Below are 110,788 nucleotides of genomic sequence, written 5' to 3' on the forward strand. Positions count from 1 at the left end.
TGACCGGCGGGGCGCAATAGCCCCCCCCGGTGGGCTGGGCGCGCCGCGAAGCGAGTGTGGCGTGCGGCTAGGATTCTCATAGCAATCCTAGCCGCACAACGATATGGCGACACTATGAATTACATCCTCTACGCCGTGCCTTTTTTCTTTGCGCTGATCGCCCTGGAACTGCTGGTCGATCGCTGGCGCGGGGTCAGCAATTACCGTCTGGCCGACGCCATCAACAGCCTTAGTGCCGGCGTGCTGTCGACCACCGCGGGGTTGCTGACCCGCGCCGTCGGACTGGTTATCTATACTCTGGCCTGGCAGCAGCTGGCGCTGTTCGAACTGTCCGCCGAAGCGCTCTGGGTCTGGCTGCTGGCCTTTGTCTTCTACGACTTCTGCTACTACTGGAACCATCGCCTGGGCCACGAGCGCAATGTGCTCTGGGCGGCCCACTCGGTGCATCACCAGAGCGAGGACTACAACCTCTCCACCGCCCTGCGCCAGACCAGTACCGGGTTTATCTTCGGCTGGATCTTCTATCTGCCCATGGCTCTGGCCGGCGTGCCGCCGCTGGTGTTCCTGACGGTGGCGGCGCTCAACCTGCTTTACCAGTTCTGGGTGCATACCCGGCATATTCCCAAGCTGGGCTGGTTCGAGTGGCTGTTTGTCTCGCCGTCCAACCACCGCGTGCACCATGCGCAGAATGCTGTGTATATGGATCGCAATTACGGCGGTGTGTTCATTCTCTGGGACCGGTTGTTTGGCACCTTCCAGGAAGAGCTGGACGCAGAACCGGTGATCTTCGGTGTGACCACGCCGCTGGCCAGCTGGAATCCGCTGTGGGCCAATGCGCAGTTCTATGTGGCGCTATGGCGCGATGCGCGCCGCGCCGAATCCTGGTGGGACAGGCTGCGCATCTGGTTTATGCCCACCGGTTGGCGGCCGGCCGATGTGGCGGCCAGGTACCCGCAGGCCAAGCCGGATCTCAGCCAGTTCGTCAAATTCGAGGTGCCGCTGGGGCGTGCTCAGCAACTCTATGCGGTGGCTCAGTTCAGTCTCTATGTGCTCGCCGGCACCGGCCTGCTGGCCCTGGCTGCCGAGCTGAGCGCGGCGGCGCTGTTACTGGGCCTGGCATGGATGGCCGGTGGCCTGTACGTGATCGGCACCTGGCTGGAGAACCGCCCAACGGCTAGGCGTCTGGAGCTGTTGCGTCTGGCGCTCAACCTGCCGGCGGCCTGGCTGGCGCTGCAACTCGGCCTGTTGCCGGAACTGCCGCTGCTCTGGCCGTTGCTGCTGAGCTACAGCCTGCTCAGTCTGGTGGCGTTGTACTGCACGCCGGGTGAACGGAGCTCGGTAACGGCCTGAGCTTGACGTATTGAGTGCGGCCCGCAAGGGGCCGTACTGCTGAAATAAAGGCGCTACCCACGGCGTGCCGCACTATGCCGCGATTTTTTCCCCCGCTATCCTGAGCCTGCTTGCGGCAAGCGGTCGCAGCGCTGTCGTGTGCTGTCATACTTTGGTCATAATGGCCGCTTATAACTGTCACACTCGCCCGTCGATCCGGGCTCTGGAGTCTGTCGTGAGCTTTACCCCCGCCAATCGCCTGTTTCCCGCCACTCGCCTGCGTCGTAACCGCCGTGATGATTTCTCCCGACGCCTGGTGCGGGAAAACCGCCTGAGTGTCGATGACCTGATTCTGCCGGTATTCGTTCTCGACGGCGAAAATCGCCGCGAAGCCATTGCCTCGATGCCGGGCGTCGAGCGCCTGTCCATCGACCTGCTGTTGCAGGAAGCGGAGAAGTGGGTGGCCCTGGGCATTCCCGCCCTGGCGCTGTTCCCGGTGACGCCACTGGAGAAAAAATCCCTGCTCGGCGAGGAGGCCTGGAATCCGGAGGGCATCGCCCAGCGCGCGATTCGCGCCCTGCGCGGCAAGTTCCCCGAACTGGGGGTGATCAGCGACGTGGCCCTCGACCCCTTTACCACCCATGGTCAGGACGGCATCCTCGACGAAGATGGCTATGTGCAGAACGACATCACCGTCGATGCCCTGGTCAAGCAGGCGCTGTCCCATGCCGCCGCCGGTGCCCAGGTGGTCGCACCCTCGGACATGATGGACGGCCGCGTGCAGGCGATTCGCGAGGCTCTGGAACTGGCCGATCACAGCAATGTGCGGATCATGGCCTACTCGGCCAAGTACGCCAGCGCCTACTACGGCCCGTTCCGCGACGCGGTGGGCTCGGCTGCCAACCTGGGCAAGGCCAACAAGGCCAGCTACCAGATGGACCCGGCCAACGGCGACGAAGCCCTGCATGAAGTGGCCGCCGATCTGGCCGAAGGCGCGGACATGGTCATGGTCAAGCCGGGCATGCCTTATCTGGACATCCTCTGGCGGGTCAAGGCGGAATTCAAGGTGCCGACCTTTGTCTATCAGGTCAGTGGCGAGTACGCCATGCATATGGCCGCCATCCAGAACGGCTGGCTGGGCGAGGCAGTGATCCTCGAATCACTGACCGCCTTCAAACGCGCGGGTGCCGATGGCATCCTGACTTATTTCGCCGTACGTGCGGCAGAACTGCTCAAACAGGGGCAATGACGCCCCCGGGACATTTGTGATGAACACCGAAGGACTCAGTAACAGCGAATTGCAGGACGCCCAGCCGGTTGTCGATGAGGCCGTGGCCGCGGAGGCCCCGCCAGTCGAGGTGGTGGTACCGGTAGCGCCACCCATACCGCCGTCGCCGCCCATGGTGATTCCGAGCCTGGACGACAGCAGCCTGTATATCCACCGCGAGCTGTCGCAGCTGAAGTTCAATATCCGCGTGCTGGAGCAGGCGCTGGACGAGTCCTATCCGTTGCTGGAGCGTCTGAAGTTCCTGCTGATCTTCTCCAGCAACCTCGATGAGTTCTTCGAGATCCGCGTCGCCGGGCTGAAGAAGCAGATCAACTTCGCCCGCGAACAGGCCGGGGCCGATGGCCTGCAGCCGCACCAGGCGCTTGCGCGGGTGGCCGAGCTGGCTCACGAGCAGGTTGAGCGGCAGTACGCGATTCTCAACGACACCCTGTTCCCGGCGCTGGCCAAGTACAACGTCAACTTTATCCGTCGGCGTTTCTGGACCACCAAGCTCAAGGCCTGGGTGCGCCGCTATTTCCGCGACGAGATTGCGCCGATCATCACACCCATCGGCCTCGATCCAACGCATCCGTTCCCGCTGCTGGTGAACAAGAGCCTGAACTTTATCGTCGAGCTGGAAGGCATCGACGCCTTCGGCCGCGATTCCGGTCTGGCGATCATCCCGGCCCCGCGCCTGTTGCCGCGCATCATCAAGGTGCCGGAAGAGGTTGGCGGCCCCGGCGACAACTTCGTGTTCCTCTCCTCGATGATCCACGCCCACGCCGACGATCTGTTCCAGGGCATGAAGGTCAAGGGTTGCTACCAGTTCCGCCTGACCCGCAACGCCGACCTGTCGGTCGACACCGAAGACGTCGAAGACCTGGCCCGTGCCCTGCGCGGTGAGCTGTTCTCGCGGCGCTATGGCGATGCGGTGCGCCTGGAGGTGGTGGACACTTGCCCACGGCCGCTGCTCGATTACCTGCTCAAGCAGTTCAATCTCAGCGAGAGCGAGCTGTACCGGGTCAACGGCCCGGTCAACCTGACCCGGCTGTTCAGTATCACTGGCCTGGAAAGTCACCCGGAGCTGCAATACAAGCCCTTCACCCCGGTGATCCCCAAGCTGCTGCAGAACGCCGAGAACATCTTCAGCGTGGTCAGCAAGCAGGACATCCTCCTGCTGCATCCCTTCGAGTCTTTTACCCCGGTGGTCGACCTGCTGCGTCAGGCGGCGAAAGACCCGCACGTGCTGGCGATCAAGCAGACCCTGTACCGCAGCGGGGCCAACTCGGAAATCGTCGACGCCCTGGTGGAAGCCGCGCGCAACGGCAAGGAGGTCACCGCGGTGATCGAGTTGCGTGCGCGTTTCGATGAAGAGTCAAACCTGGCGCTGGCCAGCCGCTTGCAGGCTGCCGGTGCGGTGGTGATCTACGGTGTGGTGGGCTACAAGACCCACGCCAAGATGATGCTGATTTTGCGCCGCGAGAGCGGCGATATCGTCCGTTACGCGCACCTCGGTACCGGCAACTACCATGCCGGCAACGCCAGGCTGTACACCGACTACAGCCTGCTCACCGCCGATGTGGCGCTGTGCGAAGACGTGTCCAAGCTGTTCAGCCAGCTGATCGGCATGGGCAAGACCCTGCGCATGAAGAAGCTGCTGCACGCGCCCTTCACCCTGAAAAAGACCCTGCTCGATATGATCGCCAAGGAGACCGCCCTGGCGGCCGACGGCAAGCCGGCGCATATCATCGCCAAGTTCAACTCGCTGACCGATCCGAAGATCATCCGCGCGCTGTACAAGGCCAGCCAGACGGGTGTGAAGATCGACCTGGTGGTGCGCGGCATGTGCTGCCTGCGTCCGGGTATTGCCGGTGTGTCGCACAATATTCAGGTGCGTTCGATCATCGGCCGCTTCCTCGAGCACACCCGGGTGTTCTACTTCCTCAATGGCGGCGAAGAGAAGATCTACCTGTCCAGCGCCGACTGGATGGAGCGCAACCTCGACAAGCGCGTCGAGACCTGCTTCCCGGTGGAAGGCAAGAAGCTGATCCTGCGGGTGAAGAAGGAGCTGGAGGCTTACCTGACCGATAACACCCACGCCTGGCTGCTGCAGCCGGATGGGCGCTATGTGCGTCTGCAGCCCACCGGTAACCAGAACCCGCGCAGCGCCCAGGCCGGGCTGCTGGAAAAGCTGACCGTACCGCTGGTCAGCGCACGCTAAGCTCGATATCGATGCGCTTGAGCCATTCCGCTTCCTGGGTGAAGTCCGCCTGGGTCAGCGGGTTGGCGGCCAGCCAGTCCTGCGGAAAGGCAATTTCCAGACTCTGCTGACTGGCCTTTAGCTGCACCTGGGGCATTTCCTGGGTCCCACGGATATGGTGGAACAGGATGGCGAAGCGCAGCAGCACGCACAGGCGCATCAGCTTGAGGCCTTCCTCGCCGAACGCGGCGAACTTGTCCTTGGGAATATTGCGTCGATGGCCGCGCACCAGGAGCGCGAGCATCTGCTGATCCTGGCGCGAGAAACCCGACAGGTCGGAGTGCTCGACCAGATAGGCACCGTGCTTGTGGTACTGGTAGTGGGCGATATCCAGGCCGACTTCATGCACCTTGGCCGCCCAGCTGAGCAGCTCACGGTGCCAGTCGTCGTTCAGCGCCCAGTCGTCCGCGACCTTGTCGAGGGCCGAGAGCGCCTTGCTTTCCACCCGCGCCGCCTGTTCCAGATCGACGTGATAACGCTCCATAAGCGAGCTGAGGGTGCGTTCGCGCACGTCCTCATGCTGATGGCGGCCGAGCAGGTCGTAGAGTACGCCTTCGCGTAGCGCCCCTTCGGAATGGCTCATGCGCTGGATATCGCAGGCATCGAAGATGGCTTCGAGAATCGCCAGGCCAGCGGGGAAGATACCGCGGCGATCCGGCTTGATACCGTCGAGGTCGAGTTTTTCAGCCTCACCGATCTTGAATATTTTGCGTTTCAGCCAGGCCAGCCCTTCGGCATTGACCTCGCCGCCGCCGAGACCGGCGGCCTGAATGGTCAGGCCGATGGCCTTGATGGTGCCCGAGGCCCCCACCGCATCTTCCCAGCCGAGGCGGCGCAGGCCGTGCTCGATACCCATGATCTCCAGGCGCGCCGCGGTGTAGGCCTGGGCGTAGCGTGCCGGGGTGATCTTGCCGTCCTTGAAGAAACGCTGGGTAAAGCTGACGCAGCCCATCTGCAGGCTTTCGCGCAGCAGCGGCTCGAAGCGCTGGCCGATGACGAACTCGGTGCTGCCACCGCCGATATCGGCGACCAGGCGTTTGCCCGGGGTGTCGGCGATGCTGTGGGAGACGCCGAGATAGATCAGGCGCGCTTCTTCGCGCCCGGAGATGACTTCAACCGGATGGCCGAGGATCTCTTCGGCACGGCGGATAAAGTCACCACGGTTGCGCGCCTCGCGCAGGGCATTGGTGCCGACGATGCGCACCGCGCCCTCGGGCAGGCTGGCGGTCAGCTGGGCAAAGCGGCGCAGGCAGTCGAGCCCGCGCTGCATGGCCTCTTCGCTGAGCAGACGCTGCTCGTCGATTCCGGCGGCCAGTTGCACCTTATCGCCGAGGCGTTCGAGGATGCGGATCTCGCCATGGTCGGCTTTGGCCAGCACCATATGGAAGCTGTTGGAGCCCAGGTCGATGGCTGCAATCAAGGGGAAGGACTCGGCAGGGGTATGCGGCATGACGGAGACATCTCGATGCGGAACCCGGCCATCCTGCCACGATAGCCCGGCCTCGCCAACGCATACTGATGTCGCAGGCCCTGCGGGTGTCCCTGAAAAAGCCGCGCCGCCCTGCTGCGGGCTGCTGCTCAAGGTGCAAGTCGGCCGTTCGTCGCGGGCGCATCACGCTTAGCTGAACGCGCCCTCCTGCGGGTAAAAGAGCGGATTTACAGGTTGACCGAGCCGATAAACTGACGCAATTCCGCAGTCTGCGGTTCGGCGAACAGCCGCTTGGGATCGCCGACCTCATGCACCTTGCCCTGGTGCATAAACACCAGCTTGTCGCCGACCTCGCGGGCGAAGCGCATTTCGTGGGTGACCATGATCAGGGTCATGCCCTCGCTGGCCAGTTGCTTGACCACCGCCAGCACCTCGTTGACCAGCTCCGGGTCGAGCGCCGAGGTGATCTCGTCGCACAGCAGCACCCGGGGCGACATGGCCAGGGCGCGGGCGATCGCCACGCGCTGCTGCTGGCCGCCAGACAAACGCTCCGGGTAGGCGTCGAACTTCTCGCCCAGGCCGACTCGCTCGAGCATCTGCCGCGCCAGTTGCTGCGCGTCGTCGCGGCCCATCTTCTTGACCACCTGGGGTGCCAGCATGATGTTCTCGCCTACCGTCAGGTGGGGGAACAGGTTGAACTGCTGAAACACCATGCCGACCTTCTGCCGCAGGCTGCGCAGATCCGCGCGGGCAGCGTCGATATAGTCGCCGTCGACCTCGATAACCCCGTCGTTGATCGATTCCAGGCCGTTGAGGGTGCGCAGCAATGTGCTTTTGCCCGAACCGCTGCGGCCGATGATGGCAACCACTTCGCCTTCCTCGACCGTCAGATCGATGCCCTTGAGCACATGGTTGTCGCCGTAGTACTTGTGCAGGGCGGTGACGTTAAGCAGTGACATTCAGCCTCCTTTCCAGGCGGTATGCGGCAAGCGACAGGGGGTAGCAGAGCAGGAAGTAACCGAGCGCCACCAGGCCGTAGACCATGAATGGCTCGAAGGTGGCGTTGGCCAGCATGCCGCCGGTCTTGGTCAGTTCGGTAAAACCGATGATCGAGGTCACCGCGGTGCCTTTCACCACCTGCACCGAGAAACCCACGGTGGGGGCGATGGCGATGCGCATGGCCTGCGGCAGCACCACGTGACGCAGCACCTCGAGGCGAGTCATGGCCAGGCTTTCGGCGGCTTCCCACTGGCCGTGGCTGATCGACTCGACGCAGCCACGCCAGATCTCGGCGAGAAAGGCGCTGGTGAACAGGGTCAGGGCGACGGCTGCGGCCAGCCAGGGCGACACGTCGACACCGAGCAGGGCGATGCCGAAGAACACCATAAACAGCTGCATCAGCAGGGGTGTGCCCTGGAACAGCTCGATATAGCCGCGCGCCAGAACCCGCAGCGCCTGCAGCCGTGAAATCCGCGCCAGCAGGAGCAGCAATCCAGCCACGCCGCCGCAGGCGAAGGCCACCAGCGACAGCAGCAGGGTCCACTGCAGACCCACCAGCAGGTTGCGCAGGATGTCCCAGAAGGTGAAGTCCATCAGCGGCCTCCGACAACAAAGCGGCGGCCAACCCAGGCCAGCAGCTGGCGGATCAGGATCGCCATGGCCAGATAGAGCAGGGTGGTCACCAGGTAGGTTTCAAAGGCGCGGAAGTTGCGCGACTGGATAAAGTTGGCGGCGAACGACAGCTCTTCGGTGGAAATCTGCGAACACACCGCCGAGCCGAGCATGACAATGATGATCTGGCTCGACAGCGCCGGCCACACCTTGGCCAGGGCCGGGCGCAGCACCACGTGGCGGAATATCTCGATACGGTTCATGGCCAGGGCCGCCGCCGCCTCCAGTTGGCCGCCGGGGATGGCCTGAATGCCGGCGCGGATGATCTCGGTGGAGTAGGCCCCCAGGTTGATCACCATCGCCAGCGCCGCCGCCTCCCACTCATTCATCCGCACGCCCAGGGCCGGCAGACCGAAGAAGATAAAGAACAGCTGAACGATAAAGGGTGTATTGCGGATCAGTTCGACATACAGGCCAAACAGCTGGCTGAAGGGTTTGATCCGCCAGGCGCGCAGCACCGCACCGATGATGCCCAGACCGACCCCCAGCAGTGTGCCGACGGCGGTCAGGCTCAGGGTGAAGAACGCGCCTTGCAGCAACAGGTCGGCGTTGGCCAACACCGGAAGAAAATCGAACTGGTACGCCATCGCGCGCCTCCTGTCTCTGTGCCCTTACAAGCCGGCCGGCAGCGGCTGCTTCAGCCATTTCTCGCTGATCGCATTGAGGCTGCCGTCGGCCTTGGCGCTGGCGATGATCGCGTTGACCTTGGTCAGCAGCGCCGCCTCGTTCTTGTTCAGGCCGACATAGGTGGGCGAATCCTTGAGGTTTATCTTCATCAGCGGCACACGCTTGGGGTTGCGCTCGGCGATGGCGGCCATCACCACGTTGCCGCTGGCAATCAGGTCGACCTGGCCGGAGAGGTAGGCGGCGATGGTCGAGTTGTTGTCCTCGAAGCGCTTGAGCGTCGCACCCTTGGGGGCCACCTTGCTCAGCTCGATATCTTCCACCGCGCCGCGGGTCACGCTGATGGTCTTGCCTTCCAGGTCGGCGAGGCTGCTCACAGCGGCATCTTCCGGGCCGAATACGCCGAGGTAGAAGGGTGCGTAGGCGCTGGAGAAGTCGATCACCGCTTCGCGCTCGGGGTTCTTGCCCAGGCTGGAGATCACCAGGTCGACCTTACCGGTGGTAAGGAACGGGATGCGGTTGGTGCTGTTGACCGGAGTCAGTTCCAGTTTCACCGCCAGCTGGTCGGCCAGTAGCTGGGCGGTGTCGATATCCAGGCCGCGCGGCTGCATGTCCGGGCCAATCGAGCCGAAGGGCGGAAAGTCCTGCGGCACGGCGACTTTCAGCACGCCGCGCTCGGTGATATCGCTAAGGCCGTCGGCAAAGGCACTGGGCAGGCTCAGGGCCAGACCGGCGATGAACAGGTTGAGTAGGTGGCGCTGAATCTTGTGCATGGCATGCTCCCGGCAGTTATGTGAAAACCTATAGGTTTGGCTGGTTTTCAGATTGCATTGCCCATGCCAATTCCATTTGATTCATGCACTTAGGCTGATTGCTTTTGTAAAACAAGGTCTTACTGGTATGAACAGTTATAAAGCTGACTGGCCGGTCAATCCGGGCGCTGCGCCATTCGGGTGCAGGGCCGTGAAATAGGCCTCAAAACGGCGCAATGCTTGCCTGCAAGGCCGCTCCGGCCTTACAAAGAGCACCTTTACTGGACCGACCGGCCTGAACAGTCATGAATGCTCCCGCTCCCCGTGCCGTCCCCGAATACGCCCTGCAGGCGATCCGCAAGTTGATCGCCGACGAGGACTACCGCCCGGGCGACGCCCTGCCTTCGCAGCGCGACCTGGCCGAGCGCCTGGGGGTCAGCCGCACCTCCCTGCGTGAGGCGCTGTCATCCCTGAGTGCCCTGGGCATGATCAGCGTGCAGCCTGGCAAGGGCGTGTTCGTTCAGGCCACCTCCGCCCAGGCGGCGGCCCCCACGGGCTTCTCCTGGCCCTTCGCCGAACAGGTGTCGGCCGCCGATACCTTTCAATTGCGCTTCGCCCTGGAAGGTTTCGCCTGCGGCCTGGCGGCGGCCACCCTGACAGCGGCCGAGCTGGATGCCCTGCAGGACAATGTCGAGCAGATGCGTCTGGCCCTGCGCGGCGGTGATTTCGAGGGGGCTTCACGCCTGGATTTCGACTTTCATCGGCGCATCCTGCTGGCCAGTGGCAATCAGGCCATGTGCGGCATCGTCACCTCCAGTGCGGATATATTTCTGGAAAGCCAGAAGCTACCGTTTATCCGCCCGGAGCGCGCAATGGAGACCTGGCAGGAGCATCGCAAGATCCTCAAGGCCCTGGGTCGGCACGCCTCGGGCCCGGCGCAGAAGGCCATGCAGCAGCATATCCGTGCGGCGGCCTTGCGCACCGGCATCGCTTTTGTCACCCTCGGCGACTAGCTTCGGGGTAAATTCTTTGCGAGCCCATAGATAGGCTCAATTGCGCCCGCCTTCCTGTGCCGGGAAAGCCGGGCTATGATGTCGCCATCTTTTGCTTCCGAACACGGAGACTTCCATGAGCGAATTCATCACCAATGTCAGCGACGCCAGTTTCGACCAGGACGTCATTCAGGCCGAGGGTCCGGTGCTGGTCGACTACTGGGCTGAGTGGTGCGGTCCGTGCAAGATGATTGCCCCCGTACTCGATGAGATCGCCCAGACCTACCAGGGCAAGCTGAAAGTCTGCAAGCTGAACATCGACGAAAACCAGGACACTCCGCCCAAGTACGGCGTGCGTGGTATCCCGACCCTGATGCTGTTCAAGAACGGCAATGTCGAAGCCACCAAGGTCGGCGCGCTGTCCAAGTCGCAGCTGGCGGCCTTCCTCGACAGCAATATCTAAGCAACTGTGCTGCCGAATAAGCCCCGCAAATAGCGGGGTTTTTTTCTGCCTGGGTGCTGGACGTGCCGCTAAAACCGGTGTTACATTCGGCCTCGCTGCATTTCCTATGCCGCCCCCTGCAAGCCGTCGTCGACGCATTCCTACGCGAATACCTTCGAAGCACGCTAGCGATCCAATCGCCTTTATAGCGGCACGGCTTCCCAAGCTGAATAGCTTATTCCCCCTCCTTCATGATTACGTCATTCCCTATGAATCTGACCGAACTCAAGCAAAAGCCGATCACCGAACTGCTGGAACTCGCCGAACAGATGGGCCTGGAAAACATGGCCCGTTCGCGCAAGCAGGACGTGATTTTCTCGCTGTTGAAAAAACACGCTAAAAGCGGTGAGGAAATCTCCGGTGATGGCGTGCTGGAGATTCTCCAGGACGGTTTCGGCTTTCTCCGCTCCGCGGATGCCTCGTACCTCGCTGGCCCCGACGACATCTATGTCTCGCCGAGCCAGATCCGCCGCTTCAACCTGCGTACCGGCGACACCATTGTCGGCAAGATCCGTCCGCCGAAAGAAGGCGAGCGCTATTTTGCCCTGCTCAAAGTTGACACCATCAACTACGATCGCCCGGAAAACGCCAAGAACAAGATTCTGTTCGAAAACCTGACGCCGCTGTTCCCCACCAAGCGTCTGGTCATGGAAGCCGGTAACGGCTCCACCGAAGACATCACCGGCCGCGTCATCGACCTCTGCGCGCCGATCGGCAAGGGCCAGCGCGGCCTGATCGTCGCGCCGCCGAAGGCCGGCAAGACCATCATGCTGCAGAACATTGCGGCCAACATCACCCGCAATAACCCCGAGTGCCACCTGATCGTTCTGCTGATCGACGAGCGCCCGGAAGAAGTGACCGAAATGCAGCGCACCGTGCGCGGCGAAGTGGTCGCCTCGACCTTCGATGAGCCGCCGACCCGCCACGTGCAGGTCGCCGAAATGGTCATCGAGAAGGCCAAACGCCTGGTCGAGCACAAGAAGGACGTGGTCATTCTGCTCGATTCCATCACTCGCCTGGCGCGTGCCTACAACACCGTGATCCCGAGCTCCGGCAAGGTGCTTACTGGTGGTGTCGACGCCCACGCCCTGGAGAAGCCGAAACGCTTCTTCGGCGCGGCGCGTAACATCGAGGAAGGCGGTTCGCTGACCATCATCGCCACCGCGCTGGTGGAAACCGGCTCGAAGATGGACGAAGTGATCTACGAGGAATTCAAGGGTACCGGCAACATGGAGCTGCCCCTGGACCGTCGTATCGCCGAGAAGCGCGTATTCCCCGCGATCAACATCAACCGCTCCGGCACCCGCCGCGAAGAGTTGCTGACTGCCGAAGACGAGCTGCAGCGCATGTGGATTCTGCGCAAGCTGCTGCATCCGATGGACGAAATTGCCGCCATCGAATTCCTGATCGACAAGCTGAAAGCGACTAAGACGAACGAAGAGTTCTTTATGTCGATGAAGCGTAAGTAAGGCGTTCCTCGCCCTACAGCAAAGGCCGGGGAAACCCGGCTTTTGTGCATCTGGACGTTGCTTCATCCTTCTGAAAGACCGAGTTCGGCGCTAAACTTTGCGCCCTTATTTGGCCCGCTCGACACGAGGCTTGAACATGCAGTATCGCGACCTGCGCGACTTTATCCGCGGTCTGGAACAGCGCGGCGAACTCAAGCGCATCCAGGTGCCGGTTTCCCCTGTGCTGGAAATGACCGAGGTCTGTGACCGTACCCTGCGTAAGGGCGGCCCGGCGCTGCTGTTCGAGAACCCCACGGGCTTCGACATGCCGGTGCTCGGCAATCTGTTCGGCACGCCCAAGCGCGTGGCCTTGGGCATGGGCGCGGAAGAGGTCAGCGAGCTGCGGGAGATCGGCAAGCTGCTGGCCTTTCTGAAAGAGCCGGAGCCGCCGAAAGGCCTGAAAGACGCCTGGAGCAAGCTGCCGATCTTCCGCAAGGTGCTGGCCATGGCCCCCAAGGTGCTGAAGGATGCGCCCTGCCAGGAAGTGATAGAGGAAGGCGACGACGTCGACCTCGGCAAACTGCCGGTGCAGACCTGCTGGCCCGGCGATGTCGGCCCGCTGATCACCTGGGGCCTGACCATCACCAAGGGCCCGAACAAGGAGCGGCAGAACCTCGGCATCTATCGCCAGCAGGTGATCGGCCGCAACAAGTTGATCATGCGCTGGCTCAGCCACCGCGGCGGTGCCCTGGATTTTCGTGAGTGGTGCCAGAAGTACCCGGATCGCCCCTACCCGGTGTGCGTCGCCCTGGGTGCCGACCCGGCGACCATTCTCGGTGCGGTCACCCCGGTGCCCGATACTTTGTCCGAATATGCCTTCGCCGGCCTGCTGCGCGGTCACCGTACCGAGCTGGTCAAGGCCCGTGGCAGCGACCTGCAGGTGCCGGCCAGTGCTGAAATCGTGCTGGAGGGGGTCATTCATCCGGGCGAAACCGCACCGGAAGGCCCGTACGGCGACCACACCGGTTACTACAACGAAGTCGATACCTTCCCGGTGTTTACCGTCGAACGCATCACCCGTCGGCAAAAGCCGATCTACCACAGCACCTACACCGGCCGTCCGCCCGATGAGCCGGCGATCCTCGGCGTGGCGCTTAACGAAGTCTTCGTGCCGATCCTGCAGAAGCAGTTTCCGGAGATCACTGACTTCTATCTGCCGCCGGAAGGTTGTTCCTACCGCCTGGCGGTGGTGACCATCAAGAAGCAGTACCCCGGCCACGCCAAGCGGGTAATGCTCGGTGTCTGGTCGTTTTTGCGACAGTTTATGTACACCAAGTTCGTCATAGTCACCGACGACGATATCAACGCACGGGACTGGAATGACGTGATCTGGGCCATTACCACGCGCATGGACCCCAAGCGCGACACGGTGCTGATCGACAATACGCCGATCGACTACCTCGACTTCGCCTCACCAATCTCCGGCCTGGGCTCGAAGATGGGCCTGGACGCCACCCATAAATGGCCGGGCGAGACCACGCGCGAGTGGGGCCGGGCTATCGTTCAGGATGAGGCGGTCAAGCAGCGCGTCGATGCGCTCTGGTCTGAGTTGGGAATCGATTGATGAAAGTCACCCTGAATCCTTCGGGTGCTGTGCTTGAAGTACGGATCGGCGAGCGCATTCTCGATGCCGCGCGACGGCTGGGCTACGACTGCCCGCAGAGCTGTCGCAATGGCAATTGCCATATCTGCGCGGCGCTGCTGGTGGAGGGCCGGGTGCAGCAGGGCGCGAGCACGTTGGACCATGGCGAACTGTTCACCTGCCTGGCCGAGCCGCTGCAGGACTGTGTGCTGCACTGGGATGGCGTGCTGGCCCCCGGCGAGCTGCCGGTGCGCGAACTGGCCTGTCAGATTGTCGCGTGCGACGAGCTGGGCGGCGACGTGTTCCGCCTGCTTCTCAACGCCCCGGCCGGCAAGGTGCCGCGCTACCACGCCGGCCAGTACCTGCTGCTGCAGCGTGAGGATGACGACTACGCAGCCTTTTCCCTGGCCTCGGCCCCCCACCGTGGACGGGAGCTGGAGCTGCATATCCTGGCCCGTGACGAGGGCACCGCGAAGCTGATCGCCCAGCTGCGCAGCCAGGGCCTGGCGCGGGTAAAGATGCCCTTCGGCGATACTCACCTGGCCGAGCTGCCGGATGGCCCGCTGGTGCTGATTGCGGCCGGTACCGGCATGGCGCAGATGCACAGCCTGATTGAGCACTGTCGCGCTGCTGGCTTTAGCCATCCGGTGCACCTGTACTGGGGCGCGCGCCGACCGGAGGACTTTTACGCACTGGAGCACTGGGCGCAGTGGCAGCAGGTACCCAATCTGTTTCTGCATCAGGTGGTCAGCGAGCAGTGCGGCTGGCAAGGCCGCTGCGGCCTGCTGCATGAGGCCGTGCGCGAAGATTTTGCCGACCTCAAGGCGCTGCACCTGTACGCCAGTGGCTCGCCAGCCATGGTTTACGCCACCCTGGATGCCCTGGTGGATGCCGGCATGGACGCCCACCAGATGCGCGCCGACGTGTTCGCCTACGCGCCGCGGGGCTGAATAAAAGAAGCCGCTCTGGGGCGGCTTCGTAGGCTGGATCAGGCTTCACCGATCCACCAATCTGGGCGTGCGTGGTGGATGAATAAGGCATCATCCACCCTACATTTACCGCACCTGCACCACCACCTTGCCCACGGCCTTGCGCTGGCCCAGGGTGTCGATGGCTTCTCCGGCTTTTTCCAGCGGGAAGATCTGCGACACCAGCGGCTTGAGCTTGCCTTCGGCGTGCCAGGCGAACAGCTGCTGGAAGTTGGCCGCGTTGTCCTGAGGCTGGCGCTGGGCGAAGGAGCCCCAGAACACCCCGACCACAGCCGCGCCCTTGAGCAGGGCGAGGTTGACCGGCAGCTCGGGGATACGCCCGCTGGCGAAGCCCACCACCAGCAGGCGACCGTTCCAGGCGATGCTGCGGATGGCCGCATCGAACAGGTCACCACCGACCGGGTCGTAGATCACGTCCGCACCCTGGCCGCCGGTCAGGCGTTTGACTTCTTCCTTGAGGCTGCCTTCGCTGTAGTTGATCAGCTCGTCGGCACCCGCCGCGCGGGCTACTTCCAGTTTCTCGGCGCTGCTTGCCGCGGCGATCACCTTGGCACCCATGGCCTTGCCGATTTCCACCGCCGCCAGGCCGACGCCGCCGGACGCACCGAGCACCAGCAGGGTTTCCCCCGGTTGCAGATTGGCGCGCTGCTTGAGGGCGTGCATCGAGGTGCCGTAGGTCATGCCGAAGGCGGCGGCGCTGGCAAAGTCCATGCTCGCCGGGATCGGCATGACGTTATAGCCGGGTACCGCCACTTCTTCGGCAAAACTGCCCCAGCCGGTCAGGGCCATGACCCGGTCGCCGACTTTCAGGTGGCTGACTTTCTCGCCCACCGCGCTGACCACGCCGGCTGCTTCGCCACCAGGAGAGAACGGGAAGGGCGGCTTGAACTGGTATTTGCCTTCGATGATCAGGGTGTCGGGAAAGTTGACCCCGGCCGCATGGACTTGCAGGAGCACTTCGTTCTTCTTCGCTTCGGGGCTGGCGACTTCTTCCAGGACCAGGGTTTCGGCGGGGCCGAAGGCTTTGCACAGCACGGCTTTCATCGGGCGATTCCTCTAGGGGTGATGGGATTGCAGTGTAGGGGGGCATGGGTCGCGGTCAACGAGCATGCCTGCTCCTGATGGCCTTGCATAAGCATAGGGCTTGGGCCTGGCCGCCGCTGTGGCTATGCTAGGAGCTGCTAGCCGTACCGGCCCCTTGAGGAATACACCGTGAAAGTCTGGATCGCATTGCTGATGGCCCTGTCCCTGCCGTTGTTGGCGCAGGCCGAGGAGGACGAAAAAGCCGAGGGGGAGGTGGTCCCTGTGGTGGCCTATGTTTCCCTGTTCCCGGCCCTGGTGGGCAATTTCGGCACGGGGCCGAAGCTCAAGTTCTTCAAGGCGGATATTTCCCTGCGGGTCGCCAGTGCCGAGGCCGAGGCCGCGGTCAAGCATCACGATCCGCTGATCCGCAATCAGTTGGTGATGCTGTTTTCGGAGCAGACCGAGGCCAGCATGGCGGCGGCCGATTCCAAGGAGTTGCTGCGTCAGCAGGCGCTCAAGCAGGTACAGGATGTGCTCACCGCTGAAGAGGGTAAGCCGCTGGTGGAAGACCTGCTGTTCAATAACCTGATTATTCAGTAGCCCGTACCTGCTGCCATTCGCAGGTGCAATTGCGGCCCTGATGTTTGGCCTGGTAGAGCGCCTGGTCGCTCTGGGCGATCAGCATATAGGGCTGGTTGTCCTGGCTCGGCTCGATACAGGCCAGACCGATGCTCAGGGTTATCCGCCCGAACGGGCTACCCGGGTGGGGGATATTCAGTTCGGCTAGCTGCTGGTGCACCCGGGCGGCGACCAGGGCCCCGCTGTGCAGATCGGCGTTGGCCAGGATGATGGCGAATTCTTCGCCGCCATAGCGACAGGCGGCATCGTCCTCGCGCTGCAGGCAGCGCTGCAACAGTTCGGCGACCTGCTGCAGGACATCGTCGCCGGCCAGGTGGCCGAGCTGGTCGTTATAGGTCTTGAAGTAGTCGATATCCAGCATCAGCAGGGTCAGGGCGGCGTTATGCCGACGCATGCGCCGCCACTCGCTGGCCAGGCGGTTGTCGAAGTAGCGCCGGTTATACAGGCCGGTCAGGCCGTCCTGCTGCGACAGGCGCTGCAGCTGCGCCTCGATCTGCAGGCGCTCGTTGTTATCGCGGGAAACCCCGATCAGGTATTCATGGCCATTGAGGACCATCAGCTGGGCACTGATTTCGGCAGCCTGCAGGCTGCCGTCGCGGCGGCGCATCTGCCGCTGGAATATCTGTGACAGCTTGTCCTGTTGCGCCTGGCGCACGCCTTCCAGCCACTGGTGAAAGCCCGGCAGCAGCTGCTCCGGGTCTTCCTTGAGCAGCTGGCTGAAGGTCTCGGCGCTATAGCCCAGGCTGCTGTACATGGCCTGGTTCATGTGCAGGATGTCGCGGGTCTGTGGGTCGATGATAAACAAGCCGTCGCGGCTGGAGTCGGTCAGGTCGAGCACCAGTTGCAGGCGTTCCCGGCTGTCGCGCAGTACTCGCTCGATCTGTTCGCGCTGGCTGACCTGTTCGTTCAGCTGGCGATTGCTGGTGTGCAGGGCCTGGGCGCGGCGGGCATTTTCAAGGGCCAGGGCGAGGGCGGCGACCAGCAGCAGGCTGATAATCAGGCTGGCACCGAGGACGAATTCGGGCAGTGGCGTACTCAGGCGCTGTACCAGGTGCTCGCTGGGCTTGAGGCGCAGCGCGAAGTTGCTGTTGTTCAGCAGTTGCAGCGCCACCACCTGCTGCAGGTTCTCGACTGTCGGGCCGGGGGTACGTCGGTAGATGGGTTGTCCGGCTTCCAGCAGGGAGGCGCTGAAGTCGCCGTTGTCGAGGTTGCTGAGCAGCTCGTCCATCAGCTGCTCGACGCGAAACACACCCTGTAGAAAGCCGTCGAAGACCGGTTGCTGCTGCGCGTTGGCGATATACAGCGGGGTGTAGAGGATAAAACCGTGGCCACCCTGGACCAGGGCGAAGCTGTTGGAGAAGCGCGGTTCGCCGCTGGCTTTGGCCTGCATCGCCAGGTTGAAGTTGGGGTGGGCCGGGGTCAGGCGGAATTGCTGGGCGGCCTCGTTGCCTTGCAGCGGCTCGACCCAGCGCATGGCGAGGTCGCTACCCAGCCACTGAATGGCCTGGTAACCCTTGAAGTGGCTGAGGGAAAACTGGCTGTCGAGGGTCCATTCGTCCTTGGGGATGCGTCCGCGATGGTTCCATGCCTGGGCCAGGCGCTGCAGGTCGTCGACCTGGTAGATCAGGCTGGCTTCCAGCTGGCGGGCCAGGCTGTGGGCCTGATAGCTCACGCGCTCGGCAATACGCTGCTGTTGCGCGCTCAGCAGTTGTTGCCAGATCAGCAGGCTGGCCAGGCATAGCGCCAGCAGCAGGGCTGCAAGCGCAACGTGCGCCGGCCAGGGCGATGGAGAGCGCTGCGGCATAGACGGCCCCAAAAGGTTCCTCTACCTAATAGCACAGTGCCATTTCAGCGCATAGTGAGGATTGCCGCCCACTCCTGGCTGCTGACGGGCATTACCGACAGGCGGCTGCCTTTTTGTACCAGTGGCAGTTCCAGGAGGGCGCTTTGCGCTTTCAGCTGCGCCAGGGGGATAACCTGCCGGAAGGCCTCGACAAAGGTCACGTCGAGGGCGCTCCAGGGGTTCTTGGCGGCACTGGCCTTGGCATCGAAGTAGTGGCTCTCGGGCTCTAGCGCCGTGGGGTCGGGGTAGTGCGGCGAGGCAATCCGGGCGATGCCGGCGATACCCGGTTGCGGGCAGCTGGAGTGATAGAAGAAGAACAGATCACCCGTTTGCATGCTGCGCATAAAGTTGCGCGCCTGGTAATTGCGCACGCCGTCCCAGCGGGTTTGCCCCAGGCGCTGCAGGTCGTGGATCGAGAGTTCGTCGGGTTCCGACTTCATCAACCAATAAGGCATGAACTTTGCTCCTGTTCGCCAGTCCTTAAGCGGGCAGACCCGGTCGGCGCGACTCAGGCAGTGTCTGTACCGGCCTGGCTGTCAGGCCGCCGCGGGGTTAATAAGAATAAACGCCACGGGTCCACCGTGGGATCATGCCTGCAAGGGGGAGGCATTCCATGAAAAAACGTAAACCTGATGTGTTGTGGGTATTGGTGATTCTGTTCAGCCTGGGGGTGGTCACCACGGGCTATACCCAGAGTCTATGGGAGCGCCAGCCGGACGTGCCAGTCAGTCAGCACGCCGCCGGCTGAGTCAGCCAGGTGCCGCAGGGAGTGCGGCACCATGCACCATTCAGTACCAGGCCCTGTCCGTCACTGTCGCTTGCAGCGGCATATCCCAGCTGGCCATCGCCAGTCGATCCACCTGCTGACATTCGTGAGCCAGACCGAGTAGCGTCGGTTTGTGCCAATTTTTGCGCATTTTCCGGTAGGCCAGGCTGCGGTCATAGAAACCGCCGCCCATGCCCAGGCGTCCGCCGTGGCGATCGAAACCGACCAACGGCAGCAGAATCAGATCCAGCGCCCAGATCTTGCGTTGCCGTGCGTGGTTGCGCCGTGGTTCGGCAATGCCGAAGCGGTTGGGGCGTAGCGTCTCGCCCGCGGTGATGCGTTGAAACACCATCTTGCTCCGCGGCCAGGGGCTGAGAACCGGCAGGTAGGTCGCCTTGCCGCGGCGCTGGGCGGCGCGCAGCAGCGGGCGGGGGTCGATCTCGCCGTCATTGGGCAGGTACAGGGCAATATGTCGGGCGCGGCGGAACAGCGGATGCTGCGCCAGCTGCCGGTGCAGGCCGTGGGCGGCCTTGCGCTGGGCCTGGCGACCGAGCGCGCGCCGTTGCTGGCGCAACCGGCGGCGCAGTTGCGCACGGCTGAGAGAGCTGGATTCGATCATGGTTGCTGGCGCTGACCGTTGCCGCGGAGGGGCAACGGGCTGGAAAGAGTGACTCCCCGACGTGCCGCTGTCGGTTTAGCCCTTGAACCCGAAAGTTCAAGGTGGAGGGTGCAGGAGGCGTTAAGGCTTTCCGTCAGGCGGACATGCACACCGGCCTCAACATGCAACCTCCGGGTTTGTGCGTATCGGCTCAGGGACATCACCAACTGGCGCACACTCCAGGGAGCGGTGGCCAGTATACCCGAAAGCGTCGGCGAATCAGCTGCCGCGTTCATCCGTGTCACTTTCGAGGGCGCGATCGACCCGGTTGAGCAGGCTGCGCACCTGTTCGCTGTTGGCGCTGGCCTGTTGGTCAAGGTGTTGCTGTTTGTGTAACAGGTCGTGGGTGATGTTAAGAGCGGCCATGACCGCGACGCGGTCGGCTCCGATGACTTTGCCGCTCGAGCGAATCTCACGCATCTTGCCGTCCAGGTAACGCGCGGCGTTCTCCAGATTGCTGCGTTCATCGCTCGGGCAGGCGATGCAATATTCTTTGTCCAGGATCTGGACGGTAACCGTATTCGACTGAGTCATTAATCCTGCTCCAGGGCTTTCAGGCGCGAAATCATGGATTCGACCTTGTGCCGGGCCATTTCGTTCTTTTCAATAAGATGGGCGCGTTCCTCGCGCCAAGCCTTTTCATTTGCCAGGAGAGCGCGGTTGTGGGCCTTGAGCTGCTCGACACGCTGGATCAGCAAGTCCAGCTTGGTCGTAAGGGCATGCAGGTCGGCATCTTCCATGGAATCTTCTACTCGTGGGTAAATGAGCGGGACTGACAATCGAAAAATAGCGTCTTTCAGTCGTCTTCGACAGTATCGCAGGCGCTGTCGAAGCGTTTTCTCGCCAACCATTCAAGCCGTAATGCCTGCACATGTAAAACCTTGCGCAGGCCTTTCTGTACGCGGCGCTGGCTGATGATAAGCGCCAGCCGCGAGAGTGTCTGGGTGCGGCGGGCAATGCGGATGTCGGGGTGTTCGCGGATGTTGCGCACCGCGGCCGAAACAACGATGCCGCTGTAGGCCTGGGGTGCGCTGATCTCGACTCGCGGGATGGGCGGTTCCTTTTCATTGAGAATGGCGCGGAATTTCGATGCGTCGATCGCCTGGCTGTAGATCAGGTGTTCAAGGGCATCGAGCTGAGCCTTGGCCTGGGCATCGCCGGGGGCGCATGACTCCAGTTGCGGCATGGGGTAGACGGCTATCTTATAGACCTCGAACGGGTCAAGCACGCTCATGGCCACCGCATCGGTGCGCTGGTTGGTCAGGTGCCGCTTGATACGCGTGCGGATCGACTCTTTGGTCTGGCCAACATAGATAGGTTCATTGTCGTAATCATAGAAGGCATACACGCCCCACTTGTAGTTGCCGAGCTTGAGCGGCCTCTGGGTCAGTGGGTTGATCACTTCCTGGTTGAGAAAATCGTCCAGCAGGCGGCGCAGCTCCCGGGTCTCCAGGGGCAGCTCGTTGGTGGACATGGAGGCTGCGGGGGCGTCCTGAATCACCATGGTCAGCTGTTCGTGCAGGCTCACAGAGCCTCCCGCAGCTGTTGCTGGGCGCGTTGCAGGGGCAGCAGCAGGTGCTGATTGAGGTGCGCCACCACCGCCACCACGACGCCATCGCCGAGCAGGCGATAGGCGTCGTTGTAGTTGGCGGGTAGGCGATAGCTGTCGGCCAGGCCCATCAGCCGCGCGGCCTCGCGGGGGGAAATCAGCCGCGAGCGAATCGACTGGCCGTGCACGATCATGATGGTCTGCCGGCTGGAGCCGCCGGAGGGGGTGCGCAGGCAGCCGGCGATACCGTCGAAGCGCACTTCGGCGCGCTGCAGGTTATTGCGTGTGCGCTTGTAGATGGTGCCCACCTGCAGCCTGCCGAGCTGCTGGGCGGCCAGCACCTTCTGCCGGTTCAGCGGGCTCATCAGCGTCAGTAGCTTCTGCGTTTGCGCCTCGCTGTGCCAGCTCACGCCACTGGGCTCTGCCTCGATGATGTCGTCCAGGGTGTGCATGGGCGTGGCCGGTTCGGCCAGTTTCCACCAGCGCCATTGCTGCTGGACCTTCTTCGCCAGGTTGTTGTGGCAGGCGATCAGCTTTTCCGGGTGCCAGGCCGGCGAAGGGCGCTGGCCGATCAGTTCGGCGGGGAGCTGCAGGGCCTGGTCGACGCAGAGGATAAACAGCCGTGGTCGCGATTGCGGCACGAACTGCACGGCGTCGATCACCAGGGCACCGAACACATAGCCCGCCTCGGCGATGGCCGCGGCGATGGCTTCGAAATCCTTACCCTCGTGGGAGGTCAGGGTGCCGTAGACGTTCTCGATGACGATCATGCCCGGCTTGCGCCCGCCCTGCGCCAGCTCGCGGATCAGCCGCATAAAGCCCCAGAACGAGCCCGAACGCTGGCCGCGCAAGCCGGCACCGTTGCCCGCCAGGGACAGATCCTGGCAGGGGAACGAGGCCCAGGCCAGGTCGGCGTGGCCGGGCAGGTCGTGGCCGTTCAGTGCATTGATGTCGTCGACCCGCAGATGCTCGCCGCCCCAGTTGGCGACATAGGACTCGGCCTTCTTGGCGGAAAAGTCGTTGGCAAAGCTGCAGGTCCATTCTTCGCCAAGGCCTGCGCGGGCCATGCCGCCACCGGCAAAGAATTCATAGAAAAACGGCATGTGACGCTTACCTTGTGCACAGACTGAGGTCGGAACGCGGTGGGCTGGGGCGGATCCGTCGAGCACCTTGAATAGTCTTGGCGCGCTTGCCGGTGCTAGGATACAAGGCCTCCATTCTAGTGATTGCGCAGCTTTGCGCCTAGTTATCTATGCCAACTTCGAATTCTCCGTATGCCGCCTTCGCCGCCCTGCTCAGCAGTAGCGGTCATTCCGTTTCCCCGGCCGAGTTGCACGGCCTGTTGCTCGGGCGCAGCTGCGCCGGTGCCGGTTTTGATATCGAGCCCTGGCTGATCGATGCCGCCGAGCTGCTCGGTACCGCCGCCGAAGACAGCGTGCGCCAGGCCTTGATTGGCTTGCAGGAAATGGTCAAGAACGAGCTGTCGAGCAACGATGTCACAGTGGTGCTGCTGTTGCCCAGCGACGATGCGCCGCTTGGCGAACGCGCTGTGGCGCTGGGACAATGGTGCCAGGGCTTTCTCGGCGGCTTCGGCCTGACCGTGCGCGACAAGGCCCTGAGCGCCGAAGCCATGGAAGTGCTGCAGGATCTGTCGGCCATTGCCCAGGTGCAGAACGCCCTGGAAGAGTCCGAGGACGGCGAGAGCGATTACATGGAAGTGATGGAGTACCTGCGCGTTGCGCCGCTGCTGCTGTTCAGCGAGTGCGCCAAGCCCGAAGCGCCGGCGGCCAAACCTTCGCTGCATTGATTTTTATGTCAGCTCTTTTCATGTAATCGGAAGTGGACCCTATCTGCCCATGATCAGCATCCCCAAGTCGGAATACGCCCGTCGGCGCAAGGCGCTGATGGCGCAGATGGAACCCAACAGCATTGCCATCCTGCCGGCCGCGCCGGTGTATATCCGCAACCGCGATGTCGAGCACATCTACCGCCAGGACAGCGATTTCCAGTACCTCTCCGGATTTCCCGAGCCGGAGGCGGTGATTGCGCTGATTCCGGGGCGCGAGCATGGCGAGTACGTGTTGTTCTGCCGCGAGCGCGATCCGCTGCGGGAAATGTGGGACGGCCTGCGTGCCGGCCAGGATGGCGCGATCAGCCAGTACGGCGCGGACGATGCGTTCCCCATTAGTGATATCGACGACATCCTGCCGGGGCTGATCGAGGGGCGTGACCGGGTCTATTCCTCCATGGGCACCCACCACGAGTTCGACCGCCAACTGATGGAGTGGATCAATGTGATCCGCTCCAAGGCGCGCCAGGGGGCTTCGCCGCCCAACGAATTCATCACCCTAGAACACCTGCTGCATGACCTGCGCCTTTACAAGTCGGCGGCCGAAGTCAAAGTCATGAAGGAAGCTGCGGAGATCTCCTGCCGCGCCCATGTGCGCGCCATGCAGGCCAGCCGCGCCGGGTTGTTCGAGTACCACCTGGAAGCCGAGCTGGATTACGAATTCCGCAAGGGCGGGGCGAAGATGCCGGCCTATGGCTCCATCGTCGCAGCGGGCAAGAACGCCTGCATCCTGCATTACCGCGAGAACGATGCGCCGCTGAAAGACGGCGATCTGGTGCTGATCGATGCCGGTTGCGAGATCGATTGCTACGCCAGCGATATCACCCGCTGCTTTCCGGTCAATGGCCGGTTTTCCCCGGAGCAGAAGGCCATCTACGAGCTGGTGCTCAAGGCCAACGAGGAGGCCTTCAAGCATATCGCTCCGGGCAAGCACTGGAATGAAGCCCACGAAGCCACGGTGCAGGTGATCACCGCCGGGCTGGTGGAGCTGGGTCTGCTGCAGGGCGATGTCGCCGAGCTGATCGCCAGTGAGGCCTACAAGCCCTTCTATATGCACCGCGCCGGCCACTGGCTGGGCATGGATGTGCACGACGTGGGCGAGTACAAGGTTGGCGGCGAATGGCGCGAGCTGGAAGTCGGCATGGCCATGACCGTCGAACCAGGCATCTATATCGCCGTGGACAATCAGGACGTGGCGAAGAAGTGGCGCGGTATCGGCGTGCGCATCGAGGACGACGTGGTGGTGACCAAGACCGGTTGCGAGATTCTCACCCGCGGTGTGCCGAAAACTGTCGCCGAGATCGAAGCGCTGATGGCTGCCGCACGCAGCGTGGCTGCCTAGGTCGTGCCTCGCGTCGACATTGCGATTATCGGCGGCGGCCTGGTCGGCGCTAGCCTCGCCGTGGCCCTGCAGGCCGAGGCCAGGCAGCGCGGCTGGCGTATTTGCCTGATCGAACCGTTCACTCCGGGCAATGGTTATCAGCCCAGCTATGACGCGCGCTCGACTGCGCTGTCGTTCGGCACGCAGCAGATTTATCAGCGTCTCGGTCTGTGGCAGCAGATCAGTCAGCGCGCCGAGCCAATCAAGCAGATTCATGTTTCCGACCGCGGCCGTTTTGCCGCCGCGCGCCTGAGCGCCGAGGAAGAAGGCGTGCCGGCGCTCGGTTATGTGGTGGAAAACGCCTGGATCGGCGAATGCCTGTGGCAGGCGCTGGACCAGCAGGTGGTGAGCTGGCGCAGCCCGGCGCAGGTTACGCGCATGCAGGCCCTGGCCGATGGCTACCGCCTGAGCCTGGACGATGGCAGCGAGCTTGAATGCAGCCTGGCGATTCTCGCCGAGGGCGGCCGCTCCGGCCTGCGTGAGCAACTGGGCATCGCCGTGAGCAATACGCCTTACGGGCAGAGTGCGCTGATCGCCAACGTCAGCCCGCTGGACGCGCACAACGGCCTGGCCTTCGAGCGCTTTACCGAAGAAGGGCCGATGGCCATGCTGCCGCTGGCGGATAACCGCTGCGCGCTGGTCTGGACCCGCGCCACCCAGGAAGCCGAGCGGTTGGCTGCGCTGGACGATGCGGCGTTTCTCGCCGAGCTGCAACAGGCCTTCGGTTATCGCCTGGGCAGCCTGCGTCAGGTCGGTGCGCGCCATCTCTACCCGTTGGCCCTGACGGCGGCCAAGGAGCAGGTGCGCCAGCATCTGGTGGTGCTCGGCAATGCCGCGCACAGCCTGCATCCGATTGCCGGCCAGGGCTACAATCTGTCGCTGCGCGACACCCTGGTGTTGGCCGAAACCCTGCTGGCCAGCAGCGCGCCTCTCGGCGACCTGGCCACTCTGCAGCGCTATCTGAGCAGCCAGCAGCTGGATCAGCAGCTGACCGTCGGCTTCTCCGATCAGGTCACCCGGCTGTTCAGTACCGGTCAGCCGCTGTTGGCGGCCGGGCGTAATCTTGGCCTGCTCGGCCTGGACCTGCTACCTCCGGCGAAACGCTGGTTTGCCCGCCAGGCCATGGGCCTGGGCACCCGGCCGCAGTAGCAGCCAGGCACTCTCTTAAGGAAGCATGATGCAAGCGGATCTGATTATCGTGGGTGCTGGAATGGTGGGCAGTGCCCTGGCGCTGGCCCTGCAGGAGCAGGGGCTGGAAATTCTGCTGATCGATGGCGGTCCGCTGAGCGTCAAACCCTTTGACCCACAGGCCGCCTTCGAACCACGGGTCAGCGCCTTGTCGGTGGCCAGTCAGCGTATTCTCGACCGCCTCGGTGTCTGGCCTGGCATCGCCGCGCGGCGCGCCTGCCCCTATGGCGAGATGCAGGTGTGGGACGGCTCCGGTACCGGGCAGATTCATTTCAGCGCGGCCAGTGTGCATGCCGAATCGCTCGGCCATATCGTCGAGAACCGCGTGGTACAGGATGCTCTGCTCGAACGCCTGCACGACAGCCCGATTGGCCTGCTACCGGGCGCGCGCCTGGAACAGCTGCGCCGCTCCGGCGATGGCTGGTTGCTCAGTCTGAATGACGGCCGCGAACTGCGTGCGCCATTACTGATTGCCGCAGACGGGGCCAACTCGGCGGTGCGTCGCCTGGCCGGTTGCGCCACCCGTGAATGGGATTACCTGCACCACGCCATTGTCACCAGCGTGCGTTGCAGCAAGCCGCACCAGGCCACTGCCTGGCAGCGTTTTACCGATGACGGTCCGTTGGCTTTTCTGCCGCTGGCTGGTCCTGAAGGTGAGCACTGGTGCTCGATTGTCTGGTCGGTCACCCCAGCTGAGGCCGAGCGCCTGATGGCCCTGGACGAGGCCGATTTCCGCCGCGCCTTGGGCTTTGCCTTCGAACATCGCCTGGGCGATATCCTCCACGCAGATCCACGTCTGTGCATCCCGCTGCGCCAACGTCACGCCAAACGCTATGTCGAAGAAGGCCTGGTCCTGGTCGGCGATGCGGCCCATAGCATTCATCCGCTGGCCGGCCAGGGCGTCAACCTGGGCTTTCTCGATGTCGCGGTGCTGGCTGATGTGCTGCAGCATGCCGCACAGCGCGGCGAGCGCCTGAGCGATGTCAAGGTGCTGAGCCGCTACGAGCGCCGGCGCATGCCGCACAACCTGGCGATGATGGCGGCGATGGAAGGCTTCGAGCGGCTGTTCCAGGCCGACCCGCTGCCCGTGCGCTGGCTGCGCAATGCCGGGCTCAACTGGGTCGACGACCTGCCCGAGGCCAAGGCGCTGTTTGTGCGTCAGGCTCTGGGCCTGGCCGGCGATCTGCCGGAGTTGGCGCGAGCTTGAGCCTGGCCCTGTTGGCCTTGGCGAACCGAAGGCTGCCCTGCAGAGTCTCGATCCTCTTCGGCGTTCCCGGCTCGGCATAGCGCCGCCCCGGCTTTTGCACCGGGCTTGATCTGGATCATGGCGGATTGATCTTGCGAAGCGAACAATGGTTGAGAAACTAAATGCTATTCACTAGTATTTAGGCCCTTAACCCGTCCTTAGCAAGAGGCAGTCTCCATGCAGGTCAGCAAATCGTTGTTCGCCGCTCTTACCCTCACCGCGCTGGCTGGCGCTGTGCAGGCCGCCGATGAAGTGGTGGTGTACTCCGCGCGTATCGACGAGCTGATCAAGCCGGTCTTCGATGCCTACACCGAGAAAACCGGGGTCAAGGTCAAGTTCATTACCGACAAGGAAGCGCCGCTGCTGGCCCGCCTCAAGGCCGAGGGGGCCAATACCCCGGCCGATATGCTGATCACCGTGGACGCCGGCAACCTCTGGCAGGCCGAGCAGGAAGGCGTGCTTAAGCCGCTGGACTCCAAGGTCATCCAGGCCAATATCCCTGCCCAGTACCGCTCCAGCACCGGCAGCTGGACCGGCCTGTCGCTGCGCGCGCGGACCATCGTCTACTCCCCGGAGCGGGTCAAGGCGGGCGAGCTGACCACCTACGAAGCCCTGGCCGACAAGAACTGGGAAGGCCGCCTGTGCCTGCGTACCAGCAAGAAGGTCTATAACCAGTCGCTGACCGCCACCCTGATCGAGACCCACGGTGCCGACAAGGCCGAGGCGATCATCAAGGGCTGGGTCGGCAACCTGGCCACCGACGTATTCGCGGACGACACCGCGCTGATCCAGGCCGTCGATGCCGGTCAGTGCGATGTGGGCATCGTCAACACCTACTACTTCGGCCGTCTGCAAAAGCAGCAGCCGGATCTGAAAGCCAAGCTGTTCTGGCCGAACCAGGCCGACCGTGGCGTGCACGTCAACCTGTCCGGTGCCGCCGTCACCCTGCATGCTCCACACGCCGACGCCGCGCAGCAGCTGCTGGAGTGGATGACCACCGAAGAGGCCCAGGGCCTGTTCGCCGGTCTCAACCAGGAATTCCCAGCCAACCCGCAGATCGCGCCTTCCGCCGAAGTGGCCGCCTGGGGCAGCTTCAAGGCCGACGCCATCCCGCTGGAAGTAGCGGGCAAGCGCCAGGCCGAAGCGACCATGCTGATGGATCGCGCCGGCTGGAACTGATCGGCCCGCGACGGATGGGTCGGGCCGCGCAGGCCGGGCCGCTTAGGTCGGGCTGCGTAGCGTCGATACCCATCGCGGCTGAATCGATGGGTACGCGGCGCTCAACCCATCCTCCGGCTGCAGTTATACTCGACGCCCCGGCCCAGTCCGGGGCGTTGTGTTTTCCGTCTTGAGGAGAGTGCGTGGCCCTTCCTGCCCAGCGTCGCTGGTACCCCATCGCCTTTACCGCCGCCCTGCTGGTGCTGCTACCTCTGAGCATATTGCTGTTCAGCTGGCACGATATCGATCGGCAGATCTGGTCGCACCTGTGGCAGACCCAGCTGCCGCGGCTGATCGGCAATACCCTGGTGCTGGTGTTCGGAGTGGGCGTGGGCGTGACGATGCTGGGCGTCAGCCTGGCCTGGTTGACCAGCCTCTGCGAGTTTCCCGGCCGGCGCTGGCTGGACTGGGCGTTGATGCTGCCCTTTGCCATTCCCGCCTATGTACTGGCCTTCGTCTTTGTCGGCCTGCTGGATTTTGCCGGGCCACTGCAAAGCCTGCTGCGCGACTGGTTCGGGGCCGATTTGCGCCTGCCGCGGGTGCGCTCCACCGGCGGGGTGATCATCGTCCTGGTGCTGGTGTTCTATCCCTATGTCTACCTGCTGGCGCGCAACGCCTTTCTGGCCCAGGGCAAGGGCTTGATGGAGGCGGCGCGGGTGCTCGGGCTAAGCCCCTGGCGGGCGTTCTGGCGAGTGGCCCTGCCGATGGCGCGTCCGGCCATAGGTGCCGGCCTGGCCCTGGCGATCATGGAGACCCTGGCCGATTTCGGTGCGGTTTCGGTGTTCAACTTCGACACCTTTACCACGGCCATCTACAAGACCTGGTACAGCTTCTACAGCCTGACCAGCGCCACCCAGCTGGCCAGCCTGCTGCTGCTCGCGGTGATGCTGGTGCTCTATGGCGAGCGCCGCGCCCGTGGTGCGGCGCGCCCGGCCAACGAGCGGCCGCGGGGCAAGGCGCTCTACCACCTCAAGGGCGGCCAGGCGCTGGCGGCGAGCGCCTGGTGCGGCCTGGTGTTCGCCTGCGGTTTCGTGATTCCGGTGCTGCAGCTGATCGTCTGGTTCTGGCAGCGCGGTCGCTTCGATCTCGATGAGCGGTACACGGCGCTGATCCTGCACACCCTCTACCTGGGCGGCATCGCGGCGCTGATCACCGTCAGCATGGCGCTGCTGTTGGCCTTCGCCCTGCGCCTGGCCCCGACCCGGCTGATGCGCGGGACGGTCGGTCTGGCCAACGTCGGTTATGCCCTGCCTGGTTCGATGCTGGCGGTGGCGATCATGCTGGCGTTCAGTTACCTCGACCGCGAACTGGTGATTCCGCTATCCGGTTGGCTAGGCGGGGCCGGCAAGCCGATTTTGCTCGGCAGCCTGTCGGCGCTGTTGCTGGCCTATCTGGTGCGCTTTATGGCGGTGGCCTTCGGCCCGCTGGAAAACAGCCTGGCGCGGGTGCGCCAGTCGCTACCGGAGGCCTCGCGTAGCCTGGGGGTTGGCGGCATCGGCCTGTTCTTGCGGGTCTACCTGCCGCTGTTGCTGCCGGGTGCCCTGTCGGCGGCCCTGCTGGTGTTTGTCGATGTGCTCAAGGAAATGCCGGCGACTCTGCTGATGCGCCCCTTCGGCTGGGACACCCTGTCGGTGCGAGTATTCGAGATGACCAGCGAGGGCGAATGGGCGCGTGCCGCGCTGCCGGCTCTGACCCTGGTGATGGTCGGGCTGCTGCCGGTAATCCTGCTGATTCGCCGTTCGGCGCGGCGGGTGGGCTAACCGACCGGGCTGCGCGACGTTTATCGGCGCAGCGAGCCGTTTGCTGCAGACGAAGCGGCGTACGCCCTAAGGCCAAGATGACCCGTCGCGGTGTTGCGGCTACAATGCGCGCCATTCGCAGCGGCCCATCATCTCGATAGCCTGTGCCAGCCCCCGATTTGTGGGGTCAGCCGGGTTGCCGCTGTACTGCCCAGCCCGCAAGGAGACACTTATGGGACAGCGCACACCTCTCTACGACCTGCACCTCGCCTTGGGTGCCAAGATGGTCGACTTCGGCGGTTGGGACATGCCGTTGCACTATGGCTCGCAGGTTGAGGAGCACCATCAGGTGCGTCGCGACTGCGGCGTGTTCGATGTGTCGCATATGACCGTGGTGGATGTCAGCGGCAGCCAGGCCAAGGCCTATCTGCAACACCTGCTGGCCAACGATATCGAGCGTCTGCAGAGCATCGGCAAAGCCCTCTATAGCGGCATGCTCAACGAGCAGGGTGGGGTGGTGGATGATCTGATCGTCTACCTCACCGACTTTGGTTATCGCGTGGTGGTCAATGCCTCGACCCGTGACAAGGACCTGGCCTGGATGCACTTGCAGAGCGTCGATTTCGACGTGCAATTGCACGAGCGCGCCGAGCTGGCCATGCTGGCGATCCAGGGCCCGCATGCACGCAGCAAAACCGCCGAGCTGGTCAGCCAGTCGCGCGCCAAGCTGATCCAGAGCCTCAAACCCTTCGAAGGTCTGCCCGATGGCGACTGGTTTATCGCCCGCACCGGTTACACCGGCGAAGACGGCCTGGAAATCATGTTGCCGGCCAGCGAAGTGGTGGCCTTCCTCAATGAACTGGTCGGTGCCGGTATTTCCCCGATCGGCCTGGGCGCGCGCGACACCCTGCGCCTGGAGGCCGGGATGAACCTGTACGGCCAGGATATGGACGAAAGCGTCACCCCGCTGGCCGCCAATATGGCCTGGACCATCGCCTGGGAACCGGCCAGTCGCGGCTTTGTCGGCCGCAGCGCCCTGCAGAAGCAGAAAGCCGAAGGCGTCAGCTCCAAGCTGGTCGGCCTGGTGCTGGAAGAGCGCGGTGTCCTGCGCGCCCATCAGGTGGTGCGGGTCGAGGGCGTGGGCGAGGGTGAGATCACCAGCGGCAGCTTCTCGCCGACCCTGGGTAAATCCATCGCCCTGGCCCGCGTGCCGGCGGCCACCAGCGAACGTGCAGAGGTGGAGATTCGCGGCAAATGGTATCCGGTGCGGGTGGTCAAGCCGACCTTTGTGCGTAACGGTAAGGCGCTTATTTGAGCCCTGATCTGGCCATGGATGGTCGAGAGCGCCCGCGTTGGAGCGGCGCGCTAGGTTTTAAAGACTTTCTTTCGCTATGGCCAAGGCCTGCTAAATTTCCATGACGGCGTGGTCGCCGTCATGTCTGATGAGGAACGACACATGAGCAATATCCCCGCCGATCTGCGTTACGCCGCCAGCCACGAGTGGGCGCGTCTGGAAGCCGATGGCAGCGTTACCGTAGGCATCTCCGATCACGCCCAGGAAGCCCTGGGCGATGTGGTATTTATCGAGCTGCCGGAAGTCGGCAAGAGCCTCAGCGCCGGTCAGGAAGCCGGGGTGGTGGAGTCGGTCAAGGCCGCATCCGACATCTACGCACCGATCTCCGGTGAAGTGATCGCGATCAACGAAGGCCTGGCCGACAGCCCGGAAAGCGTCAACAGCGATCCGTACGGCAGCTGGTTCTTCAAGCTCAAGCCGAGCGATGCCAGCGAGCTGGACAAGCTGCTCGACGCCAGCGCCTACAAGGCCGCCGCCGACAGCGACGCCTGATTCGCTCGATACTGGCTAGCTCCCGCTAGCCAGTATGGCCTGCGCCAACTCCATATCGCTGGCCTGCAGCTGCGGATTGCTTGCGCGTAGCTGCTGCAGCAGAGCTTGCAGATAGGGGCCGCGAATCTGCCCGTCGCTGGCGACAAAGCTGCTGGCGTCGTCGCGTAGCGGGACGATCATTTTCCTGTCTTTGACGGTCAGGTAGGTCGAAGCCGTGGTGGCTCCGGACGAGAGTACGTCGCGCCAGTCCGCGGCGGGTAGCTGGGTGCTGCTCAGGCACAGCAGCGCGAGCATGGCTAGATTGGTCGGGCGCATAGCGGCATCTCCATAACACAGGGTCTACCTGAAATCGGATCGCATCGCGCGCTCACGGTTCCGGGAGATTGCCTATGGATTCAGCTGACGCGCTCTGTCGCCCCTTCGTGGTTTTCCAGATAGTGCTGCAGCAAGCCGGGGAATTGCCGGCGGGCGCTTAGGCGAAAACCGTGCCGCTGATACAGCGCCAGATTGCGTGGCGCGCCGGTTTCCAGGGCGATGCTCGGGCAGCCGCTGGCGCGCAGTTGCGCCAGGCTTTGGCTTAGCAGGGCGCTGCCCAGGCCCATGCCCTGATGTTCCGTGGCCACTGCGATAAATTCGATGCGTCCGCTTGCGGCCGGGGCATGCTGGTCGAACGCCTCCAGCAGCAGGTCCAGGCGCTCCAGGCAGTCGGCCCCGCACTGGCTGCGGATGACCTCGCCGAAGTGCTCCAGGCTGGCAGCGCTGGGCTGATGCCCGGAGGGGCTGAAGTAGCTCAGGCCGAGCAGCTGCTGGTTTTGCCAGGCGGCCAGAATAGGCAGCCGGTTGACGCGATGAAAGGCCTGGTAGCCGGCCAGGTAGGCGCGCCGCCTGGCCTCGTAGCCGGGGCGCTGGCCGAACAGGTACCAGGCGAGCGTCGGGTCGTCGGCAAAGGCCTGGTCGAGCAGGGCGAGCGCCTCTGCCTCCTGCGCCGCGGGCAGCGGCGCAAGTTGCAACGGACTCATTGGCTGGCTTCGACCTTGAGGATCACGCCGTCCTGGCCGGTTACCCGCACCGTGGTACCGGCCGGCAGGTCCGGGCCGCTGACCAGCCACAGCGAGTCGCCGGCCTTGACCTTGCCGCGGCCTTCATGGATGGCCTCATGCAGGACAAACTGACGGCCGAGCAATTCACTGCCGCGGCGGTTCAGCCCCGGCTGATCGGAAGGCTTGGCCGCGCTGCGCTGGCGTCGCCACCAGAGCACCGCGGTCAGTACCGAGAGCACCCCGAACAGGATGAACTGCAGGGCCCAGGGCAGCTCGGGGAAGATAAAGGTCAGCACGCCGACACTGGCGGCGGCCAGGCCGATCCACAGCAGGTAGCCGCCCGCGCCGAAGACCTCAAGGATCAGCAGCAGGGTGCCGATTGCCAGCCAGTTCCAGTGCGACAGGTGTTGCAGGCTGTCCCACATGGCTTAACCCTTCTTCTCGCTGCCGAAGGTGGCCTTGACGATTTCGCCGATACCGCCCACCGCGCCGATCACCTGGCTGGCTTCCAGTGGCATCAGAATCACCTTGCTGTTGTTGGCGCTGGCCAGCTGGCCGAGGGCGTCGATGTATTTCTGTGCGACGAAATAGTTGATCGCCTGCACGTTGCCGCTGGCGATGGCCTCGGAAACCACCCGGGTGGCTTCGGCCTCGGCACCGGCAGCCCGTTCGCGGGCTTCGGCTTCAAGGAAGGCGGCCTGGCGCTGGCCCTCGGCCTCGAGGATCTGCGCCTGCTTCTTGCCTTCTGCAGTGAGAATGGCGGCGGCGCGCAGGCCTTCGGCTTCGAGGATCTGCGCGCGCTTGATACGTTCGGCCTTCATCTGCCCGGACATGGCCGCCATCAGGTCGGCGGGCGGGCTGATGTCCTTGATCTCGATACGGGTGATCTTGATGCCCCAGGGCGCGGTCGCCTCATCCACGGTACGCAGCAGTTTCTCGTTGATCGCGTCGCGCTGGCTGAGCATGGCGTCCAGCTCCATGGAGCCGAGCACGGTGCGGATATTGGTCTGCAGCAGGTTGCGGATCGCGTGGGTGAGGTTGTTCACCTCGTAGGCAGCCTGGGCGGCATTGATCACCTGGAAGAAGCACACGGCGTCGATCTGCACGGTGGCGTTGTCAGAGGTGATGACTTCCTGCGGCGGAATGTCCAGCACGGTTTCCATCACACTGAGCTTGTGGCCGATACGGTCCATCACCGGCACGATGATGTTCAGGCCCGGGGTCAGGGTGTTGGTGTAGCGGCCGAAGCGTTCCACCGTCCACTGTGAACCCTGGGGCACCACCTTGAAGCCCATAAACACCACGGCGACCGCGAGGCCGACGAAGAGAAAGATCACACTGCCGATTTCCATAGAGAACAACTCCAATTGTCTGAATTATCTGAACATCTAAGCACAGTTGTCGCCGCGCGGAGGGTGCGTAAGCGTTACCGCGTCTGTTTGCCGGCCGCGGTTGTGCTGCCGTTGGCCATTATGTGCTGGGGTCGCCGCTCTCAGTTGGCCTTGAGCGCGCCTGGCAGCGCCGCGATCAGCCGCGCATCGAAGCCATAGATGTCGGGCGCATAGCGCAGCGTGCCGTTGTCCAGGGCCTCGGCTGTCCAGTAGGCGATCAGCAGCGGGACGGGTTGCTGCAGGCGATACTCCTGGGTTTTGCCGCTGGCGATGCGGGTCTGCACTGTGGTCAGTTCCTCGGGGGACAGCAGCCAGGCGAGCAAGGTGTCGACGGCTTCGACTCGCACGCAGCCGGAGCTGAAGGGCCGCGGGGCCTTGGCAAACAATTGCTGGCTGGGGGTGTCGTGCAGGTAAACCGAGAAGGGGTTGGCGAAGCGCAGGGCCACGCGGCCCAGAGGGTTGCGGCTGCCGGCGGCCTGGCGCAAGAGGATGGCCCCGGGGTTGTCCCAGTCCACCAGGCGTGGATCGAGGGTATTGCCATGGCGGTCGAGGACGCTCAGGTCCTGGCGCTCGAGGTAGGCCAGGTCTTCGCGGATGGCCGGCAGCTTGTCCTCGCGCAGGATGGTCGGGGGGACGGTCCAGGTCGGGTTGAGGGTCAGCCGCGCGATGCGCGAGGCGAGCAGCGGCGTCTGTCGTTCCGCGCGGCCGACCTGGGTGCGGCTGCGCCAGAGTTGCTGGCCTTGGCGCATGACCTGCAGTTCGGCGCTGGCTACGTTGATCAGCACTTCGGCGCTGTGCATGTCGTCGGCCAGCCAGCGCAGGCGCTCCAGGTTGGCGCGCAGCTGGTCACGGCGGCTTTGCGCGCTGAGGTTCAGCTCGGCCAGGCTGCCTGCGCCGAGGATGCCGTCGGCCTGCAGGCCATGAGCGGTCTGAAAGGCTTGCAGGGCGGTGACCGTCGCGGCGTCGAAGCGCAGGCCGGGATCGTCCGTCAGGGCCCCCAGATAGCCTTCGGCGATCAGCCGCGCACGCAGGGCCGGCACTCGGGCGTCGCTGCGTTCGGGTTTGAGCAGTGGGCCGGCGGGTAGTGCCACCCAGTGCCCCAGCGGTTGCTGGCGCTGCTGGGCGTAGGCGCTGCGCAGGCGTTGATACTGCGGCGTGCCCGGGCGGGCGCTGACGAAGGCCTCGGCCGGGCTGTGCAGATGCAGCAGGGCCAGCGACAGGATGGCCAGTTGCGGGTCGGACATGGGCCAGTCGGTGGGTCGCCAGAGGGGTTCGAAGCGCTGCTGCAGCAGGCGGCCGCGGCGTAGATGGAGCAGGGCCTGCAGGTAGCTGTGGCTGGTCAGCAGGTCGCTGCAGTCGGGTTGCTCGGCCGGGGCGGCCGTCAGGCTGGCGGGTAGCGGGTATTCCCCGGGGTGCAGGCCGTCGTCCGCCAGCTGTTCGATCTGCGCGTGCAGCTGTTGCAGTTGCGCCTCGTCGCGCCAGGCGCGGCTGTGTTCGCGCTGGACGTAAAAGTCCGTGAGGAGTTTGCGCGCATTCTCGTCTAGGCTTGCCGGAAGGGGCGCGCAGGAGTCCAGCAGCGCCTCTAGCACAGGGCCTGGCTCGCCGATGGTAACGGCCGGCGGCTCTACCGCATTCACGACCAGTGGCAGGGTGAGCAGGGCGGCGCTCAGGTAAGATGTACGTTTATTGAACAATTAAGCTGGCTCCGATCCTTGGTTTGCGTGACACCTCTATAGATGCGGTGTACCACGAGCGGCAGGGGCGGGTCGAACGGGATCTGCTGACAGGACGTCCTGGATTCGTGCTTTGGAGGTATTTGCGCACATGTTGGGACGTATTGCTCGCTCGTGTCTGGCCGGCCTGTGGCTGCTGGGTGTACCGCTGGCGGCCACGGCTGCTCAGACGGATGGATTGGCCAGAGACCTGGCGCGTATCGCTCCCAGCCTTAATAAGCAGGCCCTGCAGCATGCCCTGGCGGCCATGCAGTGTGCGGTCAACCATGGTGCCGCGCCAGCGCGGCGTCTGGCGGTGATCGACTATTCGCAGCCTTCCACCGAGCGCCGCTTGTGGATTTTCGATCTGCAGCGCAAGAGTCTGCTGTTGCGTGACTTCGTCGCCCACGGCCGGCAGTCGGGGGAAAACTTCGCCGATCGCTTCTCCAATACCCTGGGCAGTCATCAGACCAGTCTGGGGCTGTTCCGCACCGCGGAGAGCTACCGGGGCAAACACGGCTATTCCTTGCGCATGGATGGCCTGGAGCCGGGCCTCAACGATCTGGCCCGCGAGCGCGCCATCGTTATCCACGGCGCGGACTATGTCAGCCCGCGACTGGTGCACAGCCAGGGGCGTATTGGCCGTAGCCTGGGTTGCCCGGCGGTGCGTCCGGAAGTGGCGCGGATGGTGGTCGATCAGCTCAAGGGCGGGCAGTTCCTCTTCGCCTGGCACTCCGACCAGCGTTGGCTGCAGGGCTCGGCCTACCTGGATTGCCAGCCGCAGCGAGTGGTGGGCATCCTGGCTCGCCAGCAGCGTTTGCCCCGCAGCTAAGCCGTTCGCACAATCCAGGCTGCGGGATAGCCCGCAGCACGTCCGCGATGCTGGTCAAGCCTCCCCGTGCCTTGGGGTGGATAACGCTTTTCTTATCCCTCACGCGATTTGGTGGATGGGTAAAGCGTCATCCACCCTACGAGATTGTGGGCCTTGCAGAGAAACCTAATCGCGGCGCTATTTCTGCTCGCTCTGCGGGGTGACCCGCAGCACTTCCTCGATGGTGGTCAGGCCGGCGGCGACCTTTTGTGCGCCGGACAGGCGCAGGCTGCGCATGCCTTCCTTGAAGGCGTGGCGGCGCAGGGCGATCAGGTCGGTGTCGGCGCTGATCAGCGGCTTCATGGCATCGTTGATCAGCATGATCTCGTAGACCCCGGCGCGGCCGCGGTAGCCGGTGTCGCGGCATTCCAGGCAACCCACGGCGCGGCACGCCTGGGTCGGTAGCGGCGCGTTCCAGGGCTTGGTCAGGCTCTGCCAGTCGTCTTCGTTGAGCGCCTGCGGTGCCTTGCAGTGCGGGCACAGGGTGCGCACCAGGCGCTGGGCCATGACCCCGAGCAGGGTGGCCTTGAGCAGGTAGTGCGGCACGCCCAGTTCGAGCAGGCGGGTGATGGCGCTGGGGGCATCGTTGGTGTGCAGGGTGGACAGTACCAGGTGTCCGGTCAGCGCGGCCTGGATCGCCATCTCGGCGGTTTCCAGGTCGCGGATCTCGCCGACCATGATGATGTCCGGGTCCTGGCGCATCAGGGCGCGCACGCCGCTGGCGAAGGTCAGGTCGATATTGCTCTGCACCTGCATCTGGTTGAAGGCCCCTTCGATCATCTCGATCGGGTCTTCGATGGTGCAGACGTTGACTTCCTCGGTGGCCAGCTGCTTGAGGGTGGTGTAGAGCGTGGTGGTCTTGCCCGAACCGGTCGGCCCGGTGACCAGGATGATGCCATTGGGCTGGCCGGTCATGCTCAGCCAGCGCTTCAGGTCATCGGGGGAGAAACCCAACTGGTCGAAGCTTTTCAGCAGCACTTCGGGGTCGAAAATCCGCATTACCATCTTTTCGCCGAAGGCGGTGGGCAGGGTCGACAGGCGCAGCTCCACTTCGCCGCCTTCCGGGGTCTTGGTCTTGACCCGTCCGTCCTGGGGTTTGCGCTTTTCCGCGACGTTCATCCGCCCCAGGCTTTTCAGGCGGCTGACCACCGCCATGGTCACCTGCGGCGGGAATTGATAGACGGTGTGCAGCACGCCGTCGATGCGAAAACGTACGCTGCCCTGCTCGCGTCGCGGTTCGATATGGATATCGCTGGCGCGCTGCTGGAAGGCGTACTGGAACAGCCAGTCGACGATATTGATGATGTGCGCGTCGTTGGCGTCCGGTTCCTGGTCCTGGGCCCCGAGGTTGAGCAGTTGCTCGAAGTTGCCCACCCCGCTGATCTTCTGATCGGTGTTGGTGGCCCCGCTGACCGATTTGGCCAGGCGGTAGAACTCCAGGGTCAGGCGCTGGATGTCCGCCGGGTTGGCCACCACCCGCTTGATCGGGCGTTTGAGCACGTGGATCAGGTTGGCTTCCCAGCTGTGCACCAGGGGTTGTGCGCTGGCGATGGTCACGCTGTCGCTGTCCACCGCCACGGCAAGGATCTTGTGCCGTTGGGCGAAGGCATAGGACATCAGCGGGGTAATGGCGGCCACGTCGATCTTCAGCGGGTCGATGCGCAGGTAGGGCTGTCCGGCGAATTCCGCCAGCCAGACGGTGAGCGTCTCCAGGTCGAGTTTCTTGCCAGGGCGGCTGAGGTCGTCGAGCTGCTGCGCGGCGAGAAACTCCAGGGGGTGTTGCTGAGCGTTCGACGAGCTGCGGCGGATGGCCAGGCACTGCTCGGCACTGTCCTGGGCCACCCGGCCCTTGGCCACCAGTTCGCGCAACAGGTCACTGAGGTCCAGCGGACGATCCTGGGTGGACGAGGCAAATGCGGACATAGGGCTCCCTGGTAATTCGAACGGCAAAGCCGGCAGCTTGATCGCTGGCTTGCGGCTTGTCTGCCGACTCCATGCAGTTTTGCACGCTTTGCCCGGTTCGGCAGTGGGTTTGCAGGCCGGGCTAGCACCGCTATAAGCGGCCTGTTAGCTACGCTTGAGGGTCTTTACGCCTTCAGCCGTGCCGAGCAGTAGCAGGTCGGCCGGACGTGCGGCGAACAGGCCGTTGGTGACCACGCCGACGATATTATTGATCTGCGCTTCCAGCTCGCGCGGATTGACGATCGACAGGTTGTGCACATCGAGAATCACGTTGCCGTTATCGGTCAATACGCCTTCGCGGTACACCGGGTCGCCGCCCAGGCCTACCAGCTGGCGGGCGACATGGCTGCGCGCCATGGGGATCACCTCAACCGGCAGCGGAAAAGCCCCCAGTACCGGGACCAGCTTGCTGGCGTCGGCGATGCAGATAAAAGTCTGGGCCACCGCCGCGACTATCTTCTCGCGGGTCAGGGCCGCGCCGCCGCCCTTGATCAGGTTGAGGTGCTCATCGCTCTCGTCGGCACCGTCGACATAGAACTCCAGGTCGCTGACCGTATTCAGCTCGTACACCGGAATGCCGTGGCCCTTGAGTCGTGCCGCGGTGGCCTCGGAGCTGGCGACTGCGCCGTCGAACTCCATCTTGTGCCTGGCCAGTGCGTCGATAAAGCAGTTGGCGGTGGAGCCGGTGCCAACCCCGATCACACTCTTGGCGTCGAGTTTGGGGAGAATAAAGTCGACGGCCGCCTGGGCAACGGCTTGCTTGAGTTGATCCTGGTTCATCATGGGGGCCTGGTGTGAGAGTGAGGAAGGGCGCGAATTATAGCCTGCCTGGACTGCCAGCGGGCTCGGGGGCGGGAAAACCCCCGTAGCTTGTATGGTCGTGCGGCGCGGCCCTAGGGTAGACTCGCGGACTCCCCGAAAAGTTGCCTGCGATCTCGCCATGCTCGAACAGTACGTCAAGAAGATCCTCACCTCGCGCGTCTACGACGTGGCGGTGGAAACCCCGCTGCAAGCCGCTCCTCAGCTGTCCGAGCGTCTGGGCAACCAGATTCTGCTCAAGCGTGAAGACCTCCAGCCGGTGTACTCGTTCAAGATTCGCGGTGCCTACAACAAGCTGGCGCAGCTCTCGGCCGAAGAGCAGGCCCGTGGCGTGGTTACCGCCTCGGCCGGCAACCATGCCCAGGGCCTGGCTCTTGCGGCCAAGGTGCTGGGGGTCAAGGCCACCATAGTCATGCCCAAAACCACCCCGGAGATCAAGGTCCAGGGCGTGCGTTCCCGTGGCGGCAAGGTGGTGCTGCACGGCGACAGCTTTCCCGAGGCGCTGGCCTATTCGCTGAAGCTGGTGGACGAGAAGGGCTACATCTATATCCACCCCTACGACGATCCGCACACCATCGCCGGGCAAGGCACGGTGGCCATGGAGATCCTCCGTCAGCACCCTGGCCAGCTGGACGCGATCTTCGTTCCGGTGGGCGGCGGCGGTCTGATCGCCGGGATCGCCGCCTATGTGAAGTACCTGCGTCCTGAAATCAGGATCATCGGTGTCGAGCCGGACGACTCCAACTGCCTGCAGGCGGCGATGGCCGCAGGTGAGCGGGTGGTGCTGAGCCAGGTTGGCTTGTTCGCCGATGGCGTAGCGGTGGCGCAGATCGGTCAACACACCTTCGATGTGTGCAAGGACTATGTCGACGAGGTGATCACCGTCAGCACCGACGAGATCTGCGCGGCGATCAAGGACATCTACGACGACACCCGCTCGATCACCGAGCCGGCTGGCGCGCTGAGCGTGGCCGGGATCAAGAAGTACGTGGAGCGCGAAGGCTGCAGCGGCCAGGTGCTGGTGGGCATCGACTCGGGTGCCAACGTCAACTTCGACCGCCTGCGCCATGTCGCCGAGCGCGCCGAACTGGGCGAGAAGCGCGAGGCGATCATTGCCGTGACCATCCCCGAGCAGCCGGGCAGCTTCAAGGCCTTCTGCGAGGCCATCGGCAAGCGCCAGATCACCGAATTCAACTACCGCTATCACACCGATCGTGAGGCGCACATCTTCGTCGGTGTGCAGACCCACCCGGAAACCGACCCGCGCGCGGCGCTGGTGGAAAGCCTGCGCAGTCAGGGTTTCCCGGTGCAGGACCTGACCGACAACGAACTGGCCAAGCTGCATATCCGTCATATGGTTGGCGGCCATGCCGCGGCGGTGCCGGATGAGGTGGTGCTGCGCTTCGAATTCCCCGAGCGGCCGGGCGCACTGTTTAATTTCTTACAAAAACTCGGTGGCCGCTGGAACATCTCGATGTTCCACTACCGCAACCACGGCGCTGCCGATGGTCGTGTGGTTGCCGGCCTGCAAGTGCCCAGCGACGAGCGTCATCTGCTGCCGGCTGCGCTGGAGGCCATCGGCTATCCCTACTGGGATGAGAGCGACAATCCGGCCTACAAACTCTTTCTTGGATAAGCCGGAAATCCGGTAGGGCTGAATTAATGGAACATTACCAATTGCTGAAAATCGCCCACAGCGCACCGGGCATTCTGGTGTTGCTGGGCGTGCTGGCCCATGTCTTTATGCTGTGGAAGGCGGCGCGCGGTAGCGACAGTGCCGTGCTGCAACGCAAGCTCAAACGTACCCGCCTGATCAGCCTGCCGGTGCTCGGCTTGCTGGCCCTGAGCCTGCCGGTCAGCGGCTGGTGGCTGGTCGATCTGGCCGGCTTCCCGCTGGGACAGACCTGGCTGCTGGCCAGTAGCGTGCTGTTCGGCGTGCTGGTGTTGATCGGTCTGCTGCTCAATGGCCGTCTGGCGGCCTGGCAGGCGTTGGGCGACAGTCCTGCCCCAGCGAACCTGCTGCGTCTCTGCGCGGTCTATGCCGGGCTGCTGGTGCTGCTGTTGCTGGTGATCATGGGCCTGATGGGTGCCAAGCCGGCCTAAGCGGCAGGTTAAAGGCTCGGCCTCGTGGCCCTGTTGCATTCATACGCGCGGGCCCGATGCCGTAGGGTGCGCTGTGCGCACCGGGAACCCGTGGTTTGAGCCGGTGCGCGCAGCGCACCCTACCCAGTATTGGGATTCCCCGAACGCCTTGTGCAATACAAGGCGGCAGCATCGCCAAATAAAAACGCCGCCTGATCAGGCGGCGTTTTTATTGGAGTCGTAGGATGGGTTGAGCTCAGCGATACCCATCAATGCAGCGGCTCAGCGCAAGGAGATCACCGGCCAGCCACGTTTTTCGGCCTCGGCGCGCAGGCTCGGGTCGGGGTCGACAGCCACCGGGCGGGTGACCCGCTCCAGCAGGGGCAGGTCGTTCATCGAATCGCTGTAGAAGCAGCTGCCTTCCAGGCTCATGCCGTTTTCCGCCAGCCAGCGGTTGAGTCGGGTGACCTTGCCTTCCTTGAAGCAGGGCACGTCGGTGGTGCGTCCGGTGTAGCGGCCATCCTGCATTTCGCATTCGGTGGCCAGCAGGGTGTCGACGCCCAGGCGTGCGGCAATCGGCGCGGTAACGAAGCGGTTGGTGGCGGTGATGATCAGTAGCTTGTCGCCGGCGGCGCGGTGCTCCTCGAGCAGGGCTTCGCCCTTGGCCAGGATGATCGGTTCGATGCAGTCGCGCATAAATTCGCGGTGCCATTGCTCGAGCTGGGCCATTTCGCTGCTGCCGAGGATCGCCAGGCTGAAGTTCAGGTAGTCGCGGATGTCCAGGCGACCGGCCAGGTAGTCCTGGTAGAACTGGTCGTTGCGTGCCTTGTAGGCGATGCCGTCGAGGATGCCGCGCTCACACAGGTAATCGCCCCAGGCGTGGTCGCTATCGCCGCCGAGCAGGGTATTGTCGAGATCGAATAAAGCCAAACGCACAGGGGTACCTATCGGAGCAAAGGTCGAAGGGCGGCAGAATACCGGCTTTTATTCGCCATTCCCAATAGCCGCAGCGCGCTGAGGTTGCAGCGTCTGAGCTGGCCTGGTTTACGCCCGGCACCCGCTCGCGTTGCCGCTGCCGCGACCTTTGTGGAACAATGCCGGAACATGCGTTTACGAGGTTGTGCGCCGTGATCGATCCTGATGGTTTTCGCCCCAACGTCGGCATCATTCTGACCAATGATGTCGGCCAGGTGCTTTGGGCGCGTCGGATAAACCAGGACGCCTGGCAGTTCCCGCAAGGCGGGATCAATGACCATGAGTCGCCGGAAGAAGCGCTTTATCGCGAATTGAACGAAGAAGTGGGCCTTGAGCAGCAGGATGTGAAAATTCTCGCCTGCACCCGGGGCTGGTTGCGTTATCGTCTGCCTCAGCGCCTGGTGCGTACCCATAGCCAGCCGTTGTGTATCGGCCAGAAACAGAAGTGGTTCCTGTTGCGCCTGACCTCGGATGAGCAGCGAGTGCGCATGGATCTGACTGGCAAGCCGGAATTCGACGGCTGGCGCTGGGTCAGCTACTGGTACCCGCTGGGCCAGGTCGTCACATTCAAGCGCGAAGTTTACCGTCGCGCCCTCAAGGAACTCGCTCCGCGCCTGTTGGCGCGGGACTGACACTGACTAGAGCCGAGCCATGCTCAATACGCTGCGCAAGATCGTCCAGGAAGTCAACGCCGCCAAGGACCTCAAGGCGGCGCTGGGCATCATCGTGCAGCGGGTGCGCGAGGCCATGGGCAGCCAGGTCTGCTCGGTGTATCTGCTCGACCCGGAAACCAACCGTTTCGTCCTGATGGCCACCGAGGGTCTGAACAAGAAGGCCATCGGCAAGGTCAGCATGGCCCCCAACGAGGGCCTGGTCGGCCTGGTCGGCACCCGTGAGGAGCCGCTCAACCTCGAACACGCCTCCGAACACCCGCGTTACCGCTACTTCGCCGAAACCGGCGAGGAACGCTACGCCTCCTTTCTCGGTTCGCCGATCATCCACCACCGCAAGGTGATGGGCGTGCTGGTCATCCAGCAAAAGGAGCAGCGCAAGTTCGACGAGGGCGAAGAGGCCTTCCTGGTCACCATGAGCGCGCAGCTCGCCGGGGTTATCGCCCACGCCGAGGCGACCGGCTCGATCCGCGGCCTGGGCAAGCAGGGCAAGGGCATCCAGGAAGCCAAGTTCGTCGGCGTGCCGGGCTCGCCCGGTGCGGCCGTGGGTACGGCGGTGGTGGTGTTGCCGCCAGCCGATCTGGAGGTCGTGCCGGACAAGACCGTCGACGACATTGCCGCCGAATTGCAGCTGTTCAATACCGCCCTGGAAGGCGTTCGCTCCGATATGCGCGCGCTTTCGGCGAAGATGGCCACCCAATTGCGCCCGGAAGAGCGCGCCCTGTTCGACGTCTACCTGATGATGCTGGAAGATGCCGCCCTGGGTAACGAGGTGGTCAAGATCATCCGCACCGGTCAGTGGGCCCAGGGGGCCTTGCGCCAGGTGGTGACCGAGCACGTCAACCGCTTCGAGCTGATGGACGATGCCTACCTGCGCGAGCGCGCCAGCGACGTCAAGGATCTCGGCCGGCGCCTGCTGGCCTACCTGCAACAGGCCCGCCAGCAGACCCTGGTGTACCCGGATAACTGCATCCTGGTCAGCGAAGAACTGTCGCCGGCGATGCTCGGCGAGGTGCCGGAAGGCAAGCTGGTCGGTCTGGTCTCGGTCCAGGGCTCGGGCAACTCCCATGTGGCGATCTTCGCCCGGGCCATGGGCATTCCCACGGTGATGGGCGCGGTCGACCTGCCCTATTCGAAGATCGACGGCATCCAGCTGATCGTCGATGGCTATCACGGCGAGGTCTTTACCAACCCCAGCGAAGTGCTGCGCAAGCAGTATGCCGAGGTGGTCGAAGAGGAGCGCCAGCTGACCCAGGGCCTGACCGCCCTCAGTGGCCTGCCCTGCGAGACCCTGGACGGCCACCGCATGCCGCTGTGGGTCAATACCGGCCTGCTCGCCGACGTGAAGCGCGCCCAGGAGCGCGGTGCGGAGGGCGTCGGCCTGTACCGCACCGAAGTGCCGTTCATGATCAAGGAGCGTTTCCCCAGCGAGAAGGAACAGCTGGCCATCTACCGCGAGCAGCTGGCGGCCTTCCATCCGTTGCCGGTGACCATGCGCAGCCTGGATATCGGCGGCGACAAGGCGCTGTCCTATTTTCCGATCAAGGAAGATAACCCCTTCCTCGGCTGGCGCGGTATCCGCGTCACCCTCGACCACCCGGAAATCTTCCTGGTGCAGACCCGCGCCATGCTCAAGGCCAGCGAGGGCCTGGACAACCTGCGCATCCTGCTGCCGATGATCTCCGGCACCCAGGAGCTGGAAGAGGCCCTGCACCTGATTCACCGCGCCTGGGGCGAGGTACGCGACGAAGGCACCGATGTGCCCCTGCCGCCAATCGGGGTGATGATCGAGATCCCCGCCGCGGTCTACCAGACCCGCGAGCTGGCGCGCCAGGTGGACTTCCTCTCGGTCGGCTCCAACGACCTGACCCAGTATCTGCTGGCGGTGGACCGCAACAATCCACGGGTCGCCGACCTCTATGACTTCCTCCATCCCGCCGTGCTGCAGGCCCTGTGCAAGGTGGTCGAAGGGGCCCATGCCGAAGGCAAACCGGTGAGCATCTGCGGCGAGATGGCTGGCGATCCTGCCGCCGCCGTACTGCTGATGGCCATGGGTTTCGATGGCTTGTCGATGAACGCCACCAACCTGCCCAAGGTGAAATGGCTGCTGCGCCAGATCAGCCTCGGCAAGGCCAAGGAGCTGCTGGCCCAGGTGCTGACCATCGACAGCCCGCAGGTGATCCACAGCACCCTGCAGCTGGCCCTGCGCAACCTCGGCCTGGGTCGCATGATCAATCCGGCCTCGGATATCCAGGCCTGACTCAGGCCTCGACGACGACCTCGCCCAGATAACGGCCGCCCGGCCCGAAGCTGCGCTCGATCAACTGACGACTGCCGTCGGCATGAACGATCAGGGCGCTGCTGGCACGGGTACCGTAAGTCGTGCTGGCGATAAACACGCTGGACAACAGGCGCTCGCCGGTCAGACCGATACCGGTTTGCGGTAGGTGTTCGTCGGCCGCCTGGGTCGGGTCCCCCAGCAGGGTAAACAAGGCTTGCGGCTGCGGACCGTCGAGGCAATGGCGCAGCGCGTTTTTCGCCCGTTGCAACTTGGGCCAGGGTGTATCCAGGTCGGCATTCGACAGGCCGTGCAGGCCTTCCGCCAGCGCTGTGGCGCGTCCCGTTCGGGAATTGAAATGCCAGAGCTGCCGGTGATCGCCCAGCAATAGATTGAAGCCGCTGTAGTGCCGGCGTTGCTCGCTCAGTTGCTGGATAAAGTCTGCGGCGCTCAGGTTGCTGCCGAGAAAGGCCACCGGCAGTTCTCCGCGCGAATGCAGGCCCTGGGCCTGGTCAGGGTCACGGATATTGGTCAGGGCGGCAAAACGCCCGCCTGGGCCGATGCCCAGCCAGGTCCCGCCGGCCTGCAGGTCGCGTCCGGCAAAGACGCCAGGTACATCGGGCCACTCGGCCAATGGCTGGCTCGGGCGGGCATAGAATTCGTCGCGGTTGGCGGCTACCAGTAGGGGATGGGCATGGCCGGGTCGCCAGGCCAGAGCGATCAGGCACATGCGCTAGCCTCTCAATTTTTCCAGGACGCCAGCACTGTCCAGTTCGGGACCCAGGTGCAGGCGCACCTTGCTCGCGCCGCCGCCCATGCCGAGCTCCAGCAGAATGCGCTCCTCGATCTGCGCCAGGCCGCCTTCCAGGTATTCCAGTGGCTGGATCAGCAGCTGTGGCGGCAGGCTCAGGCGCAGAAAGCGCTTGGGCAGCAGCTCCGCGAGCCCGCGTCGGAGCAACTGTTGCGCCGCGCTAAAGTCCGCCACCAGCAAGCGTTGGTTGCTGAATGGTGGATCGGCCTGCAGGTGCATCTGGTTACAACTCAGCTTCAGGTACAGGATCGGGCTCACGGCGGTCTGTTCCGGGGTTGATTCTGGCACTTTACGCAAAGGTCGGGCATACATCCATCGCCCAAAGTAGAGTCCGGACCTGTGCATCCGTTACCATGCCGCATCATTTGCGGGGGTGTCGATGGAACTGCTGCTGTATTTGCTGCTGGGAGCGGCCGCCGGGGTGCTGGCCGGGCTGTTCGGGGTGGGTGGCGGTATCATTATCGTGCCGGTGCTGGTGTTCAGCTTTGCCGCTCAGGGCTTCGAGCCGGCGGTGCTGACCCATCTGGCCGTGGGCACATCTCTGGCGACCATTATCTTTACCTCGGTCAATTCGGTGCTGGAGCATCAGCGCAAGGGCGCGGTGCGTTGGCCGATCTTTGTCTGGATGACCCTGGGTATACTGCTCGGCGCGGCCCTCGGGGCGGCCACGGCCTCGGCGATCCAGGGCGAGATGCTGCAGAAGATCATCGGCGTATTCGCCGTCGTTATCGCCCTGCAAATGGCCCTGGAGCTGAAACCCAAGGCCAGCCGCGTGGTCCCAGGCAAGCCGGGGCTGACCCTGGCCGGTGCGGTGATCGGCTGGGCTTCGGCGATTTTCGGTATCGGTGGCGGTTCGCTGACCGTACCCTTCCTGACCTGGCGCAGCGTGCCAATGCAGCAGGCGGTGGCGACGTCCTCGGCATGTGGTCTGCCGATTGCTCTGGCCGGTGCCCTGGCCTTTATCTGGTTGGGCTGGGACGCACCAGAGCTGCCGGACTGGAGCCTGGGTTTCGTTTACCTGCCGGCCATGGTCGGGATTGCCATTACCAGCATGTTTTTTGCCCGCTTTGGCGCGCGCCTGGCACACAAGCTGTCGCCGCGCCTGCTCAAGCGTCTGTTTGCCCTGCTGCTCTTGGTAGTGGGCGTGAGTTTCCTGATCTAAGGAGTTATTGATGCTGCCTTACCCGCAGATCGACCCGGTGGCGCTGGCCCTCGGTCCGCTGAAAATCCATTGGTATGGCCTGATGTACCTGGTCGGTATCGGCGGTGCCTGGTGGCTGGCCTCGCGCCGGGTCAACGCCTTCGAGCCGAGCTGGGACAAGGAAAAACTCTCCGACCTGGTGTTCTGGGTGGCCATGGGTGTGATCCTCGGCGGCCGCCTGGGCTACGTGCTGTTCTACGACCTGGCCGCCTATATCGCCGAGCCGGTGAAGATGCTGCGTATCTGGGAGGGCGGCATGTCCTTCCACGGCGGGCTGATCGGCGTAATGCTGGCGACCTGGTGGTTCGGCAAACGCAACAACAAGAGCTTCTTCCAGCTGATGGACTTTATCGCCCCGCTGGTGCCGATCGGCCTGGGAGCCGGGCGCATCGGCAACTTTATCAATGCCGAGTTGTGGGGCAAGGCCACCGATCTGCCCTGGGCCATGATCTTCCCCACTGACCCCGAGCAGCTGGCGCGCCATCCCTCGCAGCTGTATCAGTTCGCCCTGGAAGGCGTGGCGCTGTTCACCATCCTCTGGTTCTACTCGCGCAAACCGCGGCCGACCATGGCGGTGTCCGGCATGTTCGCCGCCTGTTATGGGGTGTTCCGCTTTATCGTCGAATTCGTCCGGGTGCCGGACGCCCAGCTCGGTTACCTGGCCGGCGGTTGGCTGACCATGGGCCAGGTGCTCTGTGTGCCGATGGTGCTCGGCGGCCTGGGCCTGATCGCCTATGCCTACAAGCGCCAGCCTGCCCAGGAGGTCGCCCGATGAAACAGTACCTCGAGCTGATGCGCCTGGTGCGCGACACCGGCACCTTCAAGGCCGACCGCACTGGCACCGGCACCTACAGCCTGTTCGCCCACCAGATGCGTTTCAACCTGGCCGACGGCTTCCCGCTGGTGACCACCAAGAAGTGCCACCTGAAATCCATCATTCACGAGCTGCTGTGGTTCCTCCAGGGCGACACCAATATCAAGTACCTGAAGGACAATGGCGTGCGCATCTGGGACGAGTGGGCCGACGAGAACGGCGACCTCGGCCCGGTCTACGGCTACCAATGGCGCAACTGGCCGGCCCCCAATGGCGAGTCGATCGATCAGATCAGCAAGCTGATCGAGATGATCAAAAAGAACCCGGACTCGCGCCGCCTGATCGTCTCGGCCTGGAACCCGGCCCTAGTGGATGAGATGGCCCTGCCGCCGTGCCACGCGCTGTTCCAGTTCTATGTGGCCGACGGCAAGCTGAGCTGCCAGTTGTATCAGCGCTCGGCGGACATCTTTTTGGGCGTGCCCTTCAATATCGCCAGCTATGCGCTGCTGACCCTGATGATCGCCCAGGTCTGCGACCTGGAGGCCGGCGACTTTATCTGGACCGGCGGCGACTGCCATCTGTACGCCAACCATATCGAGCAGACCGACCTGCAGCTGAGCCGCGAGCCGCTACCGCTGCCGACCATGAAGCTCAACCCGGCGGTGAAGGATATCTTCGCCTTCAAGTTCGAGGACTTCGAGCTGGTCGGCTATCAGGCCCATCCGCATATCCCTGCGCCGGTGGCCGTCTGAGAGACTAGGCCGTCAGGCTGCTGCGAAAGCGTCGTAGCGCCAGGCCGAAGAACACCAGGCCGATCGCCGTCAGCGCCGCCAGCTCGGGCCAGAGCACGCCCGGGCCGGCGTCGCGGAACAGGATCGAGGTGCTCAGGGTCAGGTAGTGGGTCGATGGCGAGAGCTGCATCAGCTGCTGCAGCCACACCGGCATGCTTTCCATCGGCGTGCTGCCGCCGGAAAGCATCAGCATCGGGATGATCACCGGGATCGCCAGCAGGCCGAATTGCGGGATCGAGCGCGCCAGGGTGGCGAGGAATATGCCCAGGGCGGTGCTGGCGAACAGGTAGAGCGCGGTCACCGCGAGGAAAAACGCCTGCGAGCCGGCCAGCGGCACGCCGAGCGCGCCCTTGACCACCAGTTCCAGCGACAGCCAGGTGCAGATCACCACCACCACGGCGTTGCTCCAGATCTTCGCCAGCATGATCTCCAGCGCGGTCAACGGCAGCACCAGCAGGTGGTCGAGGGTGCCGTGTTCGCGTTCGCGCAGCAGCGCGGTGCCGGTCAGCAATACGGCGAGGATGGTGATGTGGTTGACGATCTGCAGCAGCGCGAGGAACCAGCCACCCTGCAGGTTGGCGTTGAACAACGCGCGGCTGGTCAGCCCGACCGGCACCTGTGCGCTGGCGTCCGGATGGGCGTAGTCGAGCAGTTCGCGCTGCAGGATCCGCCCCAGATCGCGCGCGCCCATGAACGCCTGGCTCATGGCGGTGGCGTCGACGTTGAGCTGCAGGGCCGGCTGACGCCCGGCCAGCAGGTCGGCCTGGAAGTTCGCCGGGATGTCGATTACGAAGGTGAAGCGGCCGCTGTCCATCGCCGCATCCAGCTGGTCGTAGGGCAGCAGCTCGGGGATCTGGAATTCCGGCGGCTGCAGTATCTCGGCTAGGTGCCGCGACAGCGGGCTGCGGTCTTCGTCGACTATGGCCACGCTGGCATGGTGTACGCCGATCACCGAGCCGGTCGCCGGCATGTACACGGCCACGCTGAAGGCATACAGCAGGAACAGCAGCAGCACGCTGTCGTGGCGCAGGCTGGTGAGTTCCTTGAGGCCGAGGCGGAAGATATGCGCCAGCTTGTTCACCCTAGGCCTCCTGCTTTTTCAGCAGCCACACGCTGAGCGCGCTGGCGACCAGGAAGAAAGCAAATAGCGCCAGGCATTGCGGCCACAGGCTACGCAGGTCAAGGGCCTTGGTGAAGGTGCCGACGGCAATGTCGAGGAAGTGCCCGGCCGGGAACACGTGGCCCATCAGCGCCGAGCCGCCTTCCAGCGAGGAGCGCGGCACGATCAGCCCGGAATACTGGATGGTCGGCAGGGTGGTGATGATCACCGTGCCGAGGATCGCGGCGATCTGGGTGCGGGTGAAGGCCGAGATCAGCAGGCCCAGACTGGTGGTGGCGAGCACATAGAGCAGGCCACCGAAGGCCAGGGTCAGGCCGCTGCCCTTGAACGGCACGCCGAACAGCAGGCGGTTGACTGCCACCAGCATGGCCAGGTTGAGCAGGCTAACCGCGAGGTAGGGCAGCTGCTTGCCGAGCAGGAACTCCAGACGGGTCAGCGGGGTGGCGTAGAAGTTGCTGATCGAGCCCAGTTCCTTCTCCCGCACCACGCCCAGGGCGGTGAGCATGGCCGGAATGAAGGCCAGGATCAGCGCCATCACTCCGGGACCGATGGCATTCACGCTGACCACGTCCTGGTTGTAGCGGAAACGCGTCTCCAGGCGCGCTGCGGCCGGTGCGGCGAGGGCCTGGCTGCTTTCCGTGGCCAGGCGCTGGAGATTGGCCTGGTGCACGGCCTCGACGTAGTTGCGGCTGGTCTCTGCGCGAAACGGCATGCCGCCGTCGAGCCAGGCGGCCACCTGCGGCTGGTGCCCGGCCAGCAGGTCGTGGCCGAAGCCCGGCGGGATCTGCAGCGCCAGCTTCAGTTCCGAGCGTTGCAGGCGTCGGTGCAGTTCGCCGGCGTCGGCGATAGGGGCACGCTCGTCGAAATAGCGCGAGCTGCGGAACGCCTCCAGGTAGGCGCGGCTTTGCGGCGACTGGTCCTGGTCGAGGGTGGCGAAGGCAATGTGCTCCACGTCCAGGGAGATGCCGTAGCCAAAGATCACCATCATGAACAGCGCGCCGAGCAGGGCGAAGGCCAGGCGCACCCGGTCGCGCAGCAGCTCCATGCTCTCGCGCACGGCCAGGGCGCGCAGGCGGCGCAGGCTGAAGCCGGGCTTTAGCGCTGGCGGGCCGGCGGTCGCCGCGGCAACAACCGCTGGCGGTGTGCGGCTATCGCCCTGGGCCTGCTCCAGGCAGCGGACGAAGGCCTGTTCCAGGTCCTGCGCGGCGAACTGCAGCTGCAGCGCGGCCGGGGTGTCGCAGGCCAGCACTCGGCCGGCATGCATCAGCGAGATGCGGTCGCAGCGCTCGGCCTCGTTCATGAAGTGGGTGGAGAGGAAGATGGTCACTCCCTGCTCGCGCGACAGTTCCAGCAGCAGTCTCCAGAAGTCGTCGCGAGCCGCCGGGTCGACGCCGGAGGTGGGTTCGTCGAGGATCAGCACTTCCGGGCCATGGATCACCGCCACCGCCAGCGACAGGCGTTGGCGCAGGCCCAGCGGCAACTCGCCGGCCGCGTCGCCGGCGTATTCGGCCAGGCCGAAACGCTCGATCAGCGCCTGGCTGCGCGTGCGGCCCTCGCTCGCCGGCAGGTCGAACAGGCGCGCGTGCAGCTCCAGGTTCTGCCGCACCGACAGCTCGCCATACAGCGAGAAGCTCTGCGACATGAAGCCGACCCGCTTGCGCGTGGCCAGGTCGCCGGCGTCCACCGCCTGGCCGAGCAACAGGGCGCTGCCGGCGCTGGCCGGTAGCAGGCCGGTGAGCACCTTCATGGTGGTGGTCTTGCCGCAGCCGTTGGAGCCGAGGAAGCCGAAGATCTCGCCGCGGCGGATGGCGAAGCTGACCTTGTCCACCGCGGTGAAATCGCCGAAGCGCAGGCTGAGGTCGCGGGCCTCGATGGCGATCTCGGTGGACTGCGCGGGCAGCGGCGGGATCAGCAGCGTCTGGTGCGCCGCCGCGCCGCCCTGGAAGTGGGTGAAGGCGGCCTCCAGGTGGCCGCCGGCCCCGGCCGCCGCCAACTCGGCGGTGCGCCCCGCGGCGATCAGCCGGCCGCGGTCGAGCATCAGGCAGCTGTCGAACTGCTCGGCCTCCTCCATATAGGCGGTGGCCACCATCAGGGTCAGCTGCGGCCGCCCGGCACGCACCTGCTCGACCAGTTCCCAGAAGCGCCGACGCGACAAGGGGTCGACCCCGGTGGTCGGCTCGTCCAGGATCAGCAGGTCCGGCTCGTGGATCAGCGCGCAGCACAGCCCGAGCTTCTGTTTCATGCCGCCGGACAGCTTGCCGGCCGGGCGTTTGGCGAAGGCCGTCAGGTCGGTGGCCGCCAGCAGGCTGGCCATGCGTTGCTCGCGCTCGGTGCGGCTCAGGCCGAACAGGGTGGCGAAGAAGTGGATGTTCTCGGCGATCGACAAGTCGGGGTAGAGGTTGTGCCCCAATCCCTGGGGCATGAAGGCGATGCGCGGGTACAAGCTGGCGCGGTGGCGGCGCTGCTCGATCGGCCCGCCGAGCACCTCCAGGCGGCCACGCTGCAGCTTCTTCACTCCGGCGATCAGGCCGAGCAGGCTGGACTTGCCGGCACCGTCCGGGCCTATCAGGGCGCAGCGCGCACCGACCGCCAGTTCGAAGTCGATGCCGTCCAGCGCCAGCTGTTTGCCGTAGCCATGCTGCAGGCCTTCGGCGCGGATTGCCCAGTCGCTCATTGCAGCTCGGCCGGCCAGGCGACCTCGGCGCTGCGCACATAACCGACGCCGGGCATGCCCGGCTTGGCCTGGGGCACGGCGGCCGGTTCGCTCAGGCGCAGCTTGACCCGGAACACCAGCTTCTGCCGCTCGTCGCGGGTCTCCACCTCCTTGGGGGTGAACTGCGCCTTGGCCGCGACATAGGCGATCCTGGCCGGCAGCGGCCGTTCAGGCAGGGCATCGAGCAGCACCCGCGCTTCGTCGCCCTGGGTCAGGCGGCCGGCGACGGCGGCGGAGAGATAGAGGTTCATGTACTGCTCGTCAGGATTGATCAGTAGCAGCACCCGCCCGCCGGCACCGAGCACTTCGCCGGGTTCGGCCAGGCGCAGCTGGACCAGGCCGTCGAGTGGTGCGCGCAGGTTGCTGTCGTCGATTTCGCTGCTCAGCTGGGCGACCAGCGCCTGGGCCGCGCCGATCGCCGCGCGGGCCGCCGAGACCTGGGCGTGGGCGGCCTCCAGGGCGGCACCGGCGGTGTCGAAGCGCGCCTGCTGCTGGTCGAGCTGCTGGCGGCTGGTGTGACCGCGTTGGAACAGCTCGCGAAAGCGCCTGAGGTCCTGCTCGGCCAGCAGCCGCTCGCTCGCGCGCAGGCGCACGGTGGCCTGGCTGGCTGCGAGGTTCTGCTCGGCGCGGCGCACCTCGGCCTCGGCCTGGGCGCGCTGGGCCTCCAGGGTGCGGGTGTCCAGGCGGGCGAGCAGCTGGCCCTGGGTCACCCGGTCGCCTTCCTGGACCCGCACCTCGGCCAGACGCCCGGGGTACTTGCTGGCGACCTGCACCTCGGTGGCCTCCAGGCGGCCGTTACCCGTGGCCAGGCCTTCGGGCAGGCGTTCTTTGAGCGACAGCCAATAGCCGAACACCCCGGCGGCGAGCAGGCTCAGCAGTAGGGGTACGACGAACAGGCGGGAAGGGCGGAACTCGCTAGACATGAAGTGCATCCTGCAAAGTGACGTGACAGTGTGCCTGCACTGCCGGCGCAGGTCTTGACCCGCATCAAACGGGACGCCTGCAGCCCAGGATAGTTTGCGAACCAGGCCGTGGCGGGGCGCGGGCGGTCATTTTTGCTACCCTGACGCTTTGCCGATAGGGGAGAGCGTGCTTGTGTCGAGGATTCTGATCAGCCTGCTGTTGGGTCTGCTGGGGGTGTCTGCCGCGGCGCAGGAGTCAAATGCGCCGGTCTTGCGGGTGGGCATCAACGAAGTGCCGCCCTTCGTCATCCATGAGCCGGATGGCAGCTGGCGCGGCATCAGCATCGATCTGTGGCAGGCCGTCGCCGAGCAGGCGGGTTATCGCTACGAGCTACTGCCGATGCCGTTCGAACGCCTGCTGCCGAGCCTGGAGGACGGCCAGCTGGATGCGGTGGTCGGCGCGCTGACCATGACCGCCGAGCGCGAGGCGCGTTTCGATTTCAGTCATCCGTTCTACCGCACCGGCCTGGCCATCGGCGTGCCGTACGGCGGCGAGGCTAGCGGCTGGGTCGCGGTCAAGGGCCTGCTGTCCTGGCAATTCCTCAGCCTGATCCTCGGCCTTGCGGTGCTGATGCTACTGGTCGGCGGGCTGCTCTGGCTGTTCGAGCGGCGGCGCAACCAGCAGCATTTCGGCGGCTCCCCGGCGCAGGGCCTGGGCTCCAGCTTCTGGTGGGCGGCGGTGACCATGACCACCGTCGGTTATGGTGACAAGGCACCGGTGACCCTGGGCGGGCGCCTGATCGCCCTGGTGTGGATGTTCGCCGGATTGATCATGGTCTCGACCTTCACCGCGGCAGTCACCAGCGCGCTCACGGTGGGCAACCTGAAGGGCGGCATCGAGGACGTCGACGACCTGCGCCGCGCCCATGTGGCGAGCATCGACAAGACCGTCAGCGCCCGCTACCTGGACAGCCAGCGGATTCGTCGCAGCGACTACCCCAGCCTGCTCGCGGCCATGCGTGCGGTACAGCAGGGCGAGGCCGACGCGGTGGTCTACGACCTGCCGATCATGCAGTACCGCAACGGCGAGCTGGGCGGCGGCGGCCTGCGCCTGCTGCCCGGCACCTTCGAGGAGCAGTCCTACGCCTTCGCCCTGGCCGACGGCAGCCCCTACCGCGAACGGATCAGCCAGGAGGTGCTGCGAGTCACCGGTGGCGACGACTGGGACGAGGTGCTGGAGCTCTACCTCGGGGTGCCCTGAGCCTCCAAGGCTCCGCTGTCAGGGCGATGATCGTGCTCAGGTGCTCAGGTGCTCAGGTGCGGACCGCTATTGCGCCCTATGACGGTGCTGCCAGCCTGACGCTCAATGCGTCGATCTGCTCCTGGCGCTCGCCATCCTCCAGCCGCGCGCCGGGGTTGAGCGATGACCATTCGGGATGGGCGCGAGCCTTGTGCAGGGCGTCCGGCAGCTTGCCCTCGCGCCAATTGGCGTCCTGCGGGACTGTCAGCTTGATGGCCTCGACCGCGGCATGGCCGCGGGTTTCCAGCGCCAACAGCAGCTGCTGCTGGCGCAGGGCGAGCAGGCGCAGCACGGCGTCGTCCACGCTCAGCTCGCGCTGACCCTTGAGTTTGCCTTTCAGGCGCGAGCCGTAGCCGCGCAGGGTCTGTGCGCTGCCGCCGAGCACGGCACCGATAAGCGCCGCCGCGCCGAGGGTGATGCCGCCGACCAGCAGGTCGACCCCCACGCCGGTAGCTGCGCCTGCCGCCATGCCGCCGCCGACCTTGACCCCGAGCTGCTTGAGGGTTTCCGGGTTGAACAGGTCGTCGCCCCAGCGGCCGTCGAGCAAGGGCAGGTCGCTGGTCTGGGCATCCTCCGGGCGGAAGGCATACAGGCGCAGCAGGGCTTCCACGCAGCGTTGTTCGCGCTGACGAATGGCCTGGTGCAGGTCGCGGATCGCGCCCTGTTCCAGGGTGGCTTGCGCCGCCACGCTGCGGCGGCAGGCGGCGCAGTCCAGCAGCAGTTCGGCGATCAGTCGCGCGCCGCTGCTCTTGCGCAGCAGGCGCTGGGCCTGGTGGTCGTCGATCAGCCGTTGCAGTTGCGGGCGGGCTTTTTCCTGCAGCAGGGCCAGACTCTCGTACAGGCGGCGCTCGCCATCGAGCGGCGGCGCGACGCTGTCGAAACACACCAGGGCATGCAGGCCCTGGCGGGCCAGGGCTTCGCGCCAGTCGTGCTCGCGGTGGTTGTTGCCGGCGACGAAGTTGAGCACCGGCAGCAGCGGTTTGCCGCACATGGCCAGCACGGCCAGTTCGTCGCGGTACTTGGCCAGCACCGGCTCGCGGGCGTCGATCACGTAGAGGCCGGCGTCCGAGACCAGCAGTTGGCGCAGCACCTTGGCTTCCTGTTCGAAGCGCTGGCGCGCCTCGCTGCCGTCGAGAAAGCGCGCCAGCCGCTGTGGGCCGTCCAGGCGTTCGCCGGGGCGGTCGAGGCGCTCCAGGTAGTCGAGCAGGGCGATGGCGTCTTCCAGGCCGGGGGTGTCGTACAGCTCCAGCAGTGCGGTGCCGTCCACCGACAGCCGCGCGCCCTCGACATGGCGGGTGGTGCTGGGGCGATGGGACACCTCGCCGAAGCCGACGTCGCGGGTCAGGGTGCGCAGCAGCGAGGTCTTGCCGGCATTGGTATGGCCGACCATGGCGAGTTTCAGCGCCTGGCTCATCCTAGGCTCCGTAGGGTGGATGATGCTTTACCCATCCACCAACAGCGATTTGTCTTGGGTTGCATCCGCGCCACCAGGTGATAGAGGTCAGTCATGCCCGGTCTCCAGCCAGCCAAGTGGCGCGCTGTCGCTGTAGCTCAGCTGCAATTGCGCCAGTGCCCGGTGCCAGTCGCCCAGGCGGGCGCTGTCCAGTGCTTCGCCCGGCGGCGGTGGCAGCAGCCAGATTCGGGTGGCGCTGGCCGTGCGTGCCAGTTCGCCGAGCAGCCCCAGGCTGCCGCGGTCCGGCGAGCGGCGTGGGTCGCAGGCGATCAGCAGGCGTGCCGGGGGAAAGCGACTGAGCTGATCGAGCAGCTGCTTGCGCTGCTCACGGCTGTCGATCACCCCGGCATCGCCTATGCCCTTGGGCAGGGCGGGCGGCCAGCTGCGCTGTGGGTCCAGTTCGATGGCCACCAGCAGCGCGCCCTGGCTGCCGTGGGTGTTGCTGCCGGCCTGGGGCTGATGCAGTTGCGCGGGCGCAGCATCGCACACTCCCAGGCGTTCGCTGCTCGGTTGCAGGCGCTCGCGCAGCAGGCTGTAGCCGGGCAGGTGGATATCCAGCGTGAGGGCGGCGCAGCCCCGTCGCCAGCGCCACAGGCAGAGCAGTAACAGCAGCAGACGCGGCAGTACGCCGTAGATCAGCACTGCGCCGACCAGCCACACGGCCCAGCGCTGGCGCACCAGTTCGCTGTTGTACAGGTCGCTGGTGCTGGCGTGGATCATCTCTACCGTTGGTGCGCTGAAGCCCAGGGCCCTGGGCAGCACGCTGAGGGCATTGGTGATGGCGACAAAGGTATCGGCACCGAGCAGGGTGCTTTCCCAGACAAAGCCATAGCGGCGGGTCGTCAGCAGGCCGAGCAGGGTCAGCAGGGCGGTGAGCAGGGTCAGCAGCCAGAAACCATGCACCAGCACACCCAGGCCCCAGCGGCCGAGACGTTGGCGTTGCAGCACCAGCAGCAGGGCGGGGGCCAGCTGCGCGGCCTGGGCGTCGCGGGCGAGCTTCTCGCTCAGCCACAACCACAGATGTCCGAGGGCACCTGCGCCGTCGCGGCTCAGCAGCAGGCTCAGGCCCCAACCGAGCAGCAACAGCAGGTGCAGGCCGAGCAGGCTGCCCAGGGCCCAGAACACGTTGACCGGCCGCTGGCCATCGCCCAGTGCGGCCACGGCCAGGGCGCTACCGCCGATAATGGCCAGCAGCACTAGCAGCAGCCTGGCCAGGCGTGCGCCCTGCAGCCAGTGCTGCAGCGCCTTTACCTGGCCGTCGCGTTCGGCGAGCAGCCAGGCACGGGTCTGAATGCGCTCCCCAAGCGTGCCGCCCTGGGCCTGGGCGCGGCGGTTGGCCTCGCTGTCTTCCAGGGGGCCGGCATGCTCCTCGCGCAGGCGAATGGTCTCGCTTAGCCAGAGGCGGTGCAGACGGCTGGGTGGGGATTTATCGAGTGGACTCACACGGCGACTCATTGATCAGGGCAGGGCCTGAGCATAACCGCTGCCGCCGTGTAGGGCTAAGTCCGCTCTGCTTCAGGGCTTTGCGCGTAGACGCACGGCGATGTCCGGCTGGTCGATAAACAGGCCGTCGATGCCCGCGTCGAGAAAGCGCTGCAGTTCCGCTTCGAGGTTGCCGCGGGCCTGCGGGTCGTCGCCGTTGCGCAGTTCGGTTGGCAGAAAGTTGTTTTCCGCGCGGAAGGTATAAGGGTGCACCTTGAGGCCGGCGGCGTGGGCGTCGCGCACCAGATTCGTGGCGCTGGTCAGATTGCCGTTGGCGTCGCGGGGGATGACCTGGCCTTTTTCCGGGCCGATGCCGGCGGCATAGCGGGCAATGGCGGTCAGGCCGGCGGGCGTGGCCATCTGCGCGTAACTCAGGTTACTGCCCAGCACTTGCTGGTCGTAGGGCTGGCCGTCGATCCACAGCAGCTGCACCAGGCGCAGCGGCGTCATGCGGCTCAGAGTCTTGAGGTTCTCGACCTCGAATGACTGGATATACACCGGTGCCTTGGCGCTGTTGTAGCCGTTTTTCTTCAGCAGCCGGACCAGCGGTTGTTCCAGGCCCAGACCGAGCTGCTGGAAGTGGGTCGGGTGCTTGGTTTCCGGGTACAGGCCAACTACGCGTTGCTGGCTCAGTTGCAGGGTTTTCACCAGGTCGATGATTTCCTGCAGGGTCGGGATGGTGAAGCTGCCGTCCAGGCGGGCGTTGCCCGGACGGATCTGCGGGATGCGCTCGATGGCGCGCAGGGTTTTCAGTTCGGCGAGGGTGAAGTCCTCGCTGAACCAGCCGTTGAGGCTGACCCCGTCGACGCTCTGGGTGCGCTGACGGTCGGCGAATTCGGGGCGCTGGGCGACGTCGGTGGTCAGGCCCAGTTCGTTGTCGTGGCGGGCGACCAGTTGGCCGTCCTTGCTGATCACCAGGTCCGGCTCGATGTAATCGGCACCTTGCAGGATCGCCAGGGCATAGGCAGCCAGGGTGTGTTCGGGGACATAACCGCTGGCACCACGGTGAGCGATGATCAAGGGTTTGGCGTCGCCTCTGGGCTTGCCATTATGGGTTTGCGGCTGCTGCCTGGCCCAGTCGATGGCGGCCTGTACGCCGTCGGCTTGGGCCGGGGCAGCAATGGCCAGCAGTGGGGCCAGCAAGCTGGCGCAGAACAGGGTGCGGAGGGTGAGGAACATGGCGGCGTTTCCTTGCTCGGGGGGAAGTGCAAGCCTGCCTGGGCAACGGTGACGGTTCGACGACAGCCTGGCAAGAGTCGGATAAACGCGCTGCAATTTGTGCATGGGTTGGCAGTGCCAAAGGAGGGCTGCGACTGGCCTCGCCCCTCTGCTATGCTCGCCGTCATGAAAAATACTCTGCCTCTCTGCCTGATCGCTGCCCTTGCGGAAAACCGCGTGATCGGCCGCGATAATCAACTGCCCTGGCACCTGCCGGCGGATCTCAAGCACTTCAAGGCGCTAACCCTGGGCAAGCCGATCATCATGGGTCGCAAGACCTGGGATTCCCTCGGCCGCCCCTTGCCGGGCCGGCTCAACCTGGTGGTCAGCCGTCAGCCGGGTCTGCAGCTTGAGGGGGCGGAGGTGTTTACCAGCCTGGAGGCCGCCCTTGAACGTGCCGAGGCCTGGGCTCGCGAGGAAGACGCCGAAGAGCTGATGCTGATCGGCGGTGCTCAGCTCTACGAACTGGGCCTGGCCCGGGCCGAGCGGTTGTACCTGACCCGCGTCAGTATCAGCCCCCAGGGCGATGCCTGGTTTCCCGAGGTGAACGAGGCCGAGTGGCATCCGTCTTCCGCCATCGAACATGCGCCAGGGCTGGAAACCCCGGGTTATGTGTTTGAGGTGTGGAATCGCAAATAGTCCGTTCGGACTGATCTTTTTCAGCGCGGTATTGACGTACGCCAAGGCGGTCGTGTGTATGGCCTGCCATCCTGGCGGCCACCCAGCGGGCCGTCGCTGCACGACGTTACAAATCACTCCAGGTGATTTGTTGTTGGCCGCTACGCTGTTTACTGCCGTTCCTCGCCTACAGGTTGTCCCCCATGCATGACGCTGATGCCGATCACTCCGAGCCGGATCGTATTGCCGCGATCTTTATCCGCCATCCACTCTGGGAAGACGGCCTGGCGCTGTTGCTGGGTACCGCCATGGTGGCCCTGGGCATTAGCCTCTACAGCCAGGCTGGGTTGCTCACTGGCGGTACCGTTGGTTTGGCCTTTCTGCTGAAATACCTGCTCGGCTGGCCGTTCGGCTTGGTGTTCTTTCTGATTAACCTGCCGTTCTATGCCCTGGCCATCTGGCGCATGGGCTGGCCTTTTACCCTGCGCACCTTTTGCGCGGTGGGGATGGTCTCTCTGCTGGCCGAGTTGACCCCGCACTGGATTGGCTTTACCCACCTGAACGTGGTCTATGCCGTGCTGTTCGGTGGTTTCGCCATGGGCCTGGGGTTGCTGATGCTGTTCCGTCACCGCGCCAGCCTCGGTGGGGTGAATATTCTCGCGCTGTACCTGCAGGAGCGCTTCGGCCTGCGCGCCGGCAAGGTGCAGATGGGCATCGATGTGCTGATCGTGCTGGGCGCGGTGATGGTGGTTCCGCCGGACAAGGTGGCGCTGTCGATCCTCGGCGCGCTGGCGCTGAATATGGTGCTGGCGATCAATCACCGCGCCGGGCGTTATATGGGTGTCAGTTGAAGGTGTCGCGTTACATCGTGCCCGGTGCGCGCGGCGCACCCTACGAAAACGCAAAAGCCCGGCACTAGGCCGGGCTTTTGTTTACATGCAATGCCTTACGGCACCAGTTTTTCCAGCAGTGCCTTGTCACGCACAGCGCCCTTGTCGGCGCTGGTGGCGAGCAGGGCGTAGGCCTTGAGCGCAGTTGTGACCTTGCGTGGACGGTTTTCCACCGGCTTCCAGCCCTTCTTGTCCTGCTCGTGGCGGCGATGGGAGATTTCCTCATCGCTGACCAGCAGGTTGATGGTGCGCTCGTGGATATTGATCAGGATCTTGTCGCCTTCGCGCACCAGGCCGATGGCACCGCCTGCCGCAGCTTCTGGCGACGCGTGGCCAATGGACAGGCCCGAGGTGCCGCCGGAGAAGCGGCCGTCGGTGAGCAAGGCGCAGGCTTTGCCCAGACCCTTGGACTTCAGGTACGAGGTCGGATAGAGCATTTCCTGCATGCCCGGGCCGCCCTTCGGGCCTTCGTAGCGAATGATGACGATATCGCCTTCCTTCACTTCGTCGGCGAGGATGCCGCGCACGGCGCTGTCCTGGCTTTCGAAGATCTTTGCGTTGCCTTCGAAGACGTGGATCGACTCATCCACGCCGGCGGTCTTCACCACGCAGCCGTCGAGGGCGATATTGCCGTACAGCACGGCCAGGCCGCCTTCTTGCGAATACGCATGCTCGACGCTGCGGATACAGCCGTTTTCGCGGTCGTCATCCACTGTGTCCCAGCGGGTGCTCTGGCTGAACGCGGTCTGGGTCGGGATGCCGGCCGGGCCTGCGCGGAAGAAGGTGTGCACAGCCTCATCGGCGGTCTGGGTGATATCCCACTTGGCGATGGCCTCAGCCATGGACTTGCTGTGCACGGTCGGCAGGTCGGTGTGCAGCAGGCCGCCTCTAGCCAGAGAGCCGAGGATGGAGAAGATGCCGCCGGCGCGGTGGACGTCTTCCATGTGGTACTTCTGGATGTTCGGCGCGACCTTGCACAGCTGCGGTACCTTGCGCGAAAGACGGTCGATATCGCGCAGGTCGAAGTTGATCTCGGCTTCTTGCGCTGCGGCCAGCAGGTGCAGGATGGTGTTGGTCGAGCCGCCCATGGCGATGTCCAGGCTCATGGCGTTTTCGAACGCCTTGAAGTTGGCGATATTGCGCGGCAGTACCGAGTCGTCGTTCTCGCCGTAGTAGCGTTTGCACAGCTCGACGACGGTGCGCCCGGCCTGCAGGAACAATTGCTCGCGGTCGCTGTGGGTGGCCAGGGTCGAACCGTTGCCCGGCAGGGCCAGGCCTAAGGCTTCCATCAGGCAGTTCATCGAGTTGGCGGTGAACATGCCGGAGCAGCTGCCGCAGGTCGGGCAGGCGCTGCGCTCGTATTCGGCGACCTTCTCGTCGGATGCCGAGTCGTCGGCGGCGATCACCATGGCGTCGACCAGGTCCAGGCCGTGGCTGGCCAGCTTGGTTTTGCCGGCTTCCATCGGTCCGCCGGAAACGAAGATCACCGGGATGTTCAGGCGCAATGCGGCCATCAGCATGCCGGGGGTGATCTTGTCGCAGTTGCTGATGCAGACGATGGCGTCGGCGCAGTGGGCGTTGACCATGTATTCGACGGAGTCGGCGATGATCTCGCGGCTCGGCAGCGAATAGAGCATGCCGTCGTGGCCCATGGCGATGCCGTCGTCGACCGCGATGGTGTTGAATTCCTTGGCCACGCCGCCGGCCTTCTCGATTTCGCGGGCGACCAGCTGGCCCATGTCCTTCAGGTGCACGTGGCCGGGCACGAACTGGGTGAAGGAGTTGGCGATGGCGATGATCGGCTTCTTGAAGTCTTCATCCTTCATCCCTGTGGCGCGCCACAGGGCGCGAGCGCCGGCCATATTGCGGCCGTGGGTGGAGGTCTTCGAGCGGTAATCAGGCATGGCGATTAATCCTGCAAAGGCTATTCAGGTCACACGGGCACAGGAGAGTTGCTGTACCGGCAACGGGCTGTATACGGCGATGTGAAGCGTATGTTGAGCCGGGTTCAGGCCCAAGGCAAACGGAAGTGACCATTTGCAGGGCGGGGGCGGTGCCTGGCGCGGGGTGGGCGCTGGCCCGTCCGGGCTCGAAATCCGCCTGGAGTGTGGCAGGAGACCCGGGATTCTAATCCCAGGCGGTAGGGCGGTGAAAGCGCGAAGCGCTTAGTCAAAGCGTTTCAGGCTCAGGCAGAGCGTTCCGCGCTTAGGCAAAGCGCTGCGCTTATTCGATCCGCTCGGCCCCGCGCAGGCGTTCGGAGCGGCGGCGCAGCAGTTCGAGGGTCACCAGCAGGGCGATGGACACCAGGATCAGCAGGGTGGCGATGGCCAGGATGCTCGGGTTGATCTGCTCACGCAGGCCCGAGAACATCTGCCGGGGGATGGTGCGTTGCTGGGGGCCGGCCATAAACAGGATCACCACCACCTCGTCGAACGAGGTGATAAAGGCGAACAGCGCGCCGGAAATCACCCCGGGACGGATCAGCGGCATGATGATGTCGAAGAACACCCGCAGCGGCGTGGCACCGAGGTTCAGCGCGGCGCGGGCCAGGCTGTAGTCGAAACCGGTCAGGGTCGCGGTCACGGTAATGATCACGAACGGCGTGCCGAGGGCGGCGTGGGCGATGATCACACCGAGGTAGTTGCCGGCCAGGCCCAGGTCCGAATAGAAGAAGAACATGCCGGCAGCGGTGATGATCAGCGGCACGATCATCGGCGACAGCAGCAGGGCGGTGATCAGCCGGCGGTAGGGCATGTCGTCGCGAGCCAGGCCGACCGCGGCGCAGGTGCCTAGCACGGTGGCGATCAGGGTGGCGAAGATGCCGATCAGAAAGCTGTTCTTGATTGCCAGCAGCCATTTGTCGTCACTGAAGATGGCGCTGTACCAGCGCAGCGAGTAGGCCTCGGGCTGGAAGGTGAGCATGCCTTCGGTAAAGCTGAAGAACGGCTCGACGTTGAACGACAGCGGGATGATCACCAGAATCGGCAGGATCAGGAACAGCAGCACCAGCCAGGAGCTGGTCTTCAGTAGCCAGGCCCCCAGGTGGTGCCAGAAGCCGTAGTAGGCGGGAATCTTCATGGTCGGATCTGTTCCTTAGCCCAGTTTGATATTGCTGGCACCGACAAAGCGGTCATAGACCCAGTACAGCACGAGGATCAGGCCCAGCAGCAGGGAGCCCAGGGCGGCGGCCAGTTCCCAGTTGTTCGAGCGCTGCATATGGAAGGCGATGATATTGCTGATCATCTGCCCATCGGTGCCGCCCACCAGCGCCGGGGTGATGTAGTAGCCGACCGAGATGATAAACACCAAGAGCGCACCGGCACTCAGGCCCGGCAGGGTCATGGGGAAGTAGATCCGGGCAAATGCCGGAATCGGCCGAGCGCCCAGTGATAGCGCCGCGCGCAAGTAACTGGGGTCGATGCCGCGCATCACGCTATACAGCGGCAGGATCATAAAGGGCAGCAGGATATGGGTCATGGCCACCACGGTGGCGAACGAGGTGTAGAGCATCTCGATGGGCTGACCGATGACGCCAATGCCGAGCAGGAAGGAGTTGATCACGCCGTTGGTCTGCAGCAGGGCGATCCAGGCGGTGGTGCGCACCAGCAGCGAGGTCCAGAACGGCAGCAGCACCAGCACCAGCAGCAGGTTGGCGCGGTTTTCCGGCAGGCCGGCCAGGTAGTAGGCCAGCGGGTAGCCGAGTAGGGCGCAGAAAATGGTGATCACCAGCGCCATATTCAGGGTCTTGCTATAGAGCTGCAGGTAGATCTGCGTGTCTTCGCGCACCTGGATGCCGTTCTCGGGATCCAGCTCCAGGTCCAGGGCGGTCAGGTAATAGTCATAGGTGTAGACCTGGCCCGCGCGTCGGATGGCGTTCCAGACCTCGGGCTTGCTCCAGTTGCCATGGGCTTTGAGCAGGGTCTGCGCGCCTTGCGCTTGCAGTTCTTCGGGTTTCAGTCGGCCCACTTTGCGCGCGGTGGATTTGACCACGCTGGACATGCCGGCAAGGGCGCGGTTGAACTCTTCGGCCAGCTTGCCCGACAGGCGGACTTTATTCAGCCCGTGCAATTCCTGGGCGAAGGCGTCGAGTGTGGGGGCATCCGGGATGGTCTTGCCGTCCCAACGTTGCAGCTCGGTCAGGGTCAGCGGAATCAGTTCAGCTACTGCGGGGTGATGCACGCTGCGCCAGAGCATGCTGGCGATGGGCGCGACGAAGGTCAGCAGGATAAACACCAGCAGCGGCACGACAAACAGAAACGCGGTCAGGCGTTTCTTGCTGCGGGCGCTGGCGGCTTGGCCGGCTTCTAGGGTTGTGAGTGAAGACAAGGCGTTACTCCAAATCCAGGTGAGGCCGATACCCTCACCCCAACCCCTCTCCCGGAGGGAGAGGGGCTTTTGCGGGTGTTACTTCAACAGCCACTCGTTGAATTTCTCGCCGAGGGACTCGCCATAGTCGGCCCAGAACTCAGAGCCTGCCTGGATGCCCTTGTCCAGATGGGCAGTCGGCAGGTGCGGCGCAGCGCTCTGGTCAGCCAGCGGCATGGACGACTTGCGGGTCGGGCCGTAGGCCACATCCGGCATACCGGCCAGCGGCTTGGAGCCGGTGGCGTAGTTGATGAACTTCATGGCCAGGTCTTTCTTCGGTGAGCCCTTGACGATGGCCCAGGCGTCGAGGTCGTAGACGTGGCCGTCCCAGACGATGACGAAGGGTTTATTTTCCTGGCGGATGGCGTCATAGAAGCGCCCGTTGGCCGATTGCACCAGCACCGCGCCGCCGTCGTTGAGCAGTTGCGGGGCCTGGGACCAGGAGTCGAACCAGACGATGTCCTTCTTCAGGCTGTCCAGTTTGGCGAAGGCACGGGCCTGGCCTTCCGGCGTGGCCAGCACTTCATAGACGTCCTTGGGCTCTACACCGTCGGCCAGCAGGGCCCATTCCATGTTCACCTGCGGGCGTTTGCGCAGGGCGCGCTTGCCGGGGATTTTCGCGGTGTCGAAGAAGTCCTCGATGCTCGCCGCCTTGGTGCCGCCGATGGTCTGCTCGTTATAGGCAAACACCACGGACCAGACGATATTGCCGACCGCGCATTCGCTGGCCAGGGCTTCGGGGATGAAGTCCTGGGCGGCTGGGGTGCCGTCGATGCCCGCTGGCAGGACGCTGTGGTCGAGCGGTTCGAGCAGGCCTTCGGAGCAGGCGCGCTCAAGGTCGATTACCTCGAAGTCGACCACGTCCCACTGGATATTGCCGGACTCGACCTGTGCCTTGATCTCGGCCACGCCACCTGTGTAATCCTCGAACAGCACTTTCACGCCGCTCTCTTTCATATAGGGGTCGATCACATGTTTCTGTTGCGCCGCGCCATAGGCACCGCCCCAGGACACTACGGTCAGGCTGTCCTCGGCGCTGGCGGCGAAACTCGCCGTGCCCAGGGCTGCTGCGAGGGCGAAGGTGGAAAAGCGGGTGGTCAGTGTTCTAGCCATTGCTGTGCTCCATTGCTTCTTATAGGTCAGGGGGTTGTGGCGGGGCGATCCAGGGCCTGGCTGTCTTGTGGCAGCCAGGCCAGGGCGACTTCTTCCTTGGCACTGAGTTGCGGGGCGCTGCTGTCATTCATGTTTTTCACCACCAGCTCGGTGCCGTCGCGGGTTTCGAAGTGGTAGCGGATGTATTCGCCGACGTAATGCCGGGTGACGAAGCGCGCCATCACCTGATTGCCGGTGCTGCCGAGTCGCTCGGTAAAGCTGAGCTTTTCCGGGCGAATGGACACGGTGGTGGGTTGGCCGATTTCGGTGCAGTTGGCTTTCAGCGAGCTGACCAGGCCGCCATCCTCCAGGCGCACCTGCACGTTGTCCTCGCCGACGCTCTCGATCACGCCCTTGAGCTTGTTGCTCTCACCGATAAAGTCGGCGACGAACAGATTGGCCGGGCGCTCGTAGAGCACGTGGGGTGCGGCGCACTGCTGGACGATGCCGTTGTTGAACACGGCGATGCGGTCGCTCATGGTCAGGGCTTCAGTCTGGTCGTGGGTGACGTAGATCACGGTGAAGCCGAGCTGCTCATGCAGGCGCTTGATCTCGAACTGCATCTGCTCGCGCAGCTTCTTGTCCAGGGCCCCCAGGGGCTCGTCCATCAGGATGATGTCCGGGGCGAAGATCAGGGCGCGGGCCAGGGCCACACGCTGGCGCTGGCCGCCGGACAATTGCCCGGGAAAGCGGTTGCCGAACTCGAGCAACTCGACCAGGGACAGGTACTCGTCGACCTTGGCCTTGATCTCGTCTTTGGGTCTTTTGCGGATCTTCAGCGGGTAGGCGAGGTTTTCGCGCAGGGTCATATGGGGGAACAGGGCGTACTGCTGGAACACCATGCCGATGTTGCGGGCGTAGGGGGCGATGCTGGTGACCGAGCGGCCGTTGATCAGGATTTCGCCGCTGGTCACGTCCTCGAAGCCGGCGAGCATCATCAGGCAGGTGGTCTTGCCCGAGCCAGAGGGGCCGAGCAGGGTGATAAATTCGCCCTTGGCCACATCCAGGTTGAAGTCCTTGACCACCAGGTTCTTGTGGTCGTAGGTCTTTTTTACATTGGTGAATTGCAGGAACGGTTTGTCCCCAGCTTGCTCAGCCATATTCCTCCCCAGCATTCCATCAAAACAGGTCTTGCGCGCGTGGCGTTCACCTGACTGCTTCAGTCAACCGTCTCGCTCACTTGTGGTGACGAGCAGCTGTTATGGAAATAACCAAAAGCAATAACCACGCCAGTCAGCCATAACCGTGCACTGCTGCGCAGCGCGTGTTTCTAAGCCTAGTCCAGCTTGGGTTTTGCGCTAGCAGGGTGGGAGAAGTGGTAACAGAGCAGGGGGAAGGGGATACCCGCCGAAACGCACTCGGCGGGTGCAGCGCTGCACCGCCGCGGGCGTTTCTGTGCGGCAGCGCGACCTTAGCTGTTGGGCAGCAGGCGAACGGTCAGGCTCTTGATATAGCGGGTCTCATTGATGGCCGGGTGCACCGGGTGATCCGGGCCCTGGGCTCCACGCTCGAGCAGCTGGATATTGCGGTCCAGATGACGCGCGCTGGTCAGCAGGATGTTCTGCAGGTCGTCTTCCGGCAGGTGCATGGAGCAGCTGGCGCTGATCAGAATGCCGTCCTTGTTGAGCAGGCGCATGGCTTGCTCGTTGAGGCGGCGGTAGGCACCTTCGCCGTTCTTCAGGTCTTTCTTGCGTTTGATAAAGGCCGGTGGGTCGGCAACGATCACGTCGAAGCGCTCTTCCGAGGCCTTGAGCTGCTTGAGCGCCTCGAACACATCACCCTCGACGCAGGCGACCTGGTCGGTCAGGCCGTTCAGCGCGGCGTTGCGCTCGACGCCGTCGAGGGCGAAACCGGAAGCGTCGACGCACATCACATCGCTGGCCCCAAAGGCCGCCGCCTGTACGCCCCAGCCGCCGATATAGCTGAACAGGTCGAGCACGCGCTTGCCTTTGACATAGGGGGCCAGACGCGCGCGGTTCATGCGGTGGTCGTAGAACCAGCCGGTCTTCTGCCCTTCGATCACCGGCGCTTCGAACTTCACGCCGTTCTCTTCCAGGGCGACCCACTCCGGCACCACGCCAAACGGGGTTTCGACATAGCGCTCCAGGCCTTCGGCATCGCGGGCCGCAGAGTCGTTCTTGAGCAGGATGCCGCTGGGTTTGCACACCTGGATCAGGGCGGCAAGCACCTCGTCCTTGTGGCGCTCCATGGCCGCGGATGCCAGCTGCACCACCAAGATGTCGAAGAAACGGTCGACCACCAGGCCCGGCAGCAGGTCGGAGTCGCCGTACACCAGGCGGTAGCAGGGCTTGTCAAACAGGCGCTCGCGCAGGCTCAGGGCGACGTTGATGCGGTGCACCAGCAGGGACTTGTCCAGCACATGCTTGACGTCCCGCGACAGCAGGCGGGCGCAGATCAGGTTGTTCGGGCTCAGTGCGACAACCCCCAGGGGTTTGCCACCGGCGGCCTCGAGAATGGCCTGGTCGCCCGCAGCAAAGCCGCTGAGGGGGGTGGCGGCAACGTCGATCTCATTGCTGTAGACCCACAGATGGCCGGCGCGCAGGCGTCGGTCGGCGTTGGCTTTCAGGCGCAGGCTGGGCAGGGACATGGGGGAGGGCTCCGAAAAAAGAGCGAAATTATAGCGGGTTCGCAGGGGCTGTTGCCGTTTCATCGCGCGAATGAAGCGGCAGCAGACCCTCGCCTTCGCAGCTTTTTCCACCAGCAGGCAAAAGTTGGCTGCGGAACTTCGCTGTCTTTGGCTAGACTGCGACGCACCTCTCATTCCGGTTGTCGCCCGCATGGCTCACGAGTTCTCCCCCGAACAGCTTAAAAAATTTCTCCAGGGCATCAGCGTGCCGCCGCAGCCGCAGATCATGGTCGACCTGCAGATGGAGCAGTTTATGCCGTCGCCGGACCTGCGCAGCATCGCCCGGCTGATCAGCCAGGACCCAGGGCTGTCCGGGGCCCTGCTGAAAATCGTCAATTCGCCGCACTTCGGTCTGGCCAATCGCATTGCCTCGATCCAGCAGGCAGTCAACCTGCTCGGCTGCGACACGGTGATCAATCTGATCAATGCCCAGTCGATCAAGGGGGAGCTGACCGACGAAGCCATCGTCACCCTCAACCGCTTCTGGGACACCGCCCAGGATGTGGCCATGACCTGCCTGACCCTGGCCAAGCGCATCGGCTACCACTCGCCGGATGAGGCCTACACCCTGGGGCTGTTCCATAACTGCGGTATCCCGCTGATGATCAAGCGCTTTCCCAGTTATATGACGGTGCTGGAGGAGGCCTATGCCAGCGCCACGAGCGAGCGCCGGGTGGTGGACACCGAGAACCGCCTGCTCAACACCAACCATGCGGTGGTCGGTTACTTCACCGCCAAGTCGTGGAACCTGCCGCTGCACCTGTGCGAGGCGATTGCCAGTCATCACAACGCCCTGGCGATCTTCACGGAGGACGCCGCCCGCGATGCCCCGTTGAAGACCCTGCTGGCGATCCTGAAGATGGCCGAGCACATCTGCGAAAGCCATCGGGTGCTGGGCAATCAGGTCGAAGACCATGAATGGGACAGCATCGAGCAGCTGGTGCTGGAGTATGTCGGCCTGTCCGGGTACGACTTCGAGAACCTGCGTGAAAGTATTCGCGAGCTGGGGGCGGCCTGAGGGTTGGCTTAGGTCCTGCTCGGCTCGTCGCTCCAGGGCATTCCTGCTAAGGTAGGTCCGCCTCCCGTTCGTCTCGATTGAACCCCTATGCCCGAACTCCCCGAAGTCGAAACCACCCGCCGCGGTATCGCCCCCTACCTCGAGGGCCAGCGCGTCAGCCGGGTGATTGTGCGTGAACGGCGCTTGCGCTGGCCGATCCCGGAAGACCTCGATATCCAGTTGTCCGGGCAGCGTATCGAGTGCGTCGAGCGGCGCGCCAAGTACCTGCTGATCAAGGCCGAGACCGGCAGCCTGATCAGTCACCTGGGCATGTCCGGAAGCCTGCGTCTGGTCGAGTGCGGGTTGCCGGCGGCCAAGCACGAACACGTGGATATCGAGCTGGAATCCGGGCTGGCGCTGCGCTACACCGATCCGCGGCGCTTTGGGGCCCTGCTCTGGAGCGCCGATCCCCTGGGGCACGTGCTGCTCAGCAAGCTTGGCCCGGAACCCCTGACCGAGCTGTTCGATGGCGAGCGTCTGTTCCAGCAGTCGCGCGGCCGCAGCATGGCGGTCAAGCCCTTTATCATGGACAACGCGGTGGTGGTCGGGGTCGGCAATATCTATGCGACCGAGGCCCTGTTCGCCGCTGGCATCGATCCGCGGCGCGAGGCGGGTTCGATCTCGCGGGCGCGCTATGTGAGGCTGGCGGATGAGATCAAGCGCATCCTCGCCCACGCCATCGAGCGCGGCGGTACCACCCTGCGCGATTTCGTCGGTGGCGACGGCCAGCCCGGCTACTTTCAGCAGGAGCTGTTCGTCTACGGTCGTGGCGGCGAGTTCTGCAAGCTCTGCGGCAGCACCCTGCGCGAGATCAAGCTGGGTCAGCGGGCCAGTGTCTATTGCCCGCGCTGTCAGCGCTGAGAGCCGTTACGATCTGCGACGACAATAAGAAGTGCCGAGGTCGAGATGTCCGGTAACTACCTGCCCCGCAATCCCCTGGCCGAGTGGCTGGGGCGCAGCGTACTGAAACTGATGGGCTGGCGTATCGAAGGTGAGCTGCCGAAGCTTGACCGGTTCGTGGCCATCGGTGCGCATCACACCTCCAACTGGGACTTCGTGATCTTTATTGCCCTGAAGTTCGTCCTGCGCCTGAACGCCCGCTGGTTCGGCAAGCACACGATCTTTCGCTGGCCATTCGGTGGTCTGCTGCGCCGCTGGGGCGGTATTGCCATCCATCGCGGCCAGCAGGGCAATACCGTGGAGCAGGCCGTGCAGGCGTTCCGCGATCACCCGCAGTTTATTCTGGTGCTGTCGCCGGAAGGCACGCGCAAAAAGGTCGAGCGCTGGAAGATGGGCTTCTACCACATCGCCCTGGGAGCCGGAGTACCGATCGTGCTGGGTGCGCTGGATTATCAGAATCGGCGGGTGGTGATCGGCCCGACCTTCTGGCCCAGCGGCGATGAAGTCGCCGATCTCAGGGAAATACTCGGGTTTTATCGGCCCTTTATCCCGAAAAAACCCGAGTACGGCTTTTATGGCGATTGATGTCGGTCACGCTGACAATTGGCAGAGCGCTGTTATAGTTAATCGCACCGCCTCCTAATAGCTGAAGGATCGCCCCATGAAACTGTTTCGTTCAACCGCTGCTGCCCTGGCGCTGACCACTGGCTTGCTGGCTCTGCCGGCGCATGCTCAGCAGAATTCCAGCGGCGACCCGATGTATACCGTCGAGGCTCCGGGAGCCTTCTCGATGGTGGGTGACCTGCTGATCGCCCGGCCCCTGCTGATCGCGGCAACGGTGATCGGTGCCGGGGTATTCGTGGTGGCCCTGCCGTTCGCCGCCACTGGTGGTGGTATCGGTGAGGCCGGCAGGGCGCTGGTGGTCGAGCCCGGCAAAGCCGCCTTCGTGCGCTGCCTGGGCTGCACCGGCGACGGTTACAACAAGCGTCAGTGATCTGTCCGATGGGGCGTTAGATGCCCGATAGCGGTCGCGAGCTTCTGCAGCGCTGGCGGCCCCTGGCCTGGGGCCTAGTGTTTGCCATGCTGGCCCTGAGCTTCTGGTTCAGCGATGGCTGGCTGACGCTCTGTGCCGGCCTGGCGCTCTTTCTATTTGGCATGCAGTGCCTGGAAGACGGCCTGCGCCAGCTGGCCGGCGGCCAGCTCGAACGTCTGCTGGCGCTGAGCACTGCCACCCCCTTCAAAAGCCTGATGTTTGGCGTGACGGCGACCATGCTGGTGCAGTCCAGCTCGCTGGTGTCGCTGCTGACCATTGCCTTTCTCAGTACCGGGCTGATTCAGCTGGCCGCCGGCATCTCCATCCTATTTGGTGCCAACCTGGGCACCACCAGCGGAATCTGGCTGCTGGCTCTGGCCGGGCAGAATATCAGTCTCGGCCCCCTGGCCTTGCCCTTGCTGGTGTTCGGGGTGCTGGGCAGTTTTACCGGGCCTCGCGGTCAGGCCATCGGTCGCGTGGTGATGGGGGTGGCCTTTCTGTTCCTCGGTATCGATCAGATGAAGGCCGGTTTTTCCGTCGTGGCCGGCGCTTTCGATCCTCTGCAGTACCAGTTGCCAGGCATCGCCGGAGCCCTGTTGTTTACCGGGGTCGGTTTGCTGGTGACCGTGGTGCTGCAGTCCAGCCATGCCACTTTGATGCTGACCCTGGCCGCCCTGGCGGGTGGTCAGCTGGCTCTGGAGCAGAGCCTGGCGATTGCCATAGGTTCCAATCTGGGCAGCACGGTCACGGCGGTGATCGGCGCACTGGGCGGTGCGCGGGCTGGACAGCGTCTGGCCCTGGCTCATGTGCTGTTCAACCTGACCACCGGCGTTCTGGCGCTGGTGCTGCTGGTTCCGCTGGCGGCATTGGTGCAGGTACTGACCGCGCCCCTGGGCCTGGGCGACAACGTCCTGATCCAGCTGGCGCTGTTTCACAGCCTGTTCAATGCCATGGGGGTGGCGCTGTTCTGGCCCTGGCAGGGCTGGTTGGCTGGCCTGCTGATGCGTTGGCTGCCCGAGCCAGTCGAGCCTCCCGTGCTGATCACCGAGATCGTCCAGCCCGAGGAGCAGATCAGTCACGCTCGCTATCTGGATGAAAGTGCCCTGGCCAGCGCCGATAGCGCCGCCAGTGCGGTGGTGCAGGAGCTGCAGCACCTGGGCCGTTTGAGCCTGGAGGTGATCTGCCATGCGCTCTATCTGCCGGTGGATCAGCTCGCACGCGAGCGCCCGGACGACGACCTGCTGAATGCCCGGCCGGAACCCTATGCCCTAGATGCCGAGCAGCTGTACCAGCGGCATATCAAGGGCGTGTACGGCGACCTGCTGGGTTTTATGGGGCGTCTGGAGGTCACGCTGGATGAGGCTCACCAGCACTTCTGGGTCAGTTGCCAGTTGGCCGCCCTGCAACTGGTGGATGCGGTCAAGGATGCCAAGCACCTGCAGAAGAACCTCGGGCGCTATCTGCGCGAGGACGAAGGGGCCGCGCGGCAGGCCTATGTCGACTTGCGCCGGCATCTGCTCGGCGTGCTTCATGAAGTGCGCGAGCTGGGGCATATGGAGCTGCCCGAGCAGGCCTGGAGCGAACGTCTTGACCTGCTCGATCAGCAGTCTGCGGCGTTCGATAGCCGCTTTCGCCAGCGCCTGTTCGCCGAGGTGCGCGAGCGTCAGTTGAATGGTCAGCAGGCCAGTTCGCTGATGAATGACCTGGGCTATGTCAGCCGCATCACCCAGAGCCTGCGCAATGTGCTGATGCTCGGCCAGGGCGATGGCAACGAACTGTTCCGCCCACTGCGGCAGATGCTGGCCGAGGATGGGCCGCTGATTCAGTTAAGTTGATCAAGCCGAAGGTTACGGTTTTATCGGCGTCATCACGGCGCTGTTGCCGATCCCCCGCGGGTCGCTGGCGGCCTGCACCTGTCCAGTCGCCTTTTCCCAGAGCAGCACCTGCTGGTTGCCGTATGTCCTCTCGGTCGATTTCAGCCGATGGCCGAGGGCCTGCAGGGCGGCGATTTCGGCCGCGCTGAAGGTGTCCGGCTCATGCTCGATCAGGTCGGGGCGGAACTGGTGGTGGTAGCGGCCGACGCTGGGCCAGCGTTCGATGGGTTGGTTATCTAGGTACTGCAGAACCGCCAGCAGCACCATGCTGGGAATCCGGCTGCCGCCGGGGGTGCCGAAGCTGGCGAACTCGCCGGGGCTTTCGATAAAGGTCGGGCTCATGCTCGACAGTGGCCGCTTGCCGGCGGCGATGGTGTTGGCGCGGCTGCCGGCCAGGCCGTAGGCGTTGGCTCCCTGTACATCGGCGGCGAAGTCGTCCATCTCGTCGTTGAGCAATACCCCGGTGCCGGGCACGGTGAAGGCTGCCCCGAAGGGCAGGTTGATCGACAGGGTGGCGGCCACCGCGTTGCCCTCGGCGTCCAGTACCGAGAAGTGGGTGGTGTGGTCGCCTTCCTGAAAACCGCCGGCCGCCGGCAGGCTGTCGCTGGAGGTGGCCTGGTCGCTGCGGATGCTCGCGCCCAGCTGCTTCAGGTAGGCCGGTGCCAGCAGGCGCTCCAGGGGATTGGCGACAAAATCCGGGTCGCCCAGCAGGCCGCGGTCGCGGTAGGCGCGGCGCAGGGTTTCCACCACCAGGTGGGTGCGTTGTACCGAGTCGGCCTGTTGCCAGGGCAACTGCTGGAGGATCAGCAGGCTCTGCCCCAGGGCGAGGCCGCCGGCCGATGGCGGCGGTGCGCTGATCAGCTCACGGCCACCCTGCAGACTGACGCGCAGCGGCGTGCGTTCGACGGTACGGTATTGCGCCAGGTCTTCCAGGGTCCAGATTCCGCCGGCTGCCTGTATGCCTTTGACCAGGCGCGCGGCCAGTTCGCCCTGATAGAACCCGGCATGCCCCTCGCTGCCCAGGCGTTCCAGGGTAAGCGCCAGATCGTGCTGGCGCAGCAGGGCCAGCTCTGCGGGGATCTCGCCCTGGTCGAGAAAGATTCGCGCGCTTTCCGCATCGTCGCGCAGGGCCGCCAGTCGCCAACCGGCTCGCTCGCGGTAGACCCGGTCGACACTGACGCCGCTGCGGGCCAGGCGAATGGCCGGGGCCAGCGAATCGCGCAGCGGCAGGCGGCCAAAGCGCTCAGCCAGCTCGACCAATGCAGCAGGCAGGCCGGGAATCGCGGCGGCCAGCGGGCCATTGAGCGACAGCTGTTTCTGCACTTCGCCGTCGACCTTGTAGAGATCGGCATGGGCCGCCAGCGGCGCGCGTTCACGGGCATCGATAAAACGATAGGTGGGTGTTGCGGCTGCTTCGCGCAGCAGAAAGAAACCACCGCCACCCAGCCCCGAACCGTAGGGTTCGACCACCGCCAGGGCGGCGCTGATGGCCACCGCCGCATCGAAGGCATTGCCGCCCAGGGCCAGGGTTTCCTGGCCGGCTACGGTAGCGGCCGGGTGGGCGGTGGCAATGGCGGCACGGCCGGGTTGTTCGGCCGCGTGCAGCTCAAGGGCGCAGAGCAGGGCAAGCGCACCGAACAGGGTGCGCCAGGGAAGATGGCCGCGGATCAGGCGGCCGGTCTTCATGCTTTGCCGGTAATGATCAGGTACTTCTGCATCAACTCATCCTTGCTCTCGACATTGTTCTCGTCGAGCGGGATGCAGTCGACCGGGCAGACCTGCTGGCACTGAGGTTCGTCGTAGTGACCGACGCACTCGGTGCACAGGTTGGGGTCGATCTCGTAGATTTCCTCGCCCTGGGAAATCGCCGCGTTGGGGCACTCGGGTTCGCAGACGTCGCAGTTGATGCAGTCGTCGGTGATGATCAGGGACATCAAACACTCCTGCTGCGCCCATCAGGCGCAGCCTTAACACTTGGGGGACATGCTGCAAATTGTGCCCCATCGAGGCCGCGCATGCACGCGGCTTGCCCAGTGCGATCAGCGCTTAAAGCGTTCGGTCAGCGCGGCAGCCACGGCCGGGTGCACGAAGTTGGAGATATCGCCGCCCAGGGCCGCGATCTCGCGCACCAGGGTCGAGGAGATAAAGGAGTACTTTTCCGACGGAGTGAGGAACAGGCTTTCCACGTCGGGGGCCAGTTGGCGGTTCATGTTGGCCAGCTGGAACTCGTATTCGAAGTCGGATACCGCGCGCAGGCCGCGCAGGAACACATTCGCCCCCTGTTCCTTGGCGAAGTGCGCGAGCAGGGTGGAGAAGCCCACCACTTCGACGTTGGGCAGATGCTGAGTGACTTCCCGAGCCAACTCGACGCGCTGCTCCAGGCTGAACAGCGGGTTCTTCTTCGGGCTGGCCGCTACCGCAATGATCACGCTGTCGAACAGCCGTGCGGCGCGCTCGACCAGGTCGCCGTGCCCCTTGGTGATGGGGTCGAAGGTGCCTGGGTATAACACTCGATTCATCGTGACGTCCTGGCGGGTCCGTTGGGGAGTCGGATGGTAGCGCAGCGCTTCCCCGCGGCCAAGTCGGCCACGACTTATCCAGCCGATTCACGGGCGCGGAACGGCCCGTGAATACCCTGGCATCAGGCGTGCTTGAGGCGCTCGGCGAGTTTTGTCGCGAGTTTGGCGGTCAGGCCGTAGATCGACAGCTGCGGGTTGGCCCCGATGCTGGTGGGGAACAGCGAGCCGTCGTGGATCGACAGGTTGCTCAGCTGGTGATGGCGGCCGAGGCTGTCGGTCACTGCCTGCTGCGGGTCTTCGCCCATGGCGCAACCGCCCATCACATGGGCGCTGCCCAGGCGGGTGCGGTAGATCTCCAGGGGCAGTGTGTCGATCAGCTGCTTGGCCTCGCCCAGGGTCTTCACATAGCCGGCGTCGGCGTGCAGCGGCAGCACCGCCTTGGCCCCGGCGGCGAACTGGATTTCCGCCATGCTGTGGAAGGCGCGGCGCACGCCGTCCCAGGTGTAGTCGGTCATCTGATAGTCGAGTACCGGGCTGCCATCGCCACGGAGTTCCACCCGGCCTTCGGCGCTGTCCGGGTGAAAGCCGTCGCGCAGCAGGGCCAGCATCACGTTGGTATTGGGCAGTTGCTCCATGCGCATGGCGTTGTCGATGCCGAAGCGGCCGAGCAGGGTGGCAGTCAGGGCCGGTTGCAGCGGCGGTACTTCCAGCTTGTAGGAGAGCCTGCCGGTGGTGCCGTCATCCCACTGGAAGTGGTCGGAATAGATGGATTGCGGCGCGCCGTAGAAGGGGTTGATCACCTGCTCGAACAGTGCGGCGGAGAAATTCACCAAATGCAGGTAGGTGCGCTTGCCGGTGCGCCGATGCGGGTCCGGTGCGTCCGAGCGCAGGAGAATCCCAGGGGTATTGATGCCGCCGCCGGCCAGTACATAGTGCTTGGCCTTGACCCGGATCTTGCGGCCAGTGGGCGCGACGCAGCGTTCGTCCATGCCCAGGCACTCGATCCCCGTGACCCGATCGCCCTCAATCAGCAGCTTGTCGGCGCGGGCCAGATAGAGCAGTTCGCCGCCTTTATCCAGGGTTGCCGGGATGGTGGTGACCAGCATCGATTGCTTGGCGTTGGTCGGGCAGCCCATGCCGCAATAGCCAAGGTTCCAGCAGCCGCGCACATTGCGCGGAATGACTTTCCACTTATAGCCGAGCTTGCCGCAGCCGCTGCTGATCACCGCGTTGTTGGCATTTGGTGGCACGGCCCAGGGAGCGACGCCCAGGCGCTGTTCCATCTGTTCGAACCAGGGAGCCATCTCTTCCGGGCTATGGCCCTGTACGCCGTGTTCCTTGGCCCAGTGTTCCAGCGTTGGCGCGGGGGTGCGAAAGCTCGAGGTCCAGTTGATCAGGGTGGTGCCGCCCACGGCGCGGCCCTGCATGATGGTGATCGCGCCGTCCTTGCTCATGCGGCCGATGCCTTCCTGGTAGAGGCTGGCGTAGGCCTTGTCCTCGAGCATCTTGAAGTCGTCGCTGGTCTTCAGCGGGCCTTCCTCGATCAGCAACACCTTGAAACCGTCGGCGCTAAGGATCTCCGCAGTGGTGCCACCCCCCGCGCCGCTGCCGACGATGGCCACGTCGGCTTCCAGGGTCAGGTCGCTGTCCAGGCGCGAACCGTTGTAGGTCTTCCAGCCGTTGGCCAGGCCTTGCTTGAACATGTCGGGTACGGGCATCTCAGGCGCTTCTCTTATGGTTCTGGTGTTGGAGGCTTGCTGTAGGAGCGGGCTTGCCCGCGAAAGCCGGCAGTGCAGAAGCATCGCGGGCAAGCCCGCTCCTACAGGTTCCGTGCATGTCTCTTATACCGTTGGCGGCCCGGGGTAGCCGCAGTGGGCCCAGGATTCGGCGCGGCTATACCAGCTCATCATCACCAGCTGCAGCAACGAGGCATGGCCCATCTTCAGCAGACCGATGGGGCTGTTCTGCCAGCGTTCGAGGAAGTTGCGTACGTCGGCGGCCGATGCGTTCTGCCAGCTGCCCCAGACTCCGGTCAGGGGGCCGCGGGTGATGGGCAGGGCCAGCACGTCGAACAGCTGCACGGTCAGCTTGAGCATTTCCGGTGACAGATGATTCAGGCTGTAGTCCAGGTTTGCGAGTGTGGCGCTGACGGCGGCCGGCATCTGCGCCGGCTGTACCGCGCCGGTGAGCATCACCGGGATCAACGCCTGCAGGAAGGGCAGGTCGGACTCGCGCAGCACGGCAAAGCCGGCCTTGGGGCTGCTGGCCGAACAGCCGCTGAGGCTGGCGGTGAGCCCGGCGGTGGCGAGAAAGGCAGAGCCCATCAGGCCGACCTTGAGCAGGCTGCGTCGGCTCAGGTTTGGCGCTTCAAGCGTGGTGTTGTGCATTTATTCTTGTCACCAATTCAGGCCATTGCCCCGGCATGCCAGGGCGGGATGGGGTTAGCGAACGAACAGCTTGTAGATCAGCTTCTGGATCGACTTGCCGTAAGGCGGGTAGATCAGTTTGGCGGCGTTGAAGCGCTGCTTGATAAACACGCCCTTGGCCTTGCTGAAAGTCAGAAAGCCCTCGTGGCCGTGGTAATGACCCATGCCGGACGGGCCGACGCCGCCGAAGGGCATATCGTCCTGGGCCACATGCAGCAGGGTATCGTTGAGGCACACGCCGCCGGAGTGGGTCTCATGCAGCACGCGCTGTTGCTCGCCCTTGTCGTAGCCGAAGTAGTACAGCGCCAGCGGCCGGTCGCGCTCATTGATAAAGGCGAAGGCGTCGTCCAGCTTGTCGTAGGGAATGATCGGCAGCAGCGGGCCGAAGATCTCGTCCTGCATGACCTTCATCTCGTCCGTCACGTTCAGCAGTACGGCCTGGGGCATGCGTCGGCCCTGGGCTTCGGGGTACAGAGAGATGATGGTCGCGCCTTTGCTCTCGGCATCCTGCAGGTAGCCATTGAGGCGCTGCTGCTGACGCTCGTTGATGATCGCGGTGTAATCCGGGTTGTTGGCCAGCGTTGGGTAGAAGCTCTGCACCGCTTTGCGGTAGGCCTCGACAAAGCCCGCCACGCGGTCCTTGGGTACCAGCACATAATCCGGGGCCACGCAGGTCTGGCCAGCGTTCATGGTCTTGCCGAAGGCGATGCGCTCGGCGGCATCACTCAGCGGTACGGAGGCTGAAACGATGGCCGGCGACTTGCCGCCCAGCTCCAGGGTGACCGGGGTCAGGTTCTCGGCGGCGGCGCGCATCACGTGTTTGCCGATGCTGGTGGCACCGGTGAACAGCAGGTGGTCGAAGGGCAGTTTGGAGAAGGCCATGCCCACTTCCGCCTCGCCCAGCACGACGGTTACCAGGTCCTCGGGGAAGACCTTGGCCAGCAGGTCCTTGACCAGCTGGGAGGTGGCCGGGGTCGACTCGCTCATCTTGATCATCACCCGGTTGCCGGCCGCCAGCGCGCCGACCAGCGGGCCAATGGCGAGAAACAGCGGGTAGTTCCACGGCACTATCACCCCGACTACGCCCAGGGGCTGGTAGATGACCTTGGCCGAGGCCGGCATAAACTGCATACCGACGCTGCGCCGCGAGGGTTTCATCCACTTCTTGATGCGCTTGCTGGCGTAGTGGATGCCATGCAGGCTGGGCATCAGCTCGGCGAGCAGGGTTTCGTCGGCACTGCGGTTGCTGAAGTCCTGGGAGATCGCTTGGATAAGCGCCTCTTGGGAGTCGGTAAGCAGCTGGGTCAGTACTTTCAGCCACTGAATGCGCTGCTCGGCCGAGGGCATGGGGTTTGCCTTGAACGCCTCGCGCTGACGGGCAAAGCTGCTCTCCAGCTGGCTGAGCTGCTGTTGGCTGTGTTGCAGGCTTTGTTCTAGGTAGGCGACGTCGGCGACCATGGTATTGCTCCTTGGCATTCCAGCAGTGCAGTGCGTCAGGTGAGCTGAGGCCGCTGCGGAAAGGTGTGCTGGATTTTTAGAGCAATTGCTCTAATATGTCAAATAGCATGGCGCGGTCAGCCGACGGGCGCAGCCCAACGAAAAGTTAGCGCATGTTGCCAAGGGTTATTCCGGTAACACTTCTGCTGTTTCTGCCTGTACCTTTGCCGGGCTTTTTTCAGTCGAGATCTCTGTCATGGCCGCCCCGAAAACCCGCGAACGCATCATTCAGGCCAGCCTGGAGCTGTTCAATGCCCAGGGCGAGCGCAATGTCACCACCAACCATATCGCCGCACATCTGGGTATTTCGCCGGGTAACCTGTACTACTACTTCCGTAACAAGCAGGCGATCATTGCCGAGCTGTTTGCCCTCTACGAAAGCCAGGTGGATACCTTTCTGCGGCGTCCCGAGGCACGGGCGCTGACCGTGGCGGACAAGACCTTCTATCTGGAAGCGCTGCTCGCGGCGATGTGGCACTACCGTTTTCTCCACCGCGACCTGGAGCATCTGCTCGACAGCGACGCGGTACTGGCCGAGCGTTACCGGTTGTTCGCCCAGCGCTGCCTGGCCCAGGCCCAGGATGTCTATCAGGGCTTTGTCGAGGCCGGCATTCTGCTGATGAGTACGGCGCAGATCGAGGCGCTGACCCTCAATAGCTGGATCATCATGACGTCCTGGGTGCGTTTTCTCTGCACCACCCGCGGCAAGCCCGGCGACCTCAGCGAGGAAATGCTGCGCCGTGGCATCTACCAGGTGCTGGCCCTGGAAGGCGGTTACATCGCTCCGCAGGCGCGCGAGGCGGTGGAGGCGTTGTACGCCAAGCTGCATGTGCCACTGGAACAGGTGATCTGAACCTACAGTGGCTTCGCCGCCTGCGCGGCCAGCCACTGCGGAATGCGCCGCTCCAGGTAATAACCCGGTTTACCCAGGCTACCGTCGACAAAGCCGACATGGCCGCCGTGGGCGTGCAGTTCGAATTCGGTGCTGGGCGACAGCTCGCAGGCTTCCGGCAGGCTGTGGGCGAACACGAAGGGGTCGTCGGCGGCCTGGATCAGCAGGGTAGGTGTGGTGATCCGGCCGAGGAAATAGCGGCTGGAGGCGCGCCGGTAATAGTCCTGGGCATCGGCGTAGCCATGCAGCGGCGCGGTGATGCGGCCGTCGAAATCCCAGAAGGTGCGCATATTGTCCAGGGGCCCGAGTTTCTCCAGGGTGGAGAGGCGATCGCTCATGCCTTGGTGGGCGAACAGGCGCTGCTTGTCCTTCACGTAGGCCACCATCTCGCGCATGAAGTGGCTCTGGTAGACCCTGGAAAAGCCCAGGCCTATACGGTCTGCGCACTGGTCCAGGCGAAAGGGTACCGACACCGCCGCCGCGCCCTGCAGCTGGCTATCGGCACCCGTTTCGCCGAGGTACTTGAGCAGCACATTGCCGCCCAGGGAATAGCCCACCGCATAAAGTGGCACCATCGGCCGCTGGGCGCGCAGATGGCGCACGGTTTCCGCCAGGTCCTCGCTGGCACCGGAGTGGTAACCCCGGGCCAGCAGGTTGGGTTCGCCCGAGCAGCCGCGCCAGTTCAGCGCCACGCTGGCCCAGCCCTGAGCCGCCAGGGCCTGCTGCAGACCCAGCACATAGAGCGAGCTGGACGAGCCGGTCAGGCCATGCAGCACCAGTACCAGCGGTGCCTCGGCCCGATGCGGGCCGTGCCAGTCAAGGTCGAGAAAGTCACCATCTTCCAGCCACAGCCGTTCGCGCGTGCGTTCAAGCTGCGCCGGCTGGCGGCACATCGGGTTCCACAGCGTCTGCAGATGGGGGCCGGGTAGCCACCAGGCGGGTTTGAAGGCGGTGCTCATGATTGCAACCTTGCTTGGCCGTTAAGCCGTGCGCTGCCACAGCGCGTAATACACCTGGCCGGCCTTCTGCTCGCGGTGCAAGCGCCAGTTGCCGGGCATGCCGAGGCTGGAAGGCGGGTTTTCGCTTTCGGTATACACCCAGGCGTCAGCCGCCAGCCAGCCGTTCTGCTCGAGTAGGGTGCAGGCCGGCAGCAGCAGATTCTGGCTGAACGGTGGGTCGAGGAACACCAGGTCGAAGGTGCTGGCCGGCTGGCTCTGCAGGTAGGCCAGGGCATCGACCTGCTGCAGCTGGCCGTTGTCGCAGTTCAGCGTTTGCAGGTGGCCGCGCAGGCTGGCGATGGCCGCCGGGTTAAGGTCCAGGGCCAGGGCGCTGCCGGCCCCGCGGGACAGCGCTTCAAGAAACAGCGCGCCACTGCCGGCGAACAGGTCAAGCACCTTGGCCCCTTCGACATAGGGCGCGAGCCAGTTGAACAGGGTCTCGCGCACCCGGTTCGGCGTCGGCCGCAGGCCTGCAGCCATGGGGAAGTTGAACTGACGCGAGCGCCATTGCCCGCCGATGATGCGCAGCTGGCCATCGCCGGCATGGGCGGGTGCGCCGTTGTGCGGCTTGGGTCGCTTGCTCATCAGTGCTCCGGTATGGCAGACGGTTGTTCGAGGGGTTTGTCGCTGGGCGGCGGCAGTTCCTTCTGCTCGACCGTCGGCCCGGCGGTGACGATCACCAGGGCTTCGGGGTCGAGGTGTCGGGCCATGGCGGCCTTGACCTGTTCGACGCTCAGGGCCTGGACGTCGCGCATAAAGTCTTCCAGGTAGCTCAGCGGCAGGTCATAGAAACCGATGGAGCCGAGCTGGCCAACGATGTCGGCGTTGCTGGCGGTTGACAGCGGGAAGCTGCCAGCCAGTTCGCGCTTGGCGTTGTGCAGTTCGTCCGCGGTGGGGCCGCTGCCGATAAAGTCGGCGAGCATGCCCTTGACCAGCTGCAGGGTGCCGTCGCTGAGTTCGGCGCGGGTCTGCAGGTTGATCATGAATGGGCCGCGGGCCTGCATGGCGCTGAAACCGGAATACACGCCATAGGTCAGGCCACGCTTCTCGCGTACTTCGCTCATCAGGCGGGTGCCGAAGCCACCGCCGCCGAACACCTGGTTGCCGAGGTACAGCGCGGCGTAGTCCGGGTCGCGGCGGTCGATGCCCAGCTGGGCAATCATCAGGTGGGTCTGGTTCGATGGAAACTCGATATGCTGCAGACCGGCCTTGGGCGTTTCCGGCTGGGTGATGCGCGGCAGCGCCGGGCCTTGCGGCAGGGCGGCGGAGACCGCGCTGGCGATGGCTTCGGCTTCCTCCCGGGACAGGTCGCCGACCAGGGCCAGCACCGCGTTACCCGCGCTGTAGGCCTTGGCGTGGAAGGCCAGCAACTGTTCACGGCTGATGGCCGGGATCGACTCTGCGTTGCCGTCGCTGGGGTGGGCGTAGGGGTGGTTGCCGTACAGGCGCTCGAACAGTGCCAGGCTGGCCAGTTTGCCGGGGTTCTGCTTCTGGTATTCGAAGCCGGCCAGCAGCTGGTTCTTGATCCGTGCCAGGGCGTCCTCGGGGAAGGTCGGCTGGCCGATCACCTGGTTGAACAGCTGCAGGGCCGGCTCGCGCTGTTCGGTCGCGCTGAGGCTGCGCAGGCTGGCGATGGCCATGTCGCGAAACGCGCCATTGCCGAAGTTGGCCCCCAGGCTTTCGAAGCCGGCGGCGATGGCTCCGACATCCTTGCCCGGCACGCCTTCGTTGAGCATGGCGTTGGTCAGCATGGCCAGGCCGGGTACGCCCTGGTCATGGCTGCTGCCGGCGGCAAAGGTCAGTTGCAGGTCGAACATCGGCAGCTCGCGGGCTTCGACGAACAGCACCTTGGTGCCTTCGGCGGTCTGCCAGGTCTGGATATTCAGGTCGCGGCGGCTCGGCGCGTCGCCGTTCAGCTCGGCCAGGGATTCGATAGCGGGCGGCTCCGCAGGCGTTGCCGGGCTGTCGGTCTGGGGTTCGGGTCGGTTGATCACCAGGGCCAGCAGGCCCAGCAGAATCAGTAGCGCCAGGCCGAGCAGGCCGTAGCGCAGGCCATTGCGCTCACTCATCGTCCTTCTCCTCGGGTAGCACATGGGCGACGCTCAAGCGGTCGCGGGTAAAGAAGGTTTGCGCCGCACTCTGGATATCGGCCGGGGTCACGGCCTCCAGCTCAGCCAGTTCCTGATCAATCAGTTTCCACGACAGGCCGACGGTTTCCAGTTGGCCGATGGCGGTGGCCTGGCTGGTGATGGAGTCGCGCTCGTAGACCAGTCCGGCGATCACCTGGGCACGCACGCGGGCCAGCTCCTCGGCGCTCGGCGGGTTCTGCTGCAGGTCCTGCAGCTCGCCCCACAGGCCGGCTTCGGCCTGTTCCAGGGTCTTGCCGGTCTGCACGTTGGGGGTGGCCGAGAGCACGAACAGGCTGTCGCCGCGGGGGTAGCCGTTGTACCAGGCCGATGCCCCGGAAACCAGTTCCTCGCCACGTTCCAGACGGGTCGCCAGGCGCGCGCTGTAACCGCCGTCGAGCAGCGCGGCGATCAGGCGCAGGGCATGCACCTGGCGTGGCTGTTCGGCGGTGGCCAGGCCCGGCACGTTAAAGCCCATCATCAGACTCGGCAGCTGGGTTTTCAGGTACAGGGTGATGCGCCGCTCACCGGGGGCGTTCAGTTCGCGCGGGGCTTTCGCCGGGGGCACGGCGCGCTGGGGGATATTGCCGAAATAGCGCTCGGCGAGAATCTTCACCTCGGCGGCGCTGACATCGCCGACCACCACCAGGGTGGCGTTGTTGGGCGCGTACCAGGCTTCGTACCAGGCGCGCAGTTCCTCCACTGTCATGCGTTCCAGGTCAGCCATCCAGCCGATGGTCGGGGTGTGGTAGCCACTGGCCGGGTAGGCCATGGCCTTGAAGCGTTCGTAGGCCAGGGAGCTGGGCTTGTCGTCGGTGCGCAGGCGGCGCTCCTCCTTGATCACCTCGATCTCGCGGGCGAACTCCTCGGCCGGCAGCTTGAGGCTGGCCAGGCGATCGGCCTCAAGTTCCAGGGCCACGGCCAGGCGATCGCGGGCCAGCACTTGGTAGTAGGCGGTGTAGTCGTCGCTGGTAAAGGCGTTTTCCTCGGCCCCCAGCTCGCGCAGGATGCGTGAGGCTTCGCCGGGGCCGAGCTTGCGGCTGCCCTTGAACATCATGTGTTCGAGGGCATGGGACAGGCCGGTCTGGCCCGGCGTCTCATAACTGGAGCCAACCTTGTACCAGAGCTGGGAAACCACCACTGGGGCGCGATGGTCTTCGCGGACGATGACCTTGAGGCCGTTGTCCAGGCTGAATTCGTGGGTCGGCTGGGGCTCTGCGGCCAGGGCCAGCAGCGGTGTACAGAGTGCGCCGAGAAGCAAGGCGGCGGCGCGTTGGGCAATCATATGCATTATTTATCGACCTGTCGGACGGGCCCGCTTGGTCTTAGCTTCGGCGGGCGCGGAGGTGCTAGGATACGCATCCGTTTTACTGGCGGCCACGTCTGCTCAGGTATCCAACTATTACCGCGCCCCTTTTCAGCTTTATTCTGCGGCGCTGTGAATGTTTTGGACCCCGGATGGCTGGCGTGTCGCACCTTTGAGATAGCCGTCCTCCATGCTTGGTTCCAACGACGACAAGAAGACCGCTGCGCCTGCCGCGGCCGATAAGCCCGCCGAGAAAAAAGACCTGTTCGGCTGGTTGCGTAAAAAACCGCAGCCCGGCCCTGAAGCCGCCGCGCCCGCTGCGGCAGAGCCTCCTCCCGCGCCCGCCGAGCCTGTGACTGCTCCGGCCGCGCCGGTAGTGCCGCCGCTGGCCGCACCTGTTGAGGCCCCCAAGCCGGTCGAAACCGTCGAGGCCGCGCCATCGAACCCTGTGGCTGCCGAGGCCGTGCCCGCGGCAGAGGCCCCTCCTGTCGTTGCGGCCCCGCGGCCTTCGCGCTTTCGCATCAATGCCGGCAGCGAAGTGCTGCATGCTCATATCGACCTGCCGCCCCAGCCTGTGCCCCAGCCCGAACCCGTGGCCCCGGTTGTCGTTCCCGCGCCGCCGGTTGTGCAAAGCAAGAGCGCCGAGGAAACCCGTGCCGGTTTTCTCGAACGCCTCAAGCAGGGCCTGGCTAAAACCAGCGCCAGCCTGGGCGAAGGCATGGCCAGCCTGTTCCTCGGCAAGAAGGCCATCGACGATGAACTGCTGGAGGATATCGAAACCCGTCTGCTCACCGCCGACGTCGGCGTCGAGGCCACCACCGCCATCGTGCAGAACCTCACCAAGCGCGTGGCGCGCAAGGAGCTGGCCGACAGCGGCGCGCTGTACAAGGCCCTGCAGGAAGAACTGACCGCATTGCTCAAGCCGGTCGAGCAGCCGCTGCGGATCGATAGCAGCAAGCAGCCCTATGTAATCCTGGTGGTCGGCGTCAACGGCGCGGGCAAAACCACCACCATCGGCAAGCTGGCGAAAAAACTCCAGCAGGACGGCAAGAAAGTCATGCTGGCCGCCGGCGACACCTTCCGCGCCGCGGCGGTGGAGCAGTTGCAGGTGTGGGGCGAGCGCAATCAGATCTCGGTGATCGCCCAGCACACCGGTGCCGACTCCGCCTCGGTGATCTTCGATGCGGTGCAGGCGGCCAAGTCCCGCGGCATGGACGTGCTGATCGCCGATACTGCCGGGCGTCTGCACACTAAAGACAACCTGATGGAAGAGCTGAAGAAGGTCCGCCGGGTGATCGGCAAGCTGGATGAGACTGCGCCCCACGAGGTGCTGCTGGTGCTGGATGCCGGCACCGGGCAGAACGCCATCAACCAGGCCAAGCAGTTCAACCAGACCGTCAACCTCACCGGCCTAGCCCTGACCAAGCTCGACGGCACCGCCAAGGGTGGGGTGATCTTCGCCCTGGCCAAGCAGTTCGCCCTGCCGATTCGCTATATAGGGGTGGGCGAAGGAATCGACGATCTGCGCACCTTCGAGGCCGAGGCCTTTGTCCAGGCGTTGTTTGCGGAGAAATAGGGATGATTCGTTTCGAACAGGTCGGTAAACGCTACCCCAACGGGCATATCGGTCTGCACGAGCTGAGTTTCCGCGTGCGCCGGGGCGAGTTCCTCTTCGTCACCGGTCACTCCGGGGCTGGCAAGAGCACCCTGCTGCGTCTGCTGCTGGCCATGGAGCGCCCGACTAGCGGCAAGCTGCTGCTGGCCGGCCAGGACCTGGGGCAGATCACCAATGCGCAGATACCCTACCTGCGCCGGCAGATCGGCGTGGTGTTCCAGAACCACCAGCTGCTGTTCGACCGCAGCGTGTTCGACAACGTGGCTTTACCCCTGCAGATTCTCGGCCTGTCCAAGGGCGAGATCGGCAAGCGCGTCGGCAGTGCCCTGGAGCGGGTGTCGCTGTCGGACAAGGCCGAGCAGTTCCCCGGCGACCTCTCCACCGGTCAGCAACAGCGCGTCGGCATCGCCCGCGCCGTGGTGCATCAGCCGGCCCTGCTGCTGGCGGACGAACCGACCGGTAACCTCGATCCGCGCCTGGCCGCGGAAATCATGGGGGTGTTCGAAGACATCAACCGTCTGGGTACCAGCGTGCTGATCGCCAGCCACGACCTGGCCCTGATCGCGCGCATGCGTCACCGCATGCTGACCCTGCAACGTGGTCGCCTGATCGGCGACGGGGAGGCCGTATGAGCGCAACCCGCATGCCGCCGCCACAACCGGCGCAACGCGTCGGTGCCGCGCCGAAGAAGGCCGGCGCACCGACCCCGGACGACGGTCCGGACCTGCGCAGCCAGGTCAATGCCTGGCTGGAAAGCCACCGCTCCAGCCTGGTCGACAGCCTGCGTCGTCTGGGCAAGCAGCCCATCGGCAGCTTCTTCACCTGCCTGGTGATGGCCGTGGCCCTGAGCCTGCCCATGGGGCTGGCCTTGTTGCTGGATAACGTCGAGCGCCTGGGCGGCTCCTGGCAACGCGCCGCGCAGATTTCCCTGTTTCTACAGCTCGATGCCAGCGACGCCGAAGGCCAGGCGCTGCGCGAGCAGATCGCCGCCATGGCGGATGTCAGCGAGGCCGAGTGGATCAGCCGCGAACAGGCCCTGGATGAGTTCCAGCAACAATCGGGCCTGGGCGAGGCGCTCAAGGAACTGCCGGATAACCCGCTACCCGGTGTGGTAGTGGTGACGCCGCAGGAAGTCGACAAGGTCGCCCTTGAGGCCCTGCGCCTGCGCCTGGCCGAATTGCCCAAGGTGCAGCAGGCCCAGCTCGATCTGCTCTGGGTCGAGCGCCTGAGCGCCATGCTCAAGCTTGGCGAGCGTTTCGTCTTCGGCCTGACCCTGCTGCTGGTGCTGGCGCTGCTGCTGGTGATCGGCAACACCATTCGCCTGCATATCGAGAACCGCCGCACCGAGATTGAAGTGATCAAGCTGGTGGGCGGTACCGACAGCTATGTGCGTCGGCCCTTCCTCTATATGGGCACCCTCTACGGCTTTGGGGCCGGCTTGCTGGCCTGGCTGCTGCTGGCCTATGGTCTGGGCTGGCTGGATGATGCGGTGGTGCGCCTGGCCGGTCTGTATGGCAGCGATTTTGCCCTGGACGGGGTGCCGTTAGCCGATGGTCTATCCTTACTGCTTGGAGCGGTATTGTTGGGCTATATTGGTGCCTGGCTGGCGGTCGCCCGTCACCTGAATGAATTGGCACCAAGATAACTTATTGTTTTTATTGATATTGACTATCTGTAACGGAACTTGTACTCAGGTACAAAGTCCCAAGGAGCAGTGCTAGACTGCCCCACGATTCGTAAGTCGGAGGATTCAAATGTCCACTTCTTTGCAACCTGTTCATGCTCTGGTTCCGGGTGCCAACCTGGAGGCATACGTGCATGCGGTCAACGGCATCCCGCTGCTGACCCCTGAGCAGGAGCGCGAACTGGCTGAAAGTCTCTACTACAAGCAGGACCTCGAAGCCGCTCGGCAGATGGTCCTGGCTCACCTGCGTTTCGTTGTGCATATCGCCCGTAGCTACTCCGGTTATGGCCTGGCCCAGGCCGACCTGATTCAGGAAGGCAACGTCGGCCTGATGAAGGCGGTCAAGCGCTTCAACCCGGAAATGGGTGTGCGTCTGGTGTCCTTCGCCGTGCACTGGATTCGCGCCGAGATCCACGAGTTCATCCTGAAGAACTGGCGCATCGTCAAGGTCGCCACCACCAAGGCGCAGCGCAAGCTGTTCTTCAACCTGCGCAGCCAGAAGAAGCGTCTGGCCTGGCTGAACAACGACGAAGTGCATGCCGTGGCCGAAAGCCTTGGGGTTGAGCCGCGTGAAGTGCGCGAGATGGAAAGCCGTCTGACCGGCCACGACATGGCCTTCGATCCGGCCGCCGAGGCTGATGACGACAGCGCCTTCCAGTCGCCGGCACATTATCTGGAAGACCACCGCTACGATCCGGCTCGCCAGCTGGAAGACTCGGACTGGAGCGACAGCTCCAATGCCAGTCTGCACGAGGCCCTGGAAGGTCTCGACGAGCGCAGCCGCGATATCCTCTACCAGCGCTGGCTGGCCGAGGAGAAGGCCACCCTGCATGACCTGGCGGCCAAGTACAACGTCTCCGCCGAGCGCATCCGTCAGCTGGAGAAGAACGCGATGAACAAGCTCAAGGGTTCGATCGCCGCGTAAATCGCGCTATTGTTCAGAAGCCGCACTTAGGTGCGGCTTTTTTATGGCCTGCCATCCCTGGCGGCCACCCTGCGGGCCGTCGCTGCGCGACGTTAAAAACTGCTCCGGGCAGTTTTTTATGCCTGCCATCCCTGGCGGCCACCCTGCGGGCCGTCGCTGCGCGACGTTAAAAACTGTTCCGGACAGTTTTTTATGCCTGCCATCCCTGGCGGCCACCCTGCGGGCCGTCACTACGCGACGTTAAAAACTGCTCCGGGCAGTTTTTTATGTCTACCATTCCCTGCGGCCACTCCTCGGGCCGTCGCTATGCGATGTTAAAAATCGCGCCCGGCGATTTTTATGGTCAAGGAAAAACTCGATGAAATTGCCGCCCATACGTCCACAGCACTGGCTGATCTTTGCCGCGGTTGCCGCCCTGTTCTTTGCCTGGGGCGCTTGGCTGATGCGCCCGCAGCCGGCCGCGCAGCCTTTGCCCTGGCTGGCCGAGTGGCAGGAGCAGGTGCTCACGCCCCTGGCCGATGATCGCCTGAGCCTGGTGCACCTGGGTGATGCCCTGGATGGCGAGCTGTGGCTGCAGCCCAATCTGGACGGGGCACGCCTGCTGTACCGTGGCGAATTGCAGGATGCCGATGGCAATTGGTCGCTGGAGGCGGAGGTCGGTCTGGACAAGGCCGAGTGCGAGAGTCTGCTGGCCGCGGCCGGGTTAAAGCCGACGGACAAGGAGCAGCCACTGGGCAGTCAGCTACTGGTTTCGTTGGCCAATCGCCCGATCATTGCCCTTACCCTCTTGCCGCCGGCTCCGCTGGACGCTGCGAGGCTAGCTGCGAGTATTGGTCAGCCGCGCCTGACCCTGGAGCTGGCGGAAGGCCAGGCCTGGGTCTATCCCGAGCTGGGCATGACCGCGCACCTGCAGGATGAGCAGCTGTACTTTCTCTATGCAGTGCCGCGGCGTTTGCTCAAGCAGCCTTAAGCGGTCGGGCCTGGTGCTGCGGGGCGGCTTTAGTCGGTCCCCAGCCACTCTGGTAGTTCTCTGGGCCACCAGCCCGGGCGTTGCGGCTGGATGCGGTTGAGGTAATGGCTGCCGCCCAGTTGCCATATCTGTTGGCGAATCCAGGCGGCGCGGCGGCTGACCTGGGCACTGGGGCGGCTGGCGCTCCAGGCCCGCGGGTTGGGTAGCACGGCGGCCAGCAGGCTGGCCTGCTGGCGTGACAGGTAGGGCGCGCCGACCTTGAAGTGGTGTTGCGCCGCCGCTTCCGCCCCGAAGATGCCGTCGCCCCATTCGACGCTGTTGAGGTAGACCTCAAGAATGCGCTGCTTGGTCCAGAGCAGCTCTATCAGTCCGGTAAACCAGACTTCCAGGCCCTTGCGCAGCCAGCTGCGGCCCGACCAGAGAAACAGGTTCTTCGCCACCTGCTGGCTGAGGGTGCTGGCCCCGCGCAACGAGCCGCCCTGCTGGTTATGCTCCAGGGCCGCCTGAATTGCTGCGACATCGAAGCCCCAGTGCTCGGCGAACTTCTGATCTTCGGCGGCGATCACCGCCATCTTCAGGTGGTCCGGCAGCTCGCGCCAGGGCCGCCAGCTGCGTTGCAGGTCGATGGGTTGGCCGTCGACCCAGGACTCGATCTTGCGTTCGACCATCAGGGCGGTGCCCGGTGGCGGCACCCAGCGCAGCAGCAGCACCAGCAATGCCGAGCCGATCATCAGCCAGAGCAGGAGTTTGAGCAGGCGACGGGCGATGGATCGAAACATGCGGGCTTGGCCGGAACGAATGAGCGGGCCATTATAGCCAGCTCGTCCGCTGTTACTGGAGTGATACATGGCGCGTCTTTGCCTGTTGCTGGCCGCTTTCACTGGATTTACCGGGGTGGCCCTGGGGGCTTTTGCCGCTCACGGGCTTAAAGGCCGACTTACCGCCGACTACCTGGCGGTGTTCCAGACCGGCACCCACTATCAATTGATCCATGCCCTGGCTCTGTTCGGCGTGGGCCTGCTGGCGCTGCAGCGGCCGGGTCGGCTGGTCAACTGCGCCGGTGCGCTGTTTGCCCTGGGTATCGTGCTGTTCTCCGGCAGCCTGTACCTGCTGACCCTCAGTGGGGTGAGCGCGCTGGGCATCGTGACCCCCTTCGGCGGGGTGGCGTTCCTCGCCGGCTGGCTGTGCCTGGGGTTGGCGGTCTGGAGAATGGGGGCGGGCAAAAGTGCCTGACTCGTGAGTCAGAAAGCAGGACGAACGGCAGCCTTTAGCCTTGGTCCACGCCCTGCGATCAGGCTAGAATGCCGGCCCTTTCTCCAGTTGTGACCCTACCGTCATGCATATTCAGTTAAACGGTGAAGCATTCGAATTGCCCGACGGGGCCACCGTCGCCGGGCTGATCGACCGTCTGGATCTGGCCGGACGCCGCGTGGCGGTTGAGCTCAATCTGGACATAGTGCCGCGCAGCCAGCACGCCACCACCGCTTTGCGCGAAGGTGACCAGGTTGAAGTAGTCCACGCCATTGGCGGTGGTTGAGAACTACCTGCGTTGCCGATACTGCGTTAAAAACAGGCTCAAAATGCTCATTTACACCAGTAAACCCCGCTTTTGCGTCTGTTTTGACCAACCGCAGGCTGTTACTAACGTAGCGCCTTGTCTCGGCGGCCTCGGCAAGGTTGCTCAACGACTAACCGCTTGCCTGATTCTCCGCCCACTTTACGAGGATTACCCATGAGCCACGTTCCCAGCGACAAGCCCTTTACCCTGGCCGGCCGTACCTATCAGTCGCGTCTGCTGGTCGGTACCGGCAAGTACAAGGATCTTGAGGAAACCCGCCTGGCCATCGAGGCCTCGGGTGCCGAGATCGTTACCGTGGCGGTGCGTCGGACCAATATCGGGCAGAATCCGGGCGAGCCGAACCTGCTGGATGTGATCTCACCGGACAAGTACACCATCCTGCCCAACACCGCCGGTTGCTACGACGCTGTTGAGGCCGTGCGTACCTGCCGTCTGGCCCGCGAGCTGCTCGACGGCCACAAGCTGGTCAAGCTGGAAGTGCTGGCCGACCAGAAGACCCTGTTCCCCAATGTGATCGAAACCCTCAAGGCCGCCGAAGTACTGGTCAAGGACGGCTTCGACGTGATGGTCTACACCAGCGATGACCCGATCATCGCCCGCGAGCTGGCGGCCATGGGCTGTATCGCGGTGATGCCGCTAGCCGGTTTGATTGGCACCGGGCTGGGTATCTGCAATCCCTACAACCTGCGCATCATCCTCGAGGAAGCGACTGTTCCTGTGCTGGTCGATGCCGGTGTCGGCACCGCATCCGATGCCACCATCGCCATGGAGCTGGGTTGCGAGGCGGTGCTGATGAACAGCGCGATTGCCCATGCGCAGAACCCGATTCTGATGGGCGAGGCGATGAAGCACGCGATCATCGCTGGGCGCATGGCATACCTGGCCGGGCGTATGCCGAAAAAACTCTATGCCAGCGCTTCTTCGCCGCTGGATGGCCTGATCAAGTAAAAGCACTCTAAGAGCACAGCATGACTGATTTGCCACAACAGCCCGAGCCGGCTGAAGACACCTCCAAGCACCGCGCGATCAAGAGTTTCGTGATGCGCGCAGGGCGCATGACCGAAGGCCAGCAACGTGGCCTCGATCAGGGCTGGCCGAAGTTCGGCCTGCAACTGGAGGATGGTCTGCGCGATTTCGATCAGGTGTTCGGCCGCAGCGCGCCGCGGACCTTCGAAATCGGTTTCGGCATGGGCCATTCCACCCTGGAAATGGCCGCCGCCTGCCCCGAGCAGGACTTTATCGGCGTCGAGGTACACCGTCCGGGTGTCGGCGCGCTGCTTAACGGTCTGATGACCCAGAATCTCAGCAATATGCGCGTCTACAGCTGCGATGCGCTGGAAGTGCTGCGCAACTGTGTGGCCGACGCCAGCCTGGACCGGGTGCTGCTATTCTTCCCCGACCCCTGGCACAAATCCCGCCATCACAAGCGCCGCATCGTCCAGGCGTCCTTCGCCGAACTGGTGCGGCAGAAGCTCAAGGTCGGCGGCGTGCTGCATATGGCCACCGACTGGCAGCCCTACGCCGAGTACATGCTGGAAGTGATGAATGTGGCACCCGGCTACCAGAACCTAGCAGCAGACGGCCAGTATGTGCCGCGCCCGGCTGAGCGCCCGACCACCAAGTTCGAGCGCCGCGGCGAGCGTCTCGGCCACGGCGTCTGGGACCTGAAATTCCAGCGTAACGCCTGATCCTGTAGCGCCAGCGCATGGCTGGCGCGCCGAACAAATACAGGGATGACTGCACAAGAGCGGCTCAGCCGCCTGCTGCCAGGATGGCTCCTCACCAAGACGGCCTATCAACCCGCCCGCTAACGGCCGGGTCATAAAAACAGCAGCCCTGCTTCGGCCAGGTTGCGAGGAGATCGCTGTGTTGAAAGTGTTTTCATGTCTACTGCTGACTGCCTTTGCCCTGCAGGTGCAGGCCCAGTCTGCCCGTCTCGGGCAGGATCTGACCCCCCTGGGGGGCGAGCGCGCGGGCAATGCCGCTGGCACCATCCCCAGCTGGGAGGGCGGCCTGGCGCAACCACCGGCCAACTACCGGGCGGGCATGCACCATCCTGACCCCTATGCCCAGGACGCCGTGCTGTACCAGGTCAACAGCCAGAACCTGGCGCAGCATCAGGCCCAGCTGCCGGCGGGGTTGAAAGTGTTGCTGGAAAAGAACCCGGATTACTTCCTGCGGGTTTTCCCCACTCGTCGTAGCGCGGCTGCCCCGCAGCGCATCTATGACGCCACCCGCTTCAATGCGCAGAGCGCCGAGCTGATTTCCGGCGGCAATGGCGTCGCTGGCGTGGCGGCCGGTATCCCCTTCCCACTGCCGAAAACCGGCCAGGAAGCCATCTGGAACCACATCATGCGTTACCGTGGCGAGCAGATCAGCTTCGTCACCAACCAGGCCGCGGTGCTGGCCAACGGCTCCTACAACCTGCTCAAGCTGGAACGCGACATCTACTTCCTCTACGGCCGCGAGGGTGTTACCCCGCAGGACCTGGACAACACCCTGTTCTATTACAAGTACAAGGTGGTCGCTCCCTCCAAGCTCTCGGGCTCGGCACTGGTGGTGCAGGAAACCCTCGACCAGGTGCTGGCGATCCGCAAGGCCTGGCGCTTCAGCCGCGGCGAGCGGCGCGTGCGGCGTCTGCCGATGCTGGCCTACGACACCCTGCAGCCCGATACCAATGGCCTGGCCACCGCCGACCAGGTGGATGTCTACAACGGTGCGCCGGACCGTTACGAGTGGCAGCTGCTCGGCAAGCAGGAAATGCTGGTGCCCTACAACAGCTATGCGGTGCATCAGCAGGGCATCCCCTACGACAGCATTCTGCAGCGCGATACCGTCAACCCGCAGCTGCTGCGCTATGAACTGCACCGCGTGTGGGTGGTGGAGGCCGATCTGCGCAAGGGCTTCAGTCACCCTTACGCCAAGCGTCGTTTCTACATCGATGAGGACAGCTGGCAGGTGCTGGCGGTCGATCTGTACGACAAGGCTGGCGAGTTGATCGGGGTGCAGGAAAGTCACCCGATCAGCTATTACGACGTGCCTATGTTCGGTAGCACCCTGGAAACCATCTACGACTTCAAGAGCAAGCGCTACTTCGTCGACGGCCTGGACAACAACGAGCCCATGTACAACTTCAAGGCCAAGCTCAGCCCGCGCGACTTCACCGCGCAGGCCCTGCGCCGCGAAGGCAACTGAGTTCGCCCTTAGGGCCTGCAGTTAACGCTGGTGCGCGCGGCGCACCCTACCCGTTAGCGAGTCTGTAGCCCAGAAAAAGCCCGACCTTGAGTGATCAAGATCGGGCTTTTTGCTGTGGCAATCAGGCTGTAAAGAGCAGCGCTGTAAGCGCGGCGGGGTATCCCGTTCCTACGGTGTCTGCATCACCCCGTAGGGTGCGCCGTGCGCACCAACAATCTGCAACCGTGCTGGTGCCCGTGGCTCACTGGCGGGCCAGGGTATTGCGCACTTCCGGATCGTTGATGATCTGGCGCAACTGCTCGCGGTAGGCACCGAGGATATTGTTCTGCGGCGACTGGTCGGAGCGCTCCTCGATCACATCGCGTTCGGCGATGTTCTTCTTGAGTATCTTGCCCTCGGCCTTTTTGAAGACATGTACGTTGGTGTCGGTGTCGAAATTGAAGGCGGAGACCCAGTTGAGGTTGATGCTGAAGTACCACTCCTTGAGTTCTACCGCCAGCAGGGTATCGGCACCCTGATTTTGCAGCAGGGCGAGGGCTTCCTGCTCGCTGGGGAGCTGTGTCAGCTGCACGTCCTGAACCTTCCAGCCTTGCTGTTGCAGGCCGCTGCTTAGGCGGTGCTGGAGAAATGCGGCAAGATCGCGCTCCTTGTCACCCTCGGCAACGTTCAGCACCTGCTTGACGCTCCAGTCGAAGGGAATACCGAAGGAGCCGTGGGCGACACCGATAAAGTCCCTGGGTTTGCCTTTTTCTACCCGGTGGCGCTGGTCGATCACGGTGATCAAGATCTTTTCTTCGGCTTCGTAGCTGGCTTGTGGCAGCTGTTCCTGGAAGGGCATGGAGGACACGCAGCCGGTGGTAAGGCTGCTGAGTAGCAGTAAGCCAAGCAGGTAGAAGTAAGGCTTTGTCATTGTGGGCAATCGTCCCGATCTTGTATGGGTGGAAGGCGCACGGCATCTGCGTGGGCTGCCGTGGCAGTTGCAGTTGGGTGGCGCTGGTGCGAACAGGTAGGCGAGTGCCGGCGATGTCTTATCGTGCGGGGCGGCCTCCATGCCTGCTGGGGTAGTCCCTTGCAGTAGCGGCACGCTAACCGAATGATGGCCATTTGCCAAGTGGCACCGATGGAGGCGGATTCAGGCGTCTAGCGGGGCGTGCTAGCTGCTGGCCAGTCGTCTCGGCCGAGGCGATGCTGGCACCGGGTCCTCTGTTATGACCCCGGGGCCGTCATGCGGTGTCGGGCCTCTGGCAGTGAAGATGACTCGTTGAACTCGCCACCCGGACCGCTAGTTGCGATCGGCCAGAATGCCGATAACGAAGAACACCAGAATCAGCACCGGGGCCAGGGTGAAGTTGTTGAAGAAGCCCAGGCCCTTGGCCAGGTACGGCGTGGCGAAGACGATCAGCAGGCCGTAGCCCACGGCGCAGAGCAGGACGAAGATCAGGGTGCGCAGGATAAAGTTCATGCTGGCGGTGGAACGCTGCACCCAGGCGTTGATACCGGGGCCGAACAGCACCAGTAGGGTGGCCATGATCGCCAGGGAAATATCGTAGAGGTGGCTGCGGCTCCAGCGCGAGAGGGTGACGATCAGGTCGAGTAGCAGGTCCATCCGGTTTCCTTAGTCGTGGGGCAGAAAGCCTTTCAGGGTAGAAAGTGTTGCAGCAGGTCGTTGAGAAACAGCTGGCCTTCGCGGGTGGCGCTCAGGCGTGCCGGGTCGGCGTGCAACAGGCCACGTTGCTCGGCCTCGCGCCGTGCGGCGGCGAGCTGGGCAAGGGGTAGGCCGGTGCGCTGAGTAAACAGTTCGCTGGCGACGCCGTCGGTGAGACGCAGCACATTCATCAGAAATTCGAAGGGCAGTTCGTCCGCGCCCAAGGGCCGCTCGCCGGCGCTAAAGCGTTTGCTGCGGTCCAGATAGTCCTTGGGCAGGCGGGTCTTCCAGCTGCGGCTGATACTGCCGTCCGGACGGCTCAGCTTGGCGTGGGCACCGGCTCCGATGCCGAGAAAGTCGCCAAAGGTCCAATAGTTGAGGTTGTGCCGCGCCGCACGGCCCTCCTGGGCGTAAGCGGAGACTTCGTACTGCGCGTAGCCTTCGGCGGCCAGCAGGGCCTGGCCGGCTTCCTGGATATCCCAGAGGATATCGTCCTCCGGCATCACCGGCGGCTGGTTCCAGAACACCGTGTTGGGCTCTACCGTCAGCTGGTACCAGGACAGGTGCGTCGGCCCTTGGGCGATGGCGGTGCGCAGGTCGCTCAGGGCATCCTCGATGGACTGCTCGGGGAGACCATGCATCAGGTCCAGGTTGAAGTTGTCGAAGCCGGCGGCGCGGGCCATGTCCGCCGCGCGCACGGCCTCATCGCCATCGTGGATGCGCCCCAGGGCGATCAGCTTGGGCGGCTGGAAGCTCTGCACGCCAATCGACAGGCGGTTGATGCCCAGGCGGCGATAGTCCTTGAACTTGGCCTGCTCGAAGGTGCCGGGGTTGGCTTCCAGGGTGATCTCGATATCGGCAGCAAACGGCACGCGCCGCTCCACGCCTTCAAGCAGACGGCCCAGGGCCCTGGCCGAAAACAGGCTGGGGGTGCCGCCACCAAAGAAGATCGAACTCAGCGGACGGTCATGCACCTGCGCCAGATCGGCATCCAGATCCGCCAGCAGGGCGTCGACGTAGTCTTCTTCCGGCAGCGTTGGCCCGGCGGCGTGGGAGTTGAAGTCGCAATACGGGCACTTCTTCACGCACCAGGGGATGTGCACATAGAGTGCAAGTGGCGGCAGTTCGAAGCCGCCGCCGGACGCCGTGGTCATGCCAGACCCAGCCGCTGTTTCAGCAGCGCCATGGCGCGGGCGCGGTGGCTGATCTGGTTTTTCTCGGCAGACGGCAGTTCAGCGCTCGAGCAATCGCGTTCGGGCACCCAGAACAGCGGATCATAGCCGAAGCCTCCCACGCCTTGGGCGGCATGCAGGATGCGCCCATGCCAGAGGCCCTCGCAGATGATCGGTAGTGGGTCGTCGGCATGCCGCACCAGGGCCAGGCAGCAGACGAACTGCGCGCCGCGCTCGGCATCGGGCACATCCTTGAGCACCTCGAGCAGCTTGGCGTTGTTGGCCGCATCGCCCTGGCCGTCTGCGTAGCGCGCCGAGTAGATGCCCGGCGCGCCGCCGAGAAAGTCCACCGCCAGGCCGGAGTCGTCGGCCAGCGCCGGCAGGCCTGACATCCGCGCGGCGTTGCGGGCCTTGAGGATGGCGTTCTCGACAAAGGACAGGCCCGTTTCTTCCGGCTCAACCCTGGAGAACTCGCCGACCGAGCGCACGCGTACGCTGCTGCCGAGCATGGCCTGGAGCTCCTTGAGTTTGCCGGCGTTATGGCTGGCGAGTACAAGCTCGTTGAAGTGGATCATTCGTCTGGGAAGAATTCCTGGTTGAAGTCGAAGCTGTGCGCCACGCCGTCGGCGGCGGTGACATTGATGGTAAAGCGCAGCATTTCGCGCTGGCTGAAGGGGAACTGGGCCAGGTAATAGATGGCTTCGCCCTCGGTGACCTGCTTGAAGTTAAGCGGGTGGCTGCGCCCGACCAGGTCCTTGACCTCGCCGCTGACGCTGGCGCTGCTGGCGGTACCGGCCTTGAGCACGGAGATGTTCACCACGCCCTGGGTCTTGCTACGCACCAGGCCCGCGGCGGCGGCGATCTCCGGTTGCAGAAAGCCCGAGTTGAAGGCGATGTAGTGTATGTCCAGGTCGCCGTAACTCTGCTTGCGTTCGGCCAGGGCCGGCAGGCTCAGGCAGAGGGCGATAAGGAAGAGGGCGAGGCGGTTCGTGTTCATAAGGGTACTCCTGAATAAGTGACGCGCTAGCGACGACCTGTTTACTGGGCGAGCGGCGCAACCTGAGCGTCGGGGCCGCTGATCCGGTAGATACCGATCTCACCTAATAGATTAGGCCAGATCCGACTGGCCCAGCCGTGCCGATGGTCGCGGTCGACCGCCAGGCGGTCCATCACGCTGGCCCCCTGGTCATGGCAGAGGTTTTCGAAATCCTCGAAGGTGCAGAAGTGGATATTCGGTGTGTTGTACCAGGTGTAGGGCAGGAAATCCGAGACCGGCATGCGGCCCTTGCTCGCCAGGTACCAGCGGCAGCGCCAGTGGGCGAAGTTGGGGAAGGTGATGATGCAGGTCTTGCCGATGCGCAGCATCTCCGCCAGCACCTTGTCCGGGTAATGCAGGGCCTGCAGCGACTGGGTCATGACCACCACGTCGAAGCTGTTGCTGGCGAAGTTGCCCAGACCCTTGTCGAGGTTCTGCTCGATCACGTTGACGCCCTTGCTCACGCACTGGGCGATATTCTCCGCATCGATTTCCAGGCCGTAGCCGGAAACCCGCTTGTGCTCGGTCAGCCAGGCCAGCAGTTCACCATTGCCGCAACCCAGGTCGAGAACCCGGCTGCCGGCGGGAATCCACTCCTGAATGATGTCTAGATCCGCTCGCATGGCTACACCTTGATCCGTTTCATATAGCTGTCGAAGGCCTGCAGATAGCGCGGGATGGGAATCAGGAAGGCGTCGTGGCCCTGGGGCGCGTCGATTTCCAGGTAGCAGACGTTCTTCCGCGCGGCGGTCAGGGCATCGACGATTTCCCGCGAGCGCGCCGGCGAGAAGCGCCAGTCGGTGGTGAAGGACATCACGCAGAAGTCGGCGCTGACATGGGCCAGGGTCTTGGCCAGGTCGCCGTCATGGCTGGCCGCCGGGTCGAAGTAATCCAGCGCCTTGGTCATCAGCAGGTAGGTGTTGGCATCGAAGCGGGTGGAGAACTCCTCCCCCTGGTAACGCAGGTAGCTTTCCACCTGGAACTCGACGCTGTGGAAGTCGTAGTTGAGCTTTTCGCTTTTCAGTCCGCGGCCGAATTTCTCGCCCATGGCGTCGTCGGACAGGTAGGTAATATGGCCGACCATGCGCGCCAGCATCAGGCCGCGCTTGGGGATCACCCCCTGTTCCTGAAAGTGTCCGCCATGGAAGTCCGGATCAGTGAGGATGGCCTGGCGCGCCACCTCATTAAAGGCGATGTTCTGTGCCGACAGCTTGGGTGCCGAGGCGATGGCCAGGCAGTGGCGGATGCGCTCGGGGTAGCTGATCGCCCACTGCATGGCTTGCATGCCGCCCAGGCTGCCGCCGATTACCGCGGCCCATTGCGCGATACCCAGGGCGTCGGCCAGGCGCGCCTGGCTGTGCACCCAGTCTTCCACGGTCATCACCGGGAAGTCCGCGCCAAAGGGCTTGCCGGTGGCGGGGTTGAGGCTGCTGGGTCCGGTGGAGCCGTTGCAGCCGCCGAGGTTGTTCAGGCTGACGACAAAGAACTTGTTGGTGTCGATCGGCTTGCCGGGGCCGATGCAGCTGTCCCACCAACCGGGCTTGCGATCATCTGCGCGATGGTAGCCGGCGGCATGATGGTGGCCGGAAAGGGCGTGGCAGATCAGCACGGCATTGCTCGCCGTGGCGTTCAGTTGGCCATAGGTTTCATAGATCAGTTGGTAGTCGGCCAGGCTGCGCCCGCAGGCCAGCGCCAGGGGTTCGGCGAAATGCGCCAACTGGGGCGTCACCAGGCCAACAGAGTCTTGGGGGAAGGCAGTTGACATCGACCCTGCTCGTAATCAAAGAAGAGCCGCAGTCTAAAGAGCGCCGCCGCAGGCGGCAAGCGCACGGGGCGGCGAGGTGGATGGTGTTGCGCCGGGCTGTCGGGCTATTCGCCGACACTGTGCGGGCGCGCGGCTCCCGGCAGGGTAACCACCTTGCCCTGGCGCTGTATCGGGGCCGGGCGGCGCAGGATGCGCAGCATGTCGTTGGCCTGGGCCAGCTGCTGCTCAAGCTCGGTGGCGTAGCGCCCCAGTTGCTGGCCGCGCTGGCGCGCCTGCTGGGTTTGCTGGGCCAGGGCCTTGAGCCGCAGCATATGGGTTTCCAGCTGTTGCTTGTGTTCCAGGCTGTGCTGCAGCAGCGGCATCAGGGCATCGTTGGCCCATTGCTCGGCTTCCCGGCGCACGCGCTGGTGCAAGCCGATCACTTCCTGCACCAGGGTGGCGAAGAAGCGTTTGCTCAGGCTGCGTTGCTCGGTAAACAGGGTTTTCAGCTGCAGGCGGAACTGATCTGCCTTGGCTTTTTGCTGGGCGAGCTCGCGCTGGTAGCGGCCGATATTGAACTGCGGGGCGTCGACCCCGTGCAGTGGGTTCTCTTCGTTGTGCCGGCGGTAGATGGCCGCAACCATCTTGTTGGCCATCTCGGCTTCCTGGGCCAGGTTGTGCAGATCCAGCTTCACGCTGCGGAAGAAGTGCAGGATGGCCTGGTTGATACCTAGGGTGGTCCAGCTGCCAGTAAGGTTGCGGCGCACCTTGTTCAGGTGTTCGTCCAGGCGCTCGCTGCGGACGGCGCTGCGCAGCAGGTCGCCCTGGCGCTTGAGCAGGCGCTGGTTGGTTTTCAGGCCAAGCAGGCGGCGGTGGTGCAGGCTGTGCTCTTGCTTGGTCTTGGCGGTCAGCTCGAACAACAGCTGGCCGTTATCCTGCTGGTGATTGTCGAGCAGGGCCTGTTGTTCGTTGACCTTGTCCAGACGCAGCTTGAGCACATGCTCGCTGTTCTGCAGCATGGCCAGCACTTGGTTGACCACGCGGCCCTCCAGCAGGCGTTCCTTCTGCGCGATGATGCGCTCGCAGAGCAGCTTCTCCAGGTTGGCCATCTGGCTGCGGGCCAGCAGCTCGGGGTCCTTGCGCACCTTGGCGAGCATCGCCTGCTTGGCCGACAGCGGCAGCACCTCGTCGACCTTGATGTCCAGTTGCCGGGCCGTGCTGGTCTGGATCTGGCGGATCGCGCTTTGCACGAAAGCCTCGCCGGCCAGGTCGTCCCAGAGCACGTCGATCTTGTTCAGGACGGCGAACAGGCAGGTCTGGGTGTCGTCGTCGAGCTGGCGGATATGTTGCTGCCACACGGCCATGTCACTGGCGGTGACGCCGGTGTCGGCGGACAGCAAAAAGATGATCGCCTGGGCGCTGGGCAGCATCGACAGGGTCAGTTCCGGCTCGCTGCCCAGTGCGTTCAGTCCGGGGGTGTCAAGGATACGCAGGCCTTGGCGCAGCAGCGGGTGGTCGAGGTTGACCAGGGCATGGCGCCAGGCCGGTACCAGCACCTCGCCCGGTTTATTGGTGCTTTCCAGCATATCCGGGTGGAAGCCCAGGGCGATGGCCTGTTCGACCGGCATGGGTTTGGTCTTGGCCACCTGGGCAAAGGCCTGGACCATATTGTCCGGGTCGCTGAGGTCCAGGGGGATATTTACCCAGTGCCGCGGGATACGCTTGAACTGGGCGATGCTGGCCTCGGCAAGGCGGGTCTCGATCGGCAGCAGGCGGATATAGGAACGCTCCGAGCGCGGGTCGAAGAACAGCTCGGTGGGGCACATGGTGGTGCGCCCGGCCTGGGACGGCAGCATGCGCTGGCCGTACTGGGAGAAGAACAGGCTGTTGATCAGCTCGGTCTTGCCGCGGGAAAACTCGCCGACGAAGGCCAGGGTGATGTGGTCGGTGCGCAGCAGTTTGAGGGCGCGTTCGAGCTGGGCTTCCACGGTTTCGGAGTTGAGCCGGTTGGTCACCAGCCAGCTGCGGTAGCGGGTGATCTCGCGCATCAGCTCGCGCTTCCAGGCGACGTAGGCATCGACTTGCTGAGTGAGACGCTCCATGTTCATCCGGGCTTTCCTCTGCTTGATCCGTCCACAAGGGGTGGCCCGACGAAAGTCCGCTGGGGCCGGAGCATCTGCTGCAACAATGCCGCTGCCGCTGCCGCTGCCGCTGCCGCTGCCGCTGCCGCTCGGCGAAGGGGCGATTTCAGCGAGCTGGGCTGCTGGCATTATGCTATTCATATGAATGGCGTCAATCACCCGTCACACAGCACCAGACTTAGGGTCGGTCAGGGTGTCTCGACGGCCACCCCGAGCGCGGCCGGAAAATGCCGCGGCTGTTTGATCCGCACGCGCTTCTGGCGGCTCTGCTGACCGCTTTCCAGGCTGACCTGGCTCTTGCCGACGGCAAAGGCGGCCGCCAGGAAAGCCAGTAGCTGGGCGTTGGCCTTACCGTCCACCGGTGGCGCGGTTAGGCGGATCTTGATCCGCTCGCCGTGCAGCCCGGCGAACTCATCCTTGCTCGCTTTGGGCTGCAGGTGGCAGTCGAGAATCAGGTCCTCGCCATCCCATCGGTAATAACTCATCAGATCGCCAGGCTGAGGCCCTTGTACATGCCGGTCATGATCGCCAGGTTGCGGATCACCAGCATGTCGATCAGGTTGAGCAGCAGGAAGGCCACGATCGGCGACAGGTCGAGCCCGCCCATGCTCGGCAGGATACGGCGGATCGGCGCGAGCAGCGGTTCGCAGATCTGGTTGATCAGCTCGGCCGCCGGGTTGTGGGTGCCGGGGGCGACCCAGGAGAGAATCACGCTGATGATCAGGGCGAAGAAGAACACCTTGAGGAACAGGGCGGTCACGCCAATGATCGACCACACCAGTAGCTGCAGCGGGTTGTTCAGCTCATAGCCGAGCAGCAACAGGGTCAGCGCCATCAGCACCAGCTGCACCAGGATCGCCAGCACCAGAGAGGCCAGGTCGAGGCCCGCCAGGCTGGGAATCACCCGGCGCAGGGGGCGCAGCAGGGGTTGGGTGGCGCGCACGATAAACTGGCACACGGGGTTGTAGAAGTTGGCCCCTACCAGTTGCAGGATAAAGCGCAGCAGCACCACCAGCAGGTAGAGGCTGCCGATGGTTTGCAGGATATAAACCGCGGCGGTGTTGAGTCCGATCATGTTGGTTCCTTATTGACCCAGTTGTTCGGCCAGTTCCGCGGAGCGGCTGGCGGCGGCGTTGAGGGCTTTCTCGACCAGGGCTTCGAAACCGCCGGCCTGGAAGGTGTTGATTGCCGCTTCGGTGGTGCCGGCGGGAGAGGTTACGCGGCGACGCAGCTCGCTGGCATCGACATCGCTGGCCACTGCCATGCGCGCTGCCCCAAGGGCGGTGTGCAGGGTGAGCTGGGCGGCGGTGTCGCGGGGCAGGCCGAGCTTCTCCCCGGCAGCGGTCATGGCTTCCATCAGCAGGAAGAAATAGGCCGGGCCGCTGCCGGACACCGCGGTGACGGCGTCGATCAGTTCTTCCTTGTCCAGCCACAGGACCAGGCCGACGGCGCTGAGCAGTTGCTCGGCCTGCTGGCGCTGGGTGGCGGAGACATGGCCGTTGGCGTACAGGCCGCTAACGCCCTGGCGCAGCAGCGCCGGGGTGTTGGGCATGCAACGCACGATGGCTGGGGTCGCCTGCGGCCGTGAGCTGAGCCAGCTTTCCAGGCTGGCGCAGCTGATGCCGGCGGCAATCGATACCAGCAGCTGGCCTTCGCTCAGGTGGGGGGCCAGGTCCTGGCACACCGCTTTCATCACCTGGGGTTTGACCGCCAGCACGATGATATCGGCCCCGGCCGCAGCCTGGGCGTTGTCGGCAAACAGTTCGATGCCGTGCTCGGCGGCGATCTTCGCGCGCTGTTCGGCTCCGCGGTCGCTGGCCTTGATGGCGCTGGCGTCAATGCCCTGGGCGCGTAGGCCGCCGATCAGGCTGGCGGCCATATTGCCGGCACCGATAAAGGCAATGCGGGGAGTGGTCATAGGGGCTTCCTTAATAAGTCTGCTGGCAAATTCGATCAGTTGTGGCCGTAGTCGCGGGCCCCGAACAGGGCTGTGCCGATACGCACCCAGGTCGCGCCTTCGGCGATGGCCGCCTCCAGGTCATGGCTCATGCCCATGGACAGGGTGTCGAGGTCCAGCCCCAGGCCGTCCTGCAGCTCGCGCAGGCGGGCGAAGGCGGCATGCTGGCGGGCCACGTCGTCGGTCGGCTCGGGGATTGTCATCAATCCACGCAGGCGCAGGTTGGGCAGTTGTGTAACCGCCTGTGCCAGGGCCGGCAGTTCATCCGGGTTGCAGCCGGACTTGCTGGACTCGCCGCTGACATTCACCTGCAGGCAGATATTCAGCGCCGGAAGGTGCGCCGGGCGCTGATCGGACAGGCGCTGGGCGATCTTCAGGCGATCCACCGAATGCACCCAGGCGAAGTGCTCGGCAATGGCCTTGGTCTTGTTCGATTGAATGGGGCCGATAAAGTGCCAGATCAAGGGCAGATCGCCGAGTTCGAGCTGTTTTTCCAGGGCCTCCTGCAGGTAGTTCTCGCCGAAATCCCGCACGCCGGCGGCAAACGCCTGGCGAATCGCCGCCGCGGGTTTGGTTTTACTCACTGCGAGCAGGCCGACAGTCGCACAATCTCGCTGTGAGGCTTGCGCCGCCTCACGGATACGTACTCCGACCTTTGCAATATTCTCTGCTATCGTGGACATTACTTGCGCCCGCCGCCTGGGTTTCGCGGCATTCTACCGCCATTAGGGAGTCCCATGGATATCACTGAGTTGCTTGCCTTCAGCGCCAAGCAAGGTGCATCGGACCTGCATCTCTCCGCTGGTCTGCCGCCGATGATTCGGGTCGACGGCGATGTGCGTCGGATCAATTTGCCCGCCCTGGACCATAAACAGGTGCATGCGCTGATCTACGACATCATGAACGACAAGCAGCGCAAGGATTTCGAGGAGTTTCTCGAGACCGACTTCTCCTTCGAGGTGCCGGGCGTCGCGCGTTTCCGGGTCAACGCCTTCAACCAGAACCGTGGTTCCGGCGCGGTGTTCCGGACCATTCCGTCGAAAGTGCTGAGCATGGAAGACCTCGGCATGGGCGAGATCTTCCGCAAGATTTCCGATGTGCCCCGTGGTCTGGTGCTGGTCACCGGGCCAACCGGTTCGGGCAAATCGACCACCCTGGCGGCGATGCTCGACTACATCAACAGCAACAAGTACCACCACATTCTTACCGTGGAAGACCCGATCGAATTCGTCCACGAATCGAAGAAGTGCCTGATCAACCAGCGCGAAGTGCACCGCGATACCCTGGGCTTCTCCGAGGCCCTGCGTTCGGCGCTGCGGGAAGACCCGGACATCATCCTGGTGGGCGAGATGCGTGACCTGGAAACCATCCGCCTGGCCCTGACCGCCGCGGAAACCGGCCACCTGGTATTCGGCACCCTGCACACCACCTCGGCGGCCAAGACCATCGACCGGGTGGTCGACGTGTTCCCCGCCGAAGAGAAATCCATGGTCCGTTCCATGCTCTCCGAATCCCTGCAATCGGTTATCTCCCAGACCCTGCTGAAGAAGATCGGCGGCGGTCGGGTGGCGGCCCACGAAATCATGATCGGCACCCCGGCGATCCGTAACCTGATCCGCGAGGACAAGGTGGCGCAGATGTATTCGGCGATCCAGACTGGCGGTTCGCTGGGCATGCAGACTCTCGACTCCTGCCTCAAGGGGCTGGTGGCCAAGGGCGTCGTCAGCCGCGAAGCGGCTCGTGAGAAAGCCAAAACGCCAGAGAATTTCTAAATCGACAGTATCCGGCGGGCAATTGCCTGTCGGGTTCAGCCCAGCGGCAATACACGCGCCTGCCGCTGGCCTTGCATAACCGCGTGATGCACATGGGCGAACAACGATGGAATTCGAAAAACTGCTGCGCCTGATGGTGGAAAAGGGCGGCTCTGACCTGTTTATCACCGCCGGCGTGCCGCCGTCGATGAAGGTCAACGGCAAGATCATGCCGATTACCAAAACGCCCATGTCACCGGAGCAGACTCGCGAGACCGTGCACTCGGTGATGAACGAGGCACAGCGCCGCGACTTTGCCGAGAATCACGAGTGCAACTTCGCCATCAGCGCCCGTGGCATCGGTCGTTTCCGCGTCAGCGCCTTCTACCAGCGCAACCTGGCCGGCATGGTGCTGCGGCGCATCGAAACCAATATCCCGACCCTGGACGAGCTCAAACTGCCGGAAGTGCTGAAGAAGCTGGCCCTGACCAAGCGCGGCCTGGTGCTGTTTGTCGGTGCCACCGGTACCGGTAAGTCTACCTCCCTGGCGGCGATGATCGGCTACCGCAACAAGAACAGCAGCGGCCACATCATCTCCATCGAAGACCCGATCGAATATATCCACCAGCACCAGAGCTGCATCGTTACCCAGCGCGAAGTGGGCATCGACACCGAGTCCTTCGAGGTGGCGCTGAAGAACACCCTGCGTCAGGCCCCGGACGTGATCCTGATTGGCGAGGTGCGCACCCGCGAAACCATGGACCACGCCGTGGCCTTCGCCGAAACCGGGCACCTGTGCCTGGCCACCTTGCACGCCAACAACGCCAACCAGGCGCTGGACCGCATCATCAACTTCTTCCCGGCCGACCGGCAGAACCAGGTGTGGATGGATCTGTCGCTCAACCTCAAGGCCATCGTCGCCCAGCAGCTGATTCCGACTCCGGATGGCAAGGGCCGCCGGGCGGTGATCGAGGTGCTGATCAACACCCCGCTGGCCGCCGACCTGATCCGCAAGGGCGAGGTGCACGAACTCAAGGCGTTGATGAAACGCTCCACCGAAATGGGTATGCAGACCTTCGATCAGGCCTTGTACAACCTCTACAGCCAGGGCGAGATCACCTACGAAGATGCCCTGCTGTATGCCGACTCGGCCAACGACCTGCGCCTGATGATCAAGCTCGGTTCGGAAGCCGACGGCGATCACCTGAGCAGCATGTCCCAGGGTCTGTCGCTGGAAATCAGCGAAGAGGATCCCGGCAAGCGTTTTCGTTGACAGGCAGCGCCTGCGCGCTGCTGGAACGAATGCGTTTGCCGCCCTGGCGCGCCACGGCCTCGGCCTGGCCGTCGCGCTGCGCGCCGGCGCGGGCCTGGCTCATCAGCTGTGGAATCAGCGGCCCTTCCGGCAGGTTTTTCCAGAAGCGCACCGGCAGGTTGATCTCCAGTACGCTGCGGTTGAGCCGCGCCGGGTTGAAGGTGCTGCCGTAATAGGCCAGCCATAGCGCTTCACCCTCATCCTCTGGTGTTTGCGCCAGGCGTTGCCACGCGTTCGGGCAGGGTCGTTGGTAGTGCAGGCGTTGGCCATCCCAATAGACGCCGTCATCCGGTGTGGCGATCAGCCAGGTACTGCGTCCCAGGCGCTCGGCAAAGTGCTCGCTGGCACTGGGCAGAATGTCGTGGGCGGGCTCATGCCAGGCCACCAGTTGTGGCCCTTGAGCGTTTTCCGGGCGCGGATGAAAGCGTAGAAAGGCATGCAGATGATGAGCCTCGCGTCGCACCGTCTTGAGCCGTTTATGCAGCTGGCTGCCGTCAATATCTCCCGGCAGCATGGCGGCGCGATCACCCCGGGCAACCCGCCAGAGAATCCGATAGAGCAGGCTCCAGCGATCTTCGACGCGAAAACGCGCCGCGCTCTGCAGCAGTTCAAGCAGCTGTTTGGGGATGCGCGGTGCGGGTGTCAGGGCCTGGGTGTTGATGGCGTCAGGCGCGCGGTCGAACAGGCCGCCTTGATCTCCATCGCCCAGCCAGTTGACCTGGTGCGGCGGCACGCCTTGCTGCAATAACGCCCTGGCGACCTCGCGCCAGCCAGCAAAGCTGCCATCGAAGTGCGCGTTGTGCATCACCACAGCACCATCTGAGCGGGCGTTTCACTGAGCTGCTGGCGCAGCAACAGGGATTCGCGGCTGGCCTGCAAGGGCCGATAATCCTGGGTGATGATAAAGGGCTTGGCTTTTTCCAGGGCGCAGCGCAGGCGCGTGAGGTCGTCGAAGCGGATGCGTTTCTGTCGGCGCAGGGCCACCAGGCGCTTGGCGCTGAGCATGCCGATGCCGGGCACGCGGGCGATCATCGCCGGTTCGGCGCGGTTGAGGTCGACCGGGAAGTGCTCGCGGTTGTTCAGTGCCCAGGCCAGTTTCGGGTCGATATCCAACGCCAGGTTGCCGGGGCCGCTAAGCAGTTCGCCCACCTCGAAACCGTAGCCGCGCATCAGGAAATCAGCCTGATACAGGCGGTGCTCGCGTAGCAGGGGCGGCGCTTCGAAGGGCACGGTATTCGGGCTTTGCGGGATCGGACTAAAGGCTGAGTAATACACCCGGCGCAGGCGGTAGTCGCCATAGAGCGAGGCGGCGGTGTGCAGGATGGTGCTGTCATCGGTGGCGTCGGCACCGATGATCATCTGCGTGCTCTGGCCCGCCGGGGCAAAGCGTGGCGCACGTACTTCCGCGCGGGCTTCGCTCTCGCCCTGATGGATCGAGTGCATGGCCTGCTTGATGGTGAGCACCTTTTTTTCCGGGGCCAGGCGGATCAGGCTGCTCTCGGTGGGCAGTTCGATATTCACGCTAAGACGATCGGCATAGCGCCCGGCTTCGGCAATCAGCAGCGGGTCGGCGTCGGGTATGGTCTTGAGGTGGATATAGCCGCGAAACTCGTGCTCTTCGCGCAGCAGCTTGGCCACGCGGATCAGCTGCTCCATGGTGTAGTCGGCCGAGCGGATGATTCCGGAGCTGAGGAACAGCCCGCTGATGCAGTTGCGCTTGTAGAAGTCGAGGGTCAGGGTCACCACTTCTTCCGGGGTAAAGCGCGCGCGCGGCACGTCGCTGGAGCGGCGGTTGACGCAGTACTGGCAGTCATACAGGCAGAAGTTGGTCAGCAGAATTTTCAGCAGCGCCACGCAGCGTCCATCGGGGGTAAAGCTGTGGCAAATGCCCATGCCGTTGGTCGAACCTATTCCGCTCTTACCCTTGGAGCTGCGGTTTGGCGCGCCGCTGCTGGCGCAGGAGGCGTCGTACTTGGCGGCGTCGGCGAGTACGGTGAGTTTTTCGATCAGTTGCATGGTGTCGCCTGCTTAACTGGCTATGCATACAGTATTTAGCAATCGCCTGCAGGCATCAAGCGCTGATATGGCGGGTCGCGCTGCGGATTTCCCTGGGCGGCGAACCTTGCGTAGAGTGTGGCGTCAGATGCAATTCAGGCCATCAGGAGGCACGCACATGCAGCGACAGGACACGCACAGCAAACTTATCGGCTATCTGCTGTGGATTTTTGGCTTTCTCGGTGCGCACCGTTTCTATTACGGCAAGCCGGTGACCGGGACTATCTGGTTCTTCACCTTCGGTCTGCTGT

At 64.1% G+C, this 110,788-nt stretch carries 108 protein-coding genes and 1 other RNA gene (1 of these 109 only partly in view); 48 read left to right on the forward strand and 61 right to left on the reverse strand.

Features of this window, described 5'->3' with window-relative positions; all coding sequences use genetic code 11:
- Window positions 1-114 precede the first annotated feature (114 nt).
- The 3 genes from WMW70_RS16400 to ppk1 all read left to right on the forward strand — a co-directional run bounded on the left by WMW70_RS16400 (window position 115) and on the right by ppk1 (window position 4,817).
- The gene (locus WMW70_RS16400; protein WP_341438534.1) at window positions 115-1,350 is read left to right on the forward strand and encodes a sterol desaturase family protein; all 1,236 of its coding nucleotides are present in this window, start codon (window positions 115-117) and stop codon (window positions 1,348-1,350) included.
- 214 nt (window positions 1,351-1,564) lie between these two features.
- Window positions 1,565-2,578, forward strand: coding sequence for a porphobilinogen synthase (hemB, locus tag WMW70_RS16405; RefSeq protein WP_341438535.1), 1,014 nt, complete (start codon window positions 1,565-1,567; stop codon window positions 2,576-2,578).
- Window positions 2,579-2,597: 19 nt separating this feature from the next.
- Window positions 2,598-4,817 (forward strand): polyphosphate kinase 1, encoded by a 2,220-nt coding sequence (gene ppk1, locus WMW70_RS16410; protein ID WP_341438536.1) that lies wholly within the window; start codon window positions 2,598-2,600, stop codon window positions 4,815-4,817.
- Here the strand turns inward: ppk1 and ppx are convergent.
- The 5 genes from ppx to WMW70_RS16435 form a co-directional block, all read right to left on the reverse strand.
- The gene (ppx, locus tag WMW70_RS16415) at window positions 4,804-6,306 is read right to left on the reverse strand and encodes an exopolyphosphatase (protein WP_341438537.1); all 1,503 of its coding nucleotides are present in this window, start codon (window positions 6,304-6,306) and stop codon (window positions 4,804-4,806) included. The genes ppk1 and ppx overlap by 14 nt on opposite strands.
- A 206-nt stretch (window positions 6,307-6,512) precedes the next feature.
- Window positions 6,513-7,244 (reverse strand): amino acid ABC transporter ATP-binding protein, encoded by a 732-nt coding sequence (locus tag WMW70_RS16420; RefSeq protein WP_341438539.1) that lies wholly within the window; start codon window positions 7,242-7,244, stop codon window positions 6,513-6,515.
- The gene (locus WMW70_RS16425; protein WP_341438797.1) at window positions 7,231-7,881 is read right to left on the reverse strand and encodes an amino acid ABC transporter permease; all 651 of its coding nucleotides are present in this window, start codon (window positions 7,879-7,881) and stop codon (window positions 7,231-7,233) included. Before WMW70_RS16425 ends, WMW70_RS16420 begins: the two co-directional genes overlap by 14 nt.
- A complete protein-coding gene (locus tag WMW70_RS16430) occupies window positions 7,878-8,543 on the reverse strand; it encodes an amino acid ABC transporter permease (RefSeq protein ID WP_341438540.1) in 666 nt (221 codons plus the stop codon). Before WMW70_RS16430 ends, WMW70_RS16425 begins: the two co-directional genes overlap by 4 nt.
- A 24-nt stretch (window positions 8,544-8,567) precedes the next feature.
- Window positions 8,568-9,353, reverse strand: coding sequence for a transporter substrate-binding domain-containing protein (locus WMW70_RS16435; protein ID WP_341438541.1), 786 nt, complete (start codon window positions 9,351-9,353; stop codon window positions 8,568-8,570).
- 284 nt (window positions 9,354-9,637) lie between these two features.
- On the opposite strand from WMW70_RS16435, the gene WMW70_RS16440 reads away from it, so the two are divergent.
- The 5 genes from WMW70_RS16440 to WMW70_RS16460 all read left to right on the forward strand — a co-directional run bounded on the left by WMW70_RS16440 (window position 9,638) and on the right by WMW70_RS16460 (window position 14,866).
- The gene (locus tag WMW70_RS16440; protein WP_341438542.1) at window positions 9,638-10,345 is read left to right on the forward strand and encodes a FadR/GntR family transcriptional regulator; all 708 of its coding nucleotides are present in this window, start codon (window positions 9,638-9,640) and stop codon (window positions 10,343-10,345) included.
- A 115-nt stretch (window positions 10,346-10,460) separates the two neighbouring features.
- A complete protein-coding gene (trxA, locus tag WMW70_RS16445) occupies window positions 10,461-10,787 on the forward strand; it encodes a thioredoxin TrxA (RefSeq protein WP_079203790.1) in 327 nt (108 codons plus the stop codon).
- Window positions 10,788-11,035: 248 nt separating this feature from the next.
- Window positions 11,036-12,295 (forward strand): transcription termination factor Rho, encoded by a 1,260-nt coding sequence (gene rho / locus WMW70_RS16450; RefSeq protein WP_341438545.1) that lies wholly within the window; start codon window positions 11,036-11,038, stop codon window positions 12,293-12,295.
- A 136-nt stretch (window positions 12,296-12,431) separates the two neighbouring features.
- Window positions 12,432-13,898: a 4-hydroxy-3-polyprenylbenzoate decarboxylase gene (ubiD, locus tag WMW70_RS16455; protein ID WP_341438546.1), complete on the forward strand. Its 1,467-nt coding sequence runs from the start codon at window positions 12,432-12,434 to the stop codon at window positions 13,896-13,898.
- Window positions 13,898-14,866, forward strand: a complete 969-nt coding sequence (locus tag WMW70_RS16460; RefSeq protein ID WP_341438547.1) for a CDP-6-deoxy-delta-3,4-glucoseen reductase — start codon at window positions 13,898-13,900, stop codon at window positions 14,864-14,866. Before ubiD ends, WMW70_RS16460 begins: the two co-directional genes overlap by 1 nt.
- A 105-nt stretch (window positions 14,867-14,971) precedes the next feature.
- Here WMW70_RS16460 and WMW70_RS16465 read toward each other — a convergent pair whose 3' ends face one another.
- Window positions 14,972-15,949, reverse strand: a complete 978-nt coding sequence (locus WMW70_RS16465) for an NADPH:quinone oxidoreductase family protein (RefSeq protein WP_341438548.1) — start codon at window positions 15,947-15,949, stop codon at window positions 14,972-14,974.
- A gap of 168 nt (window positions 15,950-16,117) precedes the next feature.
- On the opposite strand from WMW70_RS16465, the gene WMW70_RS16470 reads away from it, so the two are divergent.
- Window positions 16,118-16,528 carry a flagellar basal body-associated FliL family protein gene (locus tag WMW70_RS16470; protein ID WP_341438549.1) on the forward strand — a complete coding sequence of 137 codons (411 nt, stop codon included), beginning with the start codon at window positions 16,118-16,120 and terminating at the stop codon, window positions 16,526-16,528.
- Here the strand turns inward: WMW70_RS16470 and WMW70_RS16475 are convergent.
- Window positions 16,518-18,371, reverse strand: a complete 1,854-nt coding sequence (locus WMW70_RS16475; protein WP_341438550.1) for a sensor domain-containing diguanylate cyclase — start codon at window positions 18,369-18,371, stop codon at window positions 16,518-16,520. The genes WMW70_RS16470 and WMW70_RS16475 overlap by 11 nt on opposite strands.
- A 44-nt stretch (window positions 18,372-18,415) precedes the next feature.
- On the reverse strand, window positions 18,416-18,865 hold the full coding sequence (locus tag WMW70_RS16480; RefSeq protein ID WP_341438551.1) for an EVE domain-containing protein: 450 nt from the start codon (window positions 18,863-18,865) through the stop codon (window positions 18,416-18,418).
- A gap of 158 nt (window positions 18,866-19,023) precedes the next feature.
- Here WMW70_RS16480 and WMW70_RS16485 point away from each other — a divergent pair, with 158 nt between their 5' ends.
- Complete coding sequence (locus tag WMW70_RS16485) at window positions 19,024-19,158, forward strand: hypothetical protein (RefSeq protein WP_341438552.1); 135 nt, start codon at window positions 19,024-19,026, stop codon at window positions 19,156-19,158.
- A gap of 40 nt (window positions 19,159-19,198) precedes the next feature.
- Here the strand turns inward: WMW70_RS16485 and WMW70_RS16490 are convergent, their stop codons facing one another.
- From WMW70_RS16490 to WMW70_RS16515, 6 genes are all read right to left on the reverse strand, one after another.
- On the reverse strand, window positions 19,199-19,795 hold the full coding sequence (locus WMW70_RS16490) for a 5-formyltetrahydrofolate cyclo-ligase (RefSeq protein WP_341438553.1): 597 nt from the start codon (window positions 19,793-19,795) through the stop codon (window positions 19,199-19,201).
- Window positions 19,796-19,844: 49 nt separating this feature from the next.
- Window positions 19,845-20,023, reverse strand: a non-coding RNA gene (gene ssrS / locus WMW70_RS16495) — 6S RNA.
- A gap of 30 nt (window positions 20,024-20,053) precedes the next feature.
- The gene (locus WMW70_RS16500; protein ID WP_341438554.1) at window positions 20,054-20,368 is read right to left on the reverse strand and encodes a cell division protein ZapA; all 315 of its coding nucleotides are present in this window, start codon (window positions 20,366-20,368) and stop codon (window positions 20,054-20,056) included.
- Window positions 20,368-20,574, reverse strand: a complete 207-nt coding sequence (locus WMW70_RS16505) for a TIGR02449 family protein (protein ID WP_325503817.1) — start codon at window positions 20,572-20,574, stop codon at window positions 20,368-20,370. The genes WMW70_RS16500 and WMW70_RS16505 overlap by 1 nt, the downstream gene beginning before the upstream one ends.
- A 56-nt stretch (window positions 20,575-20,630) precedes the next feature.
- The gene (locus tag WMW70_RS16510) at window positions 20,631-21,362 is read right to left on the reverse strand and encodes a GIY-YIG nuclease family protein (protein WP_341438555.1); all 732 of its coding nucleotides are present in this window, start codon (window positions 21,360-21,362) and stop codon (window positions 20,631-20,633) included.
- Window positions 21,359-22,486, reverse strand: a complete 1,128-nt coding sequence (locus WMW70_RS16515; RefSeq protein WP_341438556.1) for a DNA cytosine methyltransferase — start codon at window positions 22,484-22,486, stop codon at window positions 21,359-21,361. The genes WMW70_RS16510 and WMW70_RS16515 overlap by 4 nt, the downstream gene beginning before the upstream one ends.
- 149 nt (window positions 22,487-22,635) lie before the next feature.
- On the opposite strand from WMW70_RS16515, the gene WMW70_RS16520 reads away from it, so the two are divergent.
- The 8 genes from WMW70_RS16520 to gcvH all read left to right on the forward strand — a co-directional run bounded on the left by WMW70_RS16520 (window position 22,636) and on the right by gcvH (window position 31,850).
- Complete coding sequence (locus tag WMW70_RS16520) at window positions 22,636-23,190, forward strand: YecA/YgfB family protein (RefSeq protein ID WP_341438557.1); 555 nt, start codon at window positions 22,636-22,638, stop codon at window positions 23,188-23,190.
- A 49-nt stretch (window positions 23,191-23,239) separates the two neighbouring features.
- Window positions 23,240-24,574 (forward strand): Xaa-Pro aminopeptidase, encoded by a 1,335-nt coding sequence (gene pepP, locus WMW70_RS16525; protein WP_341438558.1) that lies wholly within the window; start codon window positions 23,240-23,242, stop codon window positions 24,572-24,574.
- A gap of 3 nt (window positions 24,575-24,577) precedes the next feature.
- Window positions 24,578-25,762 (forward strand): 2-octaprenyl-6-methoxyphenyl hydroxylase, encoded by a 1,185-nt coding sequence (gene ubiH / locus WMW70_RS16530; RefSeq protein WP_341438559.1) that lies wholly within the window; start codon window positions 24,578-24,580, stop codon window positions 25,760-25,762.
- Between the two features lie 28 nt (window positions 25,763-25,790).
- The gene (locus WMW70_RS16535; RefSeq protein ID WP_341438560.1) at window positions 25,791-27,008 is read left to right on the forward strand and encodes a 2-octaprenyl-3-methyl-6-methoxy-1,4-benzoquinol hydroxylase; all 1,218 of its coding nucleotides are present in this window, start codon (window positions 25,791-25,793) and stop codon (window positions 27,006-27,008) included.
- Window positions 27,009-27,224: 216 nt separating this feature from the next.
- The gene (locus WMW70_RS16540) at window positions 27,225-28,226 is read left to right on the forward strand and encodes an extracellular solute-binding protein (RefSeq protein WP_341438561.1); all 1,002 of its coding nucleotides are present in this window, start codon (window positions 27,225-27,227) and stop codon (window positions 28,224-28,226) included.
- 182 nt (window positions 28,227-28,408) lie between these two features.
- Window positions 28,409-30,025 carry an ABC transporter permease gene (locus WMW70_RS16545; RefSeq protein WP_341438562.1) on the forward strand — a complete coding sequence of 539 codons (1,617 nt, stop codon included), beginning with the start codon at window positions 28,409-28,411 and terminating at the stop codon, window positions 30,023-30,025.
- Between the two features lie 211 nt (window positions 30,026-30,236).
- On the forward strand, window positions 30,237-31,319 hold the full coding sequence (gene gcvT / locus WMW70_RS16550; protein ID WP_341438563.1) for a glycine cleavage system aminomethyltransferase GcvT: 1,083 nt from the start codon (window positions 30,237-30,239) through the stop codon (window positions 31,317-31,319).
- A 141-nt stretch (window positions 31,320-31,460) separates the two neighbouring features.
- The gene (gcvH, locus tag WMW70_RS16555) at window positions 31,461-31,850 is read left to right on the forward strand and encodes a glycine cleavage system protein GcvH (protein WP_341438564.1); all 390 of its coding nucleotides are present in this window, start codon (window positions 31,461-31,463) and stop codon (window positions 31,848-31,850) included.
- Window positions 31,851-31,865: 15 nt separating this feature from the next.
- Here the strand turns inward: gcvH and WMW70_RS16560 are convergent, their stop codons facing one another.
- The 5 genes from WMW70_RS16560 to WMW70_RS16580 form a co-directional block, all read right to left on the reverse strand.
- Window positions 31,866-32,165 carry a DUF2388 domain-containing protein gene (locus tag WMW70_RS16560; RefSeq protein ID WP_341438565.1) on the reverse strand — a complete coding sequence of 100 codons (300 nt, stop codon included), beginning with the start codon at window positions 32,163-32,165 and terminating at the stop codon, window positions 31,866-31,868.
- An 80-nt stretch (window positions 32,166-32,245) separates the two neighbouring features.
- On the reverse strand, window positions 32,246-32,869 hold the full coding sequence (locus tag WMW70_RS16565; protein WP_341438566.1) for a GNAT family N-acetyltransferase: 624 nt from the start codon (window positions 32,867-32,869) through the stop codon (window positions 32,246-32,248).
- Window positions 32,866-33,315, reverse strand: a complete 450-nt coding sequence (locus WMW70_RS16570) for an NfeD family protein (RefSeq protein WP_341438567.1) — start codon at window positions 33,313-33,315, stop codon at window positions 32,866-32,868. Before WMW70_RS16570 ends, WMW70_RS16565 begins: the two co-directional genes overlap by 4 nt.
- A gap of 3 nt (window positions 33,316-33,318) precedes the next feature.
- Window positions 33,319-34,242, reverse strand: a complete 924-nt coding sequence (locus tag WMW70_RS16575) for an SPFH domain-containing protein (protein WP_341438568.1) — start codon at window positions 34,240-34,242, stop codon at window positions 33,319-33,321.
- A gap of 140 nt (window positions 34,243-34,382) precedes the next feature.
- A complete protein-coding gene (locus WMW70_RS16580; RefSeq protein WP_341438569.1) occupies window positions 34,383-35,975 on the reverse strand; it encodes a L,D-transpeptidase family protein in 1,593 nt (530 codons plus the stop codon).
- Between the two features lie 130 nt (window positions 35,976-36,105).
- Between WMW70_RS16580 and WMW70_RS16585 the strand changes: the two genes are divergently transcribed.
- Window positions 36,106-36,825, forward strand: coding sequence for a murein L,D-transpeptidase catalytic domain family protein (locus WMW70_RS16585; RefSeq protein WP_341438570.1), 720 nt, complete (start codon window positions 36,106-36,108; stop codon window positions 36,823-36,825).
- A gap of 177 nt (window positions 36,826-37,002) precedes the next feature.
- On the opposite strand, the gene WMW70_RS16590 is transcribed toward WMW70_RS16585, so the two are convergent.
- Window positions 37,003-38,787 carry a GspE/PulE family protein gene (locus WMW70_RS16590; RefSeq protein WP_341438571.1) on the reverse strand — a complete coding sequence of 595 codons (1,785 nt, stop codon included), beginning with the start codon at window positions 38,785-38,787 and terminating at the stop codon, window positions 37,003-37,005.
- Window positions 38,788-38,931: 144 nt separating this feature from the next.
- Complete coding sequence (rpiA, locus tag WMW70_RS16595; protein ID WP_341438798.1) at window positions 38,932-39,606, reverse strand: ribose-5-phosphate isomerase RpiA; 675 nt, start codon at window positions 39,604-39,606, stop codon at window positions 38,932-38,934.
- 94 nt (window positions 39,607-39,700) lie between these two features.
- On the opposite strand from rpiA, the gene ilvA reads away from it, so the two are divergent.
- Together ilvA and WMW70_RS16605 are read left to right on the forward strand one after the other, a co-directional pair.
- Entirely contained in the window at window positions 39,701-41,281 is a 1,581-nt protein-coding gene (ilvA, locus tag WMW70_RS16600; protein ID WP_341438572.1) for a threonine ammonia-lyase, biosynthetic, read from the forward strand.
- A gap of 26 nt (window positions 41,282-41,307) precedes the next feature.
- Window positions 41,308-41,748: a DUF2269 family protein gene (locus tag WMW70_RS16605; RefSeq protein WP_341438573.1), complete on the forward strand. Its 441-nt coding sequence runs from the start codon at window positions 41,308-41,310 to the stop codon at window positions 41,746-41,748.
- A 261-nt stretch (window positions 41,749-42,009) separates the two neighbouring features.
- Here WMW70_RS16605 and WMW70_RS16610 read toward each other — a convergent pair whose 3' ends face one another.
- Entirely contained in the window at window positions 42,010-42,663 is a 654-nt protein-coding gene (locus tag WMW70_RS16610; RefSeq protein WP_341438574.1) for a histidinol-phosphatase, read from the reverse strand.
- Between the two features lie 191 nt (window positions 42,664-42,854).
- Between WMW70_RS16610 and WMW70_RS16615 the strand changes: the two genes are divergently transcribed.
- Together WMW70_RS16615 and ptsP are read left to right on the forward strand one after the other, a co-directional pair.
- The gene (locus WMW70_RS16615) at window positions 42,855-43,334 is read left to right on the forward strand and encodes an RNA pyrophosphohydrolase (protein WP_325503768.1); all 480 of its coding nucleotides are present in this window, start codon (window positions 42,855-42,857) and stop codon (window positions 43,332-43,334) included.
- Between the two features lie 19 nt (window positions 43,335-43,353).
- Window positions 43,354-45,633 (forward strand): phosphoenolpyruvate--protein phosphotransferase, encoded by a 2,280-nt coding sequence (gene ptsP, locus WMW70_RS16620; protein WP_341438575.1) that lies wholly within the window; start codon window positions 43,354-43,356, stop codon window positions 45,631-45,633.
- Window position 45,634: 1 nt separating this feature from the next.
- On the opposite strand, the gene WMW70_RS16625 is transcribed toward ptsP, so the two are convergent.
- Window positions 45,635-46,381, reverse strand: a complete 747-nt coding sequence (locus WMW70_RS16625) for an NRDE family protein (protein ID WP_341438576.1) — start codon at window positions 46,379-46,381, stop codon at window positions 45,635-45,637.
- A gap of 3 nt (window positions 46,382-46,384) precedes the next feature.
- Window positions 46,385-46,720 (reverse strand): hypothetical protein, encoded by a 336-nt coding sequence (locus tag WMW70_RS16630; RefSeq protein WP_341438577.1) that lies wholly within the window; start codon window positions 46,718-46,720, stop codon window positions 46,385-46,387.
- 121 nt (window positions 46,721-46,841) lie between these two features.
- Here WMW70_RS16630 and WMW70_RS16635 point away from each other — a divergent pair, with 121 nt between their 5' ends.
- The 3 genes from WMW70_RS16635 to WMW70_RS16645 are packed head-to-tail and all read left to right on the forward strand — an operon-like array spanning window position 46,842 to window position 49,229.
- Window positions 46,842-47,624 carry a sulfite exporter TauE/SafE family protein gene (locus WMW70_RS16635; protein WP_341438578.1) on the forward strand — a complete coding sequence of 261 codons (783 nt, stop codon included), beginning with the start codon at window positions 46,842-46,844 and terminating at the stop codon, window positions 47,622-47,624.
- A gap of 10 nt (window positions 47,625-47,634) precedes the next feature.
- Entirely contained in the window at window positions 47,635-48,438 is an 804-nt protein-coding gene (gene lgt, locus WMW70_RS16640; protein WP_341438579.1) for a prolipoprotein diacylglyceryl transferase, read from the forward strand.
- On the forward strand, window positions 48,435-49,229 hold the full coding sequence (locus WMW70_RS16645; protein ID WP_341438580.1) for a thymidylate synthase: 795 nt from the start codon (window positions 48,435-48,437) through the stop codon (window positions 49,227-49,229). Before lgt ends, WMW70_RS16645 begins: the two co-directional genes overlap by 4 nt.
- Before the next feature lie 4 nt (window positions 49,230-49,233).
- Here the strand turns inward: WMW70_RS16645 and WMW70_RS16650 are convergent, their stop codons facing one another.
- The 3 genes from WMW70_RS16650 to WMW70_RS16660 are packed head-to-tail and all read right to left on the reverse strand — an operon-like array spanning window position 49,234 to window position 54,024.
- Window positions 49,234-50,349, reverse strand: coding sequence for an ABC transporter permease (locus WMW70_RS16650; protein WP_341438581.1), 1,116 nt, complete (start codon window positions 50,347-50,349; stop codon window positions 49,234-49,236).
- 1 nt (window position 50,350) lies between these two features.
- The gene (rbbA, locus tag WMW70_RS16655) at window positions 50,351-53,062 is read right to left on the reverse strand and encodes a ribosome-associated ATPase/putative transporter RbbA (protein WP_341438582.1); all 2,712 of its coding nucleotides are present in this window, start codon (window positions 53,060-53,062) and stop codon (window positions 50,351-50,353) included.
- Entirely contained in the window at window positions 53,059-54,024 is a 966-nt protein-coding gene (locus tag WMW70_RS16660; protein WP_341438583.1) for an HlyD family secretion protein, read from the reverse strand. The genes rbbA and WMW70_RS16660 overlap by 4 nt, the downstream gene beginning before the upstream one ends.
- Window positions 54,025-54,196: 172 nt before the next feature.
- Here WMW70_RS16660 and WMW70_RS16665 point away from each other — a divergent pair, with 172 nt between their 5' ends.
- On the forward strand, window positions 54,197-55,264 hold the full coding sequence (locus tag WMW70_RS16665; RefSeq protein WP_341438584.1) for a transporter substrate-binding domain-containing protein: 1,068 nt from the start codon (window positions 54,197-54,199) through the stop codon (window positions 55,262-55,264).
- A gap of 76 nt (window positions 55,265-55,340) precedes the next feature.
- Here WMW70_RS16665 and WMW70_RS16670 read toward each other — a convergent pair whose 3' ends face one another.
- The 3 genes from WMW70_RS16670 to WMW70_RS16680 all read right to left on the reverse strand — a co-directional run bounded on the left by WMW70_RS16670 (window position 55,341) and on the right by WMW70_RS16680 (window position 59,417).
- Entirely contained in the window at window positions 55,341-56,717 is a 1,377-nt protein-coding gene (locus WMW70_RS16670) for a GTPase/DUF3482 domain-containing protein (protein ID WP_341438585.1), read from the reverse strand.
- A gap of 87 nt (window positions 56,718-56,804) precedes the next feature.
- Window positions 56,805-58,211 (reverse strand): DUF2868 domain-containing protein, encoded by a 1,407-nt coding sequence (locus WMW70_RS16675; protein WP_341438586.1) that lies wholly within the window; start codon window positions 58,209-58,211, stop codon window positions 56,805-56,807.
- A 60-nt stretch (window positions 58,212-58,271) separates the two neighbouring features.
- Window positions 58,272-59,417, reverse strand: coding sequence for a glycerophosphodiester phosphodiesterase (locus WMW70_RS16680; protein WP_341438587.1), 1,146 nt, complete (start codon window positions 59,415-59,417; stop codon window positions 58,272-58,274).
- Between the two features lie 153 nt (window positions 59,418-59,570).
- Between WMW70_RS16680 and WMW70_RS16685 the strand changes: the two genes are divergently transcribed.
- On the forward strand, window positions 59,571-60,095 hold the full coding sequence (locus WMW70_RS16685; protein WP_341438588.1) for a dihydrofolate reductase: 525 nt from the start codon (window positions 59,571-59,573) through the stop codon (window positions 60,093-60,095).
- A 182-nt stretch (window positions 60,096-60,277) separates the two neighbouring features.
- Complete coding sequence (locus WMW70_RS16690; protein ID WP_341438589.1) at window positions 60,278-60,925, forward strand: YitT family protein; 648 nt, start codon at window positions 60,278-60,280, stop codon at window positions 60,923-60,925.
- Between the two features lie 95 nt (window positions 60,926-61,020).
- Here WMW70_RS16690 and ilvD read toward each other — a convergent pair whose 3' ends face one another.
- The 6 genes from ilvD to WMW70_RS16720 form a co-directional block, all read right to left on the reverse strand.
- Window positions 61,021-62,868 (reverse strand): dihydroxy-acid dehydratase, encoded by a 1,848-nt coding sequence (gene ilvD / locus WMW70_RS16695; protein WP_341438590.1) that lies wholly within the window; start codon window positions 62,866-62,868, stop codon window positions 61,021-61,023.
- 319 nt (window positions 62,869-63,187) lie between these two features.
- On the reverse strand, window positions 63,188-64,042 hold the full coding sequence (locus WMW70_RS16700; protein ID WP_341438591.1) for an ABC transporter permease: 855 nt from the start codon (window positions 64,040-64,042) through the stop codon (window positions 63,188-63,190).
- Between the two features lie 15 nt (window positions 64,043-64,057).
- The gene (locus WMW70_RS16705; RefSeq protein WP_341438592.1) at window positions 64,058-65,290 is read right to left on the reverse strand and encodes an ABC transporter permease; all 1,233 of its coding nucleotides are present in this window, start codon (window positions 65,288-65,290) and stop codon (window positions 64,058-64,060) included.
- 78 nt (window positions 65,291-65,368) lie between these two features.
- The gene (locus WMW70_RS16710) at window positions 65,369-66,442 is read right to left on the reverse strand and encodes an ABC transporter substrate-binding protein (RefSeq protein ID WP_341438593.1); all 1,074 of its coding nucleotides are present in this window, start codon (window positions 66,440-66,442) and stop codon (window positions 65,369-65,371) included.
- Window positions 66,443-66,468: 26 nt separating this feature from the next.
- Window positions 66,469-67,581 (reverse strand): ABC transporter ATP-binding protein, encoded by a 1,113-nt coding sequence (locus WMW70_RS16715; RefSeq protein ID WP_341438594.1) that lies wholly within the window; start codon window positions 67,579-67,581, stop codon window positions 66,469-66,471.
- Window positions 67,582-67,892: 311 nt separating this feature from the next.
- Window positions 67,893-69,089, reverse strand: a complete 1,197-nt coding sequence (locus WMW70_RS16720) for a class I SAM-dependent rRNA methyltransferase (RefSeq protein ID WP_341438595.1) — start codon at window positions 69,087-69,089, stop codon at window positions 67,893-67,895.
- Window positions 69,090-69,333: 244 nt separating this feature from the next.
- On the opposite strand from WMW70_RS16720, the gene WMW70_RS16725 reads away from it, so the two are divergent.
- From WMW70_RS16725 to WMW70_RS16745, 5 genes are all read left to right on the forward strand, one after another.
- Window positions 69,334-70,146: an HDOD domain-containing protein gene (locus WMW70_RS16725; protein WP_341438799.1), complete on the forward strand. Its 813-nt coding sequence runs from the start codon at window positions 69,334-69,336 to the stop codon at window positions 70,144-70,146.
- An 87-nt stretch (window positions 70,147-70,233) separates the two neighbouring features.
- Window positions 70,234-71,046 carry a bifunctional DNA-formamidopyrimidine glycosylase/DNA-(apurinic or apyrimidinic site) lyase gene (gene mutM, locus WMW70_RS16730; RefSeq protein ID WP_341438596.1) on the forward strand — a complete coding sequence of 271 codons (813 nt, stop codon included), beginning with the start codon at window positions 70,234-70,236 and terminating at the stop codon, window positions 71,044-71,046.
- Between the two features lie 45 nt (window positions 71,047-71,091).
- Window positions 71,092-71,670: a lysophospholipid acyltransferase family protein gene (locus tag WMW70_RS16735; protein ID WP_341438597.1), complete on the forward strand. Its 579-nt coding sequence runs from the start codon at window positions 71,092-71,094 to the stop codon at window positions 71,668-71,670.
- Between the two features lie 76 nt (window positions 71,671-71,746).
- Entirely contained in the window at window positions 71,747-72,079 is a 333-nt protein-coding gene (locus WMW70_RS16740) for a multidrug transporter (protein WP_341438598.1), read from the forward strand.
- Window positions 72,080-72,165: 86 nt separating this feature from the next.
- The gene (locus tag WMW70_RS16745; protein WP_341438800.1) at window positions 72,166-73,953 is read left to right on the forward strand and encodes a Na/Pi cotransporter family protein; all 1,788 of its coding nucleotides are present in this window, start codon (window positions 72,166-72,168) and stop codon (window positions 73,951-73,953) included.
- A 12-nt stretch (window positions 73,954-73,965) separates the two neighbouring features.
- On the opposite strand, the gene ggt is transcribed toward WMW70_RS16745, so the two are convergent.
- From ggt to WMW70_RS16775, 6 genes are all read right to left on the reverse strand, one after another.
- Window positions 73,966-75,678, reverse strand: coding sequence for a gamma-glutamyltransferase (gene ggt / locus WMW70_RS16750; RefSeq protein WP_341438599.1), 1,713 nt, complete (start codon window positions 75,676-75,678; stop codon window positions 73,966-73,968).
- Window positions 75,675-75,926, reverse strand: a complete 252-nt coding sequence (locus WMW70_RS16755; protein WP_090250215.1) for a YfhL family 4Fe-4S dicluster ferredoxin — start codon at window positions 75,924-75,926, stop codon at window positions 75,675-75,677. The genes ggt and WMW70_RS16755 overlap by 4 nt, the downstream gene beginning before the upstream one ends.
- Window positions 75,927-76,031: 105 nt before the next feature.
- Window positions 76,032-76,511: a pantetheine-phosphate adenylyltransferase gene (gene coaD, locus WMW70_RS16760; RefSeq protein WP_160013623.1), complete on the reverse strand. Its 480-nt coding sequence runs from the start codon at window positions 76,509-76,511 to the stop codon at window positions 76,032-76,034.
- Between the two features lie 122 nt (window positions 76,512-76,633).
- On the reverse strand, window positions 76,634-78,229 hold the full coding sequence (locus WMW70_RS16765) for a GMC family oxidoreductase (RefSeq protein WP_341438600.1): 1,596 nt from the start codon (window positions 78,227-78,229) through the stop codon (window positions 76,634-76,636).
- Window positions 78,230-78,352: 123 nt separating this feature from the next.
- Window positions 78,353-78,898, reverse strand: coding sequence for a twin-arginine translocation pathway signal protein (locus WMW70_RS16770; RefSeq protein ID WP_341438601.1), 546 nt, complete (start codon window positions 78,896-78,898; stop codon window positions 78,353-78,355).
- Between the two features lie 54 nt (window positions 78,899-78,952).
- Window positions 78,953-80,395: a coniferyl aldehyde dehydrogenase gene (locus WMW70_RS16775; RefSeq protein ID WP_341438602.1), complete on the reverse strand. Its 1,443-nt coding sequence runs from the start codon at window positions 80,393-80,395 to the stop codon at window positions 78,953-78,955.
- A gap of 235 nt (window positions 80,396-80,630) precedes the next feature.
- On the opposite strand from WMW70_RS16775, the gene WMW70_RS16780 reads away from it, so the two are divergent.
- Complete coding sequence (locus WMW70_RS16780) at window positions 80,631-81,287, forward strand: TetR/AcrR family transcriptional regulator (protein WP_341438603.1); 657 nt, start codon at window positions 80,631-80,633, stop codon at window positions 81,285-81,287.
- A 2-nt stretch (window positions 81,288-81,289) separates the two neighbouring features.
- Here WMW70_RS16780 and WMW70_RS16785 read toward each other — a convergent pair whose 3' ends face one another.
- Genes WMW70_RS16785 through WMW70_RS16800 form a run of 4 tightly spaced genes read right to left on the reverse strand, consistent with a single transcriptional unit; the run spans window position 81,290 to window position 85,741 of the window.
- A complete protein-coding gene (locus WMW70_RS16785; protein WP_341438604.1) occupies window positions 81,290-82,285 on the reverse strand; it encodes a hydrolase in 996 nt (331 codons plus the stop codon).
- A 21-nt stretch (window positions 82,286-82,306) separates the two neighbouring features.
- Window positions 82,307-82,909: a 16S rRNA (guanine(966)-N(2))-methyltransferase RsmD gene (gene rsmD / locus WMW70_RS16790; protein ID WP_341438605.1), complete on the reverse strand. Its 603-nt coding sequence runs from the start codon at window positions 82,907-82,909 to the stop codon at window positions 82,307-82,309.
- The gene (locus WMW70_RS16795; RefSeq protein WP_341438606.1) at window positions 82,909-84,393 is read right to left on the reverse strand and encodes a M16 family metallopeptidase; all 1,485 of its coding nucleotides are present in this window, start codon (window positions 84,391-84,393) and stop codon (window positions 82,909-82,911) included. Before WMW70_RS16795 ends, rsmD begins: the two co-directional genes overlap by 1 nt.
- Complete coding sequence (locus tag WMW70_RS16800) at window positions 84,386-85,741, reverse strand: M16 family metallopeptidase (protein WP_341438607.1); 1,356 nt, start codon at window positions 85,739-85,741, stop codon at window positions 84,386-84,388. Before WMW70_RS16800 ends, WMW70_RS16795 begins: the two co-directional genes overlap by 8 nt.
- Before the next feature lie 205 nt (window positions 85,742-85,946).
- Here WMW70_RS16800 and ftsY point away from each other — a divergent pair, with 205 nt between their 5' ends.
- The 5 genes from ftsY (at window position 85,947) to WMW70_RS16825 (ending at window position 90,950) form a co-directional block, all read left to right on the forward strand.
- Window positions 85,947-87,332 carry a signal recognition particle-docking protein FtsY gene (ftsY, locus tag WMW70_RS16805; protein WP_341438608.1) on the forward strand — a complete coding sequence of 462 codons (1,386 nt, stop codon included), beginning with the start codon at window positions 85,947-85,949 and terminating at the stop codon, window positions 87,330-87,332.
- Window positions 87,333-87,334: 2 nt separating this feature from the next.
- Complete coding sequence (ftsE, locus tag WMW70_RS16810; protein ID WP_325503699.1) at window positions 87,335-88,003, forward strand: cell division ATP-binding protein FtsE; 669 nt, start codon at window positions 87,335-87,337, stop codon at window positions 88,001-88,003.
- Complete coding sequence (gene ftsX, locus WMW70_RS16815; RefSeq protein WP_341438609.1) at window positions 88,000-89,016, forward strand: permease-like cell division protein FtsX; 1,017 nt, start codon at window positions 88,000-88,002, stop codon at window positions 89,014-89,016. The genes ftsE and ftsX overlap by 4 nt, the downstream gene beginning before the upstream one ends.
- Window positions 89,017-89,125: 109 nt before the next feature.
- Entirely contained in the window at window positions 89,126-89,980 is an 855-nt protein-coding gene (rpoH, locus tag WMW70_RS16820) for an RNA polymerase sigma factor RpoH (protein WP_341438610.1), read from the forward strand.
- A 358-nt stretch (window positions 89,981-90,338) separates the two neighbouring features.
- Window positions 90,339-90,950 (forward strand): hypothetical protein, encoded by a 612-nt coding sequence (locus tag WMW70_RS16825; RefSeq protein WP_341438611.1) that lies wholly within the window; start codon window positions 90,339-90,341, stop codon window positions 90,948-90,950.
- 29 nt (window positions 90,951-90,979) lie between these two features.
- Here WMW70_RS16825 and mtgA read toward each other — a convergent pair whose 3' ends face one another.
- The gene (gene mtgA, locus WMW70_RS16830) at window positions 90,980-91,729 is read right to left on the reverse strand and encodes a monofunctional biosynthetic peptidoglycan transglycosylase (protein ID WP_341438612.1); all 750 of its coding nucleotides are present in this window, start codon (window positions 91,727-91,729) and stop codon (window positions 90,980-90,982) included.
- Window positions 91,730-91,796: 67 nt separating this feature from the next.
- Here mtgA and WMW70_RS16835 point away from each other — a divergent pair, with 67 nt between their 5' ends.
- The 5 genes from WMW70_RS16835 (at window position 91,797) to WMW70_RS16855 (ending at window position 95,724) form a co-directional block, all read left to right on the forward strand.
- The gene (locus WMW70_RS16835; protein WP_341438613.1) at window positions 91,797-92,183 is read left to right on the forward strand and encodes a DUF423 domain-containing protein; all 387 of its coding nucleotides are present in this window, start codon (window positions 91,797-91,799) and stop codon (window positions 92,181-92,183) included.
- 103 nt (window positions 92,184-92,286) lie between these two features.
- Window positions 92,287-92,487, forward strand: a complete 201-nt coding sequence (thiS, locus tag WMW70_RS16840) for a sulfur carrier protein ThiS (RefSeq protein WP_275960366.1) — start codon at window positions 92,287-92,289, stop codon at window positions 92,485-92,487.
- A 195-nt stretch (window positions 92,488-92,682) separates the two neighbouring features.
- A complete protein-coding gene (locus WMW70_RS16845; protein WP_305589071.1) occupies window positions 92,683-93,477 on the forward strand; it encodes a thiazole synthase in 795 nt (264 codons plus the stop codon).
- A 20-nt stretch (window positions 93,478-93,497) separates the two neighbouring features.
- Window positions 93,498-94,217, forward strand: coding sequence for a tRNA (guanosine(46)-N7)-methyltransferase TrmB (gene trmB / locus WMW70_RS16850; protein ID WP_341438615.1), 720 nt, complete (start codon window positions 93,498-93,500; stop codon window positions 94,215-94,217).
- Window positions 94,218-94,395: 178 nt separating this feature from the next.
- The gene (locus WMW70_RS16855) at window positions 94,396-95,724 is read left to right on the forward strand and encodes a DUF1329 domain-containing protein (RefSeq protein ID WP_341438616.1); all 1,329 of its coding nucleotides are present in this window, start codon (window positions 94,396-94,398) and stop codon (window positions 95,722-95,724) included.
- 241 nt (window positions 95,725-95,965) lie between these two features.
- Here WMW70_RS16855 and WMW70_RS16860 read toward each other — a convergent pair whose 3' ends face one another.
- The 12 genes from WMW70_RS16860 to WMW70_RS16915 all read right to left on the reverse strand — a co-directional run bounded on the left by WMW70_RS16860 (window position 95,966) and on the right by WMW70_RS16915 (window position 106,102).
- A complete protein-coding gene (locus WMW70_RS16860) occupies window positions 95,966-96,634 on the reverse strand; it encodes a hypothetical protein (RefSeq protein ID WP_341438617.1) in 669 nt (222 codons plus the stop codon).
- A 372-nt stretch (window positions 96,635-97,006) separates the two neighbouring features.
- Window positions 97,007-97,330, reverse strand: coding sequence for a DUF3392 domain-containing protein (locus tag WMW70_RS16865; RefSeq protein WP_341438618.1), 324 nt, complete (start codon window positions 97,328-97,330; stop codon window positions 97,007-97,009).
- 32 nt (window positions 97,331-97,362) lie between these two features.
- Window positions 97,363-98,523 (reverse strand): radical SAM family heme chaperone HemW, encoded by a 1,161-nt coding sequence (gene hemW / locus WMW70_RS16870; RefSeq protein WP_341438619.1) that lies wholly within the window; start codon window positions 98,521-98,523, stop codon window positions 97,363-97,365.
- Entirely contained in the window at window positions 98,520-99,116 is a 597-nt protein-coding gene (rdgB, locus tag WMW70_RS16875) for an RdgB/HAM1 family non-canonical purine NTP pyrophosphatase (protein ID WP_341438620.1), read from the reverse strand. The genes hemW and rdgB overlap by 4 nt, the downstream gene beginning before the upstream one ends.
- Window positions 99,113-99,538: a DUF4426 domain-containing protein gene (locus WMW70_RS16880; protein ID WP_341438621.1), complete on the reverse strand. Its 426-nt coding sequence runs from the start codon at window positions 99,536-99,538 to the stop codon at window positions 99,113-99,115. Before WMW70_RS16880 ends, rdgB begins: the two co-directional genes overlap by 4 nt.
- 41 nt (window positions 99,539-99,579) lie before the next feature.
- A complete protein-coding gene (gene metW / locus WMW70_RS16885) occupies window positions 99,580-100,200 on the reverse strand; it encodes a methionine biosynthesis protein MetW (protein WP_341438622.1) in 621 nt (206 codons plus the stop codon).
- A gap of 2 nt (window positions 100,201-100,202) precedes the next feature.
- Window positions 100,203-101,342 carry a homoserine O-succinyltransferase MetX gene (gene metX, locus WMW70_RS16890; protein WP_341438624.1) on the reverse strand — a complete coding sequence of 380 codons (1,140 nt, stop codon included), beginning with the start codon at window positions 101,340-101,342 and terminating at the stop codon, window positions 100,203-100,205.
- A gap of 104 nt (window positions 101,343-101,446) precedes the next feature.
- On the reverse strand, window positions 101,447-103,429 hold the full coding sequence (locus WMW70_RS16895; RefSeq protein ID WP_341438801.1) for a dynamin-like GTPase family protein: 1,983 nt from the start codon (window positions 103,427-103,429) through the stop codon (window positions 101,447-101,449).
- 221 nt (window positions 103,430-103,650) lie between these two features.
- Complete coding sequence (locus WMW70_RS16900; protein ID WP_341438625.1) at window positions 103,651-103,947, reverse strand: DUF167 family protein; 297 nt, start codon at window positions 103,945-103,947, stop codon at window positions 103,651-103,653.
- The gene (locus WMW70_RS16905) at window positions 103,947-104,537 is read right to left on the reverse strand and encodes a YggT family protein (protein ID WP_341438626.1); all 591 of its coding nucleotides are present in this window, start codon (window positions 104,535-104,537) and stop codon (window positions 103,947-103,949) included. Before WMW70_RS16905 ends, WMW70_RS16900 begins: the two co-directional genes overlap by 1 nt.
- A gap of 9 nt (window positions 104,538-104,546) precedes the next feature.
- Window positions 104,547-105,380 (reverse strand): pyrroline-5-carboxylate reductase, encoded by an 834-nt coding sequence (gene proC / locus WMW70_RS16910; protein WP_341438627.1) that lies wholly within the window; start codon window positions 105,378-105,380, stop codon window positions 104,547-104,549.
- Window positions 105,381-105,415: 35 nt separating this feature from the next.
- A complete protein-coding gene (locus WMW70_RS16915; protein WP_341438628.1) occupies window positions 105,416-106,102 on the reverse strand; it encodes a YggS family pyridoxal phosphate-dependent enzyme in 687 nt (228 codons plus the stop codon).
- Window positions 106,103-106,156: 54 nt separating this feature from the next.
- Here WMW70_RS16915 and WMW70_RS16920 point away from each other — a divergent pair, with 54 nt between their 5' ends.
- Entirely contained in the window at window positions 106,157-107,191 is a 1,035-nt protein-coding gene (locus WMW70_RS16920) for a type IV pilus twitching motility protein PilT (RefSeq protein WP_341438629.1), read from the forward strand.
- A gap of 106 nt (window positions 107,192-107,297) precedes the next feature.
- Window positions 107,298-108,443, forward strand: a complete 1,146-nt coding sequence (locus WMW70_RS16925) for a PilT/PilU family type 4a pilus ATPase (RefSeq protein ID WP_341438630.1) — start codon at window positions 107,298-107,300, stop codon at window positions 108,441-108,443.
- On the opposite strand, the gene WMW70_RS16930 is transcribed toward WMW70_RS16925, so the two are convergent.
- Both WMW70_RS16930 and WMW70_RS16935 read right to left on the reverse strand, forming a co-directional pair.
- Window positions 108,409-109,287, reverse strand: a complete 879-nt coding sequence (locus tag WMW70_RS16930; RefSeq protein WP_341438631.1) for a TIGR03915 family putative DNA repair protein — start codon at window positions 109,285-109,287, stop codon at window positions 108,409-108,411. The two genes, WMW70_RS16925 and WMW70_RS16930, sit on opposite strands and share 35 nt — an antisense overlap.
- Entirely contained in the window at window positions 109,287-110,498 is a 1,212-nt protein-coding gene (locus tag WMW70_RS16935; protein ID WP_341438632.1) for a putative DNA modification/repair radical SAM protein, read from the reverse strand. The genes WMW70_RS16930 and WMW70_RS16935 overlap by 1 nt, the downstream gene beginning before the upstream one ends.
- Window positions 110,499-110,655: 157 nt before the next feature.
- On the opposite strand from WMW70_RS16935, the gene WMW70_RS16940 reads away from it, so the two are divergent.
- Window positions 110,656-110,788, forward strand: the 5' end (the start) of a protein-coding gene (locus tag WMW70_RS16940) for a TM2 domain-containing protein (protein ID WP_341438633.1). It continues 266 nt past the right edge of the window; 133 of the gene's 399 nt are visible here — the first part of the coding sequence; the start codon lies at window positions 110,656-110,658; its stop codon lies off the right edge, out of view.

Origin of the sequence: Pseudomonas sp. XK-1 (assembly GCF_038069885.1) — a bacterium.
GTDB lineage: Bacteria > Pseudomonadota > Gammaproteobacteria > Pseudomonadales > Pseudomonadaceae > Aquipseudomonas.

Excerpts from the sequence above, each read along its gene's own strand:
- WMW70_RS16400 (WP_341438534.1), top strand. The coding sequence starts at position 115 with ATGAATTACATCCTCTACGCCGTGCCTTTTTTCTTTGCGCTGATCGCC.
- ppk1 (WP_341438536.1), top strand. The coding sequence starts at position 2,598 with ATGAACACCGAAGGACTCAGTAACAGCGAATTGCAGGACGCCCAGCCG.
- ppx (WP_341438537.1), bottom strand. The coding sequence starts at position 6,306 with ATGCCGCATACCCCTGCCGAGTCCTTCCCCTTGATTGCAGCCATCGAC.
- WMW70_RS16420 (WP_341438539.1), bottom strand. The coding sequence starts at position 7,244 with ATGTCACTGCTTAACGTCACCGCCCTGCACAAGTACTACGGCGACAAC.
- WMW70_RS16430 (WP_341438540.1), bottom strand. The coding sequence starts at position 8,543 with ATGGCGTACCAGTTCGATTTTCTTCCGGTGTTGGCCAACGCCGACCTG.
- WMW70_RS16435 (WP_341438541.1), bottom strand. The coding sequence starts at position 9,353 with ATGCACAAGATTCAGCGCCACCTACTCAACCTGTTCATCGCCGGTCTG.
- WMW70_RS16440 (WP_341438542.1), top strand. The coding sequence starts at position 9,638 with ATGAATGCTCCCGCTCCCCGTGCCGTCCCCGAATACGCCCTGCAGGCG.
- trxA (WP_079203790.1), top strand. The coding sequence starts at position 10,461 with ATGAGCGAATTCATCACCAATGTCAGCGACGCCAGTTTCGACCAGGAC.
- rho (WP_341438545.1), top strand. The coding sequence starts at position 11,036 with ATGAATCTGACCGAACTCAAGCAAAAGCCGATCACCGAACTGCTGGAA.
- ubiD (WP_341438546.1), top strand. The coding sequence starts at position 12,432 with ATGCAGTATCGCGACCTGCGCGACTTTATCCGCGGTCTGGAACAGCGC.
- WMW70_RS16460 (WP_341438547.1), top strand. The coding sequence starts at position 13,898 with ATGAAAGTCACCCTGAATCCTTCGGGTGCTGTGCTTGAAGTACGGATC.
- WMW70_RS16465 (WP_341438548.1), bottom strand. The coding sequence starts at position 15,949 with ATGAAAGCCGTGCTGTGCAAAGCCTTCGGCCCCGCCGAAACCCTGGTC.
- WMW70_RS16475 (WP_341438550.1), bottom strand. The coding sequence starts at position 18,371 with ATGCCGCAGCGCTCTCCATCGCCCTGGCCGGCGCACGTTGCGCTTGCA.
- WMW70_RS16480 (WP_341438551.1), bottom strand. The coding sequence starts at position 18,865 with ATGCCTTATTGGTTGATGAAGTCGGAACCCGACGAACTCTCGATCCAC.
- WMW70_RS16485 (WP_341438552.1), top strand. The coding sequence starts at position 19,024 with ATGAAAAAACGTAAACCTGATGTGTTGTGGGTATTGGTGATTCTGTTC.
- WMW70_RS16490 (WP_341438553.1), bottom strand. The coding sequence starts at position 19,795 with ATGATCGAATCCAGCTCTCTCAGCCGTGCGCAACTGCGCCGCCGGTTG.
- WMW70_RS16500 (WP_341438554.1), bottom strand. The coding sequence starts at position 20,368 with ATGACTCAGTCGAATACGGTTACCGTCCAGATCCTGGACAAAGAATAT.
- WMW70_RS16505 (WP_325503817.1), bottom strand. The coding sequence starts at position 20,574 with ATGGAAGATGCCGACCTGCATGCCCTTACGACCAAGCTGGACTTGCTG.
- WMW70_RS16515 (WP_341438556.1), bottom strand. The coding sequence starts at position 22,486 with ATGCCGTTTTTCTATGAATTCTTTGCCGGTGGCGGCATGGCCCGCGCA.
- WMW70_RS16520 (WP_341438557.1), top strand. The coding sequence starts at position 22,636 with ATGCCAACTTCGAATTCTCCGTATGCCGCCTTCGCCGCCCTGCTCAGC.
- pepP (WP_341438558.1), top strand. The coding sequence starts at position 23,240 with ATGATCAGCATCCCCAAGTCGGAATACGCCCGTCGGCGCAAGGCGCTG.
- WMW70_RS16535 (WP_341438560.1), top strand. The coding sequence starts at position 25,791 with ATGCAAGCGGATCTGATTATCGTGGGTGCTGGAATGGTGGGCAGTGCC.
- WMW70_RS16540 (WP_341438561.1), top strand. The coding sequence starts at position 27,225 with ATGCAGGTCAGCAAATCGTTGTTCGCCGCTCTTACCCTCACCGCGCTG.
- gcvT (WP_341438563.1), top strand. The coding sequence starts at position 30,237 with ATGGGACAGCGCACACCTCTCTACGACCTGCACCTCGCCTTGGGTGCC.
- gcvH (WP_341438564.1), top strand. The coding sequence starts at position 31,461 with ATGAGCAATATCCCCGCCGATCTGCGTTACGCCGCCAGCCACGAGTGG.
- WMW70_RS16560 (WP_341438565.1), bottom strand. The coding sequence starts at position 32,165 with ATGCGCCCGACCAATCTAGCCATGCTCGCGCTGCTGTGCCTGAGCAGC.
- WMW70_RS16565 (WP_341438566.1), bottom strand. The coding sequence starts at position 32,869 with ATGAGTCCGTTGCAACTTGCGCCGCTGCCCGCGGCGCAGGAGGCAGAG.
- WMW70_RS16570 (WP_341438567.1), bottom strand. The coding sequence starts at position 33,315 with ATGTGGGACAGCCTGCAACACCTGTCGCACTGGAACTGGCTGGCAATC.
- WMW70_RS16575 (WP_341438568.1), bottom strand. The coding sequence starts at position 34,242 with ATGGAAATCGGCAGTGTGATCTTTCTCTTCGTCGGCCTCGCGGTCGCC.
- WMW70_RS16585 (WP_341438570.1), top strand. The coding sequence starts at position 36,106 with ATGTTGGGACGTATTGCTCGCTCGTGTCTGGCCGGCCTGTGGCTGCTG.
- WMW70_RS16590 (WP_341438571.1), bottom strand. The coding sequence starts at position 38,787 with ATGTCCGCATTTGCCTCGTCCACCCAGGATCGTCCGCTGGACCTCAGT.
- rpiA (WP_341438798.1), bottom strand. The coding sequence starts at position 39,606 with ATGAACCAGGATCAACTCAAGCAAGCCGTTGCCCAGGCGGCCGTCGAC.
- ilvA (WP_341438572.1), top strand. The coding sequence starts at position 39,701 with ATGGTCGTGCGGCGCGGCCCTAGGGTAGACTCGCGGACTCCCCGAAAA.
- WMW70_RS16605 (WP_341438573.1), top strand. The coding sequence starts at position 41,308 with ATGGAACATTACCAATTGCTGAAAATCGCCCACAGCGCACCGGGCATT.
- ptsP (WP_341438575.1), top strand. The coding sequence starts at position 43,354 with ATGCTCAATACGCTGCGCAAGATCGTCCAGGAAGTCAACGCCGCCAAG.
- WMW70_RS16625 (WP_341438576.1), bottom strand. The coding sequence starts at position 46,381 with ATGTGCCTGATCGCTCTGGCCTGGCGACCCGGCCATGCCCATCCCCTA.
- WMW70_RS16635 (WP_341438578.1), top strand. The coding sequence starts at position 46,842 with ATGGAACTGCTGCTGTATTTGCTGCTGGGAGCGGCCGCCGGGGTGCTG.
- lgt (WP_341438579.1), top strand. The coding sequence starts at position 47,635 with ATGCTGCCTTACCCGCAGATCGACCCGGTGGCGCTGGCCCTCGGTCCG.
- WMW70_RS16645 (WP_341438580.1), top strand. The coding sequence starts at position 48,435 with ATGAAACAGTACCTCGAGCTGATGCGCCTGGTGCGCGACACCGGCACC.
- rbbA (WP_341438582.1), bottom strand. The coding sequence starts at position 53,062 with ATGAGCGACTGGGCAATCCGCGCCGAAGGCCTGCAGCATGGCTACGGC.
- WMW70_RS16660 (WP_341438583.1), bottom strand. The coding sequence starts at position 54,024 with ATGTCTAGCGAGTTCCGCCCTTCCCGCCTGTTCGTCGTACCCCTACTG.
- WMW70_RS16670 (WP_341438585.1), bottom strand. The coding sequence starts at position 56,717 with ATGAGCCAGGCGCTGAAACTCGCCATGGTCGGCCATACCAATGCCGGC.
- WMW70_RS16675 (WP_341438586.1), bottom strand. The coding sequence starts at position 58,211 with ATGAGTCGCCGTGTGAGTCCACTCGATAAATCCCCACCCAGCCGTCTG.
- WMW70_RS16680 (WP_341438587.1), bottom strand. The coding sequence starts at position 59,417 with ATGTTCCTCACCCTCCGCACCCTGTTCTGCGCCAGCTTGCTGGCCCCA.
- WMW70_RS16685 (WP_341438588.1), top strand. The coding sequence starts at position 59,571 with ATGCTCGCCGTCATGAAAAATACTCTGCCTCTCTGCCTGATCGCTGCC.
- WMW70_RS16690 (WP_341438589.1), top strand. The coding sequence starts at position 60,278 with ATGCATGACGCTGATGCCGATCACTCCGAGCCGGATCGTATTGCCGCG.
- ilvD (WP_341438590.1), bottom strand. The coding sequence starts at position 62,868 with ATGCCTGATTACCGCTCGAAGACCTCCACCCACGGCCGCAATATGGCC.
- WMW70_RS16700 (WP_341438591.1), bottom strand. The coding sequence starts at position 64,042 with ATGAAGATTCCCGCCTACTACGGCTTCTGGCACCACCTGGGGGCCTGG.
- WMW70_RS16710 (WP_341438593.1), bottom strand. The coding sequence starts at position 66,442 with ATGGCTAGAACACTGACCACCCGCTTTTCCACCTTCGCCCTCGCAGCA.
- WMW70_RS16715 (WP_341438594.1), bottom strand. The coding sequence starts at position 67,581 with ATGGCTGAGCAAGCTGGGGACAAACCGTTCCTGCAATTCACCAATGTA.
- WMW70_RS16720 (WP_341438595.1), bottom strand. The coding sequence starts at position 69,089 with ATGTCCCTGCCCAGCCTGCGCCTGAAAGCCAACGCCGACCGACGCCTG.
- mutM (WP_341438596.1), top strand. The coding sequence starts at position 70,234 with ATGCCCGAACTCCCCGAAGTCGAAACCACCCGCCGCGGTATCGCCCCC.
- WMW70_RS16735 (WP_341438597.1), top strand. The coding sequence starts at position 71,092 with ATGTCCGGTAACTACCTGCCCCGCAATCCCCTGGCCGAGTGGCTGGGG.
- WMW70_RS16740 (WP_341438598.1), top strand. The coding sequence starts at position 71,747 with ATGAAACTGTTTCGTTCAACCGCTGCTGCCCTGGCGCTGACCACTGGC.
- WMW70_RS16745 (WP_341438800.1), top strand. The coding sequence starts at position 72,166 with ATGCTGGCCCTGAGCTTCTGGTTCAGCGATGGCTGGCTGACGCTCTGT.
- ggt (WP_341438599.1), bottom strand. The coding sequence starts at position 75,678 with ATGAAGACCGGCCGCCTGATCCGCGGCCATCTTCCCTGGCGCACCCTG.
- WMW70_RS16755 (WP_090250215.1), bottom strand. The coding sequence starts at position 75,926 with ATGTCCCTGATCATCACCGACGACTGCATCAACTGCGACGTCTGCGAA.
- coaD (WP_160013623.1), bottom strand. The coding sequence starts at position 76,511 with ATGAATCGAGTGTTATACCCAGGCACCTTCGACCCCATCACCAAGGGG.
- WMW70_RS16765 (WP_341438600.1), bottom strand. The coding sequence starts at position 78,229 with ATGCCCGTACCCGACATGTTCAAGCAAGGCCTGGCCAACGGCTGGAAG.
- WMW70_RS16770 (WP_341438601.1), bottom strand. The coding sequence starts at position 78,898 with ATGCACAACACCACGCTTGAAGCGCCAAACCTGAGCCGACGCAGCCTG.
- WMW70_RS16775 (WP_341438602.1), bottom strand. The coding sequence starts at position 80,395 with ATGGTCGCCGACGTCGCCTACCTAGAACAAAGCCTGCAACACAGCCAA.
- WMW70_RS16780 (WP_341438603.1), top strand. The coding sequence starts at position 80,631 with ATGGCCGCCCCGAAAACCCGCGAACGCATCATTCAGGCCAGCCTGGAG.
- WMW70_RS16785 (WP_341438604.1), bottom strand. The coding sequence starts at position 82,285 with ATGAGCACCGCCTTCAAACCCGCCTGGTGGCTACCCGGCCCCCATCTG.
- rsmD (WP_341438605.1), bottom strand. The coding sequence starts at position 82,909 with ATGAGCAAGCGACCCAAGCCGCACAACGGCGCACCCGCCCATGCCGGC.
- WMW70_RS16795 (WP_341438606.1), bottom strand. The coding sequence starts at position 84,393 with ATGAGTGAGCGCAATGGCCTGCGCTACGGCCTGCTCGGCCTGGCGCTA.
- WMW70_RS16800 (WP_341438607.1), bottom strand. The coding sequence starts at position 85,741 with ATGCATATGATTGCCCAACGCGCCGCCGCCTTGCTTCTCGGCGCACTC.
- ftsY (WP_341438608.1), top strand. The coding sequence starts at position 85,947 with ATGCTTGGTTCCAACGACGACAAGAAGACCGCTGCGCCTGCCGCGGCC.
- ftsE (WP_325503699.1), top strand. The coding sequence starts at position 87,335 with ATGATTCGTTTCGAACAGGTCGGTAAACGCTACCCCAACGGGCATATC.
- ftsX (WP_341438609.1), top strand. The coding sequence starts at position 88,000 with ATGAGCGCAACCCGCATGCCGCCGCCACAACCGGCGCAACGCGTCGGT.
- rpoH (WP_341438610.1), top strand. The coding sequence starts at position 89,126 with ATGTCCACTTCTTTGCAACCTGTTCATGCTCTGGTTCCGGGTGCCAAC.
- WMW70_RS16825 (WP_341438611.1), top strand. The coding sequence starts at position 90,339 with ATGAAATTGCCGCCCATACGTCCACAGCACTGGCTGATCTTTGCCGCG.
- mtgA (WP_341438612.1), bottom strand. The coding sequence starts at position 91,729 with ATGTTTCGATCCATCGCCCGTCGCCTGCTCAAACTCCTGCTCTGGCTG.
- WMW70_RS16835 (WP_341438613.1), top strand. The coding sequence starts at position 91,797 with ATGGCGCGTCTTTGCCTGTTGCTGGCCGCTTTCACTGGATTTACCGGG.
- thiS (WP_275960366.1), top strand. The coding sequence starts at position 92,287 with ATGCATATTCAGTTAAACGGTGAAGCATTCGAATTGCCCGACGGGGCC.
- WMW70_RS16845 (WP_305589071.1), top strand. The coding sequence starts at position 92,683 with ATGAGCCACGTTCCCAGCGACAAGCCCTTTACCCTGGCCGGCCGTACC.
- trmB (WP_341438615.1), top strand. The coding sequence starts at position 93,498 with ATGACTGATTTGCCACAACAGCCCGAGCCGGCTGAAGACACCTCCAAG.
- WMW70_RS16860 (WP_341438617.1), bottom strand. The coding sequence starts at position 96,634 with ATGACAAAGCCTTACTTCTACCTGCTTGGCTTACTGCTACTCAGCAGC.
- WMW70_RS16865 (WP_341438618.1), bottom strand. The coding sequence starts at position 97,330 with ATGGACCTGCTACTCGACCTGATCGTCACCCTCTCGCGCTGGAGCCGC.
- hemW (WP_341438619.1), bottom strand. The coding sequence starts at position 98,523 with ATGACCACGGCGTCCGGCGGCGGCTTCGAACTGCCGCCACTTGCACTC.
- rdgB (WP_341438620.1), bottom strand. The coding sequence starts at position 99,116 with ATGATCCACTTCAACGAGCTTGTACTCGCCAGCCATAACGCCGGCAAA.
- WMW70_RS16880 (WP_341438621.1), bottom strand. The coding sequence starts at position 99,538 with ATGAACACGAACCGCCTCGCCCTCTTCCTTATCGCCCTCTGCCTGAGC.
- metW (WP_341438622.1), bottom strand. The coding sequence starts at position 100,200 with ATGCGAGCGGATCTAGACATCATTCAGGAGTGGATTCCCGCCGGCAGC.
- metX (WP_341438624.1), bottom strand. The coding sequence starts at position 101,342 with ATGTCAACTGCCTTCCCCCAAGACTCTGTTGGCCTGGTGACGCCCCAG.
- WMW70_RS16895 (WP_341438801.1), bottom strand. The coding sequence starts at position 103,429 with ATGAACATGGAGCGTCTCACTCAGCAAGTCGATGCCTACGTCGCCTGG.
- WMW70_RS16900 (WP_341438625.1), bottom strand. The coding sequence starts at position 103,947 with ATGAGTTATTACCGATGGGATGGCGAGGACCTGATTCTCGACTGCCAC.
- WMW70_RS16905 (WP_341438626.1), bottom strand. The coding sequence starts at position 104,537 with ATGATCGGACTCAACACCGCCGCGGTTTATATCCTGCAAACCATCGGC.
- proC (WP_341438627.1), bottom strand. The coding sequence starts at position 105,380 with ATGACCACTCCCCGCATTGCCTTTATCGGTGCCGGCAATATGGCCGCC.
- WMW70_RS16915 (WP_341438628.1), bottom strand. The coding sequence starts at position 106,102 with ATGTCCACGATAGCAGAGAATATTGCAAAGGTCGGAGTACGTATCCGT.
- WMW70_RS16920 (WP_341438629.1), top strand. The coding sequence starts at position 106,157 with ATGGATATCACTGAGTTGCTTGCCTTCAGCGCCAAGCAAGGTGCATCG.
- WMW70_RS16925 (WP_341438630.1), top strand. The coding sequence starts at position 107,298 with ATGGAATTCGAAAAACTGCTGCGCCTGATGGTGGAAAAGGGCGGCTCT.
- WMW70_RS16930 (WP_341438631.1), bottom strand. The coding sequence starts at position 109,287 with ATGCACAACGCGCACTTCGATGGCAGCTTTGCTGGCTGGCGCGAGGTC.
- WMW70_RS16935 (WP_341438632.1), bottom strand. The coding sequence starts at position 110,498 with ATGCAACTGATCGAAAAACTCACCGTACTCGCCGACGCCGCCAAGTAC.